The sequence below is a fragment of the Acidobacteriota bacterium genome (assembly GCA_020845575.1).
Classification (GTDB): Bacteria; Acidobacteriota; Vicinamibacteria; order Vicinamibacterales; family Vicinamibacteraceae; genus Luteitalea.
The window spans coordinates 1-115343 of sequence record JADLFL010000020.1; the positions used below are offsets into that span (position 1 = coordinate 1).

Annotated in this window: 97 protein-coding genes, 1 rRNA gene and 1 pseudogene (1 of these 99 running past the window's edge); 41 read left to right on the forward strand and 58 right to left on the reverse strand. The window is 68.3% G+C overall.

The window, feature by feature from the left end; all coding sequences use genetic code 11:
* Positions 1–259: ribosomal RNA gene (locus IT182_05850) — 16S ribosomal RNA — on the reverse strand; the annotation flags it as partial.
* 756 nt (positions 260–1015) lie between these two features.
* Positions 1016–2227 carry a tyrosine--tRNA ligase gene (locus IT182_05855; GenBank protein ID MCC6162855.1) on the reverse strand — a complete coding sequence of 404 codons (1212 nt, stop codon included), beginning with the start codon at positions 2225–2227 and terminating at the stop codon, positions 1016–1018.
* A 289-nt stretch (positions 2228–2516) separates the two neighbouring features.
* Between IT182_05855 and IT182_05860 the strand changes: the two genes are divergently transcribed.
* The 3 genes from IT182_05860 to IT182_05870 all read left to right on the forward strand — a co-directional run bounded on the left by IT182_05860 (position 2517) and on the right by IT182_05870 (position 6889).
* Entirely contained in the window at positions 2517–3002 is a 486-nt protein-coding gene (locus IT182_05860; GenBank protein ID MCC6162856.1) for a PilZ domain-containing protein, read from the forward strand.
* 9 nt (positions 3003–3011) lie between these two features.
* Positions 3012–5960 carry a PAS domain-containing protein gene (locus IT182_05865; protein ID MCC6162857.1) on the forward strand — a complete coding sequence of 983 codons (2949 nt, stop codon included), beginning with the start codon at positions 3012–3014 and terminating at the stop codon, positions 5958–5960.
* Positions 5961–6049: 89 nt separating this feature from the next.
* A complete protein-coding gene (locus IT182_05870) occupies positions 6050–6889 on the forward strand; it encodes a metallophosphoesterase (protein ID MCC6162858.1) in 840 nt (279 codons plus the stop codon).
* On the opposite strand, the gene IT182_05875 is transcribed toward IT182_05870, so the two are convergent.
* Entirely contained in the window at positions 6880–7497 is a 618-nt protein-coding gene (locus IT182_05875) for a phosphoribosylglycinamide formyltransferase (GenBank protein MCC6162859.1), read from the reverse strand. The genes IT182_05870 and IT182_05875 overlap by 10 nt on opposite strands.
* 89 nt (positions 7498–7586) lie before the next feature.
* Here IT182_05875 and IT182_05880 point away from each other — a divergent pair, with 89 nt between their 5' ends.
* Both IT182_05880 and IT182_05885 read left to right on the forward strand, forming a co-directional pair.
* A complete protein-coding gene (locus IT182_05880) occupies positions 7587–8060 on the forward strand; it encodes a PilZ domain-containing protein (GenBank protein ID MCC6162860.1) in 474 nt (157 codons plus the stop codon).
* A 26-nt stretch (positions 8061–8086) separates the two neighbouring features.
* The gene (locus IT182_05885) at positions 8087–9532 is read left to right on the forward strand and encodes a hypothetical protein (protein ID MCC6162861.1); all 1446 of its coding nucleotides are present in this window, start codon (positions 8087–8089) and stop codon (positions 9530–9532) included.
* Positions 9533–9600: 68 nt separating this feature from the next.
* Here the strand turns inward: IT182_05885 and IT182_05890 are convergent, their stop codons facing one another.
* From IT182_05890 to IT182_05935, 10 genes and pseudogenes are all read right to left on the reverse strand, one after another.
* Entirely contained in the window at positions 9601–10638 is a 1038-nt protein-coding gene (locus tag IT182_05890) for a phosphoribosylformylglycinamidine cyclo-ligase (protein ID MCC6162862.1), read from the reverse strand.
* Positions 10639–10677: 39 nt separating this feature from the next.
* Positions 10678–11898 (reverse strand): HEAT repeat domain-containing protein, encoded by a 1221-nt coding sequence (locus IT182_05895; GenBank protein MCC6162863.1) that lies wholly within the window; start codon positions 11896–11898, stop codon positions 10678–10680.
* A 1-nt stretch (position 11899) separates the two neighbouring features.
* Positions 11900–13450, reverse strand: a pseudogene (locus IT182_05900) (amidophosphoribosyltransferase).
* Positions 13359–15680, reverse strand: coding sequence for a phosphoribosylformylglycinamidine synthase subunit PurL (purL, locus tag IT182_05905; protein MCC6162864.1), 2322 nt, complete (start codon positions 15678–15680; stop codon positions 13359–13361). The pseudogene IT182_05900 and the gene purL overlap by 92 nt, the downstream one beginning before the upstream one ends.
* A gap of 29 nt (positions 15681–15709) precedes the next feature.
* A complete protein-coding gene (locus IT182_05910; protein ID MCC6162865.1) occupies positions 15710–15904 on the reverse strand; it encodes a hypothetical protein in 195 nt (64 codons plus the stop codon).
* A 19-nt stretch (positions 15905–15923) separates the two neighbouring features.
* Positions 15924–16625, reverse strand: coding sequence for a phosphoribosylformylglycinamidine synthase subunit PurQ (gene purQ, locus IT182_05915; protein ID MCC6162866.1), 702 nt, complete (start codon positions 16623–16625; stop codon positions 15924–15926).
* Positions 16622–16885 (reverse strand): hypothetical protein, encoded by a 264-nt coding sequence (locus IT182_05920; protein ID MCC6162867.1) that lies wholly within the window; start codon positions 16883–16885, stop codon positions 16622–16624. Before IT182_05920 ends, purQ begins: the two co-directional genes overlap by 4 nt.
* A complete protein-coding gene (purS, locus tag IT182_05925) occupies positions 16882–17139 on the reverse strand; it encodes a phosphoribosylformylglycinamidine synthase subunit PurS (GenBank protein ID MCC6162868.1) in 258 nt (85 codons plus the stop codon). Before purS ends, IT182_05920 begins: the two co-directional genes overlap by 4 nt.
* A 34-nt stretch (positions 17140–17173) precedes the next feature.
* Complete coding sequence (locus tag IT182_05930; GenBank protein ID MCC6162869.1) at positions 17174–18511, reverse strand: adenylosuccinate lyase; 1338 nt, start codon at positions 18509–18511, stop codon at positions 17174–17176.
* Positions 18512–18553: 42 nt separating this feature from the next.
* The gene (locus IT182_05935) at positions 18554–19813 is read right to left on the reverse strand and encodes an insulinase family protein (protein ID MCC6162870.1); all 1260 of its coding nucleotides are present in this window, start codon (positions 19811–19813) and stop codon (positions 18554–18556) included.
* Between the two features lie 153 nt (positions 19814–19966).
* Here IT182_05935 and rlmN point away from each other — a divergent pair, with 153 nt between their 5' ends.
* On the forward strand, positions 19967–21034 hold the full coding sequence (rlmN, locus tag IT182_05940; GenBank protein ID MCC6162871.1) for a 23S rRNA (adenine(2503)-C(2))-methyltransferase RlmN: 1068 nt from the start codon (positions 19967–19969) through the stop codon (positions 21032–21034).
* A gap of 57 nt (positions 21035–21091) precedes the next feature.
* On the opposite strand, the gene purD is transcribed toward rlmN, so the two are convergent.
* On the reverse strand, positions 21092–22369 hold the full coding sequence (gene purD, locus IT182_05945) for a phosphoribosylamine--glycine ligase (GenBank protein ID MCC6162872.1): 1278 nt from the start codon (positions 22367–22369) through the stop codon (positions 21092–21094).
* Between the two features lie 69 nt (positions 22370–22438).
* Here purD and IT182_05950 point away from each other — a divergent pair, with 69 nt between their 5' ends.
* The 8 genes from IT182_05950 to IT182_05985 all read left to right on the forward strand — a co-directional run bounded on the left by IT182_05950 (position 22439) and on the right by IT182_05985 (position 30090).
* Entirely contained in the window at positions 22439–22636 is a 198-nt protein-coding gene (locus IT182_05950) for a 30S ribosomal protein S21 (protein ID MCC6162873.1), read from the forward strand.
* A 160-nt stretch (positions 22637–22796) separates the two neighbouring features.
* On the forward strand, positions 22797–23138 hold the full coding sequence (locus tag IT182_05955; GenBank protein MCC6162874.1) for an STAS domain-containing protein: 342 nt from the start codon (positions 22797–22799) through the stop codon (positions 23136–23138).
* A 52-nt stretch (positions 23139–23190) separates the two neighbouring features.
* Complete coding sequence (locus tag IT182_05960) at positions 23191–24117, forward strand: decaprenyl-phosphate phosphoribosyltransferase (protein MCC6162875.1); 927 nt, start codon at positions 23191–23193, stop codon at positions 24115–24117.
* A 65-nt stretch (positions 24118–24182) separates the two neighbouring features.
* Positions 24183–25025 (forward strand): hypothetical protein, encoded by an 843-nt coding sequence (locus IT182_05965; GenBank protein ID MCC6162876.1) that lies wholly within the window; start codon positions 24183–24185, stop codon positions 25023–25025.
* Positions 25022–26413, forward strand: coding sequence for a glycosyltransferase family 4 protein (locus IT182_05970; protein MCC6162877.1), 1392 nt, complete (start codon positions 25022–25024; stop codon positions 26411–26413). The genes IT182_05965 and IT182_05970 overlap by 4 nt, the downstream gene beginning before the upstream one ends.
* A 1-nt stretch (position 26414) precedes the next feature.
* A complete protein-coding gene (locus IT182_05975; protein ID MCC6162878.1) occupies positions 26415–27632 on the forward strand; it encodes a glycosyltransferase in 1218 nt (405 codons plus the stop codon).
* Complete coding sequence (locus IT182_05980; GenBank protein MCC6162879.1) at positions 27607–28713, forward strand: glycosyltransferase; 1107 nt, start codon at positions 27607–27609, stop codon at positions 28711–28713. Before IT182_05975 ends, IT182_05980 begins: the two co-directional genes overlap by 26 nt.
* Before the next feature lie 27 nt (positions 28714–28740).
* Positions 28741–30090 carry a glycosyltransferase gene (locus IT182_05985; protein MCC6162880.1) on the forward strand — a complete coding sequence of 450 codons (1350 nt, stop codon included), beginning with the start codon at positions 28741–28743 and terminating at the stop codon, positions 30088–30090.
* 91 nt (positions 30091–30181) lie between these two features.
* Here the strand turns inward: IT182_05985 and IT182_05990 are convergent, their stop codons facing one another.
* The 5 genes from IT182_05990 to IT182_06010 all read right to left on the reverse strand — a co-directional run bounded on the left by IT182_05990 (position 30182) and on the right by IT182_06010 (position 39515).
* A complete protein-coding gene (locus tag IT182_05990; GenBank protein ID MCC6162881.1) occupies positions 30182–31600 on the reverse strand; it encodes an MBL fold metallo-hydrolase in 1419 nt (472 codons plus the stop codon).
* A 67-nt stretch (positions 31601–31667) separates the two neighbouring features.
* Complete coding sequence (locus IT182_05995) at positions 31668–33089, reverse strand: sigma-54-dependent Fis family transcriptional regulator (GenBank protein MCC6162882.1); 1422 nt, start codon at positions 33087–33089, stop codon at positions 31668–31670.
* 20 nt (positions 33090–33109) lie between these two features.
* Positions 33110–35962 carry a PAS domain S-box protein gene (locus tag IT182_06000; GenBank protein MCC6162883.1) on the reverse strand — a complete coding sequence of 951 codons (2853 nt, stop codon included), beginning with the start codon at positions 35960–35962 and terminating at the stop codon, positions 33110–33112.
* 384 nt (positions 35963–36346) lie between these two features.
* Entirely contained in the window at positions 36347–38269 is a 1923-nt protein-coding gene (locus IT182_06005) for a TonB-dependent receptor (GenBank protein ID MCC6162884.1), read from the reverse strand.
* 76 nt (positions 38270–38345) lie between these two features.
* Positions 38346–39515, reverse strand: coding sequence for a hypothetical protein (locus tag IT182_06010; GenBank protein ID MCC6162885.1), 1170 nt, complete (start codon positions 39513–39515; stop codon positions 38346–38348).
* An 87-nt stretch (positions 39516–39602) separates the two neighbouring features.
* Here IT182_06010 and glgC point away from each other — a divergent pair, with 87 nt between their 5' ends.
* Genes glgC through IT182_06025 form a run of 3 tightly spaced genes read left to right on the forward strand, consistent with a single transcriptional unit; the run spans position 39603 to position 43793 of the window.
* Positions 39603–40871 carry a glucose-1-phosphate adenylyltransferase gene (glgC, locus tag IT182_06015; protein ID MCC6162886.1) on the forward strand — a complete coding sequence of 423 codons (1269 nt, stop codon included), beginning with the start codon at positions 39603–39605 and terminating at the stop codon, positions 40869–40871.
* Between the two features lie 54 nt (positions 40872–40925).
* Positions 40926–42233 carry a phosphopyruvate hydratase gene (eno, locus tag IT182_06020; protein MCC6162887.1) on the forward strand — a complete coding sequence of 436 codons (1308 nt, stop codon included), beginning with the start codon at positions 40926–40928 and terminating at the stop codon, positions 42231–42233.
* 24 nt (positions 42234–42257) lie between these two features.
* The gene (locus tag IT182_06025) at positions 42258–43793 is read left to right on the forward strand and encodes a 2,3-bisphosphoglycerate-independent phosphoglycerate mutase (protein ID MCC6162888.1); all 1536 of its coding nucleotides are present in this window, start codon (positions 42258–42260) and stop codon (positions 43791–43793) included.
* A 105-nt stretch (positions 43794–43898) separates the two neighbouring features.
* Here the strand turns inward: IT182_06025 and IT182_06030 are convergent, their stop codons facing one another.
* A complete protein-coding gene (locus tag IT182_06030) occupies positions 43899–44186 on the reverse strand; it encodes a hypothetical protein (protein MCC6162889.1) in 288 nt (95 codons plus the stop codon).
* Between the two features lie 226 nt (positions 44187–44412).
* Between IT182_06030 and IT182_06035 the strand changes: the two genes are divergently transcribed.
* Both IT182_06035 and IT182_06040 read left to right on the forward strand, forming a co-directional pair.
* On the forward strand, positions 44413–45411 hold the full coding sequence (locus IT182_06035) for an ABC transporter ATP-binding protein (GenBank protein MCC6162890.1): 999 nt from the start codon (positions 44413–44415) through the stop codon (positions 45409–45411).
* A gap of 5 nt (positions 45412–45416) precedes the next feature.
* The gene (locus IT182_06040) at positions 45417–46292 is read left to right on the forward strand and encodes an ABC transporter ATP-binding protein (GenBank protein ID MCC6162891.1); all 876 of its coding nucleotides are present in this window, start codon (positions 45417–45419) and stop codon (positions 46290–46292) included.
* A 7-nt stretch (positions 46293–46299) separates the two neighbouring features.
* Here IT182_06040 and IT182_06045 read toward each other — a convergent pair whose 3' ends face one another.
* From IT182_06045 to IT182_06075, 7 genes are all read right to left on the reverse strand, one after another.
* Positions 46300–47112, reverse strand: a complete 813-nt coding sequence (locus IT182_06045; protein ID MCC6162892.1) for a glutaminyl-peptide cyclotransferase — start codon at positions 47110–47112, stop codon at positions 46300–46302.
* A 38-nt stretch (positions 47113–47150) separates the two neighbouring features.
* Complete coding sequence (locus IT182_06050) at positions 47151–48116, reverse strand: SGNH/GDSL hydrolase family protein (protein MCC6162893.1); 966 nt, start codon at positions 48114–48116, stop codon at positions 47151–47153.
* Positions 48117–48124: 8 nt separating this feature from the next.
* Positions 48125–48811 carry an ABC transporter ATP-binding protein gene (locus IT182_06055; protein ID MCC6162894.1) on the reverse strand — a complete coding sequence of 229 codons (687 nt, stop codon included), beginning with the start codon at positions 48809–48811 and terminating at the stop codon, positions 48125–48127.
* Between the two features lie 58 nt (positions 48812–48869).
* On the reverse strand, positions 48870–49424 hold the full coding sequence (locus IT182_06060) for a hypothetical protein (GenBank protein ID MCC6162895.1): 555 nt from the start codon (positions 49422–49424) through the stop codon (positions 48870–48872).
* A gap of 5 nt (positions 49425–49429) precedes the next feature.
* Positions 49430–51394, reverse strand: coding sequence for an acetate--CoA ligase (acs, locus tag IT182_06065; protein ID MCC6162896.1), 1965 nt, complete (start codon positions 51392–51394; stop codon positions 49430–49432).
* 167 nt (positions 51395–51561) lie between these two features.
* Entirely contained in the window at positions 51562–52476 is a 915-nt protein-coding gene (locus tag IT182_06070) for a phosphatase PAP2 family protein (protein MCC6162897.1), read from the reverse strand.
* A gap of 8 nt (positions 52477–52484) precedes the next feature.
* Positions 52485–53018 (reverse strand): hypothetical protein, encoded by a 534-nt coding sequence (locus IT182_06075; GenBank protein ID MCC6162898.1) that lies wholly within the window; start codon positions 53016–53018, stop codon positions 52485–52487.
* Between the two features lie 168 nt (positions 53019–53186).
* On the opposite strand from IT182_06075, the gene IT182_06080 reads away from it, so the two are divergent.
* On the forward strand, positions 53187–53729 hold the full coding sequence (locus tag IT182_06080) for a methyltransferase domain-containing protein (protein ID MCC6162899.1): 543 nt from the start codon (positions 53187–53189) through the stop codon (positions 53727–53729).
* Between the two features lie 9 nt (positions 53730–53738).
* Positions 53739–54479: a ZIP family metal transporter gene (locus IT182_06085; protein ID MCC6162900.1), complete on the forward strand. Its 741-nt coding sequence runs from the start codon at positions 53739–53741 to the stop codon at positions 54477–54479.
* Here the strand turns inward: IT182_06085 and IT182_06090 are convergent.
* Positions 54460–55704, reverse strand: coding sequence for an MFS transporter (locus tag IT182_06090; GenBank protein ID MCC6162901.1), 1245 nt, complete (start codon positions 55702–55704; stop codon positions 54460–54462). The genes IT182_06085 and IT182_06090 overlap by 20 nt on opposite strands.
* A 220-nt stretch (positions 55705–55924) precedes the next feature.
* Here IT182_06090 and IT182_06095 point away from each other — a divergent pair, with 220 nt between their 5' ends.
* Positions 55925–56473: a BON domain-containing protein gene (locus IT182_06095; GenBank protein MCC6162902.1), complete on the forward strand. Its 549-nt coding sequence runs from the start codon at positions 55925–55927 to the stop codon at positions 56471–56473.
* 50 nt (positions 56474–56523) lie between these two features.
* Here the strand turns inward: IT182_06095 and IT182_06100 are convergent, their stop codons facing one another.
* Together IT182_06100 and IT182_06105 are read right to left on the reverse strand one after the other, a co-directional pair.
* Positions 56524–57966: a HAMP domain-containing histidine kinase gene (locus IT182_06100; GenBank protein ID MCC6162903.1), complete on the reverse strand. Its 1443-nt coding sequence runs from the start codon at positions 57964–57966 to the stop codon at positions 56524–56526.
* Complete coding sequence (locus IT182_06105; GenBank protein MCC6162904.1) at positions 57963–58688, reverse strand: response regulator transcription factor; 726 nt, start codon at positions 58686–58688, stop codon at positions 57963–57965. Before IT182_06105 ends, IT182_06100 begins: the two co-directional genes overlap by 4 nt.
* A 136-nt stretch (positions 58689–58824) precedes the next feature.
* On the opposite strand from IT182_06105, the gene IT182_06110 reads away from it, so the two are divergent.
* On the forward strand, positions 58825–59391 hold the full coding sequence (locus IT182_06110) for a Spy/CpxP family protein refolding chaperone (protein MCC6162905.1): 567 nt from the start codon (positions 58825–58827) through the stop codon (positions 59389–59391).
* A 129-nt stretch (positions 59392–59520) separates the two neighbouring features.
* Here the strand turns inward: IT182_06110 and IT182_06115 are convergent, their stop codons facing one another.
* Complete coding sequence (locus tag IT182_06115; protein ID MCC6162906.1) at positions 59521–60273, reverse strand: hypothetical protein; 753 nt, start codon at positions 60271–60273, stop codon at positions 59521–59523.
* Positions 60274–60338: 65 nt separating this feature from the next.
* On the opposite strand from IT182_06115, the gene polA reads away from it, so the two are divergent.
* Positions 60339–63020: a DNA polymerase I gene (polA, locus tag IT182_06120; GenBank protein MCC6162907.1), complete on the forward strand. Its 2682-nt coding sequence runs from the start codon at positions 60339–60341 to the stop codon at positions 63018–63020.
* 107 nt (positions 63021–63127) lie between these two features.
* Here the strand turns inward: polA and IT182_06125 are convergent, their stop codons facing one another.
* On the reverse strand, positions 63128–63913 hold the full coding sequence (locus tag IT182_06125; GenBank protein MCC6162908.1) for a hypothetical protein: 786 nt from the start codon (positions 63911–63913) through the stop codon (positions 63128–63130).
* Between the two features lie 93 nt (positions 63914–64006).
* Here IT182_06125 and pcnB point away from each other — a divergent pair, with 93 nt between their 5' ends.
* A complete protein-coding gene (pcnB, locus tag IT182_06130; protein ID MCC6162909.1) occupies positions 64007–65314 on the forward strand; it encodes a polynucleotide adenylyltransferase PcnB in 1308 nt (435 codons plus the stop codon).
* A gap of 3 nt (positions 65315–65317) precedes the next feature.
* Here pcnB and IT182_06135 read toward each other — a convergent pair whose 3' ends face one another.
* Genes IT182_06135 through IT182_06145 form a run of 3 tightly spaced genes read right to left on the reverse strand, consistent with a single transcriptional unit; the run spans position 65318 to position 69934 of the window.
* Complete coding sequence (locus IT182_06135; GenBank protein MCC6162910.1) at positions 65318–67534, reverse strand: TonB-dependent receptor; 2217 nt, start codon at positions 67532–67534, stop codon at positions 65318–65320.
* 46 nt (positions 67535–67580) lie between these two features.
* On the reverse strand, positions 67581–68678 hold the full coding sequence (gene serC / locus IT182_06140; GenBank protein ID MCC6162911.1) for a 3-phosphoserine/phosphohydroxythreonine transaminase: 1098 nt from the start codon (positions 68676–68678) through the stop codon (positions 67581–67583).
* 44 nt (positions 68679–68722) lie between these two features.
* Positions 68723–69934, reverse strand: coding sequence for a DUF1015 domain-containing protein (locus IT182_06145; protein MCC6162912.1), 1212 nt, complete (start codon positions 69932–69934; stop codon positions 68723–68725).
* Positions 69935–70088: 154 nt separating this feature from the next.
* On the opposite strand from IT182_06145, the gene IT182_06150 reads away from it, so the two are divergent.
* From IT182_06150 to vsr, 6 genes are all read left to right on the forward strand, one after another.
* Positions 70089–71387 carry a M23 family metallopeptidase gene (locus IT182_06150; GenBank protein ID MCC6162913.1) on the forward strand — a complete coding sequence of 433 codons (1299 nt, stop codon included), beginning with the start codon at positions 70089–70091 and terminating at the stop codon, positions 71385–71387.
* Between the two features lie 156 nt (positions 71388–71543).
* A complete protein-coding gene (locus IT182_06155) occupies positions 71544–72707 on the forward strand; it encodes a Fic family protein (GenBank protein MCC6162914.1) in 1164 nt (387 codons plus the stop codon).
* Between the two features lie 129 nt (positions 72708–72836).
* On the forward strand, positions 72837–74480 hold the full coding sequence (locus tag IT182_06160; protein ID MCC6162915.1) for a M20/M25/M40 family metallo-hydrolase: 1644 nt from the start codon (positions 72837–72839) through the stop codon (positions 74478–74480).
* A 101-nt stretch (positions 74481–74581) separates the two neighbouring features.
* Positions 74582–75757 (forward strand): DNA (cytosine-5-)-methyltransferase, encoded by a 1176-nt coding sequence (gene dcm / locus IT182_06165; GenBank protein MCC6162916.1) that lies wholly within the window; start codon positions 74582–74584, stop codon positions 75755–75757.
* Between the two features lie 247 nt (positions 75758–76004).
* Positions 76005–76580: a hypothetical protein gene (locus IT182_06170; GenBank protein MCC6162917.1), complete on the forward strand. Its 576-nt coding sequence runs from the start codon at positions 76005–76007 to the stop codon at positions 76578–76580.
* Positions 76555–77007, forward strand: a complete 453-nt coding sequence (gene vsr / locus IT182_06175) for a DNA mismatch endonuclease Vsr (GenBank protein ID MCC6162918.1) — start codon at positions 76555–76557, stop codon at positions 77005–77007. The genes IT182_06170 and vsr overlap by 26 nt, the downstream gene beginning before the upstream one ends.
* Here vsr and IT182_06180 read toward each other — a convergent pair.
* A complete protein-coding gene (locus IT182_06180) occupies positions 76980–77858 on the reverse strand; it encodes a hypothetical protein (GenBank protein MCC6162919.1) in 879 nt (292 codons plus the stop codon). The two genes, vsr and IT182_06180, sit on opposite strands and share 28 nt — an antisense overlap.
* A gap of 138 nt (positions 77859–77996) precedes the next feature.
* On the opposite strand from IT182_06180, the gene IT182_06185 reads away from it, so the two are divergent.
* Entirely contained in the window at positions 77997–78689 is a 693-nt protein-coding gene (locus IT182_06185) for a hypothetical protein (GenBank protein MCC6162920.1), read from the forward strand.
* 1 nt (position 78690) lies between these two features.
* On the opposite strand, the gene IT182_06190 is transcribed toward IT182_06185, so the two are convergent.
* The gene (locus IT182_06190; protein ID MCC6162921.1) at positions 78691–79680 is read right to left on the reverse strand and encodes an aldo/keto reductase; all 990 of its coding nucleotides are present in this window, start codon (positions 79678–79680) and stop codon (positions 78691–78693) included.
* A 75-nt stretch (positions 79681–79755) separates the two neighbouring features.
* Between IT182_06190 and IT182_06195 the strand changes: the two genes are divergently transcribed.
* A complete protein-coding gene (locus IT182_06195; protein ID MCC6162922.1) occupies positions 79756–80277 on the forward strand; it encodes a putative metal-dependent hydrolase in 522 nt (173 codons plus the stop codon).
* The gene (locus IT182_06200; protein ID MCC6162923.1) at positions 80223–81992 is read left to right on the forward strand and encodes a gamma-glutamyltransferase family protein; all 1770 of its coding nucleotides are present in this window, start codon (positions 80223–80225) and stop codon (positions 81990–81992) included. The genes IT182_06195 and IT182_06200 overlap by 55 nt, the downstream gene beginning before the upstream one ends.
* A 94-nt stretch (positions 81993–82086) precedes the next feature.
* Here the strand turns inward: IT182_06200 and malQ are convergent, their stop codons facing one another.
* Together malQ and IT182_06210 are read right to left on the reverse strand one after the other, a co-directional pair.
* Entirely contained in the window at positions 82087–83658 is a 1572-nt protein-coding gene (gene malQ, locus IT182_06205; protein ID MCC6162924.1) for a 4-alpha-glucanotransferase, read from the reverse strand.
* Complete coding sequence (locus tag IT182_06210; protein ID MCC6162925.1) at positions 83658–84821, reverse strand: pyridoxal phosphate-dependent aminotransferase; 1164 nt, start codon at positions 84819–84821, stop codon at positions 83658–83660. Before IT182_06210 ends, malQ begins: the two co-directional genes overlap by 1 nt.
* A gap of 81 nt (positions 84822–84902) precedes the next feature.
* Here IT182_06210 and IT182_06215 point away from each other — a divergent pair, with 81 nt between their 5' ends.
* Positions 84903–85724 carry a hypothetical protein gene (locus tag IT182_06215; protein MCC6162926.1) on the forward strand — a complete coding sequence of 274 codons (822 nt, stop codon included), beginning with the start codon at positions 84903–84905 and terminating at the stop codon, positions 85722–85724.
* A 15-nt stretch (positions 85725–85739) separates the two neighbouring features.
* Here the strand turns inward: IT182_06215 and IT182_06220 are convergent, their stop codons facing one another.
* Positions 85740–87365 (reverse strand): amidase, encoded by a 1626-nt coding sequence (locus tag IT182_06220; GenBank protein ID MCC6162927.1) that lies wholly within the window; start codon positions 87363–87365, stop codon positions 85740–85742.
* A gap of 39 nt (positions 87366–87404) precedes the next feature.
* On the opposite strand from IT182_06220, the gene IT182_06225 reads away from it, so the two are divergent.
* Positions 87405–89936, forward strand: coding sequence for a zinc-dependent metalloprotease (locus IT182_06225; protein MCC6162928.1), 2532 nt, complete (start codon positions 87405–87407; stop codon positions 89934–89936).
* A gap of 16 nt (positions 89937–89952) precedes the next feature.
* On the opposite strand, the gene IT182_06230 is transcribed toward IT182_06225, so the two are convergent.
* From IT182_06230 to IT182_06260, 7 genes are all read right to left on the reverse strand, one after another.
* Entirely contained in the window at positions 89953–91260 is a 1308-nt protein-coding gene (locus tag IT182_06230) for a hypothetical protein (protein ID MCC6162929.1), read from the reverse strand.
* Between the two features lie 67 nt (positions 91261–91327).
* Positions 91328–93874, reverse strand: a complete 2547-nt coding sequence (locus tag IT182_06235; protein ID MCC6162930.1) for a hypothetical protein — start codon at positions 93872–93874, stop codon at positions 91328–91330.
* Between the two features lie 11 nt (positions 93875–93885).
* Entirely contained in the window at positions 93886–95025 is a 1140-nt protein-coding gene (locus IT182_06240) for a prepilin-type N-terminal cleavage/methylation domain-containing protein (GenBank protein MCC6162931.1), read from the reverse strand.
* A gap of 4 nt (positions 95026–95029) precedes the next feature.
* Positions 95030–95623, reverse strand: coding sequence for a prepilin-type N-terminal cleavage/methylation domain-containing protein (locus IT182_06245; protein ID MCC6162932.1), 594 nt, complete (start codon positions 95621–95623; stop codon positions 95030–95032).
* A gap of 1 nt (position 95624) precedes the next feature.
* Positions 95625–96224, reverse strand: a complete 600-nt coding sequence (locus tag IT182_06250; GenBank protein ID MCC6162933.1) for a prepilin-type N-terminal cleavage/methylation domain-containing protein — start codon at positions 96222–96224, stop codon at positions 95625–95627.
* A gap of 125 nt (positions 96225–96349) precedes the next feature.
* The gene (locus IT182_06255) at positions 96350–97981 is read right to left on the reverse strand and encodes an alpha/beta fold hydrolase (protein MCC6162934.1); all 1632 of its coding nucleotides are present in this window, start codon (positions 97979–97981) and stop codon (positions 96350–96352) included.
* A 222-nt stretch (positions 97982–98203) separates the two neighbouring features.
* Positions 98204–99697, reverse strand: coding sequence for a winged helix-turn-helix domain-containing protein (locus tag IT182_06260; GenBank protein MCC6162935.1), 1494 nt, complete (start codon positions 99695–99697; stop codon positions 98204–98206).
* Between the two features lie 111 nt (positions 99698–99808).
* On the opposite strand from IT182_06260, the gene IT182_06265 reads away from it, so the two are divergent.
* The gene (locus IT182_06265) at positions 99809–100960 is read left to right on the forward strand and encodes a ScyD/ScyE family protein (protein ID MCC6162936.1); all 1152 of its coding nucleotides are present in this window, start codon (positions 99809–99811) and stop codon (positions 100958–100960) included.
* Positions 100961–101100: 140 nt separating this feature from the next.
* Here the strand turns inward: IT182_06265 and IT182_06270 are convergent, their stop codons facing one another.
* From IT182_06270 to IT182_06295, 6 genes are all read right to left on the reverse strand, one after another.
* A complete protein-coding gene (locus IT182_06270) occupies positions 101101–101802 on the reverse strand; it encodes a hypothetical protein (protein ID MCC6162937.1) in 702 nt (233 codons plus the stop codon).
* Positions 101799–103496, reverse strand: coding sequence for a sodium:solute symporter (locus tag IT182_06275; protein ID MCC6162938.1), 1698 nt, complete (start codon positions 103494–103496; stop codon positions 101799–101801). The genes IT182_06270 and IT182_06275 overlap by 4 nt, the downstream gene beginning before the upstream one ends.
* Before the next feature lie 114 nt (positions 103497–103610).
* Positions 103611–104693 carry an argininosuccinate lyase gene (locus IT182_06280; GenBank protein MCC6162939.1) on the reverse strand — a complete coding sequence of 361 codons (1083 nt, stop codon included), beginning with the start codon at positions 104691–104693 and terminating at the stop codon, positions 103611–103613.
* Positions 104694–104696: 3 nt separating this feature from the next.
* Complete coding sequence (locus IT182_06285; protein ID MCC6162940.1) at positions 104697–105068, reverse strand: hypothetical protein; 372 nt, start codon at positions 105066–105068, stop codon at positions 104697–104699.
* Positions 105069–105467: 399 nt separating this feature from the next.
* Positions 105468–106646 carry a glycosyltransferase family 4 protein gene (locus IT182_06290; GenBank protein MCC6162941.1) on the reverse strand — a complete coding sequence of 393 codons (1179 nt, stop codon included), beginning with the start codon at positions 106644–106646 and terminating at the stop codon, positions 105468–105470.
* Positions 106643–107173 carry a hypothetical protein gene (locus IT182_06295; protein ID MCC6162942.1) on the reverse strand — a complete coding sequence of 177 codons (531 nt, stop codon included), beginning with the start codon at positions 107171–107173 and terminating at the stop codon, positions 106643–106645. The genes IT182_06290 and IT182_06295 overlap by 4 nt, the downstream gene beginning before the upstream one ends.
* Positions 107174–107271: 98 nt before the next feature.
* Here IT182_06295 and IT182_06300 point away from each other — a divergent pair, with 98 nt between their 5' ends.
* From IT182_06300 to IT182_06315, 4 genes are all read left to right on the forward strand, one after another.
* Positions 107272–107931 carry a VTT domain-containing protein gene (locus IT182_06300; protein MCC6162943.1) on the forward strand — a complete coding sequence of 220 codons (660 nt, stop codon included), beginning with the start codon at positions 107272–107274 and terminating at the stop codon, positions 107929–107931.
* Positions 107928–108674, forward strand: a complete 747-nt coding sequence (locus IT182_06305) for a VTT domain-containing protein (protein ID MCC6162944.1) — start codon at positions 107928–107930, stop codon at positions 108672–108674. The genes IT182_06300 and IT182_06305 overlap by 4 nt, the downstream gene beginning before the upstream one ends.
* A 61-nt stretch (positions 108675–108735) precedes the next feature.
* Positions 108736–109902, forward strand: a complete 1167-nt coding sequence (locus IT182_06310; GenBank protein MCC6162945.1) for a hypothetical protein — start codon at positions 108736–108738, stop codon at positions 109900–109902.
* Positions 109903–110000: 98 nt separating this feature from the next.
* The gene (locus IT182_06315; protein ID MCC6162946.1) at positions 110001–111437 is read left to right on the forward strand and encodes a carboxylate-amine ligase; all 1437 of its coding nucleotides are present in this window, start codon (positions 110001–110003) and stop codon (positions 111435–111437) included.
* Positions 111438–111556: 119 nt separating this feature from the next.
* Here the strand turns inward: IT182_06315 and IT182_06320 are convergent, their stop codons facing one another.
* The 5 genes from IT182_06320 to IT182_06340 form a co-directional block, all read right to left on the reverse strand.
* The gene (locus tag IT182_06320; protein ID MCC6162947.1) at positions 111557–112150 is read right to left on the reverse strand and encodes a hypothetical protein; all 594 of its coding nucleotides are present in this window, start codon (positions 112148–112150) and stop codon (positions 111557–111559) included.
* A 73-nt stretch (positions 112151–112223) separates the two neighbouring features.
* Positions 112224–112418 carry a hypothetical protein gene (locus IT182_06325; GenBank protein MCC6162948.1) on the reverse strand — a complete coding sequence of 65 codons (195 nt, stop codon included), beginning with the start codon at positions 112416–112418 and terminating at the stop codon, positions 112224–112226.
* 99 nt (positions 112419–112517) lie between these two features.
* Entirely contained in the window at positions 112518–113255 is a 738-nt protein-coding gene (locus tag IT182_06330) for a class I SAM-dependent methyltransferase (protein ID MCC6162949.1), read from the reverse strand.
* 43 nt (positions 113256–113298) lie between these two features.
* Positions 113299–114669 carry a glycosyl hydrolase gene (locus IT182_06335; protein ID MCC6162950.1) on the reverse strand — a complete coding sequence of 457 codons (1371 nt, stop codon included), beginning with the start codon at positions 114667–114669 and terminating at the stop codon, positions 113299–113301.
* A protein-coding gene (locus IT182_06340; protein ID MCC6162951.1) for a 3-ketoacyl-ACP reductase crosses the window boundary here: on the reverse strand, positions 114666–115343 show its 3' portion. Its footprint extends 108 nt past the window's final position; only the last 678 of its 786 coding nucleotides appear in the window; its start codon lies off the right edge, out of view; its stop codon occupies positions 114666–114668. The genes IT182_06335 and IT182_06340 overlap by 4 nt, the downstream gene beginning before the upstream one ends.

Consider the following 115343-nt stretch of genomic DNA (forward strand, 5'->3'; position numbering starts at 1 on the left):
TAGCTAATCGGACGCGGGCTCCTCTCCAAGCGCCAGGCCTTGCGGTCCCCGGCTTCGATCACCGTTCATCCAAGAACAGGATGTCATGCGGTATTAGCGTCCCTTTCGAGACGTTATCCCCCACTCGGAGGCAGATCACCCACGCGTTACTCACCCGTTTGCCACTTTACTCAGGGCCGAAGCCCCTTTCACGTTCGACTTGCATGTGTTAGGCACGCCGCCAGCGTTGATTCTGAGCCAGGATCAAACTCTCAAGTTAAAGTGTGCGCCGAAGCCGCATCGCTGCGCCACCGGCAAACCTCCAACGTTGAGCGCCTGTTGATTGGCTCTTCAGCGTTGCTACTTATTCGTTGTCCGACGGCCAGCAGTCCTCGCGGACCACACACCGTCGGGCTGAATACTCGACAGGTTTTCGTGCTTGCACGTTCTATCCAGTTTTCAAAGAACCGGCTCGCTGGAGGCTGCTTCGCCCCGCCGAACCGTGCGCTCGCCGTCGTCAGGCGAACTTACCCAGAATACCGAACCCCAGCGGCCCTGTCAACATCTTTTTTTCGCTACCCCCCGGCGCCAATTGCTCGCCAGGAACGACCACCGGTGGCGACAGGAATCGAGACCGCATGCGCGGTTCGATGCTGCGTTCCCCGTTTGCCTAGGGCCACGAAGGGCTCGCCGGACTGGGTTGCCGGCTACCAGGCGCATCGAAGGCACTCGCAGCTCAGTGCGAGCCCTCCACCAGACATCCAGGCGGCGAGGCCGCGCTGTGTGGTGATGCCGGTGCGCCCGGCAAGACTTTCAAGATTAGCGAGAAGTGCTCGAGGTGTCAACCCCTGAATTCTGCACCATCCGGCCTTCCTCTCTGGCCTTCCTCTCTGCCTTCTTGTCCGCTCCTGTCCCGGCCAGCTTCGACCGGTTCCATTCGAGCAAGGCCTTGCACAGCGTCAACTGGCGGGCCCGCCCGAAAAAGCGGATTGACAGACTACGCCTCTCGCCGAGGCGATGTCAACCCCAAATCGAATCAGCTCGCCAGGACCTTCACGATCTGTTTCTTTCCGGCCTGAATCGTCCATGTCCCGCGTGGCACCACGGCACCGATGTCGGCCACGACGGCGCCGTCGAGGCGCACACCGCCCTGTGCGATTTTGCGCGTGGCGTCGCTGCCACTCGTCGCCAGCCCGAGGTCGACGAGCACCTTGCGCAGCAGCTGCCCGGCCGGGATCGCCCGCGTCGGCAGGTCGTCGGCTCGACCATGCCGCGCGGCGTGGCGTGCGCGCGTCGCCTGCACCGCGGCATCAGCCACCGCGTCGCCGTGATAGCCGGCGACGATGGTGCGACCGAGTTCGTAGCGCAGGTCCGAGGCGGAGATCTCCCCTGCCGCGAACCGCGCCTGACGCGTCGCGATGTCGGCGGGCGACAGGTCCGTGAGCAGCGTGAAGTAGTCCCACATCACCTCGTCGGATCCGCGGAAATCCTCGACGATCTTGCGCAGCATCTCCTCGGCGGGCTCGTCGATCCCGACGTAGTTGCCGAGACTCTTCGACATCTTCTCCACGCCATCCAGCCCCACGAGCAGCGGCGTCGTCAGGATGATCTGCGCCGGCAGGCCGTAGGCGGGCATGATGTCGCGTCCCACGTTGAGGTTGAACAACTGATCCGTCCCGCCGAGCTCGACGTCCGCGTGCAGGAAGACGGAGTCGTAGCCCTGACTGAGCGGGTACAGGAACTCGTGCAACGCAATCGGCTGGCCTGCGTCGTACCGCTGCCGGAACTCGCGCCGCTCGAGCATCTGCGCCACGTTGTAGGTGGCAGCCAGCTTGATCCAGTCCACGCTCGTGAGAGCCCCGAGCCAGCGACTGTTGAAGTCCACCACGGTCTTCTCGGGATCGAGGATGCGGAAGACCTGCTGGCGATACGTGTCGGCGTTGGCCTGCACGGCTTCGGGCGTCAACGGCGGGCGCGTCTTCGACCGGCCCGTCGGATCGCCGATGAGGCCCGTGAAGTCGCCGATCAGGAACACCACCGTGTGCCCCAGATTCTGGAAGTGCTTCATCTTGCGGATGAGCACCGTGTGGCCGAGGTGCAGGTCCGGGGCCGTCGGATCGAAGCCCACCTTCACGACGAGCGGCCGTCCCCCCTGCTCGGCCGCCACCAGCCTGGCGCGCAGATCCGCCAGCCGCACCACGTCCACACATCCCCGCGTCAGATACGCCAGTTGCTCGTCGATCGACATCGGGGAGAGATCTTACCGGCAACCGGCAACCGATGGCCGGGTACAGGGACCCGCCTCGGTGCTGACGCGCTACGGCGCCGCAGGCCACAGGCCGGGCCCGACCCTACCAGGTGTTGCCGAATGCGCGGGGAGCCGAAGGCCTAACAGCCCGTGGTGGACCCGATCGGTTGCCGGTTGCCGGTTGCCGGCGAAAGCTCCACCCGCGATGCGTCGATTCATCGAAGAGTCGAAGGCACACCATGCCGTGCGCGGCCCGTTGGCCGCGGCGTCAAAGACGCGAGGAGACGTCGTGTCTCAGCAGACGGACACCAATAATCGCCGGCAGCACCCGCGGGTGCCCGCCAACCTCTTGCCCACGTTGACGGCACGCCTCAGCGGTGGGGCGAGCGTCCGGTTGCTGGACGTGTCTCGACGGGGCGTGCGGCTCGAGACGCCGCTGCACATGCGCCCCGGCCAGACGGTGGCCATCCGCTTCGTTGCCGCCGACGCCACCGTCACGCTCAGCGCCGCCGTCGTCCGCGCCACGGTCGCGCGCGTCGACGCCGAGGGCATCAAGTACGAGACCGCGCTGTCGCTCGCAGGCGATCTCGTGCTGTGCGACCAGCTCACCGAGGCCGCGATGCAGGAAGCCGAACCGGCAGAGGCTCCCGCCGGCGCCGGAACCGCCGCACCGCCGCCAGCGAGTCTGGCACCCGTGGTCGACTACACCGTCATCGTGCGAGGCGTCCCAGACGCGCCCTCGCTGCTCGAAGGCCTCCAGGCCAACAGCTGGTAACCATCATTCATGCGCGCGCGCCTCGTCGCCATCTCCGTTTCCGATCCCGCGTCGCTTCGAGCCTCGCTCTCCGCGGCCCTCGGCACCTCGTCGGTCGACCTGTGCCAGGCGACCGAAGCGGCCGTCACATGGCTGGAGAACCGGCCGTGCGACCTCGTGACCATCGCCGGACAGGGTGCCGCGGTGGCCGACGGCGTCGCGCGCATCCGGCGCGTCAGCAAGACGATCCCCGTCCTTGTCGTTGTGCCCGATTCCTCGACTCGCGAAGCCGGGGCCGCATGGCTCAACGGCGCCGATGACGTGGTCACGGCTTCGGCGCTGACGGCCGGCACGCTGCCCGAGGGGCTCGACGATGTGCGGCACCCCGAGCGTGACGTCGTGCGCCGGATCCAGCGCCTGTGGTACGCCGGTCCACCCGACGCGTTGCGTAACCAACTCGCGACGCGTCTCGGAGCCCGTTTCCGCGAGGTGGGCCTGTCGGCCGAGGGCCTCGCAGGTCTCACCACGCAGGACGTCGAGAATCCCCACTCCGCCGCGCTGATCGTCAACGCGCTCGCCGAGGCCGAATCGCTCGTGCTCGGCGTCAGGCGCGTCAAGCGGACGTACCCGGGCCTTGCCGTGACGGTCGTCGCCGACGGCACGCACCATCAGGCCTTCCGCCGCGCGGGCGCCGACGAGTGCGTCGTGCCGCCGGCCGACGCCGACACGGTGCTCCACGCCATGGGCCGCGCGCAGGCCACGTGCCGGACGTCGCTCGAGCTCGACATCGTGCGCGCGAGGGAGACGCGGCTTCGCGCCCTGCTCGAACACCTGCCCGAAGCCGTCATGCTGGTGTCGCCCGAGCACGCGGTGCTCGCCGTCAACCTGGCGGCGCTGCGCCTCATCGGCGCCCAGGACGCGCGTCAGGTCATCGGCACGCCGCTCGCGCCCTGGTTTGCCGGTGACGACGAACACGCGCCGATCGCGCTGGTCGACGGCGTGGCCGCTGGCTCCCCGCGCGAGTTGTTCACGCGCACGCGCCACCTGGCCGATCCGCGGGGCCTCCAACTCCGTGCCGTCCCGTTCCAGCGAGAGACAGGCGGCTCTCCCGCCGCCTTGATCGTGCTGCGTGAAGTGGTCGATGCGTCGTCTGTCGACGCGGCATCGGCTCCAGCCGGTGCATCCGACGCCGACCGCCAGGCGTGGGACGAGGAACGCCGCGCGTTCGTCTCGCGCGTGGACAGCCTCGCGGCTGAACTCACCGACGCCCGCACGCTTGCCGAGTCGCTCCGCGAAGCGCAGGCCACGCTCGCCGCCTCGACGGTACCCAGCGACGAGCGCGACGCCTGGCTGCGCGAGCGTGCCGATCTGGCGACGCGCATCGAAGTGCTCGATGCGGATCTGTCAGAGGCCCGTGCGCTTGCTGATGCGCAGCAGACCAACCTCCTGTCGCTCAACGCGACGATCGATTCCCTGCGCGACGCGCAGGAGGCAGTCAGCGCGGCAGCGGTCCCGGACGAGGAACGCGACGCCTGGACTCGCGAGCGGGACGATCTCACGGCACGCATCGACGCGTTGTCGACCGCGCTCGACGAGGCGCGCGCACGTGAACAGGCACCGCAGACGGGACAGGACGATGCCGCCCGCCGCCTCGCCGTGCTCGAACAGGAAGAGATGCCGCTGCTCCTGTCGCGCATCGACAGCCAGCAGCAGTTGCACGACGAGAACGTCACGGCGTTGCGCGATGCCCTCGCGCGCGTGCAGGCACTCGAAGGTGACGAGATTCCGGCGCTGCGCGATATCGCCGAGGCCGCGAGGGCCGACGCCGCGCGCATCGCGGACGCGCTCGACGCCGCGCAGCAGCGGGCGGCAGAACTCGAAGCGGCGCTGGCCGACGCCTCGACACGCGCGGCCGACCTCGAACTCGAAGTGGCGCACGCCCGCGTCGCGCCGCCGCCGATCGGCGCGCCGGTCGAGACCGTCGCCATCGATCTGCCGCCCGAACAGCGGTGGCTCCTGCAGGAAGTGGCGCACATCGGGCTCGTCCGCACCACAGGTGACGGACGGGTGCTCGAAGCCAACGACCACGCCGCCGCGCTCTGCGGCCACGGCCGCGGCGCGGATCTGGTCGACGCCGGCAGGCTCCCGGAACCTCTCGCGCTCATTGGCGATCCCGACGATCGGTCCGCTGCGCGATTCGAAGTCTGCCTGCAGACGACGGCCGGACAACCGCCGCGCTGGGTCGCCGGCGCGCGCCTGGCCAGGACCGACGATGCCGGCGAGGTGACGTGGCTGCTGGCCGACGCATCGGTGCACCACGCGGGCGATCCGGGTGAAATGGCGCGTCCCGAGGCCTTCACCGCGATTCTCGAAGCCGTTGCCGCAGAGTGCGCGACGATCGTGGACCGTGCCCCGACCGTGCGCGGGCCGCGTCCCATCGATGCGGCACCGATGGATCGCGAGACGACAGACGCATTGGAACGTGCGCGTGTGCTGCTCCAGCAGGTGGCCTCCGTGCGGAAGCGCCGCGAGGCGCAGGCCGCGATCGACGAACTCAGCGGGCACCTCCAGTCGCTGGAGCCCGTGCTCGCCAGGCTCGCCACCGAGGACGTGACGTGGGAGTTGGCTGTGCCGGACGCCCCCGTCCACGTGTGCGCGTCGGCGTCCGATGTCGAGCGGTGCGTGACAGGGCTCGTGACCTCGGCACGCGACGCGCTCCCGCTCGGCGGCCGGCTGTCGCTGTCGGTGGAGACACCCGGGCCCGCGATGGTCGATGGTGACTTCGCCGTGCGTCGTCTCGATGCGCGCCTGACGTTGTCGGCGCAGGGATACGGCGTGCTGCCGCTCGACGTTCCGCCCGCGCTGCGCGATCTCGCCGCGGCGTTCGGAGGGGAGTTCGACGTCGCACGCGCCGACGCGCTCACGCAGCGCATCGTCCTCCGCCTGCCCCGCGCGTTCGTCGTGTCGCACGCCGCGTAGACATTTCAGAATCTCACGGGCATTGTCCTCCCGGAGCCGCCGGACACGTCCGGCGGCTACACCTTGATGCCAAGCGTAGGATAGGAGTGATGGCGGTGCGATCCTCGTCACTCCTGAGCCGGCGCGCCGTGTTGCGGCTGGCGACTGGCGTTGCGGCGGGGCTCGTGGTCGGCGAGAGCGCATACGGCGCCCTCTACGAGCGGCACCATCTCGGCGTCACGCGCGCCGATGTTCCGTGCGCGGCGCTGCCGCCCGCGCTCGACGGCTTCCGGATCGGCCTCATCACCGACACCCATCACAGCGCATACGTCTCGCTGCCGTTCATCGAGCGCGCCGTGGCGCTCCTCGACGCGGAACGTCCCGATCTCGTCGTGCTCGGTGGCGACTACGTCACGCGACACGATCGCCGCTACATCCCCGACGCGGCTGCGCCCTTCTCGCGTCTGAACCCACCTCACGGGATGTTCGGTGTCCTCGGCAACCATGACGATGGGGTGAACGTGCCGAGGATGCTGCGCCGGGCCGGCGTGACGGTGCTGGCCGACGCACGCACGCGCGTGACAGTGCACGGCGAGAGAATCGACCTTGTCGGCGTGAACTACTGGACGCGCACGCTGCCGGATGTGGCACGCGTGGCGAAGGGGCGCGCACCATTCACGATTCTCCTCGCCCATGATCCACGTCGACTGACTGAAGCCGCCGCGCTCGACATCCCGCTCGTGCTCTCAGGACACACGCACGGCGGACAGATCGCCCTGCCCGTCCTTGGCGCCATTGCGGCGACCAAATACCCCGTCGCCGAAGGCGTCGGACACACCGGCGCGTCGACGCTGTTCGTGAGTCGCGGCGTTGGCACCGTGCTCGTACCCTGCCGCCTGGGGTGCCCGCCCGAAGTCGCGGTCCTGACGCTGCGGCAGCGTCAGGCCTGAACGAACCGTCGTCCGTCGATGGACCAGCCAGGCGTCAGGACGCGTGCAATCGCTTCCGGGTAGATGCGGTGCTCCTCGACGAGGATGCGCGCCGCCAGCGTCTCGGGCGTGTCCTCGTCGAAGACTGGAACGACGGCCTGGAGCACGATTGGTCCGGCGTCGAGTTCCGGGGTGACGAGGTGGACGGTGGCCCCGGCCACCTTCACGCCGTGCGTCCACGCCTGCCCCTGCGCGTCGACACCGGGGAACGCCGGCAACAACGACGGGTGGACGTTGAGCACCGGACCCGGCGCGCGGTCCAGAAACACGCGACTGAGGATGCGCATGAAACCCGCCAGGCAGACCACTTGCGCACCGGCCTCCTGCAGTCGCTCGACGAGCGCGTCCTCGAACGCGCCCCGCGATGCAAACGCCGTGTGTTGGATGACGGCCGTGGGAATCCCCGCCGCCCGCGCGTGATCGAGCCCGCCGGCGTCCGCCCGGTTCGCGATCACGACGCCGACCCGTGCCGCCAAGCGCCCCTCGTCGATCGCGCGGATGATCGCCTGGAGATTGCTGCCGCGGCCGGAGATGAGGACGCCGAGGACACGAGACGTCGAAGGAGCCATGCGCGCTCAAGCATAGACAATCCCTGCCGATTATCGTGATGGACGTCGCTGTCGCTCCCCGTGCTGCCGTCCGCACAGGAGATCTCCCGATGGATCGCCACGACGAGTCGCTCGAGGCCTGCGACGGCCACGAACGGCGTGCCCATCCCCGTATTCCGGCCAGGTCGGTTCCGTACCTCACTGCGCGGATCGCCGGTGGACCGGCTGTTCACCTGATCGATCTCTCGAAGCACGGTGTCCAGATCGAGACGACGCTGCACATGCGTCCCGGTTCGACGGTGGCCGTGCGCTTCCTCTCCGGCGATCGCAGCGTGACGCTCACAGGTGCCGTCGTGCGCTCCACCGAGCTCGTCAGGCCGCACCGGGGCGACGTGAAGTACCATAGCGCCCTGTCGTTCACTGATGAGCTCAGCCTCTGTGACGAAGCCATCCAGGCGGCGGAGCCGGCGCGTGAACCTCAGCGCGCCGTGGTGCCGCAGGTCAGCGTCTGCGACCTCTTCACGATGATCCTCATGGACGGCTGTCGCCCCAGCCACGCATACGTCGAGGCGACGGCGCGCTAGCGGCGCCGCCTCGAACGGCCGTCCACATGAAGGTCCTGCTCCTCTCGCAGCGTCCGCTCGGGACCGCTGAGATCGACCGGGTCGTCATGACGGGTCTGAACCCGTCTGCCCTGGACGTGTGCCCGTCCATCGCCCTCGCGCTGAGCCGGCTCGATGCCTTCCCTCCCGATCTCGTCGTCGTCGACCTGCCGCGGCAGGAAGCCGACGAGGCGGTCCACGCCATGCGGGAGCGGGGCATCGCCGTACCCGTTGTCGTGGTGGCCGCGACTGTCGCCGAGCACGCCGCGTCGATGGGGCGCGGGACGACCTCTGGGCACGCGGCCGCCGATCGGGGTTCCGATCGCTCGAACGGTGATACGCAGGACGCCGACGTGTTGACCTGGGGCGACCATCTCGACCCGACGGAGGCACGCGCGGCTGGCGCGGCCATCGCGGCACACGCGACCGGTCCATCGCCGCAACCGCTGGGCGTCGCAGATGCCCTCGATGCCGAGACGCGCTGGCTGCTGTACGAGGTGGCGTCCATCGGACACGTGTCGACAACGCTCGACGGCAGTATCCTGGCGTCCAACGACATCGCCGCGCAGTTGCTCGGCCACTTCTCGCCGGACGCGCTCGAAGCCGCGGGCCAGATGCCGCGCCCGCTCCTCGACGTGGCCGGCGCGTACGCGCAGCGCCCCTCGCGCTTCGAGCTCTGCCTGCAGCACGGCGAGGATGGTCCGCTGCACTGGATCGTCGGCCTGGCCCTGCCGCAGGGCGGCACGCCAGCGACGGTGACGTGGTTCCTGATCGACGCGAGCGAGCAGCGCCTGGAAGCACGGCGTGCGCGCTTCCTCCGTCGGATGGACGCACTCACGCACGTCCTCTCGGCGGCAACGGCCGAGTGCTCGACGCTCGTCGACACCGGCGGCAGGGCACTCGCGTCCGCGCGCGCGGCCCTGGTCGACGACGCCGGCGTGGATGAAGCGACGCAGGCCCTGTCGCGCACGCAGGCCGTCCTCTCGCAACTCGCGGGCTTCGCACGGCGCCGGGCACGGCGGCCGGGCCTGCGCGACATGCGCGCGCTCCTGGAGCAGATCAGCCCGGTGCTCGTCCACATGATGGGCGACGACATCACGCTGACGCTGAACACGGGCACCGAACCGCTGTACGTGTCGCTGGATGCCGCGGAAGTCGAGCAGTGCCTGGCCGCGATCGTCAACCAGGGCCGCGAGGCCCTGCCGCTGGGCGGACAGATGAAGATCTCGCTCACGTGGACACTGGGGGATGGCGACGCCGCACAGGGTCGTGGCGCGCGTCCGGAGATCGTGCTGGCGTTCGAGCTCCAGGGCTACGGCCTGCAGCCGGTCGTACTGCCACCGACCGTGCAGACGCAGGTGATGCGCATTGGCGCGGACCTGGCCACCGAACAGCCCGACCACCTCACGGCGCGCCTCGTCCTGCGCCTGCCGCGCGTGTTCGTCACGGCTTGACCGGGCAACCGGCAACCGGCAACCGGCAACCGGCAACCGAGAGGCGACGCTGGCCGCACGGGCGGCGTTTACGCGCCTGCGTACTGCACGTCTTTGTTGCCGGCGACGATTTCGCCGATCACGCGGCCGCCTGACTCGCCGGCGTCCGCCAGGCGTTCGAGCACGCGGTTGACCTCCGAGGCCGCCACCACGAGCACCATGCCGATGCCCATGTTGAACGTGCGCCACGCGTCGGCGTCGGGTACCTCGCCCTTGGTGACGAGCCACGTGAACAGCGCGGGGACGTCCCATGAGCCGCGGTCGATGCGCGCCGCGGTGCCCTCGGGCAGCACGCGGGGCACGTTGTCGGTGAGGCCACCGCCCGTGATGTGCGCGATCCCGTGGATGAAGCCCTCGTTGACGAGCGGCAGCACGGGTCCGAGGTAGGACCTGTGCGGGCGCAGCAGTGCATCGCCGATCCCGATCCCGAGCTCCGGGATGTGATCGTGGATACCAAGCATCAGCGTGTCGAACGCGATGCGGCGCGCCAGCGAGAACCCGTTGGTGTGCAGACCCGACGAGGGGAGGCCGATCAGGGCATCGCCGATGGCGATCCTGTCACCCGTCAGCACCTGCGCACGCTCGACCATGCCGACGATGAAGCCGGCGAGGTCGTACTCGCGATCGGCATAGAAGCCCGGCATCTCGGCGGTCTCGCCGCCGAGCAGCGCGCACCCGTTGGCCTTGCACGCCCGCGCGAGGCCCTCGACGATGTCGACGGCGACATCGGGCGACAGGCGTCCCGTGGCCAGGTAGTCGAGGAAGAACAGCGGACGAGCACCCTGCGCGAGGATATCGTTCACGCAGTGATTGACCAGGTCCTCGCCGATGGTGGTGTGGCGGTTCATCATGAACGCCACCTTCAGCTTGGTGCCCACGCCGTCGGCGCTGGCCACGAGCACGGGGTCTGTGCCGCCGGCGGCCCGCATGTGGAACAGCCCGCCGAACGCGCCGATGTCGGACAGGACGCCTGGCGTGAACGTCTCCTGCGCGAGTCCCCTGATGCGGCGTACCACTTCGTGCCCCGCGTCGATGTCCACTCCTGACGACTTGTAGTCCATGTGCATCCTTGGCGCGATCGGCCGGCTGGCCGTCGCGTCCCGAGATCAGAACTCCAGGGCGGTGATGAGCACCTGCGCCGCGTCGCGCGTGGGCGCATCCGGTGCCGACGCCCAGTACTGCCGGCGGACGATGGCGAAGAACCGTTCCTCCGCATAGTCCTCTTCGAGCATGTCGAACGCATCGCGGAGCAGCAGCGTGGCGTCGCGCCGCGGCAGGCTCGGCACGAGTCCGAGCAGTGCTTTCGGATCCCGCATCACCGCCTGTCCGGTCGCCAGCGCGATGGGCGCACGCACCGGATCGTTGGCTGTCATGCCGAGTTCGAACAACGCCGGCAGCGCTTCGGACCTGCCGATGGCCGCGAGGTCGGCGAGTGCGGTCGCCGACGCGCGCGCGAGCTCCTGGTAGCCGAGGTTCTGCACGGCGAACGCCAGCGACTCGCGAACGAAGCGCGCGTGTCCGTCGCAGTTGTTGCCGAGGCCGCAAATCGCCGCGGCGACGGTTGGCTGCAATTCGCGACCGCCCGAGCGCTGCACACTCACGAGCGTCGGGAGAGCGCGCTTGTCACCGATCTGTCCGATGGCCCGCACCGCATCGTCCTGCAGCGGGCCGTCGAGGAGCGCGATCTTCGCGATCTCGTCGAGGGCATACGCGGCCTTGTGGGCCCCGAGCGCCTCGATCACGGCGCCGCGGAAGAAGTCGACACCGCGCATCACTTCGCGCTCGAGTACGGCCTGCACCTTCGGATCGGTGCCGTGCGCGGCGAGTGCGCGCACCAGCGCCGGGCGCACGAACTCGGCCTGTTCGCGTTCGAGCGCATCGAGCAGGCGCGGTACGAGCGACGGCTGCGGGTGGTCCTCGACCCACGCGTATGCCACTTCGCGAAGGCGATCGTTCTCGTCGGTGAGCGCGTCGATGAACACCGGTGCGCTGCCCGGCTCGTTGAAGCCCGAGAGCAGCACGAGTGCCCTGAAGCGGACGTAGCCATCCTCGTGCCGGCGCGCCGCCTCGACGAGCATCGGCACGATCACGGCGGACGGCGCGCGGCGAATGGCCGCCGATGCCTCGACGCGCGTCTTGTAATCGAGCTTGCCAAGCTTGTCGATCGCGGCCTTCAGCGCAGCGGGATCGGCGGCCGGCGTGGCGGGTGCGGTCGCCGCACGCGGCGGCGTCCTGGTCGCCGGCGCCTGTGCACCTGCGACGGCCACGCCAAGCGCGCCCAGCATCCCTGCGACGAGCGGCATCACGCGACGGCGGCTGGCATTCACGTCAGACCTGCTCCTCCAGCGCGAGTTCGTTCCTGCCAAGTTTCAGGGCCAACTGCAGATAGGCATCCTGATCCTTGGGGAACTCGATGGGATACATGCCCGTGTAGCAGGACGTGCAGTAGTGCTCCCGTTCCGGCGCGACACACCCGAGAAGGCCGTCGAGGCTCAGGTACGAGAGCGAATCGGCGTCGAGATACGTGCGGATCTCCTCGAGCGTATGCGTGGCGGCGATGAGTTCGGAGCGGCGCGGCGTGTCGACGCCGTAGAAGCACGGCGAGATCGTCGGCGGACAACTGATGCGCATGTGCACTTCGCGCGCGCCCGCCGCCTTGACCATCTTGACAATCTTGCGGCTCGTCGTGCCCCGCACGATCGAGTCGTCGACGAGCACCACCCGGCGTCCCTCGATGATGCTGCGCACGGGATTGAGCTTCACGCGCACGCCGAAGTGACGGATCGACTGCTGCGGCTGGATGAAGGTGCGCCCGACGTAGTGGTTGCGGATGAGGCCCATCCGCATCGGGATGCCCGACATCTCCGAGAAACCGATGGCGGCGCAGACGCCGGAGTCGGGAATGGGCACGACCACGTCGGCCTCCACCATCGACTCCTCGGCGAGCCGGCGTCCCATCGCCGTACGCGTCTGGTTCACGCTCCGTCCGAAGACGTCACTGTCGGGCCGCGCGAAGTACACGTGCTCGAAGATGCAGTGGGATCGCGCGGCTGGTGCGAACGGCTTGTGCGAGGTGAGGCCCTGCGAGGTGATGACGATGACCTCGCCCGGCTCGACGTCGCGCACGTACGTGGCCTGGATGAGATCGAGCGCGCACGTCTCGGAGCAGACGATCCACGCGTCGCCCAGCTTGCCCAGCGCGAGCGGACGGAAGCCATGCGGATCCCGTGCGGCGATGAGGCGATCCGGCGAGAGCATCAGGATCGAATAGGCGCCGTGGACCTGCGCGAGCGATTCGATCGCGGCCTGCTCCTGCGATCCGGCGGTCGAGCGTGCGTAGAGGTGGAGCACCACCTCCGTGTCGCTGCTGGTCTGGAAGATCGACCCCTTCGCAACGAGCTAGCGCCGGAGCTCACCGGCGTTGACCAGGTTGCCGTTGTGGCAGATCGCCATCTGGCCGTGCACGCAGTCGATGAGGAACGGCTGCGCGTTGGCGAGGCGGCTCTCGCCGGCGGTCGAGTAACGCGTGTGACCGATCGCACTCGAGCCCGTGAGGCTGGTGAGCGTGCGGTCATCGAAGATGTCGGCGACGTGTCCCATACCCCGCGCCACTGTCACCAGGTGACCGTCGGCGGCGGCGATGCCCGCGCTCTCCTGTCCGCGATGTTGCAGCGCGTAGAGACCGAGGTACGTCAGGTTGGCGGCTTCGGAATGGCCGAAGATGCCAAAGACCCCGCATTCTTCCTTGAGCTCGTCCACCTGACCTCCGTTCTCCGTCCGGCGATCGTCAGCGCGCCGGCGACGCCAGCGCGTCTTCGAGCGCGTTGGCCCACACCGCTCGCAGCTGCGCCACCGAGTGCGACAGCACCACCTGGCCATCCACGCGTACGTCGAGCGTGGTGCCCCCCGTCGTGCCGATCACTGCCGCGGCCACGCCCGCCTGCGCGGCGCGATCGAGCACTGCCGCGACGTTGGCCGGCGTCACGGCAAGCAGGACTCGCCCTGCCGATTCACTGAACAACGTCGCGTGTGCGACGGGCACGCCCGCCGGTCCCATCACGCCGGCGACGGACACGGTGGCGCCGATGGGGTAGGCCGGGCTCGGAGAGCCGGCCCTACCATCAGAAGAGCTGGCCCTACCAGCGAGGGACCCGGCCCTACCAGCAGAGTCGGCCCTGCCACCGAACGTACATTCGGCGAGCGCCACGGCGAGACCGCCTTCCGCACAGTCGTGCGCGGACGCCACGAGTCCCGCGCTCACGAGCGCCGGCAACAGCACCTGCAGCGCTCGTTCGTGCTCGAGATCGACCGCGGGCGGCAGGCCTCGCAGTTCGCCATGGATACGCTGCAGGTACTCGGTTGCCCCGAGTTCCGCGCGCGTCTCGCCCAGCATGACGATCTGCAGGCCCTCCGACGGAAACGCCTGCCCGATCACCTTCGACGCATCGTCGACGAGACCCACCACACCGAGCACCGGCGTCGGGTGGATCGCCTTGCCGTCCGTCTCGTTGTACAGGCTGACGTTGCCCCCCGTGATCGGGATCCCGAAGGCACGACAGGCCTCACCGATGCCCTGCACGGCCTCGACGAACTGCCACATGATCTCCGGCTTCTCGGGATTGCCGAAGTTCAGGTTGTTGGTGGCGCCGAGTGGCTCGCCACCCGCCAGCGCCACGTTACGCGCCGCTTCGGCGACGGCCAGCATCGCGCCGCGCTTCGGATCGGTCTGCCCGTACCGGCCGTTGCCGTCGACAGACATGGCCAGCGCGCGCGTGGTGCCCTTGACGCGCACCACGGGCGTGCCCTGCCCGGCGAGGCACAGCGTGTTGGTACGCACCATGTGGTCGTACTGTCTGTAGATCCACTTCTTGCTGGCGATCGTCGGCGACGCGAGCAGGGTGCGGAGCACGTCGGCCGTCTCCGGGAACGCCTTGAAGTGCGACGGCGCGAGCGTCTGGATCTCGTCGAGCCACGCGGGTCGTGCGGACGGACGGTCGTACAAGGGCGCCTCGTCGGCCAGCGCACGCGCCGGGACTTCCGCCACCACCACCCCGTGCTCGCGCACGCGCACCAGCCCATCGTCTGTGACGTGACCGATGCACACGGCGTGCAGGTCCCACTTCTCGAAGATTTCCTCGACCACGGCTTCGCGGCCCTTGTGGACCACGAAGAGCATGCGCTCCTGCGACTCGGACAGCATGATCTCGTACGGCGTCATGCCCGTCTCGCGCTGGGGGACCTTGGTCACCTCGACGTCCATGCCCATGTGTCCGCGCGCGCTCATCTCCGACGTCGCGCACGAGAGCCCTGCCGCGCCCATGTCCTGCAGACCGACGAGCGCGCCCGTCTTCAGCACCTCCAGGCACGCCTCGAGCAGCAGCTTCTCCATGAACGGGTCGCCCACCTGCACCGCCGGACGCTTCTCCGCCGATGCATCGTCGAACTCGGCCGATGCCATCGTCGCGCCGTGGATGCCGTCGCGACCGGTACTGGCGCCTACGTAGTAGACGGCGTTACCCACCCCGTCGGCCCTGCCCTTGACGATGCCGTCGGCCGGCGCGATGCCGAGACAGAACACGTTGACGAGCGGATTGCCCGCATAGCAGGGATCGAAGGCCGCTTCGCCGCCGACAGTCGGGATACCGATGCTGTTGCCGTAGCCGGCGATGCCCGCGACCACGCCCCTGACCACGCGGCGCGTACCCGGCTGCGAGAGGTCGCCGAAGCGCAGCGAGTCGAGCAGCGCGATCGGCCGCGCGCCCATCGTGAAGATGTCGCGGATGATGCCGCCCACGCCCGTCGCCGCACCCTGGTAGGGCTCGATGAACGACGGGTGGTTGTGACTCTCGATCTTGAACACCGCCGCGAAACCGTCGCCGATGTCCACGGCGCCTGCGTTCTCACCAGGCCCCTGCAGCACGCGCGGTCCCTGCGTGGGCAGCGTCTTGAGGTGGATGCGGGAACTCTTGTAGCTGCAGTGCTCGGACCACATCACCGAGAACATGCCGAGTTCGGTCATGTTCGGTTCGCGGCCGAGCATGTCGACGATGCGGGCGTATTCGTCTTGCTTGAGGCCGTGGCGGGCGAGGACGTCTGGCGTGATGGGCATGGTCAGGTCTGAAGACTCGGGCGGCCGCGTCAACGCGACAACTTGCGCAGGAAGATGACGGCGACGACGACGTCCATGACCGCAGCCACGACGATGAGCATGATCAGCGGCATCGGGTCGCTGCCGAACTCGAACGTGCCCGTCCACAGCAGCGCCGCGAACACCAGCAGCAGCACAGCCGAGCCGAGCAGCGCGTAGATCCCCGTCATCCTGGATTGGGCCATGGGTGTGTCCCGTGGAGCGCTACACGGCGCCGACGGCCAGCCGCCTCGACACGGACTCGAACAGCACCCGGCCATCGTCGCTGCCGAGCACTGTCTCGCAGGCCCGCTCCGGGTGCGGCATCAGACCGACGACGTTGCGGGTCGCGTTGCAGACGCCCGCGATGTTGTTGAGCGACCCGTTGGCGTTGGCGTCCGGCGTGATCGCGCCGTCGGCCGTGGCGTAGCGGAAGACGACCTGCCCGTCGCGCTCCAGACGCGCGAGCACGTCGGGTTCGGCGAAGAACTGTCCCTCGCCGTGCGCGATCGGGATGTTCAGCACCTGGCCGGCGGCGCAGGCCTGCGTGAACGGCGTGTCCACCTGTTCCACACGCACGTGAACGTGCTCGCAGCGGAACTGGACCTGCCTGTTGCGAATCAGCACCCCATCGAGCAGGCCGGCTTCGCAGAGGATCTGGAAACCGTTGCAGATCCCGAGCACCGGTCCTCCCTGCGCGGCAAACGCCGACACGGCCTGCATCACCGGCGAGAAGCGCGCGATGGCACCGGTCCGCAGGTAGTCGCCGTACGAGAACCCGCCAGGCAGGATGACGACGTCGGCGCCTCGCAGCGACGTGTCCTTGTGCCACAGGAACTCGGCCGGCTGGCCGAGCACGTGCTTCACGGCGTAATACGCGTCGTGATCGCAGTTGGAGCCGGGAAACACGACGACCGCGAACTTCATGGACGTCCTCCGCGAAGGCGACCGCTCTCGTCTTCATCCTCGGTCCTGCGATCGGCCGATGCGAGGGTCGACTCGAGGACGTGGCGCGCACCGGGTTGCAGCATCGCCTGCATCGTCAGCGCCGCCGCCGCCGACGTGCCAGGGCTCGCCTTGCGCCGACGATAGAACACCCATCCGCGCGCTTCGGCTCGCAGCAGGACGCGATCCATCGCCCACGCGATGAGCAGCACCACACCGACCACCGCAATCCATCTCGTCATGCGCGTGCGGGCTCCTGCGACTCGAACCGGAAGCTCTCGATGACGGGGTTGGCGAGCAGCCTGGCGGAGACCTCGCGCACCAGGGCCTCGGCGCCTGGCACGTCGGCAGCCTCCACCTGGACCTCGAAGTACTTGCCCTGGCGGACGTCTGACACCGCCGGGTACCCCATGCTGTGCAGCGATTCCACGATGGTGCGGCCCTGCGGATCGAAGACGGAGGGTTTGAGGGTGACGAAGACGCGGACTGTGAACAGGGCCATTGTCTGGACTCGGGATTCAGGACTCGGGTTACACGGTCGCCGTGGCGGACGCGTCCTGGCGCGACACGTCCGCCGCACCAAAGACGCGGGTGAACAGCGTGTCGACGTGGCGCAACTGCTCGTCGAGGCTGAACGTGCGATCGATCTCCTCGCGCGTCAGCACGCCCATGATGTCGGCGTCGGCGAGCAGCAGTTCGCGGAAGTCGCGCTGCTCGTGGAACGAACGCATCGCGTTGCGCTGCACGTAGAGATACGCCTGCTCGCGCGAGAGGCCGCGGCGTGCAAGCTCGAGCAGGACCTGGCCGGAAAACACCACGCCGCGCGATCGGGCGATGTTCTCGAGCATCCGATCCGGGTACGCGACCATGCCGGTCACGATGCGCGTGAAGCGGCGGATCATGTGGTCGAGCGCCAGGAAACTGTCGGGCAGGATGACGCGCTCCACCGACGAGTGGGAGATGTCGCGCTCGTGCCACAGCGCCACGTTCTCCAGCGCGGCGAGCGCATTGGCGCGGACGATGCGCGCAAGGCCGCACACCTGTTCGCAGCCCACGGGGTTGCGCTTGTGCGGCATGGCCGACGAGCCCTTCTGGCCCTTGCCGAACGGTTCTTCGACTTCGCCGAGCTCCGTCTTCTGCAGGCCGCGGATCTCCAGCGCGAACTTCTCGAGCGACGCCGCGGTGATGGCCAGCGCCGTCATCAGTTCGGCATGCCGATCGCGCTGGATGACCTGCGTGGCGATCGGCGCGGGCGTCAGGCCCAGGCGCGCGCAGACGCCGGCTTCGATCTCCGGCGGAAGGTGCGCGAACGTGCCCACGGCACCGGAGATCTTGCCCACGCCGACGGCATCGCGCGCGCGCGTCACGCGGACGATGTCACGCTGCACCTCGGCGTACCAGAGCGCGAGCTTCAGGCCGAACGTCATTGGCTCGGCGTGCACGCCGTGCGTGCGCCCCATCATCGGCGTCCGCTTGTGCTCGAACGCGCGCGTGCGGATCGCGTCGGCGAGCGCCGCCAGGTCCACGAGGATCAGGTCGCAGGCCTCGCGCATCTGGAGCGCGAGCGCGGTGTCGACCACATCCGACGACGTGAGGCCGAAGTGGAGCCAGCGCGCGGCGGGTCCAACGTGCTCGGCCACTGCCGTCGTGAACGCGATCACGTCGTGCTGCGTGGTCTGCTCGATCTCGTCGATGCGCGCGATGTCGAAGGTGGCCTTCTCGCGCAGTTCCTTCGCGGCATCGGCCGGCACGATGCCCGCCTCCGCCATGGTGTCGGCCGCCGCCAGCTCGACGGCGAGCCATGTCTCGAACCGGCGTTGCTCGGCCCAGATGGCGGACATGGCCGGCTGTGCGTAACGTCGAATCATCGTGTCGTCGTGCGGCTCCCGTGCCGCTGCGAGTCGTGCGGCCTACGCCACGGCGAGCCGCGAGAAATCGAGAGCGGCAGGGCCGCCGGGGCCGAGCACCGTCACGCCGACGGCCTCCTGCCTGAACAGGTCGCCGGCCACGCGCAGTACGTCCTCTGCGGTGACGCGCTCGATGCCGGCGATGATTTCGTCGAGCGAGACGTGCCGCCCGAAGTACATCTCCTGGCGGGCCAGGTGCGTCATGCGGCTCGACGTGCTCTCGAGGCTCAGCATGAGGCTGCCCTTCAGGTGGTCCTTGGCGCGCCGCAACTCCTCGTCGCCAATCGGATCGACGCGAAGTGTGCGCAGTTCCTGCCCGACCAGGTCCACGACCTCCGCCACGTTCTCGGCCGCGCAGCCGGCGTACACCGACAGCAGGCCCGTATCGCGATAGGAGGACGCGCCGCTGAACACTGCGTACGCAAGGCCGCGCTGTTCGCGGATGGTCTGGAAGAGCCGCGAGCTCATCGAGCCGCCCAGCACGATGTTGAGCAGGTATGACGGGTAGCGGTCGCCGTGGTCCTGCGGATAGGAGGACGTCCCGATCACGATGTGGCTCTGCTCGAGGTCCTTGACCCGCTCGAGCTGCGGCGGGTGGATGGCAGGGGTCGTGTCGTGCCAGTCGGCGCCGGCGTCGGCCACGGACCCGAACGCGTCCTCGACGAGCGCGCGCAGCTGCGCGTGGTCGAAGTGCCCGGCCGCAGCAACGATCAGGTTCCGACCCACATAGGCGCCGCGGAAGTACTGTTGAAGGGCGTCGCGCGTGAACCCGCTCACCGTCTCGGGCGTGCCGAGAATCGGACGTCCGAGGGGATGGTCGCGCCAGAATTCCTCGGCGAACAGCTCGTGGACCAGATCGTCGGGGGTGTCCTCGACCATCTTGATCTCTTCGAGAATCACCTTCTTCTCGCGCTCGACCTCATCGGCGGGGAACGCCGGGTGCAGTACCAGATCCGACAGGATGTCGAAGGCCCGCGGCAGGTGCTCGTCCATCACCTTGATGTAGTAGCCGGCGTATTCCTTGGACGTGAAGGCGTCGAGGTTGCCGCCCATCGAGTCGAACTGCTGCGCGATGTCCTGCGCACTGCGGCGGTCCGTGCCCTTGAAGAGCATGTGCTCGATGAAGTGCGCGATGCCGCTCTGGTCGGCGGTCTCGTGACGCGATCCTCGCGTGAGCCACACGCCGAGGCTGACCGATCGCACGTGGGGCATCGTCTCGGTGACGAGACGGACGCCGTTCGGAAGAGTGTCGTGGACGATCATCGTCGGGGAACCCCGACACCGCCAGCGCCAGCCGGGGTCGGGGAAATACCGATCATAGCAGGGACGGCAACCGGCAACCGGCAGCCGGACACCACGAAGTGGAGCGAAGGGGCTTCATGAAGCTCCTTTGCCTGGTTCGGCGAGAATGTACGGGTGTCTGAACTCGACGATGCGCTCGTGGCCGCGGAGGCTCCGCCGTTGACGGACCTTGCAGGGCAGACGGCAGGTGAGCTGTCGGCGCTTGTCGTCGAGCTGGGGGGCAAGCCGTTCCAGGGGCGGCAGCTCTTCAGGTGGATCCACAAGAAGGGCGTCACCGACTTCGCGGCGATGACCGACCTGCCGAAGGGCTTGCGGGAGCGCCTCGCAGACCGGACGACGATCGGCACGCCCGCCATCGTGCGCACGGACGCCTCGTCCGACGGCACGGTGAAATTCCTGCTGCGCCTCGCCGACGGCCGGCAGATCGAATCGGTGTTCATCCCCGACACGCCGGCGCAGACGTTCTGCATCTCCACGCAGGTGGGCTGCGCGATGAAATGCGGGTTCTGCCTCACCGGAACGATGGGATTGACGCGCCACCTCACGGCCGCCGAGATCTCCGGGCAGGTGCGCGTGCTCGCGCGGGAGCTCGGCTTCCTCGACACGCCCTTCAACATCGTCGTGATGGGCATGGGCGAGCCCCTCCACAACTACGACGCCACGATGAAGGCGCTGGCGATTGTGGGGGCGGAAGACGGGCTGCACGTGTCGCCGCGACGCGTGACGCTGTCGACCGTCGGCGTCCTGCCAGGGCTGGAGAAGCTCGCGCGCGAGGCGTACATGCCGAACCTCGCCATCTCGCTGCACGCCACCACCGAGGAGCAGCGCGACAGGCTGGTGCCCATCAACAGGAAGTACTCGCTGGCGCAGTTGATGGACGCGTGCCGCAACTTCCCGCTCAAGAAGCGCAGCCGGATCACGTTCGAATACGTGATGCTCGACGGCGTGAACGACACGCCGGCCGACGCGCGGCGCCTCGTGAAGCTTCTGAACGGCCTGAAGGCCAAGGTGAATCTGCTGCCCCTCAATGAGGCGGCAGGCATCCCCTACCGGCGCCCGTCGGACGCACGCGTCGACGCCTTCGCGCAGATTCTTGCCGACGCCCACGTCACGGTGTCGGTCCGCAAGAGTCGCGGTCGCGACATCAGAGCCGCGTGTGGGCAACTCGCAGTGGACAAGTAGTTCCCCCGTCGCACGGGCTGTGAAGCGCGTGGCTTCAGCCTTGGCACCAGTGAAGTCCTACCTGGCGATGTCTCGCCGGAACTCCATGTGTTCGAAGGAGATGCGGGCGGCGGCCTCGTAGGCTCTCGCGCGGGCTGACGGCAGGTCGTGGCCCTCGCCGACGACAGTCAGCACGCGCCCGCCCGCCGTCACCACCTCGTCTGAGGCCTGCCCGCCGGAGCCTTGGCGAAGGCGGGTCCCGGCGTGAAAGACCACCACGCCGTCCATCGCGCCGGCATCGTCCAGGCCGGAGATGGGATAGCCGGTGGTGATGGCGCCCGGGTACCCGCCTGACGCGAGCACCACGCCCACGCGCGCGCCTGTCGGCGCGGGAAGCGGCGTCTCCGGCAACCGACCCGTTGCCGCGGCCAGCAGCAGTGGGGCGAGATCGACAGGCAGCAACGGCAGGACCACCTGCGCCTCGGGGTCGCCGAACCTGACGTTGAACTCGATGACCTTCGGCCCGTCGGCCGTGAGCATCAGGCCGCAATAGAGGATGCCGGCAAACGGCGTGCCCTCGATGCGCATGCCCGTCAGCACGGGGTCGACGATGGTCGCCATGACGCGACGAGCCATGTCCGCATCCACGAGCGGACTCGGCGCCAGCGCGCCCATGCCGCCCGTGTTCGGTCCGCGATCGCCGTCGTAGGCCCGCTTGTGATCCTGCGCCGTGGCCAGCGGCAGGGCGCATGTTCCGTCGCACAGCGCGAAGAACGACACTTCAGGGCCGACGAGGCACTCCTCCACCACGACCGTGGCGCCCGCCGCCCCGAACGTGCCGCGGCGCATCGCCGCGTCGACGGCCTCTCGCGCCTCGGCCGTCGTGGCCGCGACCGTCACGCCCTTGCCTGCCGCCAGGCCATCCGCCTTGACGACGACGGGAGCGCCGAACGCGGCGATGGCGGCGTCGGCATCCTCGGCCGTTGCGCAGATGCGCGCCTTCGCCGTCGGCACGCCGTGACGCTCCATGAACGCCTTGGAGAACGCCTTGCTGGTCTCGAGCCGGGCCGCCGCCTGCGACGGACCGAACACCGTCAACCCCGCGGCGCGGAGCGCGTCCGACACACCGGCCGCCAGGGGCTGCTCGGGTCCGACCACCGTCAGGTCGACACCGTCCTCCTTGACGAACGCCGTGACGGCCTCCGGCGAGAGGATGTCGAGCGCGACGTTGGTGGCGCAGGCCGACGTTCCGGGGTTGCCCGGCGCGCAGATGACAGACGTGACGCCGGCTTCCCGTGCCAGTTTCCAGACGAGCGCGTGCTCGCGCCCGCCGCCGCCGAGGACCAGGACCTTCATGTGCTACGCTTTCACGTTGGTTGACCGGCCCACGGTCCACCCAATGCCATGCGGGAGGAGGTGAGTCGAATGGCCGAAGTCAAGGTGCAGGAAGGTGAATCGATCGAAAGCGCCCTGCGTCGCTTCAAGCGCAAGGTGCAGCAGGAAGATATCATCAAGGACATCAAGAAACACTCGTTCTACCTGAAGCCCGGTGACAAGCGTCGCGCCAAGCAGGCCCTCGCCCGCAAGCGGAGCCGCAAGAAGCAGCGTCGCGAGACCGAGTAGTTCCCCGGGCGGCGGCCGGATCGCGTCCGTCCGCCGCCTGCCGTTCGCATGGTGACGCGTTCTTGACCGTGCGCTCGGCATGGTGCTACTGTCAGCCCTCTTGAGGGTGGCTTTTTCCCTGTAATTGCAGGGAATTACAAACGGAAGCTGGAGAGACGCGATGCAGATTGATGAACGGGTCGTCGGCGGCGTGACGATTCTGGATCTGTCGGGCAAGATGACGCTCGGCGAGGGTGACGAGCTGCTGCGCGAGAAGATCGCCAGCCTGGTCAACGCCGGCCAGAAGCACCTGCTGCTCAACCTCGAAGGCGTGCCCTACATCGACAGCGCGGGTCTCGGCGAGATGGTGCGGTCCTACACCACCGTGAGCCGGCAGGGCGGCACGCTCAAGCTGCTGAATCTCACCAAGCGCATCGAGGATCTCCTGTCGATCACCAAGTTGCTCACGGTGTTCGAGACCTTCGACAGCGAAGCGGAAGCCATCCAGAGCTACACGGCCTAGGCCGATTCCCGTCGACCGTGGGCGCGTCCCCACGCTCCACGCTCCGATTGCGTTGACTGCTACGCATCCCCCCGGCACGCCGCGACCCTCCGTCGCGGCGTCGCTGTTTCTGGCGCTGCGTCCCGCGCAGTGGACCAAGAACCTGATCGTCTTCGCGGCGCTGATCTTCGGTCAGCGCCTCCTCGACGGCGAGGCGGTGCTGCGCGCCGTTGTGGCGTTTTTCGCCTTCTGCGCCCTCTCCGGTGTCGTCTACGTGATCAACGACGTCGTCGACCGCGAGAGCGATCGGGAGCATCCCCTGAAGCGACTGCGCCCGATCGCGGCCGGCCACCTGTCGGTGGCCACGGCGCTCGTGTGCGCCGGGCTGCTGCTCGTGGCGGCACTGGCCGCCGCGGCCTGGTTGGGCCCCGCCTTCCTGACGCACGCCGCCGTGTACGTGCTCCTGCAGGTCGGCTACTCGCTGAGCCTCAAGCGGCAGGTCATCCTCGACGTGCTCTCGATTGCGCTCGGCTTCGTCGTCAGGGCGTCGGCCGGCGGCGCGGCGATCGGCGTGCCCGTGAGCCAGTGGCTGCTGGTCTGCACCATCCTCCTGGCGCTGTTCCTCGCATTGGCCAAGCGCCGGCACGAGATCACACTGCTCGGCGACGATGCCCTCAGGCACCGCGCCATCCTGGGCGAGTACACGCCATATCTCGTGGACCAGATGATCGCCGTCGTGACGGCGTCCACGTTGATGGCGTACGCCTTCTACACCGTGAGCAGCGATACCGTGGAGCGCTTCGACACGCCGTGGCTGGGACTCACGTTGCCGTTCCCCCTGTACGGGATCTTCCGGTACCTTTACCTGGTCCATCGCCGCAGCCAGGGTGGCAGTCCGAGCGAATTGCTGCTCGCCGACCGCCCGCTGCTGCTGTGCGTGGCCCTCTGGGGCGCGACGACTGTCGCGCTGATCTACCATCCGTGGGCACTCGCCCGATGAGCCGCCACGCCGGCGCCCATCGGGGCGAGGTGTCCTGAGCGTCACCTGCCATGCCCGAGTTTTCCGTGCGCGCCGATTCAGTGAACGTCGAGGACATCATGCGGCAGATCCGCGCCCGCGTGAAGGAGAAGCGCGGCGCCGACTACACCGAAGACGAGATCAAGGAGCTCGCCGCCGTCAAGCTGGAACGGTTCCTCGATCCCCTGGCCGTGCGATCGGGCCTGCTCGAGGAATACCGGAACCAGCGCGGCGTGACGACGCTGCTCGACATCGAACCCGCGCCCGACCAGTACGGGTTCGACGAGGAGTCGATCTACGAGTCGTCGCGCGGCGCGGCGGGCCGGATGCTGCGCACGCTGCGCAAGCTGCTGAACCCGCTCCTGAAGATGTTCTTCAACCCGAATCCCGTGATTCGCGTGCTGAACATGCAGACCGCCCTGAACGGTTACTACTCACGATCGATCGCGCGCGTGAGCAGCCGCGAGGCGCTGAATTTCGAGGTGCTCAACAACCTCGTCGTGGAGCTCACGAGGCTCAGCATCGAGAACCGCAACCTCAAGATGCGGGTCGAATCGCTCAACACGCGCCTGGACTTCTCCGAACGCCGCGCGCGCGCCCTCGAAGGCGTGGTGCAGTACAAGGCGGGCGCTTCGCCCGTCTCGCTCACCACGCTCGATCCCGTCGACGACGCGAGCCTTGCGCCCGAGGATGCCGACAAGGTCGGCCGGCGGCGCCGACGGCGGCGGGGGCGCCGGCGTGGGCCCGGCGGCGACGGCGGTGGCGAGGGGAGCGCTGCCGGAGGGGGCGGCGAGAGTCAGGCCGACGAGGGCGGGGCGGCGCGCGATGACGCTCCGCGTGCCGAGACTCCGTCTGCGGGCGCCGGCGGCGCCGATCCCGTCGCGCCGTGAAGCTCGGGATCGTCGTCCAGCGGTACGGGGCCGACATCAACGGCGGCGCCGAGCAGCACGCGCGCTACATCGCCGAGCGGCTGTCGCAGAAGCACGACGTCGAGGTACTCACCTCGTGCGCGCGCGACTACGTGACGTGGCGCAACGAGTACCCGGCCGGCGAGGAGTCCATCGGCCGCGTGCGCGTGCGTCGCTTCGCCGTGTCGCGCGAGCGCGACCCCGACGAGTTCGGCCGCGCGTCGTTCCAGGTGTTCGATCGGCAACACTCGGTCGCCGACGAACTGGCGTGGCTCGAATCGGAAGGCCCGACCAGCCCGGCGCTGGTGTCCTACGTCGCCTCACACGCGTCAGCCTACGATTACCTGTTCTTCTTCAGCTACCGCTACCACCACAGCTATCACGGCATCAGGGCGGCGGCGCACAAGGCCATCCTCGTCCCGACGGCGGAGCGCGATCCGGCGATCGGTCTCGGCATCTTCCCGCCCGTGTTCCGCGGCGTGCGCGCCATCATGTACAACTCGCACGAGGAGCAGGCGATGATCCGCGCGGCCTCGGGCAACGAGGCCGTGCCTGGCGTGGTGGTGGGCGTCGGCTCCGACATCGCGCAGCAGGCCGTCGCCGAACGCTTCCGGCGCGCGTACGACATCCGCGGGCCGTTCGTCCTGTACGTCGGCCGGATCGACGAGAACAAGGGCTGCCGCGAACTGTTCCAGTTCTTCCAGCAGTACCTCTTCACGAACCGGCGTCCGCTGCAGCTCGTGCTCGCGGGCAAGGCGCTGCTGCCCATCCCCGATCACCCGATGGTGCGCCACGTCGGCTTCATCTCCGATCAGGACAAGTACGACGCGCTCGCCGCCTGCGAGGCGCTGATGATGCCGTCGTTCTACGAGAGCCTGTCGATGGTGGCCATCGAGGCGTGGGCGATGGGGAAGCCGGTCCTTGCCAACGCCCACTGCGACGTCCTGCAGGGCCAGTGCCTGCGCAGCAACGCGGGCCTCTTCTACGCCGATGCGCGCGAGTTCGCCGAGACGCTGCACGTGCTCACGAGCAACCGGTCGCTCGCGCGCGCGCTCGGCGAGAACGGGCGCCTGTACTTCCGCGACAACTACGCGTGGCCGGTGATCGACGCCCGCTACGACGCGATGCTCGCGCAGCTGGCGCAGTCGCCGGCGGGCAACGGGATCGAGCCGCTGCCCGGCTGGTTCGCCAGGCGGCGCGCCACGCTGCCGCCGGCACGCGAGGTGCTGGCGAGCATTCCGTCCGGACCGGCACCTCGTCCGGCCGTCACCGGTGCCCGGACACGACCCGAAGGTCCGCCGCGAGGCGGACGCGGCGGCATGCGCCGGCGCCGCCAGGGCGGACGACCCGCCGCGAGACAGGGGCGCTGAGATGGCTGTGGTCCACCAGGTGCTGGCCACGCTCGGCTACGGCGATGCGATCGGCCACGAGGTCCTCGGCATCCAGCGCGTGCTGCGTGCGGCGGGACACGAGTCGGACATCTTCGTGCAGACGGCCGATCCGCGGCTCGAGGATCTGACGCGCGACTACCGCGAGCTCATCGACGAGAGCTCGCCCGACAACGTCCTCATCCACCATTTCTCGATCGGGTCGCGTGCGAGCCGCGTGGCGTACGCACTGCCCGACAGGATGGTGCTCGTCTACCACAACATCACGCCGCCCGAGTTCTTCGTCGACGTCCATCCGCTGCTCGTGCAGCTCTGTTTCATGGGCCGCCGCGAGCTCGGCGCGTATCGCGACCGCTGCGTGCTCGCCGTGGGCGACTCGGCCTTCAACACGCGCGAACTGGTGGAGGCGGGATTTTCGCGCACGGGCGTATTGCCGGTGGTCCCGAGCTTCACGCACCTTGCCGATACGGCTCCGGGAACGATCGCCGAGAGCTTCGACGACGGGTGGACGAACATCCTGTTTGTCGGCCGGATGATCCCGAACAAGAAGATCGACGATCTGATCCGGATCTTCCACGCGTACAAGACGCAACACAACCCGCGATCGCGCCTGCTGCTCGTGGGATCGTACGGCGGCTTCGACCTCTACTTCGCGATGCTGCAACAGCTCGTGGCCACGTTGAAAGTGCCCGACGTGTTCTTCATGGGACACGTGAGCAACGAGGAGCTGTCTGCCTTCTACGACGTCGCCGATCTGTTCCTCTGCGCGAGCGAGCACGAAGGGTTCTGCGTCCCTCTCATGGAGGCGTTCCACAAGCGCGTGCCCGTACTCGCCCATGCCGCGACGGCCGTGCCGTCCACCATGGATGGCGGCGGCGTGCTCTACGAGACGAAGAACCCGTCGTACGTCGCGTCGCTCGCGCACGCCATCCTGGACGATGAGGAACTCGCCGGTCGGATCCTCGCCTCGCAGGACGCCGCGCTGGCCCGGCTGGCCGCGCAGGACTTCGACGGCACGCTGCTCCGCTTCGTCGACGAGGCGCTCGCCGCGCCACCGGGCGTGGCGCCAAGGGTACCGTTCGACTTCTGGGATCAGTTCGAGATGCAGGAACTGCTCGAGGAGGTCAGGCAGTACCGGCCGTCCGCGCTGAGGGCGCTTCCTGAGCGGCTCGCCGATGACACATCCGGCGGAGCGGCCTGAGGTGTCGACCGCGCCGCTCAGCGTGCACCAGTGGGTGCCGGCCGCGCACAAGGGCGACGCCATCGGCGACTCGGCGCGCCGCGTGCGCGACATGCTGCGCGCGCGCGGACACGCCTCTGAAATCTTCGCGCTGACGATCGACGAGGACCTGCGGCACGACGTGCGGCCGTTCGGCGACCCCGCCGCGCGCGAGGGCGACGTCACGATCTTCCACTTCGCGCTGCCGTCGCCGATGACGCAGGCGTTCGCGACGCTGCCAGGCGGCCGCGTCCTCCAGTACCACAACATCACGCCGGCGCATTTCTTCGCCGACTACGCGCCGCACATCGCGCGCCTCGCGATGCTCGGGCGCGAGGAACTGGCCACGCTGGTCGGGCACGTCGACCTCGCGCTCGGCGACTCGACGTACAACCGCGAGGAACTCGACGCGCTCGGTTTCGCGCCGACCGGCGTGATGCCCATCGCGCTGGATCTGGCGCGCATCACCACGGCGCCGCGGCGGCCGGCGCTGGAGAAGGTGCTCGGCGACGGACTGACGAACGTCCTCTTTGTCGGGCGCGTTGCCCCCAACAAGAAGATCGAGGATCACATCAGGCTGGCCGAGCACTACAAGCGCTACGTGGACAGCCACTATCGCTTCATCTTCGTGGGCCGGTACGATGCGGTACCGTCCTACTACGCCACGATTCGCGCGCTCATGGAGAAGTACCAGATGCCCGCGGATCGGTTCTGGTTCACGGGCCCGGTGCCCAACGCGGACCTCGCGGCGTTCTATCGGTACGCGAGCGTCTACATCTCGCTGAGCGAGCACGAAGGGTTCTGCGTGCCGCTGCTCGAAGCGATGGCCGCGCACGTGCCGGTCCTCGCGTATGGCGCGGCGGCCGTGCCCGAGACCATGGGCGGCGCCGGCGTCGTGTTCACGCCCAAGGATCTCGAGTTCGCGGCCGAGTGGCTCGGCCGGCTCACGTACGACGACCGGCTGCGTGCCGACATCATCAAGGGCCAGGACGCGCGGCTCGCGGCGTTCAGCGAGGCGCGCCTGCAGGCCGACCTCGACGCGCTGCTCGCGCCGTTTGCCTGACAGGTCCGGATCACACAGGATGCACCCGTGAAGATCGCTTTCATCATCCAGCGCTACGGCACCGAGATCCTCGGCGGATCCGAGTACCACTGCCGGCTCATCGCCGAGCGGATGGCGGTGCGGAACCACGTCGACGTGCTCACGACGTGCGCGCGCGAGTACACCACCTGGAAGAACGAGTATCCGGAAGGCACCGACCGCATCCGCGGCGTCAACGTGCGGCGGTTCGCCAGCGCGCGGACGCGCGATCTCACGGCCTTCAACGCGCTCTCGGACTGGATCTTCAACTATCCGCACACCCGTGAGGACGAGATGCGGTGGCTGGAGGAACAGGGGCCGTGGTGCCCGGCGCTGCTCGAATACCTGCAGCGCTCGCACCAGCAGTACGACGTGCTGATCTTCTTCACGTACCTGTACGCACCGACGGTGCTCGGCCTCGGCATCGCGCCGCAGAAGAGCATCCTGGTTCCCACCGCGCACGACGAGCCCGCCATCCAGCTCGGGATCTATCGCGAGCTCTTCGCCACGGCCAACGCCATCGCCTTCAACACGGAGAGCGAGAAGGCGTTTCTCCAGCACACCTTCGACATCCGCACCATCGTCGACGAGACGGTGGGGTGTGGCGTCGATCTGCTCGACACCGAGGGACACGGCAAGCCGCGGCGCGGCGTCGACGCGCCGCTCGAAGGACCGCTCGTGCCGGATGAGGAGGAGCCTGCGCCGGCGCAGTCGGCCAAGGAGGGTGTGGTGCGCGGCAGGCGCGGACGCGGTCCGCGCCACGAGCGGCCGGCCGCCGATCGCAAGCGCGGGATCGGCGAGGCGTTCAGGCGTCGCCATCGGCTGTTCGGCCACGTCGCCCTGTATGGCGGTCGTATCGATCCGGGAAAGGGGTGCGAGGAGCTGTTCGAGTACTTCAGCACCTATCGTGAGTCGGGCGGCGACGCGACGCTCGCGTTGATGGGCGCCAAGCTGATGCCCATCCCGGAGACTCCGTGGATCCGGTTCGCCGGCATGCTGCCGGAAGCCGAACGCCTGCAGGCGCTCGACGCCGCCGACGTGGTGGTGGTGCCGTCGCCGCTCGAGAGCCTGTCGCTCCTGGCCCTCGAAGCGATGGCGATGGGCACGCCCGTGCTGTGCAACGCGCGCGCGGACGTGCTCGTGGAGCACTGCCGTCGCAGCAACGCCGGGCTGTACTACGCCAATCGCGAGGAGTTCGTCGAGGCGCTCGCCCTCCTGATGGCCGACGCGCGCCTGCGCCGCGCGATGGGCCGCAACGGCCGGGCCTACGTGCAGGCCAACTATCGATGGGACGTGATCCTCGGCAAGTACGACCGCCTGATCGGTGGCCTCACGAGCGGCGCGCCAGCGCGCCGCTGACGGGCCGGGCTCGGAGAGCCGACCCTACCTATCGCCGCGGTGGGGAGGGCCGGCTCTCTCCGAGCCCGGCCCGTGAACCGCAGGCGTCACGTCAGGCGGACGTGGCGGGGGCGGTGCGGCGCCAGCGGGCGAAGTCGTCGTCCACGCAGCGCACGTCGATGCCCAGGCGCGAAAGGTACGCGCAGGCGAGGGCCGCGCGCCCGCCCGTGGCGCAATGCACGGTGACGGAGCGATCCCGCGGCACGCGTGCCTGTTCCACCGCCAGGCGACTCTGCGCGATCTGCAACGCGCCGTCTACGTGATCGGCGTCGTGCTCGGCCTTGCCACGCACGTCGAGCCATACACTGTCAGGTCCCGGCGGGATGGACTCCTCGAACGTGATCCTTGGAATCGCTGTCGTGACGCCTCCATCTGTGCGCCACGCGTCGAACGCCGCTACCGGAACCCAGCCCGCCACACGATCGAGACCGATCCTCGCAAGCTGCCGGACCAGCGTGTCGACCTCGGCGGGCGCGCACAACAGGACGATCGACTGCGTGTGCTCGACGAACGCGCCGGCGGCCGCGAGGAACTGCCGCGTCGCCGGAGCATGGAGGCTGCCCGGCAGGTGCGCGTGCAGGAACGCGGCGCGATCTCGCCGCGTGTCGAGCACGACGAGCGCGGGATCGGCCACCACGTCGGCGATGGTGATCTCGCGCGGCGACGGCACGGTACCGAGGACGGGCGCGCCGTCGCGATTGAGCTGCTTCATGCGCGCGAAGTACGGCGGCGGCTCCGGCTGTCCGGACAGGACTGCCTCGACGAACGCCTCGCGGGGGCCAGACGCCAGTGAGAGCGCGCCGTTGAACCGGCGCTCGTAACCCACCGTCGACGAGGGGATGGCACCGAGCGCCTTGCCGCACGCACTCCCCGCACCGTGCCCCGGCCACACCTGCATGAACTCCGGCCACGCCGACACCCGCGCCAGCGACGCGTGGAGTTGCTCGGCCGACGGCCGCATCGCGCCGGCATGACCGGCGGCTGACTCGAGCAAGTCGGGACGACCCACGTCGCCGACGAACAGGAAGTCGCCGGTGGCCACGCCGATCGGCGTATCGGCGCCGCTGCCGCGGTCGATGACGACAAACACCAGATGCTCGGGCGTGTGTCCGGGCGTGTGTCGCGCCTCGATCTCGATGTGGCCGACCATGAAGCGATCGCCGTCGCCGACCAGTGTCACGGGCGCGCGGCTCTGCTCCAGCCAGCGGTACTGCCAGTCTGGCGTCCCCGCCTTCGACAGCACGATGCGCACGTCGGGGCGTTCGGCGTATTCCCGCACGCCCGACAGGAAGTCCGCGTGGATGTGCGTCTCGGTGACGACGGCGATGCGCAGCCCTTCGGCGGCGGCGATGGCGTCGTAGCGGTCGATGTCGCGCTGCGGATCGATCAGGAGCGCGTCGCCCGTCCGCTGGCACCCCACGAGGTAGGCGTACTGCGACAGGCCGGCATCTGTGATCTGGCGGAAGAGCACGCCGACAGCTTAGCGCGAGTGCAGCCGCCGACGGGCCTGGCAAGCCCGGGCCCTTGTGATGCGCGATCTACCTGACGGGTTCGGGCTCGTCGCTGCTCCTGCGGCGTCGCGGACGGATCTCGTAGCGCTTGATCATCTCGTTCAGCGTGGTCGGCTTGATGTGGAGCAACTCCGCCGCGCGCTTTTGCACGCCGCCTGCCGCTTCGAGCGTGGTCTCGATGAGGCGGCGCTCGAAGTCGCCCGTGACCTCCTTGAAGGAGATGCCTTCCGGCGGCAGCACGAAGTTCGGCAACTGGAACCGGCGCGTGTTGCGCACGGTGTCCGGGATCAGGTCCGGCCCGATGCGCGAGCCCGGGCACAGGACCACGGCGCGCTCGATCACGTTCTCCAGTTCGCGCACGTTCCCCGGCCAGTCGTAGTCGAGCAGCAGGTCGAGCGCTTCCGGTGCCAGTTCGAGATCCCGCCTGTTGTTCTCCTCGCCGTACTTCTCGAGGAAGTGCTGTACGAGCAGCGGGATGTCTTCCTTGCGCGCGCGCAGCGGTGGCAGGTTCACGGTGATGACGTGCAGCCTGTAGTACAGGTCCTCGCGGAACCGCCCATCGTCGACCATCGTGCGGAGATCGACGTTGGTGGCGGCGATGATGCGGACGTCGACCTTGATCGTGTCCACGCCGCCGAGACGCATGAACTCGCGTTCCTGGATCACGCGCAGCAGCTTGGCCTGCGTCTCGAGCGGCACGTTGCCGATCTCGTCGAAGAAGATGCTGCCCTTGTCGGCGACCTCGAAGAGCCCCTTCTTCGGCGCGACGGCACCCGTGAACGCCCCCTTCACGTGGCCGAACAGGTTGCTCTCGAGCAGATCGGGCGGCAGGTTGCCGGAGTTGACCGTCACGAACGGCTTCTCGGCGCGCAGCGAGTTGTTGTGCAGCGCCCGCGCAACGAGTTCCTTGCCCGTGCCGCTCTCGCCGTAGACGAGCACCGTCGAACGGCTCGGTGCGGCCTGGATCACGAGATCGAAGACCTGCCGCATCTTGCCGCTGCGCCCGATGATGTTGGCAAAGCGACTGCCGTGCGTCTGCAGGTTCTGCTTGAGGATGCGGTTCTCGCGCGCGAGTCGTGAGCGCTCCACCGCGTTGCGCACCACCACCGCCACTTCGTCGTTCTTGAACGGCTTGGTGATGTAGTCGAACGCGCCGCGCTTCATGGCCGACGTCGCCGACTCGATCGAGCCGAACGCCGTGACGATGATGACGGGCAGGTCCTCGTCGAGCGCGCGCAACTCGCCCAGCACGGCCATGCCGTCGATGCCGGGCATCATGACGTCGACGACTGCCGCGTCGAAGGACTGACTCCGCGCGAGTTCCAGGCCTTCGGTGCCGTCGACGGCGAGGCGGACGTCGTAGCCCTCGCGCATCAACAGCGCCTCGAGCACTTCACGCATCACCTCTTCGTCGTCGACGACGAGAATCGTTCCCTTGCCAGTGGCCATCTCGGAAGTCCCTGCGCGCTTCAGCGCGCGCTCGTGCCTGTCGCCCCGGTCCCGGTACGTGACGAGGTGAAGGCCGGGAACGCCAGCGTGAACTGCGTGCCCTGCCCCACCTGACTGTCACATACGATCGTGCCGTGGTGCTCCTGCACGATGCCGTACGTGATCGACAGCCCGAGCCCTGTCCCCTGTCCGATCGCCTTGGTCGAGAAGAACGGGTCGTAGATGCGCGGTAAATGCTCGCTCGGAATCCCGGTGCCCGTATCGCCCACCACTACCACCACCTGATCGCCGTCACGACGCGTCTCGATGGCGATCCAGCCGCCCTTCGGCATCGCATCGCGCGCGTTGAGGAACAGATTGAGGAACACCTGCTGGAGCTTGTGCTCGACGGCACGCACGACCGGAGCCTCGGCCTGCAGGTCCTTGCGGACCTGGACGCTCGCCGCGCGGAACTGGTGATCGAGCAGCGACAGGACGTCGTTGATGACGACGTGCAGGTCCACGGGACCGGTTTCGGTCTGCGCGGGCCGCGACAAGTGGAGCAGGCTGTTCACGATCTTGGCGGCGCGGAAGGTCTGCCGCTCGATCTTCTCGAGCAGACGCGTGCGGTGGTCATCGGGGTCGGCCTGTTCCAGCAGCATCTGCGTGAAGCTCGAGATGCCGGTGAGCGGCGTGTTGACCTCGTGCGCGACGCCCGCGGCGAGCAGACCGATGGAGGCCATCTTCTCGGAGATCTGCAGCTGCTCTTCGAGCTGCACGCGCGAAGTGATGTCCTCGATCATCAGTACCGATCCCGAGATCGCGCTGTTGGGCGCGCGCAGCGGGTGCATCGCGGCGTTCACGAGCCGCTTGCGCGCACCCTCGACGTGGCGCGACACGAGCGGCGTGCGATAGACGGTGGCCGATTCGGTGCCGCCGCGCTCGGCCATGCGCACCGTGGCCAGGAATTCGGGATCGAACAGCTCGTCGAGGCGATGCCCCACGGCCTGCGCCGCCGCCACCCCCGCGATTTCCTCCATCATCGGATTCCAGCGCAGCACGACGCCGTCGAGGTCCGCGACGAGCAGGCCGTCCTGCAGCGACTGGACGACGCTCTCGCTGAATTCCCGCATGCGATTCAGCTCGTCGGCTTTCTCGCGCAGCTCGCGATAGAGGCGGCCGTTCTCGATGGCCGTCGCCACCTGCGCCGCCACCGCGCTCAGCAGCGTCAGGTCCTCGGTGCTGAGGGGCTCGCCGCTCGGACGGGACCCAACGCCGATGACCGCGATCGGACCGTCCTTGGCCAGGCACGGCACGAAGTACCGCAGCCCCCGCTCGTGCCAGAAGCGGACTTCCTCGGCAGCACAGCGGCGCACGGTGAACGCATCGTCGAGGTTGACCAGCTGACCGCTCTCGAGACGCGTGCCGATCCCCGACACCCGCTTGATTGGCGGCACGGTGTCCGGCGTGGCGCCAAGGGCACTATGCGTGGCGAACGCGTCTGCCGATCCGCTCGGTGCTGCGACAAACAGCGACACCCTGTCGACGCCGAACGTGTCGGCGAGACGCTGGACGAGACGCGCGGTGAGGCGATCGAGATCGAGGTCCGCGTTGAGATCGCGCGCGAACGCGAGCAGCGCGCGGCGGTAGTCGTAGCGATCGCGATAGTGCGCGTAGTCGAGCGCGGTCTGGATGCCGTTCTTGACGATCGGGGCGAGCACCACCACGAGCAGCGTCGCGAGGATGGCGATGACGGAGTTGTGCTGCTCGGATCCGCCGAGGAAGACGTCGCTCGCGAAGCGCAGCGTGATCGTGTAGATGGTGGCGATCGCCGCGAGCACCGTGGCGTACACCACGGCGCGCTTCATGATCACCTCGACGTCCATCAGCCTGTAGCGCACCACGGCCGACGCAAACGCCAGCGGCACGAGCGCGAGCAGCACCACCAGCAGTCCGAAGGCATCCCACGGGTGGTAGCCGAGGGCGTACGGGAGTCCGTAGAAGAGCGCGAACGGCAGTGCACCGGCGAACGTGCCCCACACGATCCAGCGCAACTGGCGGCGCGCGGTGACCGAGCGCAGGCGGCCGAGCGTGCGCGTCATGATCGTCTGCCCGACGACGAGCGCGGCCACGAGTTGCAGCATCTCCACGCGATCGAGCGTGACGATCCAGTTCTCGAAGGCGTCTCCGGGGAGTCCGCCCGCCAGCAATACCGACACCCGCGTCACGCCAACGACGATGGCCGGGAGATAGAGCAGCGGAACGAGACGGCGACCTTGCGGCGACTTGGCCCAGGTGTCGTGCCGGTCTGGGAAGACCAGCGCGAAATGGACAAACAGTGGCGGCAACGCGAGCATCGCGATGACGTCGCCCCAGTAGAACACCCAGTCGAGACGATCGAGACGTCCGCTGTAGGAGAAGCCGCAAACGCCGAAGAAGGCAACCGTCAGCCAGAAGAAATGGAGGGTGGCCTGATCGTGCGGGCGCTGCACGCGCACCGAGCAGCCGACGAGCAGCGCGAAGATCGCCACCGCCGCGAGGGAGTAGTACAGCAGCCGGGCACCATCGGCGACAGGCTCCAGCGCCAGCCTGACGGGTCGCTCGTAGCCTTCACGCGAGATGATGTACGAGAGCGGTTGGCCGCGCTGGCTGCCGTGCTGCGCGTCTCGCACTTGTTCGACACGGTCGATGCCGCGCCCGTTGATCGCGACGAGCACATCGCCCGGCTGGATCCCCGCGACCGCTCCCACGTCGTCCGGGCTGACGCTGACGGCCACCACGCCTTCCGCGCGCGCTTCCCACAGCACACCGTCCTCGACCTCCACCCACGAGAACCTGACGGCGATGTTGGCCGCCACAAGGGCGAGCAGCACCGTCGTGACCACAACGGCCATCGCCGCGCGCATCCACTGCGCGCGTTGCGGTCCCTCTGTGGATAGTGGCCAGACTCCGTCGGACATCGGCGATCAGATCAACGAATCACCGGGCCGGGCACCGAGCCGTTGTTCGTTCAGGCTTCAGTGCTAGCAAACGGCGTTCCAGCACGTCTGGCTGAACGCATGGTGCAAGTACCCGAAATTCAACGCGTTCCGGGGAGGCTCCCGCGATGGATCCGGAAGATCGTCCGACGGCTCCAATCGATGGGATCGTGACAACGTACATTTGGATCCCACGCGCAGTCAATCGCTTACGAGGCCAGGGCGAACGGGTTGAAACCCGTTCGCTCCATTCGGAGGGTTTGTCCGATGAACGGTTGCCGGCTTACCGGTTGCCGGCGTCTAGAACTTGACCAGCACGCCACCGACGACGCGCTTGGGGGGGCGGATGACGAGGAGCTCGTCGAAGACGGAACCCACGGCATCGCCATCACGGAAGAGGTTGCGGACGGCGACAACGAACTCCCAGTCGGCACCCGTGGCGCTCAGGAACGGGAGCCGCTGCGACACCTGCACATCGAAGCGGGCGTCGGTACTGGCGTCGGCGAGCAGCGGGCTGCGACGCGCGAAGGCCGAGTTCACCTTCCAGGTGGCCGACACGCGCGTGGCCGTCTCGGGCACGTCGGTCACGACGCGCGCGGTGAGGTCGTGAATACGCTCGTGGCCGGCCCTGTCTGCCGAGGGCGCCATCACCGCGATCACGCCACGCTCGCCGGTCCCGAACCACTGCGCGCGCGCGACCGTGTACTCGACGGCGCCGCGGAAGCGAGGACCCGCGTCTTGCGCGACGGCAAACACCCAGCCGCCCGCGTTGACGTTGCCCCCGTTGGCCACGGCATAGTGCCCCAGATCCGGCGAGAGGGCCTGTGGCCCGACGCCGAACATCGCCACCAGCTGGTTGTCCACCGCCTGCTCGAAGCGCCTGACCCCCAGCAACAGTGGCCCCACCTGCCGCTCGATGCCGACGTCCACGTGCCGCGTACGCTCCGCGCTCAGCCGACCGGTGGCCGAGGCTGGCGTGAACGTCCGCTGCGGCGGCATGGAGAACGCCGAGAGGTTCCGCGCGTCGAACTCTTCGGCCCCCGGCGCGAGCATCTGCTGGGTCACCGCCACGCGCACCCAGGTCTTGTCCATCGGCGACACGGACACCGAGGCGCTCGGGCTCATCAGCGTGGGGCGGTCGAGGTAGTCGTAGTAGGCGTAGCGTGTGCCGTAGGTCACGACGGCACGATCGCTGAGACGCCACGTGTCGAACGCGTGGATGGTCCCTGCCGCACGCCGGCGCTCGGAGACGCTCATGAGCGCGGCGGGCGTGTGATCGGAGAAGCTCTGGAGCGCGAAGGACGCGCCCAGGTCGAGGGCATGACGCGACTCGGATGGCCGCATGTAGTTGCCCGCGACGATCCACGACGAGAGGTCGCCGCGGCCGATCGCGCCCTGGACCGACCACGCACCGGTACGTCCGATCGGCGCGCCGACCGTGGCGTACGCCACGCCCGACGGTCCTGATGCCCACGACGTGCCCTCGCCGCCGCTGCCTTCGTCGAACGCCGTCGCGGTGAGGAACTGGATCTGCCCCGACAGCGACGCGTCGCCGCCGAAGTACGACGTGGTGCTCCGTGCCGACGTCTCGACAGACGAGGCCCCGAACCGCGTCTCCACCCACTCCACATCGTCTGCGAGTGCATCGAGGGCGATCTGGCCCTGCGTGTCTCGCAGGACGGATCGCTTCATGTGGCGCAGGCGCCACAGGCGGGGCGAGTGTTCGTGATCGTCCTTCAGGGTCTCGGTCGACGGCGCGGGGGCGATGGTGGCGGCACCGCCAAAGCCCGCCGCAATCACGGGCGGTGGGGCATCGTCTGGTGCAGGGACGGGCGCCGCTGACGACAGCCGCGCCAGTTGCACGATGTGCCTGGCGCTCGCTGCCGGCGCCACGTCGACGAACGTCCGGGTCGACGCGCGGTATCCGGCCCGCTGGGCGCGAACGAGGTACGTGCCCACGGGCACGGCGGAGAACACGAACCGGCCCGACTGGTCGGTGACGCCGAACAAGGCATCCGGTCCGATTGCCGACACGGCCACGCCGGGGATCGGCACGCCACCCTCATCGGTGACCACGCCCTCGATGCGCCCGGACACGAGGTCCACGCCGGGCACGATCGACGCGAGTCCGTGCGCGCGCGCCTGCACGAGCGGCTGCCCCGTCGCCGTGGCAGCGACAGACAGACCGAGTGCGAGCGCCGTGAGCGTCACCGATCGGGTCATGAGCACTCCAGATGACGTCCCTCGACACACCGGCGGGCCTGTGCCCGCCGAGTGCCATGGACCCACCGGCTGCCGGCTAGGAACCGGCGACGGTGAAGGACACGTCGTGCGTCAGGGACTTGCCGGACTTATTGTCCGTCACTTTGATGTTCAGGCGGTAGTCCCCCGGCTCGAAGGCCGAAATCGGGACGTTCAGGCTGCCCACCAACTGGTGTCCCTGGGCCACGTCGAAGCCCGGGGGCAACGACTCGGCATTCAGATGCTGAGGCGCGACGCCGCGGAACTTCGCCTCCCCGAGCGGCCCCTTCTTGTACGGCTGCCACTCGATGAGCAAGTCAGGCTTCTTGTCCTCGCCGAGCGCCGCCCCGTAGACGATGAAGAACACCGAGAGCTCGTCGCTGCTCGCGAACTTGCCGTCCACGACAGGAGCGATCTCCAGGTTGCCGATGACGAAGGGCCGCGCCTTCTGCGCTTCACCCGTCGGCACCTCGTTGAGCGCCGTGACCTTGCTGGCCACGAACACGCTGGACAACTGGAACTGATCGTTCCAGTAGTCCGGCACCGTCGCCACCGCCTTGTGGACGGCCACTTTGACCGGTCCGGCGGCTGCCGCGGGATCCTTCACCGTCACGGCAATGTACGCGTCGTATTCGCCAGGCGTAGTGCTGAACGGACGGCTGAAGGCGAGCGGGCCGCCGGGGCCACGCGGAGTCGCGGTGAGGTCGTAGTAGTCCTCCCAGGGATACTCGACGCCAGACACGGCCTGTCCGGCCAGATCCTGCTCTTCCTTGCCCTTCTTCTTCTTCTTGTCCCGCTTCTCCTTCTCCTTCCTGGCCTTCGGGTCAAGCGGAGGCGGAGCCTCGGGCGGCAGCGCGCCCTTCTCGGTGAGGCGCACGTACACGGCGAGCGATCCGCCCTGGCCGATCACGCCCGGCGGCATCGTCACCGTGAACGGCGCGTAGATCTTGTTGTCCGACGCCTTCAGGTAGTCGGTCGTCAGCGTCATGTCCATGGTGGTCGCCGGATCGGCGGTCACCGTGCGCGCCACGGGATCGGCGATGTAGACCGACGTCCCGGCGTTGGCCTTCATGGCTTCGTTGGTCGCTTCGACGAGCGCATCCACCAGAACCTGTTTCGGGTCCACGGGCGGTGCGGCCTTGTCGTTCTTCTTCTGAGCAAGAACCGGACTGGCGGCGAGTGCGATGGCGAGCCCCGTCGCGAGCCAGGTGAGTCGAGTCTGTTGCATCGTGCACTCCCCCGGGCATGCTCCTGCATGCAGGATTCCGGATCATAACGCCGGAACGGTGAGCCTGCGATACGATTCCGGTCCATGTTGAACGATTCGCTGGTCATCGTGCTGGCAGGTGGGGTGGGGGAACGGCTGTCACCGCTCACCCGGGAGCGCGCCAAACCCGCGGTGTACTTCGGCGGACCGTACCGAATCATCGATTTCACGCTCAGCAACTGCATCAACGCCGGACTGCGCCGGATCTTCATCGTCACGCAGTACAAGAGCCTGTCGCTCAACAGGCACATCAGGCTGGGCTGGAGCGTGGTGGCCGAGGAACTCGGCGAGTTCATCGAAATCCTGCCGCCGCAGAAGCGCGTCAGCGACAACTGGTACCTCGGCACCGCCGACGCCGTGTACCAGAACCTCTACTCCGTCGTCCGCGAGGGTCCGAAGCGGGTGGTCATCCTGTCGGGCGACCACATCTACAAGATGGACTACTCGAAGATGATCCGCTGGCACGTGGAGAAGGGCGCCGCGGCAACGGTGGCGACCTACGAAGTGCCCGTGCAGGAGGCCGCGCGGCGGTTCGGCGTCATCCAGGTGGACGAGGAAGAGCGCATCGTCGGCTTCGAGGAGAAGCCTGCCGAGCCCAAGGCGATCCCGAGCATGCCCGGCGTGGCGCTGGCCTCGATGGGCATCTACGTGTTCGAGGCCGACGTGCTGATCCGCGCGCTCGAGGAGGACGCGGGCCGCGACAGCAAGCACGACTTCGGCAAGGACATCCTGCCGTCGCTCATCGGCCGCGCCCCCGTCTACTCGTACCGCTTCTCCGACGAGAACAAGAAGGCCAACAAGTACTGGCGCGACATCGGGGAGCTCGACGCCTACTACGAGGCCAACATGGACCTCGTGCAGGTCAACCCCGACTTCAATCTCTACGATCCCGACTGGCCGATCCGGACGTGGATGGGCCAGGCGCCTCCCGCCAAGTTCGTGTTCGACGATGAAGGGCGGCGCGGACAGGCGCTTGACTCGATCATCTCGGCCGGCGTGATCGTGTCGGGCAGTACCGTGCGCGGCAGCATCCTCTGCCCGAACGTGCGCGTGCACAGCTACTGCGACATCGATCGCAGTATCCTGATGCCAGGCGTCAGGGTCGGGCGTCACGCCCGCATCCGCAACGCGATCATCGATCGCGACGTCTTCATCCCGCGCGGCGCCGTCATCGGCTACGACATCGAGGAGGACCGCAAGCGCCACACGGTCACCGCGAAGGGCGTCGTCGTCGTGACCACCAACGATGAGCCGTACGTCCAGACGCCTGAAGACACGCGCCGCCAACGCGAACAGGACGACGCGCGCAAACCCTGAGTTTTTTCTTTCCTTTTCCGCAAGCCGTCAGCCGCAGAGCACCATCGAGGAGTCATCGTGATCATCAAGCAGGTCATCGGACGCGAAATTCTTGATTCGCGTGGCAATCCCACTGTCGAAGTCGACATCACGCTGGATGGCGGCGCCTTCGGGCGTGCCGCCGTGCCGTCGGGCGCGTCAACGGGTGAGCGTGAAGCGCTCGAACTGCGCGATGGCGACAAGAGCCGGTATCTCGGCAAGGGCGTCCAGAAGGCCGTCGCCAACATCAACGGCGAGATCGCCGCGGCGATCGTCGGCAAGCCGTTCGATCAGGAGAGCCTCGACGAGACACTGATTGCCCTCGACGGCACGGAGTTCAAGAGCCGCCTCGGCGCCAACGCGATCCTCGGCGTCTCGATGGCCGCCCTGCACGCCGGCGCCGCCGAGAAGCAGGTGCCGCTCTACGAGTACATCGGCGCCCTGCGCCATGCGATGGCCGGCGGCGGTCCCGCGGACCTCCTGCCCGTTCCGATGATGAACATCCTCAACGGCGGCGCGCACGCCGACAGCAGCGTGGACTTCCAGGAGTTCATGGTGATGCCGCTCGGCGCGTCGAGCTTCTCCGAAGGCCTGCGCTGGGGCACCGAGATCTTCCACACGCTGCGCGGCATCCTGAAGGGCCGCGGGCTCTCGACCGGCGTGGGCGACGAGGGCGGTTTCGCGCCGAGTCTGAAGAGCAACCAGGACGCCGTCGAGGTCGTGCTCGAGGCCATCGGCAAGGCCGGCCTGAAGGCGGGCGAGCAGGTGTGGATCGCGCTCGACGTCGCGTCGAGCGAGCTCTGGAAGGACGGCCAGTACGTCTTCAAGAAGTCGGGATCGCCCACGCGCTCGAGCGAGCAGATGGTGGAGCTGTTTGCCGACTGGGTGCGCCAGTACCCGATCTGCTCGATCGAGGACGGCCTGGCCGAGGGCGACTGGGACGGCTGGAAGCTGATCACGCAGGCGCTCGGCGACAAGGTGCAGCTGGTCGGCGACGATGTGTTCGTGACCAACCCGAAGATCCTGGCCGAAGGCATCGCGCAGGGCGTGGGCAACTCGCTCCTCGTGAAGCTGAACCAGATCGGCTCGGTCACCGAGACGCTGCGCGCGATGAAGATGGCGTGGGACGCCGGCTACACGACGGTTGCCTCGCACCGCTCGGGCGAAACGGAAGACAGCACGATCGCCGACCTCGCCGTCGGCACGCGCGCGGGCCAGATCAAGACGGGCTCGGCCAGCCGCAGCGATCGCACGGCCAAGTACAACCAGCTGCTGCGCATCGAGGCAGCGCTCGGTGCCAACGCCAGGTACGCCGGCAAGGCCGCGATCAAGGCGATCAAGTAAGCACGCGTGAACGAGTCAAGCACCATGTCCAACCGTGCGCCCGTGGCGCTCATCATCCTCGACGGCTGGGGCCTGCGCGACCAGACGGATCAGAACGCCGTGGCACTGGCAGAGCCGCCCGTGTTCAGGCGGCTCTGGTCCACCTATCCGCACGCCCGGCTGGAGGCGTCGGGTGAGGCCGTCGGCCTGCCCGCCGGCCAGATGGGCAACTCCGAGGTCGGCCACACCAACCTCGGAGCGGGCCGCACCGTCTACCAGGACCTCACGCGGATCGACAAGGCGATCGCCGACGATCGCTTCGACGCGACGCCGGCACTGCGTGCCGCGATCCAGGCCGCGATCGACGCGGGCACGGCCGTCCACCTGCTCGGCCTCCTGTCCGACGGCGGCGTCCACAGCCACCAGGCGCACCTCCATGCGTTGCTGCGGCTCGCGAAGGGGATGGGCGCGCCACGCGTGTTCGTCCACGTCATCACCGACGGGCGCGACACGTCGCCGACCGGCGGGCAGGGGTACATCGCCGCGCTGGAGGCGGTGTGCGCCGAAACGGGTGCGCGCATCGCGAGCGTGTCGGGCCGGTACTACGCCATGGATCGCGACAAGCGGTGGGAGCGCGTGAAGCTCGCCTACGACGCGATCGTCACTGGCACCGCACCGCCGGCACCGTCGGCGGAGGCTGTGATCTCCGCGGCGTATGCGGCGGGTACCACCGACGAGTTCATCCTGCCGGCCACCATCGTCGACGCATCGGGCCGCCCCGTGGGGCCGATGGCCGACGGCGACCAGGTGATCTTCTTCAACTTCCGGGCTGACAGGGCGCGGCAGATCATCAGGGCGTTGATGTTCGACGACTTCGACGGGTTCGACACCGCACCGCGTCCGAAGGTCGGCCTGACGACGTTCACCGAGTACGACGCGACGTATCCGTTCCCCATCGCGTTCCCACCGCAGACGGCCACGCAGTACTTCGGCGAGGTGCTGCAGGCGCACGGCCTCACGAACATGCGGCTCGCGGAGACGGAGAAGTACCCGCACGTCACGTACTTCTTCAACGGCGGCATCGAGACGCCGTTCGCGGGAGAGGATCGCGTGCTGCTGCCGTCGCCGAAGGTGGCGACCTACGATCTGCAGCCGGAGATGAGTGCGTCAGGCGTGGCCGACGCGTTCGTCGACAGCGTGCTGCACCACAGGCACGACGTCATCATCTGCAACTTCGCGAACCCCGACATGGTGGGCCACACGGGCAAGCTCGACGCGGCAATCGCGGCGATCACGGCCGTCGACGCCTGCCTTGGCCGCTGCATCGACGCGCTCCTGTCGGTGGGCGGTACGGCCATCGTCACGGCCGATCACGGCAACGCCGAGCAGATGTGGGACTACACGCTCGACGCGCCGCACACGGCCCACACCACCAACCTGGTGCCCGTGGTGCTCGTCGGCCCCGACGTGGCCGACAGGACGCTGCACGACGGCGCCCTGACGGACGTCGCGCCGACCCTCCTGCACCTCCTGCACCTCCCGCAGCCCGCGGAGATGACAGGACGGTCGCTCATCGACTGATCGGGGCCCGGCAACGGGCAATCGGCAACCCGGCAACCGGGCACCTGTCCGGCCCCTGATGTCCATCCGGTTGCCCGTTGCCGGGTTGCCGGTTGCCGGTCGGACTCACACCTCTTCGGTGGCGGCGTCGGGGGCGATTCTCAGGGATTTGAGGAACCGGCGGTCGTTGTCGGTCATCGCCACATGCCGGGCGGCGTGGGTCGGCCTGGGCGACCGCCTCGCCTTGCGACCCGTCCGCGTCGCGAAGCCGATCTCCGCGTCGAGCGTCACCCGCACGTCGTAGCCGGCCTCCCGCGCGCGCGCGCGGCAGGCTTCCACTCGTGGATCAGAGGCCACGGCGTCGGCCATGGCATCGGCCAGTTCCTTCGCCAGTCGATTCACGGTGTCGTCCACACTGAACTCCCTTCAGGCACGCAGGCTCGAACCCTGCGTGCGGCTCGACGGGCACGCCGGATCCGCGGGTGGAATCGGTGCGATCGAGCGCCATCTGCTGTTTCATCGGAGGAGGCGTCTGGAGGTACTTGAAACGGAATTCGGCCCGATTGTATCGACCCGGTCCTGACAAAGGCAACACGGCGGGCGATGCGGCGGAGACGTGCGATAGGATGCGGCTGCCGCCATGCCGCTGTTGTCCGTCCGTCATCTCACCACCGGCTTCCCCGCCGGCGACCGCTGGCTGCCGGCGGTGCAGGACGTCAGCTTCGACCTCTCGTCAGGTGAGACGCTGGCCCTGGTCGGCGAGTCTGGCAGCGGCAAGTCGCTCACCGCCTACTCGCTCCTGCGCCTGGTCCCGCCCCCCGGCCGGATCCTCGGTGGCGAAATCCTCCTCGACGGCCGCGACATCGTCACGCTCGACGAATCCGAGCTGGAGCAGATCCGCGGCGCCCGCATCTCGCTCATCTTCCAGGAACCGATGAGCGCCCTCAATCCGGTGCTCACGATCGGGAGTCAGCTCGTCGAGGCGATGACCGTCCACGGACGCGGCGGCGCAGACCCGAAGGCCGCGGCGATCGAACTGCTCGCGACCGTCCGCATGGACGCGCCCGAGCGGCGGTTCCACGAATACCCGCACCAGTTGTCTGGCGGACTCCGCCAGCGCGCGCTCATCGCGCTCGCCCTCTGCTGCCGCCCGGCCGTGATCGTCGCCGACGAGCCCACGACGGCGCTCGACGTCACGATCCAGGCCGAGATCCTGAACCTGCTGCGTCACCTCGAGAGGGAGTTCGGACTCGCGCTGCTGCTCATCACGCACGACCTGGGCGTCGTGGCGCACACCGCGGATCGCGTGGCGGTGATGTACGCCGGCCGGATCGTCGAGGAAGCCCCGGTGCGCGCGCTCTTCAAGACGCCGGCGCATCCGTACACGCAGGCGTTGCTGCGCGCGATGCCCGGCTCGACGCACAGCGCCCGGCGCCTGGAGCCGATCGAAGGGCAGGTGCCGTCGCTGCGCGACATGCCGCCGGGGTGCGCGTTCGCGCCGCGGTGCGCCTGGCGTCACGAGGCGTGCGACGCCGCGCCGCCGGACATGTACACCGTGGCCGACGGACATCGCTCCCGCTGCGTGCTCGTGCGAGAGGCGCGCGAACTGGCCGCCGGCCAGGGCACCGGTCCCCTGTGAACACGATGCCGCTCATCGAAGTCGAGGCGCTCGACAAGCGCTACGAGCAGCGCGTCCTGTGGGGCGCCCCGCGCGTGACGCACGCGGTGCGCGACGTGTCGTTCACGATCGACGCCGGCGAAACGTTCGGCCTCGTCGGCGAGTCGGGCAGCGGCAAGACGACGACAGGGCGGTGCCTGCTGCGGCTGATCGAGCCGACGGGCGGGCGTGTGCGGTTCAACGGTGAGGATCTGCTGTCGCTCGACCGCCGTGCCCTGCGCGCGCGCCGGCGGCAGATGCAGATGGTCTTCCAGGATCCGTACGCGTCGCTCAATCCGCGGCATCGCGTGTCGACGATCCTCACCGAGCCGCTCGATATCCACAAGGTGGGGACGTCCACATGGCGTCTCGCGCGGGCGGAGGAACTGCTCGAACTCGTCGGTCTCGATCGCGACGCCGTGACGCGCTATCCGCACGAGTTCAGCGGCGGGCAGCGTCAGCGCATCGGCATCGCGCGGGCGCTCGCGCTCGAGCCGTCGTTCATCGTGGCCGACGAACCGGTCTCCGCGCTCGACGTGTCGGTGCAGGCGCAGATCGTCAACCTGCTCGCGCAGCTCCAGCAGCAGTTGTCGTTGACGTATCTGTTCATCTCGCACGACCTGCGGCTGGTGCGGCACATCTGCACGCGCGCGGCGGTGATGTATCGCGGGCGGATCGTGGAACTGGCGCCGGTGGACACCCTGTTCGAATCGCCGCGACACCCCTACACGCAGGCGCTCCTGTCCGCGGTACCGGTGCCCGATCCCGACGTGCCGCCGCAGCGCATCGAATTCGATCCGTCGACTGTCGATCCGGACGCGCCTCTGCGCGACGTCGCGTCAGGCCACTTCGCGCGCGTGTGACATCGCGTCAGTGCTTCTTGACGAATCTGACCTCGAACACCCACGGCCACAGCTTGCCCGTGACGAGGAAATGCCCGGTCTTCGGATCGTGCGCGATGCCGTTGAGGACGTCGACGCCGCGCGAGCGCTCGGTAGCCGTGAGGAGGTTCGACATGTCGACCCACGCCGTGACCACGCCCGTCTTCGGGTCGATGCGCGCGATGCGGTCCTCCTGCCAGATGTTGCCGTAGATCGCGCCGTCCACGTACTCCATCTCGTTCACGCGATCGATATGGCGATCGCCATCGCGCACGCGGACACGGCGGACCTCCTGGAGCGTCTCGGGATCCCAGAAACGCAGTGTGTCCGTGCTGTCGCTCATGATGAGATGCTGGCCGTCGTAGGTCAGCCCCCATCCCTCGCCCGGGTACGTGAACTCACGCAGTTTCTCGAACGTCTTGCGGTCGTACACGAACCCGACGCCCGTCTGGTACGTGAGCTGGTAGATGCGATCGCCCACGACGGCGATGCCCTCGCCAAAGTACCGGCCGTCGAGCGCGATCTGCTGGAGCACGGCGCCGGACGCCAGGTCCACCCGTCGCAGCGACGATTGCCCGTGCAGTCCCGTGCCTTCGTACAGGTGTCCGTCGACGACCGTCAGTCCCTGCGTGAACGCCGCCGGATCGTGCGGGTGACTGCGCACGATCTCGTAGCGCAGTTGCTCGGTCGATGGCGCCGACGCCGCGACAGGCGCCACGGCTTCAGGCGCGGGCGACGAGGCCCCGCACGCGATGATCAGCGACGACAACAGGACCGCTGGCAACGACAGCTTGACCGACATCCGAACAGGATAGAACAAGGATGGAGACAGGGTGGGGATCAGGACGAGGGCAGGCGCTCGAACATCGAGCGGATCACTTCGAAGTAGGTTTCGGCGATCACGTCGTAGCCGGCGGGCGTGGGGTGGAGGCCGTCCGTACCGATGAGCGGCGACTGCTCATCGCCGAACGCCGCGTAGAGATCGGCGCAACCCGTTCTGTAACGGAGGCAGAGGTCGCGAATACGGACGTTCGTCTCGCGCACGAGTTCGGAGGACGATCCCCGCAGCGACCCGGGACGATGCGGCGTCAGCGTCGACAGGATCACCGCCACGCCGCGTCCCTGCGCATCTCTCGTCATGCGTTCGAACCTCATGACGACGTCGTTGACGGCGCGCGCACCGACGGCGTTGAGATCGTTGGCGCCACCCTGGAGGATCACCACCTGCGCGTCACTCTGCCGTAGCCCCGCTGGATACCGATCCTCGATTTCCTCCATCCAGAGACCCGGGACGCCCGCGTTGGTGAGCGAGAACCGCTGGTCCGGATAGCGTTCCGCCAGCAGGTACTCCAGCTTGCTCACGAACGTGCCGCCGGGAATCTCGCGCGCCGGCAGGCGCGACGTCACACCGAACGTGAAGCTGTCTCCCATGGCCAGGAAACGCTCGACGATGAGCGACGGGGCGATGGCGACGGTGACAGGGAACGTGCAGGAGGCGGTCTGCGATCGGGCGTCGGTCGCCGTGCACGTCACGGAGGTCAGCCCAATCGCCACCGGCGTCCCCAGGGCTGGAGAACACCTCAGCCCCACGGGAGCGGTACCACCGGAGACCTGCGGCAGCGTGTACTGCAACGGCACCGCCTGCCCCGTCGTCGAGCGCAGCGGCGTCGGGGCCACACAGGTCATCGTGATGGTGGGCGTGATGGGGGTCGGCTGCGTCGGAGGGGCAGACGCCCCCGACGACCCGCCACCGCAGGCCGCGACCGCCGCTGCCAGCGGCAGCGCCAGGAGCAGCAGACGACGCATCGGTAGGGTCAGGCCGCCCTGGTGACGTCCTTCTCGACCTGCCCGTCGCGAATGTGGATGGTGCGATGCGCGTAGGCCGCGACGTCGGGCTCGTGGGTGACGAGCACGATGGTGTTGCCGGAGGCGTGGAGGCGCTCGAACAACGCCATGATCTCGACGCCGGTCTTCGAGTCGAGGTTCCCGGTGGGCTCGTCGGCGAGGAGGATGGACGGGTTGTTGACGAGCGCACGCGCGATGGCCACGCGCTGACGCTGACCGCCAGAGAGCTCGTTGGGCTTGTGGCCCATGCGGTGTTCGAGCTCCACCTTCGTGAGCGCGGCCTTGGCCCGTTCGGCCCGCTCGGCCGAACTGATGCCCGCATACACGAGCGGCAGCTCCACGTTGTGCAACGCCGAGGCGCGCGGCAGCAGGTTGAACGTCTGGAACACGAACCCGATCTCCTCGTTCCGGATCCGCGCCAGCTCGTCATCGTCCATGCGACTGACCTCCTTCTCGTTGAGGAGGTAAGTGCCCTTGCTCGGCGTGTCGAGACAGCCGATCAGGTTCATCAGCGTGGACTTGCCGGACCCCGACGGCCCCATGATGGCGACGTATTCACCGCGCATGATCTCGATGGACACGCCACGCAGCGCGTGGATTTCCTCCGATCCCATCACATAGGTCTTCCACAGGTCGCGCGTCTCGATGAGAGCCATGGCTTCAGCTTAGTACGGTCCGGCGCGGGAGGGGGTTCCCCCGGGAGCCGTTCCGCGGTCAGGGCGCCGTCTTCTGCCCCACCGGCACGTTGGGCATGGGCTCGGCGTGGGGCACATGGACGACGACTTCGGCGTGACCGTCGCCCGGAGCGGGGTACCGCGCCCAGAGCACGCGGCGTTCACCCGGTGTCAGCGGCGTGAGGTCGCGGCTGCCGATCGGCGCGTTGGCCCCGTCGCGCAGCACGAAGAACTTGCGCCCGTGCGCGAGATCGGCCAGGTACACCTCGGCCAGCGTGCCCGCGTCAGGGCTGTCGGCGCTGAAGCGCTGCCCGATGTCGAGCGCCGGCGATCCCGCCGCACCGGTGTTGGTCACCGCGAGACGCAGTTCCACCGTGTCTGGCGCGACGCGATCGAGCGAGACGACGCCGATCGTGAGGTGCCCCTCCTCGCCTGTGGTCTCGGCAAGGACGGGCGGGATTGGCGCCGCGGTTTCGGCGGGCACGGCGACGGGCTCGGGAGCCGACCGACGGCCCCCGAACATCGCCCACGACACCAGCACCAGCGCGGCGGCCACCACCGCGCCGGCGATCCAGCGAGAACGCGCCTGAGGCATGCGCCTCAGTCCTCCTGGTTCTCGTACTGCTCCTTCAACTTCGCGACAACGGCCGGATCGGCGAGCGTCGTGGTGTCGCCAATGGCCTTGCCTTCGGCGATGTCGCGCAGCAGGCGGCGCATGATCTTGCCGGATCGCGTCTTCGGGAGGTCCGCCGAGAAGTGGATCTCCTCGGGACGCGCGAGCGCGCCGATCTTCTTGACCACGTGCTGACGCAGTTCGTGGTCGAGGCCCGTCGACGCCTTGATGCCGTCCTTGAGCGTGACGAACGCGGCAATCGACTGGCCCTTGATGTCGTGCGAGCGTCCGACCACCGCGGCTTCCGCCACCGACGGGTGATCGACGAGTGCGCTCTCGACCTCCATCGTGCCGATGCGATGTCCCGACACGTTCAGCACATCGTCGACACGGCCCAGCAGCCAGATGCAGCCGTCATCGTCGACGCGCGCGCCGTCGCCGGCAAAGTACGTCCCGTCGTTGAACTTGCTCCAGTAGGTCTGCACGTAGCGCTCGGGGTCGCCGTAGATCCCGCGCAGCATCGCCGGCCACGGACGCGAGATGGTGAGGAGGCCGCCGCCCTTCTCCACCTTCTCGCCGCGTTCGTTGCGGATCTCGATGCTGATGCCGGGGAACGGATGCGTGGCGCACCCTGGCTTGGTCGTGGTGACGCCCGGCAGCGGCGTGATCATGATCTGGCCGGTCTCTGTCTGCCACCACGTGTCGACGATCGGGCAGCGCTCGCCACCGATGTGCGTGTGGTACCACATCCACGCTTCGGGGTTGATGGGCTCGCCCACCGATCCCAGCAGCCTGATGCTGCTCAGGTCGTGCGCGGCAGGCAGCTCCGTGCCCCACCGCATGAAGGCACGAATGGCCGTCGGGGCCGTGTAGAAGATCGTGACGCCGTAGCGTTCGATGAGGCTCCAGAACCGGGCGCGTTCCGGCCAGTCGGGTGCGCCTTCGTACATCAGCAGCGTCGCGCCCGCGGCGAGCGGACCGTACACCACGTAACTGTGTCCGGTGACCCAGCCGATGTCCGCCGTACACCAGTAGACGTCATCCTCTTTCAGATCGAAGACGGCCTTGGTCGTGGCCATCGTGCCCGTGAGGTAGCCGCCTGTCGTGTGGACGATGCCCTTCGGGCGTCCTGTCGTGCCAGACGTGTAGAGGATGTAGAGCGTGTCCTCGCTGTCCATGGCCTCCGGCTCGCACCACTTCTCCACGTCCTGGACGATGCGGTGGTACCAGTGGTCACGGCCCTCCTGCACGTGGACGGGGAAGCGATCCGACGAGTCGCGCTTGACGATCAGCACGTTCTTGATCGACGGCGTGTGCTTGAGGGCCTCGTCGGCGATCTGCTTGAGCGGCAGCAGCGAACCACGCCGATACCCGCCGTCGGCGGTGATGAGCAGCACGCACTGTGAGTCGTTGATGCGTTCGGCGAGCGCTTCGGCGCTGAAGCCGCCGAATACCACCGAGTGAATCGCGCCGATGCGCGCGCACGCCAGCATCGCGATCGCGAGCTCGGGGATGAGCGGCATGTACATCGCCACGCGATCGCCGCGCTTCACGCCGAGAGTCTTGAGGACGTTGGCCGCGAGGTTCACCTCGCGCTGGAGATCGAAATACGTCAGCGTGCGGCGGTCGCCAGGCTCGCCTTCCCAGATGAGCGCCGCCTTGTTGCGCCGGCCGTTGCGCACGTGCCGGTCCACGCAGTTGACCGCGGCGTTCAGCTTGCCACCGACGAACCACTTCGCGTGCGGGGCGTTCCACTCGAGCACCGTGTGGAACGGCTCGATCCACTCGAGCTGCTCGGCCTGCGCCTTCCAGTACGCCTCGGGGTCGGCGGCGGCCTCGGCGTAGATGGCGCGATCACGCACGTTCGCGGTGGCGGCGAATTGCGGCGGCGGCGGGAACGTACGCTGCTCGTCGAGCAACGCCTGGATGTCTTGGGAGGTGGACTCGGACATGACGCGGAATGCTATCAAACCCGGCAACCGGCAACCGGCAATCGGCAAGCCGGCAACCGGGCCGGGCCCTCCGGGCACCGGGCACCGGGCAGCGGGCACCGGGCACTGGGCACCGGAATGCGGTTCGTCATTCAGCATTCGGCATTGCCGGCGACGCGGCACTTCCCTCAGCAGTCGACGTTCGGTGCACCCCATCGGCGCCACGCGATCAGGCTGGCGGCGACAAGGAGGACCGACAGGAGCGTGTCGACGAGGTAGTGGGCGCCTGACAGGACCGTGGCGACACAGAGAGTGGCGTTGAGCAGGACGAGAGGGACGAACACCCACAACCGACTGCGCGTCGCCCATGTGAGGACGAGTGCACCGGCGACGTGGAAGGACGGGGCAGACACCAGGCCCGTGACATTCCGGAAGTCGACCACGCGCAGCGCACCACTGCGGAAGCCGTCGAAATGCGCCGTGAACATCTGCTGCGGCAGCGTGGACTCGAAGCCGTACCAGGTGAACGCGCACGCGGCGGGCCAGAGCGCGAAGCACAGCAGCGTCACCACGAGGCAGACGTGCAGGTGCCAGATGCACTCCCACAGGTGGAGACGATGGCCGATCAGCACGAGCACCGGAGCCGCGAGCAGGATCTGCAGCGCGAACGTGTCGTAGGCCAGCGTCAACGCGTGTGCGAGCGTGGGGTGCGCGCGGGTCCACGCGGCGATCGAGGGCACGTGGACGCCCATCAGCGCGTCGGCCGCCGCCAGCCACGCATCGATGGCGGGCCGCGCCAGCGCCGCGCCGGCGTACTGCGCCGGCAGGCTGACGATGCAGAGCACGACGATGAAGGCGAAGGCGAGGAGGCCTTCGGGGACCATCCAGCGGAGCGGACTCGCGCTCGTCCGCCGCGCGGCGATCGTCGCCAGAACGGCCATGACACCGGCCACGATGAGCGGCGGCGCGGCATTGCGCCAGCGCACGTCGAGGCCGAGCGCGGTGCACGCCGCCAGCGTCACGACGGCGAACACGACATGACCGGCGGCGAGTCCGCGCGCGAGCCGGTGCCATCCGACGACCGCGCCGGCTGCCAGGGGCATCGCGTGCGCTAGAGCTCTGGACCGTGCGGGCGCGCCGGATCGGCGAACCCGGGAACCGGCGGCGGAGGCGGCGGCGTGGCGGGCTTGAAGATCGCCGTCCCGATGAGGCCGCCTATGGCGCCGAAGATCGCGTTGACGAACAGGCTGATGACGAAGCCGACGATCATCATGGCGCCCATCGCCCCGCCTGCCGCGAGCGACTCGATCATGCCGCGCATCTCGCCCGGCATCTCGTCGCCGCTCTGCTCGAGCAGGCGCTGGAAGAAATCGCCGCTCATCGGTCCCATCACCATCTGAATCGGGATGGACAGCACGGCACCGATAACGGCACCGACCAGACCCGCCATCAACCCGACGATGGCGCCGTCGGCCCCGGCGACGGGATGCGGCTGCGCCTGCTGGAGCATGTAGGTGGCCACCATGCCGCCGAGAATCACCCAGGCGCAGCAGAGGCAGTTGCCCATCGAAATCACCGGCAGCGCCGACAACACGCCCACCACCAACCCACCCATCAGCGCCGGCTGCAATTTCGATGCGTGCATGCGCGCCATCGTAACAGGACCGATTGCCATGCCGCGGCCGGGCTCGGCCTTGCACTTCGCTCAGGCCGCCCCGAAATCGCCGAAGGGCGGAGAGCCGGCCCTGCCGGTTGCCGGTTGCCGGTTGCCGGTTGCCGGTTGCCGGTTGCCGATATCCATTACAGTCTCCCCATGTCGCTATCTGCTGTGTTTGCGTCGAACGCGCTGGTCCGATGGCTGCGCGGCGATCCCGGACGGTACGACCTGCTGACGCGGATGGTGGGAGCGCGGCTGGGTGACAGGATGTTGTCGTGCGGTGCGGGGGATCCCGGACTCGTCACCGCGATCGCCAAAGTGACGGGCCTCAGTGGCAGGGCCGTTGCCCTCGCCGCGACGCCCGACGAGGCTGCGCGACTGACCAACGCTGCCGAACACGCCGGCGTGCTCCTGGAAGTGATCGAGTCATCCCCTGACGCGCCGCTGCCGTTCGAGGACGGCGAGTTCGACATCGTGCTGGTCGACGCCGTGTCGGCACCTGTGGCGGCGCTGCTGCCCGACATCAGGCGCGTGCTGCGCGGCGGCGGGCGCGTGGTGCTCGTCGTACGCGAGAAGGCAGCGGGAGCCCCGGCACCAGCCGACGTCCAGGCCGCCACCGCCTCCCACTTCAAGGGGGCCCGCGTCCTCTATCACCGCGACGGCCACGGCATCGTAGAAGCGCTCAAGGGACAGGTATGATCGCCGGTCGTGTCAGTCTCGCCTCTCGTCCTCGCGCTGATCCTCAGTCTCGCCGGCAGCTTCCTCGGCGTGCTCGTGGCGTCGGCCATCTACCTGTTCGGCGACGAGGCGCGGGAACGGCTGGTGTCGTGGCTGGTCAGCTACGCGGTCGGCACGCTGCTCGGGCTCTCCCTGCTCCACCTCGTGCCCGAAGCGCTGGAGGCGCTGCCGCCGCAGCAGGCGCTCGGCGTCCTGCTCCTCGGCATCCTGACGTTCTTCATGCTGGAGAAACTCGTGCTGTGGCGGCACTGCCACGACACGCACGAGTGTGAGGTCCACAGCAGCGCCGCGAGCCTGGTCATCATCGGCGACGCGTTCCACACGTTCGTGGACGGCGCCATCATCGCCGCCGCCACGCTCACGTCACCGTGGCTGGGCGTGACGACGGCACTCGCGGCCGCCGCGCACGAAATCCCGCAGGAGCTCGGCGACGCCGCCATCCTCCTCAAGGCCGGCTACAGCCGCACGCGCGCGCTCGCGCTCAACCTGCTCTCGGGGCGTGGCGGCGTGGTCGGCGCGCTGTTCGTCTTCCTCGCCCTGAATCAGTTGCCCGCGGTGCTGCCGTACGTCCTCGCGTTCGCCGCGGGCAGCTTCCTGTACGTCGCGATGGCGGATCTCATCCCCAGCCTGCACAAGGGCCACACGGAAGTGAACCCCGTGGCGCAGGTGCTGCTCATCGCCGCCGGCCTGCTCACGCTGCTGATGCTGTGACGCGCCGGCCGCGCGTCTCGGGGATGGCAACCCACCACGCGGCAGCCACGAGGAACGCCGCCGCCGTCACGGTGAACGCCGTCGCGAACCCGCGCTGATCGGCCAGCGATCCGACAACGAACGGCGCCACGGCGCTCGCCAGCCTGCCGGTGTTGTACGTCAGTCCCTGCGCCGTCGCCCGGATCGCCGTCGGATACGACTCGGCCGTCACGATCCCGAAACCGGTGAAGTAGCCCGTCCCGAAGAACGCCACGAACGGGCCGAGCAGCAGCAGCACCAGCGGATGCCGCACCTGCGCGTAGGTGGCGAGCAGCAGCGCCGCCATCAACAGGTACACCACGTACGTCCGCTTGCGTCCGAGCGCATCGGCCACCACGCCGAAGGTCACGTAGCCCACCCACATGCCCACCTGCATGAAGACGACGAGCCACGCCATGGCGCGGGCGTCCAGGCCGATACCGCCCTGCGCCACCGGCAGCGACAGGTACGCGGGAATCCACGAGTTGAAGCCCCACCACGCGAAGAGGCAGCACGCGTTCATCGCCGTCAGCGCGATGGTGATGCGCCACCGGCCGTCGGCAACCACCGCACCAGGCCCGACGCGCGGCGCGTGACGCACCGACTCGCGCCACACGGCAGGCTCGCGCACGGCACGGCGGATCCACACGGTGAAGAGCGCGGGCAGCACGCCCACGATGAAGACCGCACGCCAGCCCCACATCGGCAGGATCACGCTCGTGACGATGGCCGCCAACGCGTAGCCGATCGCCCAGGCGCTCTGCATCAGGCCGAGTGCCTTGCCGCGATGTTCGTCTGGCCAGCTCTCGGCGACGAGTGCGGCGCCGCTCGCCCACTCGCCGCCCATCCCGAGCCCGAGTCCGACGCGGAAGGCGGCCAGTTGCGCGGCGGTCTGCGCGAACCCGCACAGCGCCGTGAACACCGAGTAGATGACGATGCTGCCCATCAGCGCGCGCGTGCGCCCGTATCGGTCTGCGATGATGCCGAACGCCACGCCACCGACGGCTCCTGCCACGAGCGTGATCGACCCGATGAGCCCGGCCGTCGCCTTGGTCAGGCCGAGGTCAGCCATCACGGCCGTCAGCACGAGCGCGTAGAGCATCACGTCGAACGCGTCGAGCATCCAGCCCAGCGCCGCCGCCCACAGCGCGCGTTTGGCGTCCGCAGGCGCCTGCCGCCACCAGTCCCACCAGCCTGCCGTCACCATCGGGCGGCATTCTGTCACCGCTGCGTCCCTTGCATGCGACACACCGGCACGAATCGTCCTCGGTCCGGATGTCGGACGTCGCGGGACGGACCGCTTGTTGCGCGACACGGGCCCGCGTCAGGTTGGCACGATGTTTGATGAGAAGAAGGGCATGGAGGACGCACGACGCGTCAGGAGCCGCCAGCGCTCCGACACCGTGCGCAGAATCATCATGACTCGCATGCATCGCATGTTCATCGCCGGCCTGCTCGCGCTCTCATTGGCCGGCACCGCTCAGGCCGAGAGCATCGTCCGCAACGACTTCCAGGTGTTCCAGGGGGTCTCGCGGCAGGTGCAGCAGTACGTCAACTTCACCGTCTTCGACAGCGTCAGCGCGTCGGTGGACAACGGCGTGGTCACGCTCACGGGCAGGGTGACGATGCCGTACAAGGTGCAGGACCTGACGCGCCGTGTCGCGCGCGTCGATGGTGTGCGCCACGTGGACAACCGGATCCAGGTGCTGCCTGTCTCGCGCTTCGACGACGAACTGCGCCTGCGCATCGCGCGCGCCATCTACGGCAACCCGTCGTTCTGGCACTACGCGTCGATGGCCAATCCCCCGATCCATATCGTCGTGGAGCAGGGACGCGTGAAGCTCGAAGGCACGGTCAACAGCCACGTGGAGCGGATGCTCGCGCAGTCACTCGCGATCGGCTTCGGCGAGTTCTCCGTGGAGAACCACCTGAAGACCGACGCGGAACGGCTCGCGGAACTCGAACAGATCGACTGATGGGGCGGTAGAGCAGACAGCACTCGACTGCCAGTTGGCGCCTCGACTTCCTACCCGGTCGAGGCGCCCTTTTCGTGTGTGCCCGTCGCGCGCGAATCCGCGATGAGGATGCTGAACGTACTGCCGTTGCCTGGCGTGCTCGTGACGTGGACGTCGCCGCCGTGGGCCTGGGCGATCGCCCTGACGATCGACAGTCCGAGTCCCGTCCCGCCGCGGCTGCGGGAGCCGTCGTGCTTGTAGAAGCGATCGAACACGCGCGCGCATTCGTCAGCCGAGAGGCCGACGCCGGTGTCGGCGACGTCGAAGCGCGTGCCGCCGTCCTGTTGCGCGTGGGCCGACACGCGAACCTCCCCTCCCGACGGCGTGAAGCGTAAGGCGTTGCCGACGAGATTCGAGATCGCCTGTTCGAGTCGCCCTGCGTCGGCCGTCACCGTGTGCGACGTGCCGTCGAACGCGAGCGCGATGCCGGCACGGGCGGCATCGGGACCGTGGCGGTCGCGCAGACGCGCCCACAGCGCCTCGATGGGTACGACGCCCTGGCGCAACCCCTGACCGCCGGCTTCGACTTTCGCGAGATCGAGCAGATCGCCAATCAATCGCTCCAGTCGTACCGCTTCATCGTCCACGATGGCGAGAAAGCGCGCCCTGTCGGCGTCGGTGAGCGGCACGTCGGGCATGCGCAGCGTCTCGACGTAGCCGCGGATGGCTGTGAGCGGCGTGTGCAGCTCGTGCGAGACGTCGGCCAGCAACTGACGGCGCACCTCCTGCTCGTGCGTCGCGCGACGGATTTGTGCGGCGAGGGCATCGGCCGTCTGGTTGAACGCCGCGGACACACGGCTGATCTCGTCGGCGCCATCCTCCGGTGCGCGCGCCGAGAGGTCGCCGGCCCCGAGTCTGCCGGCTGCCGATTCGAGAGCACGCAGGCGACGATGCGCGGGCGAGAACGCGACCCAGGCAAGCAACGCGGCAAGGCCGACGGCCGTGAGGATCGCGCTGCCGATGGCCCGCGGGCCTAGCTCACGCAGGACGGCGAATCCAGGCCTGCGCGGCAGTACGACGACGTGCCCTTCGCGCATACCGAGCACGTCGACAGGCGCCACACCAGCGGGCCCATCGTCTCGATAGGGAGCGGCATCGGAGGCCTGCGCGAGCGCGATGAGGCGCCGCGCGCCGGCACCGGTCACGGGCTCGCGCGGCGGCGAGAGGACCACACCGTCGACCGTCACGAAGGCGACCGGCATCCGCGTCTCGAGGTGTCGCGCGAACACGCGGCGCACGTCTGCGGCTGGGTCCGCTACCAGTGCGTCCTCCAGCTCTCCCGCGATCCTCTCGGCAAGGTGTTGTGCGGCGATGCGGGCCTGCAATCCCGTCGGACGGGACAGCGTCGCGACGAGTACCGCCAATTGCACGGCCAGCCCTGCCACGAGCAGGCCGAGGCACGCGAGCACGATGCGCCAGTACAGGGACCCGACCCACGCGGTACGCCGCGTCATGGCGTGGCCACGTCCCGGAACTTGTAGCCGACGCCCCACACCGTCAGCAGACGTTCCGGCTTCGCCGGGTCGACTTCGATCTTCTGACGCAGGCGTTTGACGAGGGTGTCGACGTTGCGCTCGGTGACGTGTGTGTCCGGCCCCCACACGCGACGCATCAGGGCCTCGCGCGAGAAGACGATGCCGGGGTTGGCGGCGAGCACCGCGAGGACGGCGAACTCGTGCGCGGTCGTCTCCACGATGCGGCCATCGACGATGACCTGATGGCGCGAGGGATCGATCTCGAGGCCGTCGCGCGTGATGCGATGGCGCCCCGACGTGGCTGCGACATCGACGGCGGGCGTCTCTGTGTCTGCTGTGCGTCGCAGCAGCGCGCGAACACGCGCCATGAGCTCGCGGACGCCGAACGGCTTGGTGAGATAGTCGTCGGCCCCGCTGTCGAGGCCGAGGACCTTGTCGGTCTCGTCGCGCCGTGCTGTGAGGAGGAGTACTGGGATGCGTCGCGTCGACGGGTGCTGACGCAGGGCGCGGCAGAGCGCCACGCCGTCGATGCCTGGCAGCATGACGTCGGCGATGCACAAATCGTAGGCGCGCGTGCGTGCGGCGTCGAGCGCGGCGAGGCCGTCGAGAAACCTGTCACTGGTGTGTCCGTCGAGCGAGAGGTGCAACGAGACGAGGTCGCCGATGGTGGCCTCGTCGTCCACCACAAGGACGTGCGCCATGGTGACAGGCTATCGCGTGACGGCCACGGCACGCGCACCACTCACCCGTTCACCGAATTTTCACAGGTCCGCCACATCCGTTCCACGACCTTCCCGTCAGATGGAGCAGGACGAGGGGAACGGAGGAGACCACGACATGCGAGCTTCCACGATGCAGGCGACAGTGAAGATGGCCGCGGCGGCCATGGTGTTGACGATGGGTCTGGCGGGCGCGGTGCAGGCGCAGCCGAGGCGCGGCGGTCCCGGGTTCGGCCCGGGACGCGGTGCCGGCTTCGGGCAGGGCTTCGGAGGTCCGGGTGGGCAATTCGGTCCGCTCGGCGGACTCCTGGCGCTGAACCCCGACCTGCCGTTGCAGGCACTCGACCTCACCGACGCGCAGCGCGATCAGGTGCGGGTCATCATGCAGAACCATCGCGAGGAAGGCCGCGCGATCGGCGCGAAGGCGCGCACTGCGCTGGAGGCCATCCACGCAGCGACGTCCGGCACTGTCGACGAGGCAGGCGCCGCGCAGCAGGGGCAGGCACTCGGCGCGGCGATCGGCGAGGCTGCCGTCCTGCGCGCCCGGGTGCGAAGCGAGGTCTTCGCGGTCCTGACGCCGGAGCAGCAGGCCAGGGTCGGCGCGTTGCGCGAGCAGCGTGAGAAGCGCGCAGAAGAGCGCCGCACACGCGCCGAGCAGCGTCGCCAGCAGCGCACTCCGCGGTAGGCCGGGCCCGGAGCGCCGGCCCTACCAGTTGAGGGCCGGCCTCCCACCTGAGAACGACCGGCTGAGAGCCGGCCCACGGCTGCGAAAGGTGGGGTCGGCCCTCCGGGCCCGACCGGGAGGCCAGGGGCTTCAGCCCCTGGCCCGCGCCGTGCGCTGGTGGCCCTTGCGGACGACCCACCAGATCAGCAGGGCGACCGTGACGGCGGCCGTCGCCATGGCGGCGAGGAACAGCGCGACGGTCATCACCAGGATGCGCTGGACGCCGAAGCGGGCTTCCACGCGCAGTGGTTCGTTGGCCAGCCTGCCCTTCAGGGGCTGTTCCCACGACAGGATGTTGCCGCGCTCGACGAGGCGGCTCGGCGCGTTGTGGTACGTGACGCGGCTCGGGATGTGTAACCTGACGGCAACCAGTTCGTTGCCGTCCCAGCCCACGTCGCCGACGGGCCGGCCCGTGATGGCACCGAGTTCCTGCACGTACTGCAGGTCGTCGCCAGCAGGACCGAACGTATAGCGCGCCCACGCGAACGGCGCCAGCGACGGCAGGCGACGCACGTCCTCCGCCTGGATGCGTACCTGCACGAACCGCCGGCCATCGCGCCGCCACGGGCGGCTCACGCGCGTGACCTCGGTCACCGGCGACGTGTACGCCGCGCGAATCGCGTCCCTGTCCACGGGCTCGTCGGGATCCAGTGACACGTCGAGCCCGTGCAGCGCCACGAGCGACGCGAGCGACGCGTTCACGACGATGGTGGCCGACCCGTCCAGGTCGACGTAGATCTCCTCCTCGTACTCGTATTGCCTGCCAAACGGATTGGCGCACGCGGAAAGGAGGGTGAGGGCGAGGACCGCCAGCGCGAGGGCGTGGCGGGAGTGCGACGACATGGCCCTAGTGTACCGGGGCGCCCGGTCCCTAGAATGGGGGTTCCCCTTCCCGAGGGTCCGCACGCGTGTCACAACGTCCCATCCTCTTCCTCATCGACGGCAACAACCAGATGTATCGCGCCTATCACGCGATACGCGGGCTGACGGGCCCCGACGGCAAGTCCACCAACGCCGTCTACGGCTTCGTGACGATGCTGCGGAAGCTCGTCGCCGATCACAGGCCCACGCACGTGGCCGCCGCATTCGATCTCGCGGGTCCGACGTTCCGCTCCGCGATGCAGGCCGACTACAAGGCCAACCGCGCGCCGATGCCACCGGACCTCGTCGAGCAGGTGCCTCTCGTCCACGAGGCGTGCGAAGCGATGGGCGTGCGCGTCCTCACGCAGACGACGTACGAGGCCGACGACGTGATCGCCACGCTGGCGCTGCGCGGCGTGGCCGCCGGGTTCGACGCGGCGATCGTCACCGGCGACAAGGACTTCTTCCAGCTCGTGGATGGACACGTGCGCGTGTACAACCCGCGCGACGAGGGTGCATGGTTCGACGGGGAGGGCGTGCTGACGAAGTTCGGCGTGCGTCCGGACCAGGTGGTCGACGTGCTCGCGCTCATGGGCGATGCCGTCGACAACGTGAAGGGCGTTCCGGGCATCGGCGAGAAGGGCGCCCGTGAACTGATCGCCACGCACGGTACGCTCGACGCGCTGCTGGCCGCCGCGGCAACGCTTCCGCAAAAGCGCTATCGCGAGGCGCTGCTCGCGCACGCCGATGACGCGCGGCTCGGCAGGGACATGGTTCGCCTGCACGTCGACGTGCCCGTCGACGTCGAGCTCGAGGCGCTGCGCTACGTGGGCCCCGACCAGCCGCGCTGCTACGACCTCTTCAGCCGGCTCGGATTCAAGTCGCTCGTCACAGAGTTCGCGCCGACGGCCGCCGACGTCGCGCGTGCGTACGAGATCTGCGGCGACGCCGAGGATCTGCGCGCGCTCGCCGCGCGTGTCGTCGACGCCGGCCACTGCGCGCTCCACATCGTCACCGACGAACGGCCCGCGATGCAGGCAAGTCTCGTGGGGCTCGCCATCGGGCTCGGCGAGGGACGCGCGTGGTACGTGCCGTTGCACCATACGTCGCTCGACGCGTCGCCGAACGTGCCGATGTCGCAGGTGCGCGACATCCTCGGCCCCGTGATCGCGACTTCGACGATCGCCAAGACGGGGCACGACCTCAAGGCTGCAACTATCGTGCTCGCACGGCATGGCGTCACGCTTGCCGGCATCAGAGACGATGTGATGCTGGCCAGCTATGTGCACGACGCGGCGACGTCGGCGCATGCGATCGAGACACTGGCGCTCGACAGGCTCGGGTACAGGGCCATGGACACCGAGCAGCTGCGCGGGAAAGGCGTGCGTGCGCTGCCGATGTCGCAGGTGGCGGTCGAGCACATGACGACGTGGGCGTGCGAACGCGCCGACGTCGAGGTGCCGCTCACAGCCGACCTGCGGCGCACCCTCGAGGACGAGGGCCTCACGCGCGTCTACGAGGACTTCGAACTGGCGCTGCTGCCGGCGCTCTGCGCGATCGAGGAAGCCGGCATCCGTGTCGACACCGCCGTGCTCGCCGCGCTGTCGACGCGCATGGACGCGGAGCTCGAGACGCGATCGGCGCGCATCTACGAGCTGGCGGGCTCGACGTTCAACATCAACTCGCCGAAGCAGCTCGGTGAGGTCCTCTTCGAGCGGATGCAGTTGCCGGTGCTCAAGCGCACGGGCAAGGAGCGGACGGCGTCGACGGCGGCGGAGGTGCTCGAAGAGCTCGCGCTCACGCACGACATCGCCCGCGAGATCCTCGACTGGCGCGCGATGATGAAGCTGAAAGGCACGTACGTCGACGCGCTGCCGCTGCTCGTCCATCCGGAGACGGGCCGCGTCCACACGACGTTCAACCAGGCCGTCGCCGCCACGGGGCGCCTGAGCAGCAGCGACCCGAACCTCCAGAACATCCCGATCCGCACCGAGCTCGGACGCGAGATCCGCGCGGCGTTCGTCGCCGAGCCGGGCCACGTGCTGATCTCGGCGGATTACTCGCAGATCGAGCTGCGCGTCCTTGCGCACATGGCGCAGGAGCAGAGCCTGATCGACGCGTTCCGGCGTGGCGACGACATCCACGACCAGACGTCGGCGCGCGTGTTCGGCGCCGACAGCGGGCTCGGCACGCACGAACTGCGGCGACGGGCCAAGATCATCAACTACGCGCTGCTCTACGGGAAGACGGCGTTCACGCTCGCGCGCGACATCGGCGTCACGCAGCAGGCGGCGCAGGCGTTCATCGATGCGTATTTCGCCGGTTACCCGTCTGTGCGCCGGTTCATCGACGAGACCATCGCGCAGGCACGTGACACGGGGACGGTCAGTACGCTCTACGGTCGCCGTCGGCGCGTGCCGGAGCTCGCCAGCCGCAACGGCCAGATCCGCGCCGCCGCCGAACGCGTCACCGTGAACTTGCCCATTCAGGGCACCGCGGCAGACATCCTCAAGCGCGCGATGATCGACCTCCAGCAGGCGCTGCCCTCGGTGCCGGGGCTGCGGATGATCCTCACCGTCCACGACGAGTTGGTGTTCGAGGTACCCGAGAGCGCCGCGGACGCCGCCGTGGCGCTCGTGAAGCACCACATGGAGCACGCCGTCGCGCTCGACGTCCCCCTGGACGTCGACGTCGGCGTCGGCCCCACATGGCGCGCAGCGAAGGCGTAAGGACCGGCAACCGGCAATGGGCAACCGGCAACCGGGTAGGGGTTCGATTCGGATGGAGGCAACCGGCTGCGTAGGGGCCGGTCTTGGCCGACCCCTACGCGTGAGCGTCACTTCCAGCGCAGCTTCGCTTCATCCCACTCGGCGGTGAAGCGGGCGGCGGCGCCGGCGTCAGGGTCGTCGGGGAGGCGCTTCACGCGTTCGGGGATGATCGCCTGCGTCACGAGGCGATCGATGTCCGTGCGCAACTGGACGCCATTGTCTGGCGCCAGCGTCGAGCGCACCCACGCCGCGATCGCGAGATCCCAGGCCAACTCGAGATCACCGCGCGCCAGCGCGGACGCGGGCAACCAGTACGACGCCGCTGACGAGTCAGGATGCCGGCCGAGATGCGCGCGCAGGCGCGCCTCGACGTCGGCGTACACCTCCACGCGCTCGTCGGGCGGACGCGTCTGCGCGTATCGATCCATCGCCGTGGCCCACCAGTCGAGCACCTGCTCTCGCTCGGCGTGCGACAGTACGTCCATCTGCTCCAGCACCGGTTCGAGCAGACTCGCCGCGGGACGATAGTCGGCATCGAGGTACAGCGCTTCGCCGAGGCCGACCACGAGATCGATGCGCCCGCGATCGCCGAGCGACGCCGCCTCGACCCCCCGCAGGGCAGTCCGCGCGCTGTCGAGATCCTCGGCCACGCGGTTGGTCCGATGCCGCTCGAGCAGGGCGCGACCGAGCAACAGACGCGCCTCGTTCTGCACGCCAGGCCGAGACGCCACCTCCGCCGCCGCCGCGATCGCATCGTCGTACATGCCGGCGTTGTAGAGCTGACGCACACGGGCCAGGGGATCGGGCGGCGCCGGCTGCGCCAGCGCGGTCACCTGAGCCGCAAGAAGGACCACGCCCGCCAGTCCACTGCGTACGAAAACAGTAAGTGCTTGCATGTCAGCCACTTCCGAACACCGCCCACCGGCAGCTTGCTATACTCCCGTGGCGTGGTCACTCCAATTGTCGTCGCGAGAAGCGAACATGGCCTCTCGCGCCAGGACATCGACCCCGATGCCCTCCGGGTCCTCTACCGTCTGCACGCGTCCGGCTTCGAGGCGTATCTCGTCGGAGGCAGCGTACGCGATCTGCTGCTCCATCGTCGTCCCAAGGACTTCGACATCGGCACCAGCGCGCGTCCGCACGACGTCAAGCGCCTCTTCCGTAACTGCTGGATCATCGGCCGCCGCTTCCGCCTCGCGCACGTGCGCTTCGGTCCGAAGACCATCGAAGTGGCGACGTTCCGCAAGCAGGTGACCGATACGCCCGAGGCGCAGGAACAGCACTTCCGGCCCGACCATCCCGACGAGGGCGACCTGCCCGTGGTCGCCACGCCGAGTTCCGACGTCCCGGCCGAGGTGCTGGATCGTCCGATCCAGCGCGACAACGAATACGGCTCACCGGAAGAGGACGCCTTCCGCCGCGACTTCACCGTCAACGCGCTCTTCTACGACATCGGGACCTTCTCCATCATCGACTACACGGGCGGCCTCGAGGATCTCGAGCGTCGCGTGATCCGCTGCATCGGCGATCCCGACGTGCGATTCGTCGAGGACCCCGTGCGCATGCTGCGCGCGCTCGTGCTCGCCGCGCGTCTCGATTTCGACGTGGATCAGGCGGTGGTGGACGCGATCGAACGGAAGGCATCGCTCATCGCGCAGGCCTCGTCAGCGCGATTGCTCGAGGAGTACTACAAGATCCTGCGCAGCGGTCACGCGCGCTCATGCTTCGATCACCTGGCCGATCGCGGCCTGCTGGAGCACATGTCGCCGGAGTTGCTGAACGACGATGGGCCGCTGACAGACGCGTTCGACGCGATCGACGCGTATCGCAAGCGCTTCGACGATGCGCCGGCCACGATGAGCAATCCGATCCTCGCGGGCACGCTGCTGCTGCCACTCGGACTGCTCCGCGACGATGGTCATCGCTACAGGTATCGGCACCACGACGATGGGGAGCGCGAGGCGCCGCACATGCTCGGGCAGATGCAGGTGGCGCGCAAGGACATCGAGAAGCTGCGTCACCTGCTCGCGCTGCAGAAACGTCTGCTCGACACCGACGCACCCGCGCGCGTGCAGCGCGCCCTGATGCACCGCAGCGCGTTCCGCGACGCCCTCACGTGGCTCGACATCCACGGCGAGCATCCGGACGTGGTCGAGCATTGGGAACGCCTCCTGCTCGAGGACCCGCCAGCGCCTGCCGCCGAAGAGGATGGTCCGACACGTCGCCGCCGTCCGAGACGACGCCGGCGACAGTGACGATCAGAACGCGACCCTGACACCCGCCCGCACGCGACGCGGCGGGCCGACGGTCCGCTGCGGACTGCGGCCCGTGTCGTAATCGGCGTCAAACAGGTTCTCGATCGCGACGAAGCCGCGAAGTGCGTCGGCGAAGCGGTGCTCTCCCAGCAGGTCGGCGACCACGGCCTTCCCGAGCGCGAACTGGTTCCTGTCGTCGTCGAACTGTGTGCCGATCCAGCGCACCTGCGCCGCGAGCGTCGACGCACTGAACGGCAGCCAGCGCACGTCCACGCCACCCTGCGCCGTCGGCACCTGCGGCACCCGGTTGCCTTCGAGGCCGGGTTCGTCGGACTGGCCGAACCGTGAACGCGTCCACGCGACCGTTCCCCCCAGCGACAGCGACGACAGCACCTGGACGCGACCCTCGACCTCGAGTCCGCGCGCATCGATACGGCCGGCGTTGCGCCGTTCGCGCGTGATGAGCGATGGCGTCGTGCTCAACGTCACGTTCGTGATCGCATCGTCCAGGCGCGCCGTGAAGAGCGTGGCACGCAGCGACACGCGGCGTGGTTCCCACGCCACGGATGCGTCGCCGCCCGTGACGCGCTCGGGTTCGAGCGCCGGGTTGTTCTGCGTGAGCGCGTTGCCCGCGCGGAACGATCGCAGGCGCTCGTTGAGCGTGGGCGCCCGGAACGCGCGATAGCCACTCGCACGCAGCGAGATCGCCCCGGGCCCACTCCACGCGATCGACCCCTTGGGCGAGATCGCGTCGATGGAGCGACGACCGCCTGGCGTCGTGTCGACGTCGATCGAGTCGGCGCGAAGCCCGCCGACGATCACCAGGCGCGACGTCGCGGCCCAGGTCGCCTGCGCGAACCCGCCCAGCGTGTCCTGACGGCCATCGGCCATTGTCGGCGCACCTGTCTGGCGGCGCTCGACCATGTCCCCCTCGACGCGGCGCACGTCACCGCCGGCCAGCAGCACAACACGCCCCATCGCACGCACGTACTCGGCCGAGCCGCCACGCACGCTGGCGGCCACACGCTGCCGCGAACTGAGCGTCTCGCCGACGCGCGCGGCGTTGACGGCCGAGAACGCCTGGTCGTAGCCCTGGCCCGCCATGAAGCCGCGCACGCGGAGGTCGCCCCACCTGCCGTTGCCGAACACCTCCGCGCTCGCCTGCCGCTGGTTCGTGTCGTTGTCCTGGAGTGGCGTGCCGTTGGTGCGTTCCTCGTCGAACACCTGGCCGCGCACCGACGCGCGCCACGCGTGGTGCATGGCGAAGCTCACGCTGCCGGACAGGACCGTCGACTCGACACCGGCCGGCGTGTCGATCGGGCCGCGAATCTCCGGCGCGATGGGAATCGCGCCCTCCGTGCTGCTCCACTCCGCCGAGATCACGCCGCTCGTCGCGCCACGACGCGTCCCCGCGAGCGCCGACAGCCGGCCCGTCTTCTGCGTGCCGCCCTCGACGAGCGCACGCAGCACCGGCGACGCGGGCTCGACAGACAGCACCTGGATCACGCCGCCAGCCGCGTCGGCGCCATAGAGGTCGCTCGCGCCGCCGCGCACGACCTCCACGCGATCGATGGCCACCTGCGGCACGCGATCCCAGCTCACCCAGCCGCCGAAGGGATCGTTCAGCGGAACACCGTCGGCGAGCACCAGCGTCCGGCTCGCGCCCGAGGCGGACAGCCCGCGCAACGTCACGCCCTGCGTCGTCGGGTTGGCCGTGCGCGAGGGTGAGCGGCGGAAGAGCGAGAAGCCGGGCGTGAGCCGCAGCACGTCGTCGATGGTGCCTGCCGCGACGACTTCGAGGTCGCGTCGCGAGAGCACCGTGGCGTCGGCGGGCAGTTCGGTGCCGCGCACGGGGCGACGGCCAGCCGTGACGGTCACCTGCTCGGCACGCGCGGCAGGCGCCAGCCTCACCTCCATCGCGGCGGTCCCCGGCTGCACGACGTCGATGTGTTCGCCGAATCCCGGCGCGGAGACGCGCACGGTGACCACACCTGTCACCGCCGGCACGGCGATCAGGGCGATGCCGTCGGCGCCGGTGATGGCGGCGCGACCGCTGGGGCGCCCCTCGGCTTCGAGCAGCGCGCTGGCGCCGGCGATCGGATCGCCCAGCGCGTCGAGCACCCGCACGCGAAGGTCAGCCGGGGACTGTCCCGCCGACGCAACACCGAGCGAGGCGGCGAGACCCGTGGTGACAAGGACGAATGAGCGAATACGCAACATGAACATGCCTGCCTGCCGATACTGCGCCGGAGTCCGCGGCGTTTCCCTAGCCCTTCGTGCGTTCGAACTCGCGCATGAACTGAACGAGGGCATCGACGCCCGCTTCGGGGAACGCGTTGTAGATGGACGCGCGGAGACCGCCTGTCGAACGATGGCCCTTCAGGCCGTCGAGCCCCGCGCGCGCCGCGTCGGCCGCGAACGCCTCGTCGAGCGCCTCGCTCGACAACCGGAACGTCACGTTCATGAGCGAGCGCGACGATGGTTCGGCGTAGCCCGTGTAGAAGCCCGTGCGATCGATCTCGGCGTAGAGGGCCGCTGCCTTGCGCGCGTTGCGCGTGGCAAGCGCGGCAAGGCCGCCCTCGTCGCGCATCCAGCGCGCCACGAGGCCGAGGATGTAAATCCCGAACGTGTTGGGCGTGTTGTAGCGGGACCCGTTGGCCGCATGCAACGCGTAACTCAGCATCGACGGAAGCAACGTCGCCGACCGTTCGAGGAGGTCACGCCGGATCACCACGACGGTGACGCCGGACGGACCGAGGTTCTTCTGTCCACCGGCGTAGAGCACGCCGAACCGCGACACGTCAGTCGGCGCGCTGAAGATGTCCGACGACGCGTCTGCCACGAGCGGCACGTCGCTCGTATCCGGCAGGTCACGCCACTGCGTGCCGTAGATCGTGTTGTTCGTCGTGACGTGGACGTAGGCCGCCGCGGGATCGAGCTGCAGTTCGTCCTGTCGCGGCACGCGCCTGAAGCCCTCGGATTCCGTGGAGCCGGCCACGCGGACCGTGCCGACCTTCCGCGCCTCGACGAGCGCCTTCTCGCCCCACACGCCCGTGACCACGAGGTCCGCGCTGCGTCCCTCGGTGAGGAGATTCATCGGCACCATCGAGAACTGCAGGCTGGCGCCGCCCTGGAGGAAGAGCACCGCGTGCGTATCCGGGATGGCGGCCACCTCGCGCAGTGTCGCCTCCGCCTCACCGAGGATGCGCTCGAACGGCTTCGATCGATGGCTGAGCTCCATCACCGACATGCCGACACCGGGCAGCATGAACAGGTCACGCTGCGCTTCGAGCAACACGGGCTCGGGCAGCACGGCGGGCCCGGACGAGAAGTTGAACAGCCGTTGGACAGTCGCCGGCACCATGGGCTCCCGCATGAAATTCTGAGATCGTGAACGTTTGAACTTCTCTAGATTTCGTGAATCAGCAGCCCGTCGCGCAGCTTCGGCTCGAACCACGTCGACTTGGGCGGCATGATCGCACCCGCGTCGGCAATGGCCATCAGCTCGGCGAGCGTAACCGGGTACATCGAGAAGGCGACCTCCGCCTTTTTCGTGTTGACCAGCCGTTCGAGTTCGCTCGTGCCGCGGATGCCGCCCACGAAGTCGACGCGCGCGTCGGTGCGTGGATCCTCGATGCCGAGCACGGGCGCGAGCACCTGATCCTGCAGGCGCGACACGTCGAGCGTGGCGATCGGATCGGACGCGTCGGTCGTGTCGTCGCCGAGCGTGAGCGTGTACCACTTGCCGCGGATGAAGACGCCGCACTCGCCCTTGCGCGACGGCGCGGGCGATCCGGCCACCATCGGAAATCGCTGCGACAGGACCGTGAGGAACGCTTCGGGTATGTGGCCGTTCAGATCCTTCACCACGCGGTGGTACGGCAGGATGCGCATCTGCGAGTCGGGGAACGCCACCGCGAGGACGAACGCGCCCTCCTCGTCGGCCTCGGCGCCAAGCGCCTCCTGCGCACGCGCGGCGCTCGCCGCGCGATGGTGCCCGTCGGCGATGTAGAGATGCGGCACGTCGGCAATCGCCGACTGCAGCGCCCCTGCCTGCGCCTCGTCTGCCTGCCATACGGTGTGCGCCACCCCGTCATCGGCCACGAAGTCGTAGAGCGGCGTGCCCGACGTCACGGCGGCGATCGCGGCTGCGGCGTCCGGCGTGTCGCGAAACGTCAGGAGCACCGGTCCCGTCTGCGCGCGCAACTCGGTGATGTGCCGCGTGCGGTCGTCTTCCTTGTCCTTCCGCGTCCGCTCGTGCTTCACGATGAGGCCGCGGCGGTACTCGTCGATCGAGAACGCACCGGCCACGCCCGTCTGCACGTGGTCGCCCATGCGGAGGCGATAGACGTAGAGCCGCGGCGTGCGGTCCTGTACGAGCACACTCGACCTGAAGGCCTCGAACGTCTCCCACGCGCGGGTATACACCTCGTCGGCGTAGGGGGAGGTGGCCGCCGGCAGGTCGATCTCCCCGCGCGACACGTGCAGAAAGCTGTTGGGCTTCGCCTCGGCCAACGCACGCGCTTCATCGGTGTTGACCACGTCGTAGGGGACCGAGGCGATGTCGGCGGCGAGCTCGGGGCGGGGGCGGATTGCACAGAACGGACGAACGAGAGCCATCCGAACGATCTTACCTACACCTCCCGCCGCCCGTCGGCGACGCGCCCCTGAAGGCAGGCCATGATTCCGGGGGAGCGGATCGGTACACGGAATACCGGCGACGACACATTTCCGTAGCCCGGCGATTCAAAACTTTGTATCCTGCCTGCCTGACGTGACGAAGCGAACCCTCCCCCTCGCCCTCTCGACCGTCGTGGCCCTGGCCGGCTGTGCCTCGCAGCCGGCGCCGCAGGCGTCGACCACCACGCTGGCCGCCGTGCAGGTGCAGGAACACGCCACGCGCCTCATCGAGGCGCGCGTGCCCCGCAATGCCACGCTGGCAAGCCTGCTGCGCGCCCACGAAGTCAGCGACGACATCGTCAATCACTTCGTCGAGAGCGCGAGAAAGCGTTTCGACCTCCGGCGCCTCCGCGCGGATCGGCCGTATCGGCTGCAGGTCGGCCTCGACGGGGCCATCCGCGAGTTCACCTACCAGATCGACGCCGACAAGTTCCTGAAGGTGGTGGGTGGCGAGGAGACGGCCGACGCCCCGCCGCAGTTCGACGTCCAGGTGCTGCAGTACGAGAAGCACAAGGCGTTGATGTCGATTCGCGGCGAGATTTCGCGCGAAACGCCGTCGCTCATCGCTGCCGTCAACGCCGCCGGCGAGGGCATCAGCCTCGCGCTCGAGTTCGCGCACGTGTTCGAGGGCGAGGTCGACTTCGGCAACGAGCTACAGCCGGGCGATTCCTTCGAGATTCTGTTCGAAAAGGTGGTTCGCGAAGGCGAGTTCGGCGGCTACGGCGACATCGTCGCGGCACGCTTCACGACGAGCGGACGCAGCTTCGAGGCGTTCCGGTATGCCCTGCCGGGCCAGAAGGCCGACTATTACGACGGCGACGGCCGGTCGATGCGCCGCTTCTTCCTGAAGTCGCCGCTGAAGTTCGAGCCGCGCGTCACGTCGGGGTTCTCCTTCCGCCGGCTGCACCCCGTGCTGAAGACGGCCCGCGCGCATCGCGGTGTCGACTACGGCGCCCCGAGCGGCGCGCCGGTGCTGTCGGTGGCAAGCGGGACCGTCGTGCGTGCGGGTTGGACCAACGGCGGCGGCAACTCGGTCTACGTCAAGCACGACAACGGGTACGAAACGCGCTACCTGCACTTCTCCCGGATCGCGGGCGGGCTGCGTGCGGGCATGCGCGTCTCGCAGGGTGAACTGATCGGCTACGTCGGCTCCACGGGCCTGGCGACCGGACCGCACCTGCACTACGAGCTCCTCAAGGGCGGCGTCCACGTGAACCCCCTCGACGAGCACCGCAAGCTGCCCCCAGGCCAGCCGATCCCCGCCGGGGCGCTGGACGCCTACATCGCCCACCGTGACCGGCAGGCCTGGCGTTTCGCCGGCTCACCGGACCGTCCGCTGGGTCAGCTCGCCCGTGCCGTCAGGCCGGACACGGCACTCGCCGGCGGCAACTGAATCAGACGCTTGCCCGCCGGATTTCATCCGGCGGACGGAAGCGTTATCGAGATTCAGCCTAAGTAACGGTTATGGCATAACCGATACTTGAATGATTCCCAAGGAACGCTTGTGGCGACGCTGTTCCGTCGCCACTGGTCCGCCTCGTTCGAGGGCATGGGACGACGAGACAGGCGTGGGTGCGACTACGACGCCTACGTTCCGGATCCCTTGTATGGGTGGGATCTCACCCTGCAGGCCGATCTGGCGGCCGATATCGCCGATGCCGAAGCGGCCATCCGGCGGATCAACGACGCCGGCGTAGCGGCCGTCAACCTGGAGGGCGTTGCGCGGCTCCTGCTGCGCGCGGAATCGGTGGCCTCCTCGCGGATAGAGGGCGTCAACGCCGGTCCGCACCGCCTGCTCCAGGCCGAAGCCATCCTGGCCCGCGGCGGTGATGCCGCCGATCGCGCGGCGGTCGAAGTGCTCGGCAACATCGCGGCCATGGAAGCCGCGATCGCGATCGGCACCACGACAAGCCCCATCACGCTCGACGATCTGCTGGCGATCCACGACGCCCTGATGGCGCAGTCGTCCACGCCCCACCTTGGCGGACGCGTACGGACCACGCAGAACTGGATCGGCGGACGCGCCTTCAACCCGTGCAGCGCGAGCTTCGTGCCGCCCCCGCCCGATCGCGTGCTCGCCCTGCTCGACGACCTCCTCGCGTACATGAACGGCGACGACCATTCCCCTGTCGTCCAGGCCGCACTCGTCCACGCGCAGTTCGAAACGATTCACCCGTTCGGCGACGGAAACGGGCGCGCCGGACGCGCGCTCATCCATGTGGTGCTCCGCCGGCGCGGACTCTCGCCTCGATTCGTGCCGCCCGTCAGCCGCGCGCTTGCCGCGTGGGCGACCGAGTACGTGGCGGGACTCACGACGTTCCGGCATCGCGGCGCCGCCGACAGCGCCCAACGATCCGCCGGCGCACAGGCGTGGCTGCGGACCTTTGCCGCGGCGGTCCGGCTGTCGTGCGCGGACGCCGAGGCGTATGCCGCGAAGGTGCGCGTGCTGACCGACGACTGGCATCGCCGCCTCGGACGCGTGCGCGCCGCGTCGGCTGTCGACCTGCTGCTGGGCGTGCTGCCGGGCACTCCTGTCCTGACCGTGGAATCGGCAGCGCACCTGATCGACAGATCGACGATGAGGGCCGGTGAAGCCGTGAATCGCCTGGCCAACGCCGGTATATTGCGCCAGCGCAACGTCGGCCGACGGCGATATCGCGTATTCGAGGCGGAGGATGTCGTCCGGCACCTCGCGGAGCTGGATGAGGGATGATAGGCGACAGCTGACATGCGTCTTCTCCGCCTGCCGCGCGTAGTGCCGAGGCGCGAAGGCGGGCCGGTTGCCGGTTGCCGGTTGCCGGTTGCCGGTTGCCGACAGTGAACCATGCAAGGAGTTCGTTCGATGAATCGCTGGACCCTCTCTGGCAGGGCACGCACGGGCGTGCTCGCCGCTGCCGCGCTCGCGGCCACGCTGGTCGTTCCCGTCGCCGCGCAACTGCGCGACCAGGCCGACCTCGATGCGTTGTTCCGGATCAAGGAGGAAGCCACCACCAACTCGCAGGTGATGGAGACCCTCAGCTATCTGACCGACGTCAACGGACCGCGCCTCACCAATTCACCCCTGATGCACCAGGCTGCCGAATGGGCGCAGAAGCAGATGACGGCGTGGGGCCTGTCCAACGTCCACACCGAGAAGTGGGGCCCGTTCGGCCGCGGATGGGTGAACGAGCACACGTCGATCATGATGACGGCGCCGCAACCGTTCGTGGTGCAGGGCTATCCCAAGGCGTGGACGCCCGGCACGCAGGGTGCCGTGACGGGCAACGCCGTGCTCGTCAGCATCGAGAAGGACGAGGACTTCGCCAGGTACGCGGGCAAGCTGAAGGGCGCGTTCGTGCTGCAGTCGCCGCGGCGCGACATCGTGCCGTTCTTCGAGTCGCCGATGCGCCGTCACACGCCGGCGTCACTGGAGGCGTTGTCGCAGGAGCAACTCGCTGGTGGACGCGGGGGGCGCGGCTTCATGTTCGGCGGGCCGTCGATCGACTTCCGCAAGAAGCGCATGGCGTTCTACAAGGCCGAAGGCGCGCTCGCGGTGATCGAGTCGTCGCCTCCGACCCGCGGCGACAACGGCGCGCTGTTCGTGTCTGCAGCCGGACCCGGTGAAGGCGACCGGACGATCGAAGGCCAGGCGCCGCTGCCGCAGCTCGTGCTCGCGGCGGAGCACTACGCCCGCATGCTGCGCGTGCTCGACAAGAAGCTGCCCGTGACGCTCTCGGTCGACGTCCGCAATCGCTTCGTCGATACGTCCAACGACGTTTACAACGTCATCGCGGAGATTCCCGGTACGGACAAGGCGAACGAAGTGGTGATGATCGGCGCGCACTTCGACTCGTGGCACACGGGCACCGGCGCGACCGACAACGGCGTGAGCTCTGCCGTCATGATGGAAGCCTTGCGCATCCTGAAGGCGACCGGTCTGAAGCCTCGCCGCACCATCCGTCTCGCATTGTGGACGGGTGAAGAGCAGGGCCTGCTCGGCTCGCGCGCGTACGTGAAGGAGCACTTCGCCGACCCCACGGACATGAAGCTGAAGCCGGAACACGAGAAGCTGTCTGTCTACCTGAACATGGACAACGGCGGCGGCGCGTTCCGCGGCGTGTACCTGCAGGGCAACGAGGCGGCGGCGCCCGTGTTCGAGACGTGGATGCAGCCCTTCCACAACATCGGCATGCAGACGCTGACGATCCGCCCGACGAGCGGTACCGACCACCTGGCGTTCGACGCGGTGGGCCTGCCTGGCTTCCAGTTCATCCAGGATCCGCTGGAGTACAGCGCGCGCACGCACCACACGAACCTCGACGTCTACGAGCGCGCCGTTCCCGAAGACCTGATCCGCAACGCCGTCATCGTCGCGACGTTCGCGTACCAGGCCGCCAACCGCGACGCGATGTTCCCGCGCAAGGCGCTGCCCAAGCCGCGGCCGGCGCAGGCCTTCCCCGGCGCACCCGCCCAGCGGCCCGCCGCACCCGTCACGAGCGGCCGCTAGCGCGCATCTGGCCCGTTTCCGTATGGGCGGCCCTTGTGGCCGCCCGTCGGATCGAGTGCCCTCGATGGTCGCCGATCAACAATCGCTGACATACTTGGGCGGTGGCAACGAACAGCTTGACCGTCGCGGGGCTGTTTGCCGGAATAGGCGGCATCGAACTGGGCCTGCAGCAGGCCGGCCATCATGCGTCGTTGCTCTGCGAGCTCGACGTGGGGGCTCACGCAGTCCTGGCCGCGAGGTTCCCGAAGACGAAGCTGACGCACGACGTCCGTACCATCGCTTCGGTGGGTGCGGTCGATCTGCTCGCCGCCGGATTCCCCTGTCAGGATCTCAGTCAGGCAGGCCGTACAGCAGGCATCGGCGGGTCGAACTCCGGCCTCGTGGATCACGTGTTCCGCTTGCTTGATGCCTCGCGGCGCACGCCACGCTGGCTGATGCTCGAGAACGTCCCCTTCATGCTTCAACTCGAGAAGGGCCGTGGCATGCGGCACCTCGTTCACGAGTTGGAGTCCAGAGGATTCACCTGGGCGTACCGCGTCGTCGATACACTTGCGTTCGGCCTGCCGCAGCGACGTCAGCGCGTGATCCTTCTTGCGTCGCGCAGCGACGATCCTCGGGATGTCCTCTTCACCGACAACGAGACGCCTGTCGTCACGCCGTTCAGGATGGGACTCTGGTGCGGGTTCTACTGGACCGAGGGACTCAGAGGTCTCGGTTGGGCCGTTGATGCCGTGCCCACACTCAAGGGCGGGTCGACGATCGGGATTCCGTCGCCACCCGCCATCTGGAACTCGCGGACGGGCGCGATGTTCACTCCGGACATCCGCGATGCCGAGCGCCTGCAGGGCTTCGACGCCGATTGGACCGCGCCCGCGCTCGAGGCACCCGGCGTCCGACGCGGCCACCGTTGGAAACTCATCGGCAACGCCGTCAGCGTCCCCGTGGCCAAGTGGGTCGGTGAACGCCTGGCTTCGCCCGGGACGTTCGACGAGTCGCTCCTGATGGACCGTGTGCGCCCGGGTGTCTCATGGCCGCGTGCCGCATGCGGCGCCCCGAATCAGGACGCGTGCGCCGTGGACGTCTCCTCGTGGCCAGTGGCGCTCGCATCCGAACACCTCGCCACGTTTCTCGACTACCCGTGCGCGCCGCTGTCCCCTCGCGCGGCCTCGGGCTTCAAGAGCCGACTCGACGTGAGCGGACTCAAGTACCGTGCCGAGTTCGGGATCGCGCTCGCGCGCTACGTCGAACGTGTCACGCGACCGACGGCAGTGGCCTGACGTGATGGCGCGACGACCCAGCGGGACAGCGACTCCTGACGGAGCACGAATCATCGCCGAGGTCCTCGAGCGTGCGAGGCCGCGGCCTGAACGAAGCGACTCCGTCACGGAGAAGAAGAACTACGCGGTGAGATTCGCGGCGCTCATGGGCGACCAACTGGCCCACGATCTGAAACCGTACTTCCCCGGGATCTCCGCTACGACCAAACGAAGTGCCAGGGCAGCCACCGGCAGGAAGCAGTTGGACGTGAACTTCAGTACTCCTGAACTCGGCCTGGCACTGGGAATCTCCCTGAAGTCCGTCCACGTGCGCGACGTCGGTGCACCGCATCGCTATACGCACAACATGAAGCGCAACGAGGAAGAGTTGCGCGTCGAGGCGAGCGGCTACCACAAACGGCAGCCGTACGCCGTCATGATCGGCGTCATCTTCCTTCCGTTCGACAGCTGCACGGATGGCAGGACGGAGTCGTCCTCGTTCGGATCGTGGGTCCGCAAGCTCAGACCCTACCAGGGACGTCTGGAGCCCGAGGACGACATCGACAAGTTCGAGAAGATCTACATCGGTCTCTACGAGACAGACGGCAGTGACCTGCGCTTCTTCGACGTCGGTGATGCGCCGCCGAAGAACGGGCGCCCGCCCCTCTCGTCCGGTGAAATCGACTTCGACTCAACGGGCGGTGTGCTGCTCTCGTACACCGAGTTCCTTGGAGCTGCTCGCCACGCGTACCTGAGTCGGAACCAGGCTGAGTTCGTCTGGGCGGACGGGGAATTCGATCCACTGAACCCGGTGGCAGATGGTGAAGGCGACGAAGACGCCTGAAGCATCGAGTCAGGCGGTTCGAGATCGAATGCAGGGAACCAGGCGGCGAGACACCGCCTGCGAGCGGGCCATCAGGAGCGCTGTCCATCGAAGCGGACTCCGCTTTCGTGTCGACTGGACGATTCCAGGCACTCGGCGGCGAGCCGACCTCGCATTCGTCACACCACGCGTGCTGGTCTTCGTCGACGGCTGCTTCTGGCACGGATGTCCCGTGCACGCGACATGGCCGAAGGCCAACGCCGCCTGGTGGCGGCAGAAGATCGAATCCAACAGGCAACGCGACAGGGACGCATCACGGCGCCTGCAACTCGCCGGCTGGCGCGTGGTACGTGTGTGGGAGCATGAACCGCCCGATCGAGCCGCCCGGCGTATCGTGACGGTCGTCGAGCGGCGACGCCGTCAGTCGATCAGCCAGCGCACCTTGTAGAGACGCTCGCCTTCCAGGTGCACGTCGCCGTCTGGGTGACGGAAGCGGATGCGGCTGGTCCACCACTCGGGTCTGTCGGCCTGCGTGTAGGCCACGCGGCCTGACGAGGGGTGGACGACAGCGCTCTTCACGTCGTGGAGGTTGCCGAGATACGGGTCGCGCGTGAACTGCTTCGTGTCGCGATCGAAGCGCCAGACGCCTTCGTGCGTGGACACGATCAACTGCGCGGTGCCGGGAACGGCCGACAACTCGTGGCCGCCGACGTCCGGGAGCGAATACGTGGCGTCGAGGGCAAGCGCAGGTCGCGTGCCGTCCCAGTTCTCCAGCCGGTACGCGCGCAGCTGCTGCTCGCCCAGCGCCCAGAGCACGGCGCGCGACTCGTCCCAGACGGCACCGTGCCCCGAGTACAGCTCCGTGGCGAACAGTTCCCGTGCCGGCTCTCGCACGTCGAAGAGGGCCAGCTTGTTACCAGTGCCCTCGCGCACGCTGCACGCCAGGACGATGCGATCGCCGGGCAGCAGTTCGGCCGAATGCGTATTCCCGCACTCGCCCCACCACAGCGTCTTCCCTGTCGTCCTGTCCACCAGCGCGGCGCCGTCGCTCGACGCAGTGATCAGCATGCGGTTGCCCGCAACGGCCTTGCACTCGTCGGTCGTGCGGAACTTCGTGCGATACGCCTCCGGCAGGTCAGGCCGATCGACGGCTTTCCACGACCACGTCTTGCGCGGCATGGCAGACACGTCGAGCACGAAGACCTCGTCCCAGCCACACACGATGAGCGATTGCGCAGAAGCCGGCACCGCGCCGGCGACGAGCAGCCACACGAGAGCGACGAACGATGCACGCACCATGCGGCAACTCTACAGCAGCGCGGCGTCGACGCACGCGCGAGCGCCGGCTGGCGTCGGCCCGATCCGTGACGTACCATCGTGAAACGCGAACAGGTAGCCGCCGCGTGTCTCCCACGCGGCTTTCGACAGGAGTTGACCATGCGACGATCCGTGACGCTTGCCCTCGGCCTCGGTGTGGCCCTGCTCTTCTCGACGCACGCGACGGCACAGGAACAACAGGACGCCGATCGCAAGGTGGCCGGTGGCATCACCGCGCCGGGCTGGACCGGCAAGGAAGACGCCGGCAACAGGCAGGGCCTCACCGTGAAGGACTCGAAGTTCGCGGTGGAGGGGAACGGGTTCCGCCTGACCACGGGTCCGGCCGCGCTCTACTGGAATCCCGCCAACACGGCGAGCGGCGACTTCACCGTCAAGGCCACCTTCGACGAGACCGAACAGAGCTACAACCATCCGCATCCGTTCGGCGTGTTCATCGGCGGCGCCGATCTCGCCTCGGCAACCCCCAACGCGCTCTACTGCGCGGCCTATCGCAACGGCACGTACATCATCCGCATGTTCAGCGCCGGCAAACGCGCCGACGTCGTCGGCCGTCCGCTGGCGCACGACGCCATCAAGAAGGGCGAGACACCGAAGTCGCGGGTGGTGCAGGACGTCGCATGGACGGTGAAGGGCGACGCCGTGTCATGCGTGATCAATGGCACGGCCGTGTGGACGGGCACCAAAGCCGACGTCACGGGCCCCGGCAAGCTCGCATCGACGGACGGCATCGTCGGCATCCGTGTCAGCCACAACTCCGACGCACTGGTGACAGGGTTCGGCGTCAGCAAGTGACTCATCTCCCCACGAACGTCATGCCGTCCGGCGCGTAGCGCTGGCCGGCGACGGCTGCTGTCGGCGACAGTTGCTCGAGGCGGACGAGATCGTCCGCCGTGAGCGTGATGTCGGCAGCGGCGAGGTTCTGCTCGAGACGCGCGATGTTGCGCGTGCCCGGGATGGGCACCATGTCGTCGCCCTGCGCGAGGACCCACGCGAGCGCGAGCTGCGCCGGCGTGCAGCCCTTCTCGGCGGCCATGCTGCCCACCGCGTCGACGAGCGCCAGGTTGCGCGCGAAGTTCTCGCCCTGGAAGCGTGGAGACCGGCGACGGAAGTCGTCCGGCGCGAAATCCTCGAGGCTGCGGAACGCACCGGTGAGGAAGCCGCGTCCGAGCGGGCTGTAGGGCACGATGGTGATGCCCAGCTCACGACACGTGCCGATGATGTCGTCCTCGATGTCGCGGCTCCAGAGCGAGTACTCGGACTGCAGCGCGGCGATCGGGTGGACGGCGTGCGCGCGGCGAATGGTCTCGCTGCCGGCTTCCGACAGCCCGACCATGCGCACCTTGCCGTCCGCGACGAGATCGGCCATCGCGCCAATCGTGTCCTCGATCGGCGTGTTCGCGTCGACACGGTGCTGGTAGTACAGGTCGATGTGGTCCACGCCGAGGCGCTGCAGGCTGGCGTCGCAGCGGCTGCGCACGTACGCCGGCGTGCCGTTGATGGTGCGCCGCGCGGGGTCGTCGATGTCGCGCACGATGCCGAACTTCGTCGCGATCAGCACGCGATCGCGATACGGCGCGAGCGCGGCGCCGACGAGGCGCTCATTGGTGTGCGGGCCGTACATGTCGGCCGTGTCGAACAGCGTCACGCCGAGGTCCACGGCGCGATGGATCGTGGCAGCCGACTCCCGATCGTCGCGCGGCCCGTAGAAGTCGGACATGCCCATGCAACCAAGGCCGAGCGTGGAAACGGGAACCTTCGACGGACCGAGCGTGCGGGTTTGCATGGGGCAGTGTAAATGGTGGAATGCCGCGAATGCCGGTTGCCGGTTGCCGGTTGCCGGTGAATGTAGACTTCCGTCATGTCCGAATCCCTTCGCTATCCCGTAGGCCGGTTCGTGTTCGATGAGGCGGGTGGTGAGGCCGCGCGTGCCGCGGCGCTCGAGGCCATCGGCGAGTTCCCGGCGGCGTTCCGCGCGGTGGCCGAGGGGCTCACCGAGATCCAGCTCGCGACGCCCTATCGCGAGGCGGGCTGGACGGCGCGCCAGGTGATCCACCACGTGGCCGACAGTCACATCAACGCGTACGTGCGCACGCGCTGGGTCCTCACCGAGGATCGTCCCGGCATCAAGGTGTACGACGAGAAGGCGTGGGCAGAGTTGCCGGACGCGGCGCTCGCGCCCGTCGATCTCTCGCTCGATCTGATCGACGCGCTGCACCGCCGGTGGAGCGTGCTGCTCGCCGACATCCACGGCGACGCCTTCGCACGCGAACTGGTCCACCCGACCAACGGTCCGATGTCGCTCGAGCGCCTCGTGCAGTTGTACGCATGGCACGGGCGGCACCACCTCGGCCACCTGCAGATCGTGGCGGGTCTGCGGTGACAGCGCGTCTCGCCGTACGTGGTGCCTGTACGATAGGCGCCGCGATCGTCATCGGCCTGCTCGCCGGCAGTCTTGTCGCACAGGATCGACTCTCGGGCCGATCGTTTGCGACACGCTCCGAGGTGATCGCGCGCAACGGGATGGTCGCGACGAGCCATCCCTTCGCGACGCAGATCGCGCTCGACGTCCTGAAGGCCGGCGGCAATGCCGTCGACGCGGCCATCGCGGCCAATGCATTCCTCGGGCTCGGCGATCCCGGCAACAGCGGCATCGGCGGCGACCTCTACGCCGTGGTGTGGGATCCGCGCACGCGTCAGCTCCACGGCCTGAACGCCAGCGGCCGATCGCCGCGCGGCATGACGCTCGATGCGCTGACGAGCCGCGGCCTCACGCAGATTCCGGCGACAGGTCCGCTCGGTATCAGCGTCCCGGGGTGCGTCGACGGGTGGTTCACGCTGCACGGGCGATTCGGATCGCTCCCGATGGCGCGCCTGCTCGCACCGACGATCGCCTACGCGCGCGACGGCTTCCCGATCGCACCGGACATCGCCGCCGATTCGAGCCTTCGTCTGAGCCAGCGCCTGCCCGCGGATCCGTCGATGTTCCCGGAACTGCGGCGGCTGTACATGCCCGACGGCCACTTCCCGGCGAAAGGCACCATCTTCAGGAATCCCGCACTGGCCGACAGCCTGGAGCGGATCGCCACAGGCGGACGCGACGCGTACTACAAGGGACCGATCGCGACGGCGATCGCGGCGCACGTCAAGGCGCGCGGCGGCTTCCTCTCGACAGACGATTTCGCACACCACACCTCCGAATGGGTCACGCCCGTGAGCACCATGTACCGCGGTCACCGCGTGTGGGAACTGCCGCCCAACACGCAGGGCAGCGCCGTACTCCAGATGCTGAACGTGCTCGAAGGCGTGGACGTCGCGCGCACGGGGTTCGGCAGCGCCGATCACGTGCACTGGTTCACCGAGGCCAAGAAGCTGGCATTCGAGGATCTCGCCGCCGCATACGCCGACGTACCGTCCATGCGTGTCCCCGTCGAGCGGCTCCTGTCGAAGGAGTACGCCGCCGAACGTCGCGCGCTCGTGAAACCCGATCGTGCCGGTGTCTATCGATCGGGGTTCCCCGTCGACAGCCATACGGTGTACCTCACCACGGCGGACAAGGACGGCATGATGGTGTCGCTCATCCAGAGCAACTCGCTGTCGTTCGGGTCGCTGGAAGTGGTAGACGGTCTCGGCTTCGCGCTGCACGACCGCGGCATGTGGTTCGAGCTCACGCCCGGACATCCCAACGTCTACGCGCCGGGCAAGCGCCCCTTCCACACCATCATCCCGGCGTTCGTGACCAGAGACGATGAGCCGTACATCAGTTTCGGGCTGATGGGCGGCGACATGCAGCCGCAGGGACACGTGCAGATTCTGATGAACCTCATCGACTTCGGAATGGACCTGCAGGAAGCCGGCGACGCGCCCCGCATCTATCACAGCGGCTCGTTCGCGCGCGGGGGCCACGTCGACAACGCGGGCGAGCTCAACCTGGAGTCGGGCTACTCGACGGACACCATCCGCGAACTGCAGCGCCGCGGTCACAAGGTGGCGCACGCCTACGGCATGTACGGCGGCTACCAGGCCATCATGCGCAAGGGCGGCGTGTATTACGGCGCGTCAGAGAGCCGCAAGGACGGCTACGCCGCGGGATTCTGAGCGGGCCGGGCTTGCTTGGCCCGTTCGCCAGGGGCCGAAGCCCCTGGCCTCCATGCGATGACCGGTTGACCGTTGCCGGTTGCCCGTTGCCGGTCTATCGCTCCGACGCGTCGACCATGGCGCGCAGCGTCTCCGCTCGGGCACGCGCCGTGGGGTCCGTCATCAGGGTGTCGACCGGGATCGGGCAGGCCCAACTCCAGTTCTCGGGGCCGACGGTCGCGGGCACGTTGATACGATCGCGCCAGCCGAAGACGTCCTGGAGCGGGAACACGACGAGCTCCGACGAGGACTGCAGCAGCACCTCCAGCAGCGCCTCCCTCACCACATCGTCATAGGGCCGATCGGGTGCGATGGCCTTGTCCTCGAGACCAGGGATCGCGAGCAGCGCCGCGCGTTCGTCGATCGACGCGTCGTCCCACCAGTCGGCCATCATGTCCGTGTCGTGCGTCCCGGACGTCGCGAGCGACGAGGCGACGTAGTGCGCGGGGTCGTGGAACGGGTGGCCCTCGGCATGCCAGTCGCGCTCCCAGCGCAGCACCTTGTAGCCGGGTAGCTGGAGCCGAGCCACCGACTCGCGGACGAAGTCCGGGATCGTGCCGAGGTCTTCCGCGATGAGCGCCGCACCCGCGCTCCCGAACGCGGCGATGACGTCCTCACCGAGCCGGAGTTGGTCGTCCTCGGACTCCGGCATGAAGTGCGGTGCCTCGCCGTCGAGCGGACGGTTGTACGTGCGATAGAAGCCGACGAGATGATCGATGCGGAAGCCGTCGAACATGTCGGCCATACGCCTGCCGCGCGCATGCAGCCACGCGAACCCGTCGGCACGCATCGCGTCCCAGCGGTAAACCGGCAAGCCCCAGTCCTGACCCGTCTCGGAGAACGCGTCGGGCGGCGTCCCCACCGTCGCGTCGCGCGAGAACAGCGCCTGGTTGGCCCACACGTCAGCACTGTCGGCGCTCACCATGAACGGCAGATCGCCCACGAGCGCGATGCCGTCGAGCGCGCGGCGCGCGGCCATCCACTGCTCCTGCGCAATCCACTGCGTCCAGCACACGTCGAGCAGCGCATCGGCGTGCACCAGACGCGCGGTAGTCATCGCGCCGGCATCGCGCGTGGCAAGCGCCTCTGGCCACTCCCACCACGGACGAGCGTCGTGGTGATCGTGCAGCACGCGGAACAACGCGTAATCATCGAGCCACCAGTGCTGGTCCGTGATGAACGCCTGGAGCGCCTTCGCGCGCGGCGTGTCGATCGCCCACTCGGTGAGCCTGAAGCGCTCGAACGCGCGACGCAGCACGACATCCTTGATCGCTGTCGTCTCGACGTACGGCACCACCGGCGACGCGTTGAGATCCGCGCGGCGCTCGAAGGCGCCGGCAGGAAACGCCGACGCCCCGAGCGCCTGCACGTCGGGCACATCGTCCACGGCGATGTAGAGCGGCTCGATGGCCATGGCGCTCAGCGCCGAATACGGCGAGGTCTGCCCCGTCGCCATGTCGTTGACGGGAAGAACCTGCAGCAGCCTGAGACCGGCGGCGCGCAGCCATGGCGCGAGACGGGCGAGGTCGGCGATGTCGCCGATACCCCAGCTCCGTGTCGAGCGAGCCGCGAACAGGGGAAGCAGGAGGCCGGCGCGACGGCCGAGTGATGCGTAAGTAGATACCATCAGGTGAACTGGAGCAGCGGCAGCGTGCAGAGGACGTCGAGGCCCTGCCGCAGGTCGGCGGCGGGCGTGAGAAGGCTCACCACCAGATACCCGTCGTGCGGCAGGTCGTAGAAGTAGCCGGGGTGCACGAGCACGCCACGTTCGAGCAGCGCGAGCACGAGCGTGGCCGCGTCGGCCACCTCGGGCACACGCAGCACGACGCTCCAGCCGCCGTCGGGCACGCGCACGTCGAAGGCCGAACCTGCGAGCCTGGCAGTGATGAGCGCGAGGTTCCCGGCCAGGCGCGCCTGGATCTGTTGCCGCACGAGGGCACCCTGCTCCAGCAGCGCCGGCACGGCGAGCTGGACGGGCGTCGAGACCGACAGGTACGTGTCGGCGATGACCTCCAGCGCGTCGAGCGCCGCGCGTCGTCGTGTGTCGCCACCGCTCACGCGGATCCACCCGAGCTTGGCCTGCGGCAGGCCCACGAGCTTCGAGAGGCCATTCAACCTGAACGTCAGGACGTCCGATGATATGGGCGTCACGAAACGGTCGCGACCGCCGAGCGGATAGTCGGCAAACACCTCATCGACGATGAGCGCCAGGCCGTGCCGGCGGCATGTGTCCGTGAGCACGTCCCACTCGTCTGGTGTGGGGACGCTGCCCGTCGGATTGTTCGGCGCCACGACGATGAGGGCGCGCGTCCGTGGCATGATGCGCGCGGCGAGATCGACCTCGTCGAGCACCCACCGGCCCGCATCGCGGCACGTGTAGCGCTCGACGGTCACGGCGTCGAGTTGCGCGAGGTGCTCGAACAACGGGTAACTCGGACAGGGAACGAGTACGCTGTCGCCAGGATTGCAGAGCAGCTTGAACAGGTGCGAGTACGCTTCGCTGGTACTTGCCGTGAGGATCAGGTCATCGGGCGACCCGGGCTCGCCCATGGCCGCATACCATCCGGTGACGGCTTGGCGGCCGAACCGCAGGCCGCGCGGGTCTGGCTCGTATCGCAGGCCGGCGGCGTTCGACCACGGGGCGGTCAGCGTTTCCGGATATGCCACCCCAACCGTCGTAGGATTGGAGACGGTCAGGTCCAGAATCGGATCGGGGCGCGCGCGCCGTCCCGCCATGGCGGCTGCCAGTGGCGTCGGCACGAGCGAGGCGGGCAAGCGGGTCGAGAACACGGCCTCCGGCAGCTTACCACTCGGGATCCGGCCAACCGCCGCCCCTCGACAATCAGGGCCTGAGCGCCCGGGAGAACGCGTATGCGCACGTTGAAGCTGGCAGTACTGGCCCTTGTCGCGACGTGGACCGTCGCCTGCATCTCGGTGGACTCGGTGATCAAGGTCAAGGCCGACGGCACGGGCACCATCGAGCAGACGATGCTGGTCAACGCGTCGGCCATGGGAATGATGTCGATGATGGGCGGCGACGACAAGGACGCGGCCAAGAAGGTCGATCCCGCCACGATGTTCTCGAAGGAGAAACTCGCCGCCGAAGCGGCCAAGCTCGGCGAGGGCGTGACGTTCGTGTCGAGCGAACCCGCAACATCCGGCGAGATGTCCGGCGTCAAGGCCATCTACGCGTTCAAGGACTTCAACGCGCTCAGGATGACGACATCGCTGCCAGACATGGAGAAGGTTGGCGGGAGCAGCGGCTCGGGCAAGGGCGAACGTCTGCCCATGGTCCTCACGCGTCGCGGCGACACCGCCCTCATCACGCTCGACCTGCTCGATCAGATGGGGAAGGCCGACGCGAAGAAGTCAGGAGAGGCAAAGGCCGAGGGCAAGCAGGAGATGCCGAAGGAGATGATGGCCATGTTCGCCCCCATGTTCAAGGACATGCGCGTGGCGATCTCCGTCGAGCCCGTCGGCACGCTCGTGCGCACCAACGCCACGCACGTCCAGGGTAAGCGCGTGACGCTGTTCGATGTCGCCTTCGGCGAACTCTTCGCCGACCCGCAGGGCATGGAGAAGCTAGAAGCACTCGGCGATTCGCCGTCGATCGATCAGCTCCGGACGGCCCTCAAGGGCATGAAGGGGATCAAGATCAACGACGTCGAGAAACTCGAAATCGAACTCAAGTAGGCAGGGCGCAGCCGTTCACACCAGAGCGCTTGTGAGGTACTGGGGCGGACGACGGGCCTTGGCGCGCTGTTCGTACGCGTAGGCGATCCCGAGCAGCGTGCCTTCGGACCAGGCAGGCCCCATGAACGACACGCCGATGGGCAGGCCGCGGATGTGGCCGCACGGAACGGTGATGTTCGGATAGCCGGACACGGCAGCGGGCCCGGAACTCCCACCGGTGCCCGCGTCGCCGTTCACCAGGTCGATCAACCACGCCGGGCCGCCGCTCGGCGCCATCACGGCATCGAGACGCGACGCGGCGAACACGCGATCGAGGCCCTCGGTGCGTGAAAGACGCGCGGCCGTTGCCTTCGCCGTCAGGTAGGCCTTCTCGGTGAGCGGCCCTTTCGCCTGCGCGGCGATGAGCGTCTCCTGACGGAAGTACGGCATCTCCTCCGCCGCGTGCGCTTCGTTGAACGCGATGACGTCGGCAAGCGTCTTCATCGGCGCGCCGGGCCCGAGCGACGCCAGGTATGCGTCGACGCCCGCCTTGAACTCGTAGAGCATCAACTGGAACTCGGCAGCGCCGAACTTGCCGCGTGTCGACAGCTCGGTCTTGTCCACGATCGTCGCGCCGCCGTCTTCCAGCACCTTGATGACCTCTTCCATCGCCGCGCCCACGCGTGCGTCGGATCCGAAGAACTCGCGCATCACGCCGATGCGCTTGCCGCGCAGCGCGTCCATCCGGAGGAACGCCGTGTAGTCGGATGCCACGCGCTGCCCCTTTGTCGCGGGGTCGCGGGGATCTGGCCCCGCAAGGACCTGGAGCAATGCCGCCGCGTCGGAGACGGTGCGCGTCATCGGGCCCGCGGTGTCCTGCGTCGCCGAGATCGGGATGATGCCGCTGCGGCTCACGAGGCCGACCGTCGGTTTGAGGCCCACGAGACCGTTGCGTCCTGATGGACAGATGATCGAGCCGTCCGTCTCGGTCCCCACCGCCACGGCACACAGGCTCGCGGCGGCCGCCGCGCCGGATCCCGAACTCGATCCGCACGCGTTGCGATCGAGCGCGTAGGGATTGCGCGTCAGGCCGCCACGACCACTCCAGCCGCTCGTCGACTTGCTCGATCGGAAGTTGGCCCACTCGCTCAGGTTGGTCTTGCCGAGCAGCAGCGCGCCCGCGTCGCGCAATCGCGTCACGAGCCCCGCGTCGGCCAGCGGCTTGGCATCCACCAGCGCCAGCGACCCGGCCGTCGTCTTCATCGCGTCTGCGGTGTCGATGTTGTCCTTGAGCAGCACGGGGATGCCGTGCAGCGGTCCGCGCACGCGACCGGCGCGCCGCTCCTGATCCAGACGGTCGGCGATGTCGAGGACGTCGGGGTTCACTTCGATCACGCTGTTGAGACCGGGCCCCTGTCGATCGATCGCGTCGATGCGCCGGAGATACGCCTGCGTGATGGCGCGTGCCGTCACGGCACCCGTCTCCTGCGCGCGGCGCAGGTCTTCCACGCTGCGTTCGACCACATCGTCGCCGACCGTCAGCGCGACGCTCGAGATGCGATCGGGCGGCTGCGCGATCGACGACTGCGCGTGTGCCGATCCGCCGCCGGCGAGTGCCGCGCCACCGATGACGGAATGCTGGAGGAACTGCCGGCGGTCCATGGAGGCGGATGTTACAATTCCCGCCTTTCGGAGGCCAACATGACGTCCCGTTGCCTGGCGCGCGTGCTGCTCGCGTCGCTGTCGTTCGTCGCACTCGCCGCGTCGTCGTCCCCCGTCGCGGCGCAGGGCACCGCCCCCTCCACGACGACACCGTCGATCGCCGACCGCACGCGCGGGTGGACGAAGATGGACGGCTTCGTACCGCTCTATTGGGACGAAGCCACAGGACGCCTGTATCTCGAGATCGCCAGGTTCGATCGCGAGTTGTTGTACCAGGTCTCGCTGCCGGCCGGCATCGGATCGAATCCCATCGGGCTCGATCGCGGACAGCTCGGGGATACCGCCGTCGTGACCTTCCAGCGCGTCGGGCCGAAGGTGCTGCTCACGCAGGCCAACCAGCGATTCCGCGCGCTGAGCGCGGATCCCGCCGAACGACAGGCAGTGGCCGACTCGTTCGCGCGATCGGTGCTGTGGGGCTTCAAGGTCGAGGCCGCTGACGGCGACCGCGTGCTCGTCGACGCAACGGACTTCGTGCTGCGCGACGCGCATGGCGTGATCGATCGCCTGCGCGGAGCGAACCAGGGCGCGTACCGTGTGGACGCGAGTCGCACGGCCTTCCATCTGCCTCGCACGAAGGCCTTCCCGAAGAACTCGGAGGTCGAGGCCATCGTCACGCTCGTCACCGACGGCGCGCCGGGTCCGCTGGTGCGGCAGGTTGCTCCGACGGCAACGTCGCTCACAGTGCGGCAGCATCACTCGTTCGTCGAACTGCCCGATCTCGCCACGCACACGTACCGGCCGCGCGCGGCCGATCCGCGTACGGGCGGCATCGACATGACGTTCCACGATTACGCGTCACCGATCACGGATCCGATCGAGAAGCACTGGGTCCTGCGCCATCACCTGCAGAAGACGAATCCGTCAGCCGCTGTCAGCGACGTGGTCGCGCCGATCGTCTATTACGTGGACAACGGCACGCCGGAGCCGATCCGGAGCGCACTCGTCGAAGGCGCGCAGTGGTGGGCCGCGGCGTTCGAGGCTGCCGGCTTCAGGAACGGATTCCAGGTACGCGTCCTGCCCGCCGACGCCGATCCGATGGACCTCCGCTACAACATGATTCACTGGGTCCACAGGTCGACGCGCGGCTGGTCGTACGGCGCCGCGGTGACCGATCCGCGCACGGGCCAGATCCTGAAGGGCAACGTCAGCCTCGGGTCGCTGCGCGTGCGGCAGGACATCATGATCGGGACGGCCCTCACGAGCCTGGCCACCGACGATGACCCGCTGCGCTGCATGGCCGGCGACGCGCCCGACGCGGAGTATCTGGCGGCGCTCGATCCCGCAACAGACGTGACGGCCATGGCGCTCGCGCGCATCAGGCAGTTGTCCGCGCACGAAGTGGGCCACACGCTCGGCTTCTCGCACAACTTCGCGGCCAGCACGTACGGGCGTGCGTCAGTGATGGATTACCCATCGCCGATGGCCCGCATCGTCGACGGAAAGATCGACATGTCCGATGCGTACGGCGTCGGCGTGGGTCCGTTCGACGTCTTCGCCGTGAAGTACGCGTACGGCCAGTTCGCACCCGGGACGAATGACGCGGCCGCTCTCGCAGCGCTCGTCGACGAAGCCACGAGCAGGGGCATGCTGTACATCTCCGATACCGATGCGCGACCCCCCGGTGCGGCGCATCCGCTCGCGAGCCTGTGGGACAACGGCACCGATCCCGTGGAGAGCCTGAAGCACGAGATCGCGGTGCGCGCGATTGCGATGCGCGGTTTCGACGTGACGCACATCCCGGAGGGCCGGTCGCTCAGCTTCCTCGAACAACAGTTCCTGCCGCTGTACTTCCATCACCGGTACCAGGTGCAGGCCACGGTGAAGTCAGTGGGCGGACAGTATTACTCGTATGCCGTCCGCAAGGGTGGCGCGCCAGTGCCAGAGTCGACGCGCATCGTGCCGCCGGACGTGCAGCGTGCGGCACTCGATGCGCTGCTCACGACGCTCACGCCAGATGTGCTCGTCGTACCCGATCGCATCCTCGCGCTGCTCCAGCCACGCACCGATGCATTCGGCGGGTTCAACACGGAGCTCTTCCCGCGACGCACGGGCCTCACGTTCGACCCGGCGTCCGCGGCGTCCATCGCTGCCGACATGACGATTGCGGGCCTGCTCAACCCCGAGCGCGCCGCGCGGATCGTCGAGTTCCACGCGCGCGACGCGAAGCAGTTGCAACTGCGCGACGTCATCAACGCGATCGGACGTGCGGTCAGAGGCGACATGAGCCGCGAGAGTACGACGGCGCTCGCGCAGCGTGCGGCGCAGTCGGTGTTCGTGATGCGGTTGATGGATCTGGGCGTGAACGAGAACGCCTCGTCCGACGTCCGCTCCATCGCGCAGCGCGCCGTGGCGGGTCTGCCGATGATGCTGTTCCCAGAGGGCCAGGCCACGCCCGAGTGGGTGGCGCACAAGGTCGCCGTGCAGCGCGACGTCGAGCGCTACGCCCAACGCCCGTACTCCCCCTACACGCCCCAGAAACCGCTGGCCACGCCGGCCGGAGATCCGATCTGACCACGCCGGCCATCCCTCACTTCCCGTCGGCGAGGTTCACTCTTCTGACGATCGGTTTCTGCAGCGTCTCGACGGCGGCGGGGACGCCGGGGGCGGTGAAGCGGTGGGTCTGGCTGTTGGCGACGTAGTAGAAGCCGTCGCCGACGATCACGCCGGCTGTCGGCATGTCGTGGTCGGGCAGGTTCGCGTCGAGGACATCCACGGCGCGCACGTTGAGGCCGTCGGCCGTGAGCCGCAGTCTCATGACGCGCGCCAGCTTCGGCAGGCCGCTCTGCACGGCGATGAGATCGCCGCGATGGCTGGCGAGCCCGTCGATCCCGACGAGCGTGAGCGACGGAGCGTGACCGACGGGGCTGACCTCACGCGTCCGCATGTCGACCCGCGACAGCCCTTCGATGTGCGCGACGTAGAGCGCGCGGCCATCGCCGCTCCACGCGAGTCCGCGCGGCTGGAGATGCGTGCCGAGACTCACGAACGGTTCGATGGCGCGCGTGCCGGGCTTCCAGCGATACAACGCGCCGGTACGTCCGTCGGTCAGGTAGAGCGTGCCGTCGGGCGCCTGCACGATGTCGGTGAGCAGGTGCCCGCCCGGGGCCGCAGGCGGCGCGAGACGCATGACCTGCCTGCCGGACGACAGCTGCAGCCGATGCAGGAACGCCTGCCCTTCCGCATCCTCGCCGTAGCCCTGCATCGTGCGCTCTCCGGCGCTCAGCACGTAGAGCGCGCCACGCACGTTGTCGGCCACGAGGCCGCGCACGCCGAGGAATCCTGCTTCGCGAAACGTCGCGTAGTCCGCGATGCGACCGTTGATCTCGTCGACCACCACGACCTTGCGCTTGTGGAGGCTGCCGACCAGGAAGCGTCGCGATCCCCTGTCGTACGTCATCGCGTCTGGGAAGAAATCGGGCTCGTTGAGCCGGAAGGCGACGACGCTGTGCTCGGCGGGAGCGACGACCGCCTGCAGCCGCGCCTGCCATGCGGGCCACGCCTGTTGATCGCGCAGCGTCTCGAACGCGGGCGAGACGAGCACATCTGCCGCAACGCCCTTGTCGGCGAGCAGGCCCAGTGCGTCGAACGCTTCGCGGTAGCGCTCCGCGAGCGTGTATGCACGCACCTGCGCGTAGAGCAGGAATGGGTGATTGGGTGGCGCACGGCGCGTCGCCCGCTCGACGGCCTCGACTGCCGCCCTGGCGTCGCCGCCGTCGATCGCGACGACCGCCGCGTCGTACAGCGCCGGCCACTCGGGTGCGTCAGCCGCGTCGCCGGCACGCACCGCCGTGCCCGCAAGCATCCCGACCACGACGATCCACGCCCAGCGACGCACGATCTCGATTGTAGCCGCCGGTGAGCGGAGGCGCCTGGACGCACGCCAGAGGCGTCAGCCCCTTCGACTATTGCGTCGGGCGCAGGAGCTGCCTGAACGTCAGCGTGTTGATGTCGCGGAACATCGGCGTGCGCGGGGGCAGCATCGACGGCACGAGGAACTCCTCGTCGAACGCGACGCTGCGGTCCGGAGGGCTGTACACGTTGCGGCAGCACTTCCACGTACCGACGGACTGCCGGCTCGTGAAGAGACTGATCATCGAGCCGCGATAGTTGAAGATCGCGGAACCCCAGTTCTCGACAAACCGCATGAAGTTGTGCGCACCGCCGTCGGATCCGTAGTTGGCGGCGTCGAGACCGTTGTTGTTCGGGAACGGGAAGTTGATGCCCTTGCCCGAGATCACGCCCATTCGGTACCACGTGGTCGCGGCCGTGCGCGCGGCGTGGTTGTGCGGCGTGTTGAAGGAGTTGGCGTCGTTCCAGTTGCGCGACAGGAGCGTGACGGCGTCGGCGATGATGGCAGCGGACCTGTGGTTGCTGCCGTTGAAGCCATTGGAGTTGCACGATGCCGTCGGCAGGCCGCAGGCGTTGTAGTTGCCCTGCACGTAGACCGGGTTCTCGGAGGCCACCGTCAGGCCCTGCGGGCCGTTGGACGGCAACTGGTTGAGCCCACCGTTGACGAGCTTCAGGGCCCTGCGGAAGAACACGGCGCGATTGGCGCGCGCGACGCCGGAGTTGACGCGGCTTCCCCATACGTTCACGCCGTTGTTGATCGGGCTGCCGGCGCCCCAGGGGGTCGTGGCGCCGACGCTCAGCGGATTGATCACCGTGTACGGGATGACGGGCGTGTTGCCATAGGTCTGGAGGGTTCCGTTCCCGTTCATGTCTTCGCCGGTCTGGAGCGAGCCATTCGGCGTACTCGTCGAGTCGGTGTTGATGAAATCCTCCCAGCCGTACTCGCCCGTCTCGACCCCAGCGTTGCTGTTGTTACGTCTGTCGGAGAAGTACACCACGTAGCCCGTCTCGTCCTGGGAGCCCGACCCACTCGTCCCGACGTGTCCCAGCAGCCAACGCCGGTAGTTGTTGACGTCGAACTCGACGTAGTGCATCACGCCACCGAGGTACATGTCGTTCTGCGACGTCGACTCGGCGTCGCGACGGAGTCCTTCGCGGGGGTCGTACAGCGTGTTGGGCCAGAAGTCCGTGCGCGGCGCACTCGTCGCCGCGCTACCGCAGGTCCCTGTCGCGGGGCCTTCCTTCACGCGCTGGATGCGGATGACCGCGTTGGGGTGCACGTCCGAGCACGAAGCCCAGAGGTTCCTGCCCGAGATCCCGAGCGAGAGGATCTCGTTGGTCACATCGGTCCAGGTACCGGCCGTGTCCTGCTTGTTGATCAGGATGAAGCCTCCGGTCAGCGCCGTACCGTTGGCAGACCGGTAGCCCTGGCGCTGATTGCCGTTCGATCCGGCCAGCGGGAAGCCCCCCGCCGCCACCGGAAGACTGGCCGTCTCGAGCGAAACGGGCGTCCCGACGACGTCGGGCAGCGACGTCAACTGTGCCGGCGTGTCGGATAGCAGGATGCGCAGCGACGCCAGGTTGAAGAAGCGCTGCGGCCTGAGCGTCGGCGGGTCCGGCGCGAGGGGGTTCGGCCTGCGGATGATGTCCACGGGCTCCGCGCCATCGCTCACGAGCGGGAGTTCGAGCGTGCGCGCGCCGGTGTTACCGGTCTTGATGTAGCCGTTGTAGTTGCTGTTGCCCAGCGAGAGGGACGTCCAGTTCGTGTTCGCCGCGGAGCCGAGCGTGCCCGTGAGGCTGCCCTCGTTCATGGCAAGGTTGCGGCACGACGCCATCCCGGCTGGCGGCGGCTGGCACCCGGCGGCCTTGGCCATCCTGATGGTGCCCGTATACGAGGAGGCCGACCTCCCGTTGGCGAAGTGCGTCCTGACGATCTCGCCCACCGCCGTCACACGGTCGGCCAGGGTCAGCGTCGTGCCTGCGACCGACGCGATGAAGATGTTCTGGTTGCTGTGCACGCGGCCGCCGAACGCATAGTCGTTGGCGTGGAACGACAGGTTGTTCTCCGAGAAGATGCCGAACTGGAACACGGGGACGCCAACGGTCTGCATCGTTCGGCGCATCCGGACTTCCCCTCCCGTGAGTGAGCGGGCCGTGACGGTGATCTCGTAGGGCGTCAACAGGCCCACCAGACCCTGGAAGGGGCCGGCGGGCACCTGTCGCGTGACGGTCGGCCGCGCCTGCACGCGATAGCCCGACCCTGCAGTACCGCCGGGCGCCGTGAACGCGAATCCGTCGATCACGGGAGGATCGGCCTCGAGCGACGCCAGTACCGCGCCGTCGGGGCTGTAGTTGCCGCCGAGGAAGACGTCACCAAGGTCGGACGTGAGCTTCTCGATGCCGGCATGCGCCGCGGCGTAGGCCTGTGTCTGGTCCCGGTTGAGGCCGCCGCTCTGCTGGTCACCAATCACGACGGCGATGAAGCCGACCATGATGGCCGAGATGAGCATCATGACCATGATGGTGGACAGCAGCGCCATGCCGCGCTCACTCGACCGGAGGACGGCTGGCGCGCTTGGAAAATGGGGTCGACTGGACATGGACGGGGTCCTCATGAATAGCGATCCACGAGCGCGAGGCTTCGCAGGCTGACCTGCGTGTTGAGCGTGTTGCGGAGAAACTGTCGTGTCTTGGGATGCCGCTGAGAGGAGCGCCCCATGAGGTGCACGTTCACCTTGCGGATCTGGTTGGACGAACAGGCCAGCGGCGCACACGCGCCGGTTCCGGCGATGTCCGAGGTATCCAGCGCGACGTCGGTCGGATTGCCGACATCGTCGATGAGGTCGTATGTCAGCAGGAGACTGTCGATGGAGAACGCGACCACCGTTGGAGGCCTGGCGTTGATACGACGCATCAACCGGAACCCGGTCTCCATGGGAGTGGGGTCGATGTAGTAGGTGACCATGCGGATCCGTGTCGCCACCGACGGCACCACCATCTGCCCGCACGGGTTGGGCGGTGGAAGCTCACAGGCGGCCGTCTCCGGAACGAGGCTGACGTAGTGGGCCAGCGTACCGATCACGCCGACCCCGGTCTGGTTCAGGTTCATCGGATCGTTCACGTCGAAATACACCGTGTTGTTCACGATCCGGCTCACGTACTTCAAGGTGCTCATCGACTGCTTGGTCAGCATGATCAAGTCGCCGACCTGCAGGTTGTCGCGCGCCACATCGGGGTTGTCGCTGATGTTCAGCGTCGGCACGACCGTCATGTCCGTCGCGTTCAGGGCGCTGAGCTGGACACCCTCGAACGCGCTGTCGGCGCCGATCGCCGTCACCATGTCGGTCGGCGCGAGGTTCACGTCGGGCCCGAGCGCCGGCCCGGACGTCAGCGCCGGGAGCGCCACCAGCGCGGGATCGAACTGATAGACGATCGTGTTCGGGCTGTTTGCCGGGTCCAACGGTCCCGGCCGACGGACTGGCGTCGCGCCGGCCCCCGAAGGAATCCCGACCACGCGCCCGGCGGGCAGCCCCTGCCCCGTCTGCAGGAGATCGCGGATGATGAGATCCATCGCGACGCGCAGATTCTGGTTGGTCGTCGTCGTGAGCGACACCGTGTCCTTCGCGACCGAGACGTCCATCATCACCGACATCACGCCGGACATCACCACGACCATCACCGCCATGCTGAAGACGAGCTCGACCAGCGAGAAGCCCGCCTCGTGATTCTTCTTCGATGTGTAGTCAGCCATGGCGTCAGGAGTAGTTGGAGATGAATGTCGTGAGACGGTACGTCCGCTCGATGGCACCGACGCGATAGCGAACGCTGACGCGAACCTGGCGCAGCGAGTTGCTGAGGTCGCAAATCTCGATCTGACGCCAGTACTGCGTCAGTGATTCTTCCCTGTCGTCGGCGGTTCCTGCCTCTCCGTCAGGACCTGGGTGGCGGATGACCTCGACGTCTCCGTCGTCGGCGGTGTTGACCAGGCCGTCAGCGCCGGGGGTGAGCAGACCACCGGCCTGCTCACCCTCCAGGAACACACCGGCGGTCGTCGAGTTCCAGCCGGTCGGTTGGGCAACGCCCTGGCACATGCGCGGGGTCGCGTCGTTCCGGATCTCATGCCAGGCGAGGACGCGCGTGTCGCGCGCCGTGTGCACGGACTCGATGGCCTCGCGTGCCTTCTCCCGGGCAATCAGATTGGCCGAGGACGTCGACACGTTGGACATGCCCATCACGAAGACCTGAGCGAGTCCGAGCATCGCCGTCGACAGCAGCAGGAGGGCCACGAGGGCCTCAAGCAGGCTGAACCCACTCTCGTCGGTCGCACGCGATCGAGATGGTGACGTCATATCAGTCAACCCAGTTCGCGCCATTCCAGCTCCAGTCACGCAGAAGCGCCGTCGCACCGAAGATCGTGAGGGCACGCGACGTGAGGGGGTCGTCCCTCCTCGCCATGAACACCGTCCCGTTGACCACGTCGCCGCTCTGCGAGACGAGCGTGCCCTCCGACGTGAATTGCCAGGGTTGTCCGCCCGTGAACTCGATGGCGTCACCGATCGGGGCGAACCCGTCCGGCGTGTCGGGCACACCGGCATCGAAGCGGCGGAACTCCATTCCCTGCGACACGGTGGTCTGCGACACGAGGGTCGTGCCCGTCACGATGATGTTGCCCAGACCGTCGACGCCCAGGTCGTCGCGGCGCACTTCGACGATGTTGGGCGTCACGAACGTGATCGTCATGTTGCGACGCTCCGTGATGGCTCGCTCCCTGGCCGTTCGCAGCGCCGCCATCAGCTCGGAACTGCCGGAGTCGGCGCGTGCCAGGCTGACGGCCAACGGCGTCACCAGCACCGCCATCGCCAGCAGGACGCCGACGATCGCCCCGACGATGAGCACTTCGAGGAGGGTGAAGCCCGCCGTGGACCGGAGGTCGGTAGTCGTGAATCGCATGGACAACTCGCCACTGCCAGTAAGGCAAGAGCCGTACCAGCGAGCCCAGCCGACGCAATACGGGCCGGTCGGCACGCGTGCGGCGCGGCCGACCGGCCCGGGATCGATCAGAGTTGTCGCGCGACCTACGGATTCTGTAATTCGCTCGTCGACAGGCCGTTCTGCGAGAGCGCCAGCACCCAGTCCGTGCGCACCTCGAAGTAGCCGGCCACGAAGTTCCCGAGATTCGGCTGCTCTCCGCGCCCTCCGGTGATCGCCTCGAAGAACCCATGATTGGCCCGCGCGAACTCGCGAATCGTCACGTCGTGGCGGCCGGCTTCGCGCACGGCCTGTTCCATGCGCGCCTTGTGCACCTTCGGCGGCACCACGCTGTCGAGCTCGCCATACAACACCAGCATCGGTACCTGAAGACGCTTCAGCACGGGCAGCGGGTCATACGAGAACACGTGGTCCCAGTGCCACCGCAGCGAGTCGAGCGACCCGGGCGCGTTGACGTACGACAGCCAGCCCGCGCGCGCGCCCACGGCCATCGCGTGTTCCAGCCGCGACCAGCCCTCACCCGTGCGCGCGACCTCGAACTTCTGATCCATGAACGCCACGGCCTGCGCGATGGCCTCGCCCTTCTGTCCGTCTGCGCGCATGGACGTCTCCACGCGCAGGCGCTCGTGCTCGCGCGGCGTGAGCACAGGCGCCGACTCGACGATCACGAACGCGACGTCGCGCGACTTCACGGCGGCGAGCGGCGCAACCCAGCCACCAAGGCTCATGCCGTGGACCCCGATGGCCGATGACCGGATCTCCCGGCGTGTGCGCAGGTAGCGCACGCCCGCGAGCGCGTCGTCCGCGAGGTCGTCGAAGGTGGCGCGCGCCCATCGTCCCGTCGAGAGACCCGTGCCGCGCTTGTCGGTGATGAGCACCGCCACGCCGTTGCGCGCGAAGTGATCGGCGAACGGCCGCAGCGTGTCGCGCGTGACGGCCCCGGAGCCATGGATCATGACCACCGCCGGGTGCGGTCCCGGGGTGACAGGGAGCAGCAGGCTGCCGGCGATGCTCGCGTCGCCGCTCGCATAGCGCACGGGGACCTCGTCGTAGAGGTGGCGTCGCCCGGCAACGACCCGCCGCCCACGACGCTCGACCGTCAGCGACGTCGCGCGACCCGCGGCGTCACGCGACGCGCGCAGGCGCAGCACGACGGGGAATCCCGTCGACACCGACGGGCCGGCGACGAACTCGTCAGGCCCGAGAGCGAAGAGCGCGCCGGTCCGGCCCGTTTCGTAGTCGACGTACACGGGGCGTTCCTGACCCCTCGCCACCAGCAGCACCTTGCCTGGCGCCCATTCGTACGTTCCGTACACACCGGCCATGTCGGCGTCGGTCACCGGAGCGGTACGAAGCAGCGTGAAGCGCGTCTGCGCGTACCCCTGGCGCACGCTGCCCGTCACGCGGCCAGGGCTGTCGAAGCGGCCGTCGAACTGCAGGTTCCCATCGAGGCCCGGGATCTCGAAGGCCAACCTGCGCCCGTGCTGCGACACGTTCGTGAGTGCGATGCCCGCCTCGCCGCGCTGCGGCAGATCGATGGTGCCCGCGAGCGCGGGCTCGCGGGTGAACGTCGCGTCGAGCACCACGGTGGTGTTGCGATTCTCGAAGCCGCCGATCCAGTGTCCCGCGAGGTCGGGCCCGGCACTGCGTGCGGTGTCCGGCGTGAGAAGCAGAGTCGAGAGTACGAGTCCCGATCGAAGCCTGGCAGCGAGTGGCATCGCGTCCTCCGTGAAGTGCCGTTGTGGCCGGAAGACGATGCGGCGCAACAGCCGTTCGCGGGTTTGACGCAGACGGGACGGCGCGTGTGACGGCACGGCGGGGAGGAATGCCGAATGACGAATGCCGAATGTCGGGCACCCACAAGGGGTGCCCCTACATGGAGGAACAGGCGTAGGGGCGGCCCTTGTGGCCGCCCGTTGGGAGCCCGTGCGACTTTCGCGCTACGGGAGGGGCAGGTCCAGTCGCTTCACGAGGGCGACATAGCCCGGGTGCGCCCGGAGGCGACGGAAGATGGGATGGACGTTGATCGACGGGACGCCGCGCCCGTACTGGTCCGCCGCGCGTTCGAGCCAGCGCACCGCCAGGTCATCTTCGCCGAGCGCCGCGGCGAGCATCGCGAAGTCCGTGGCCGGGACGTGACTCGTCGCGGCCTTCGCTTCGAGCGCCCGCCAGACTTCGCGGGCGTCCGCCTCGCGCCCGGCCAGCGCATGGACGATGCCGACGGCCAGCGTGGGCTCGTTTCCGGCTTCGACGCGTGCGGCCCGCGCCGCCGCGAGCGCCTCGTCGAAGCGCCCGAGATCGGCCAGTACCAGCGCGCGGAAGTACTCCGCCAGGCTGTTGGACGGCAGGTACTCGCCTGCGGCGTCGAGCGCGGCGAGCGCGTCCGTCGGCCGGCCGGCGAACATCAGCATCACGCCACGCAGCGCTTCTTCGCGTCCCGGTGTCGACGCCAGCTCGCGCGCGCGGTCCATCTCGGCAAGCGCCTCGTCCACGCGCAGGCGCGACACGAGGAACAGCGCGTAGAGCTGCCGGAGTTTTGCGTCACGTGGATCCAGCGCGATGGCACGCCGATGGCTCGCGTCGGCGCCGTCCCAGTCCCTGTCGTATTGCTCGAGCACGTGCGCAAGCGCCGAATGCGCATCCGCGAGCGTCGGATCGAGCGCGATGGCCTTGACGGCGGCAGCCCGCGCACGCGGCAGCACCGTCTGGGAATCGGCACTGCCATAGATGTGCAGCCGCGTGAGCGCGTGCGCGAGACCCGACCACGCGCCCGCGTACGAGGGGTCGCGCCGGGCCGCCGCGTCGAACCGCTCCACCGCCTGGAGCGCGCCCACGCGCGTCTGCTCCCGCAACAGGACTCGCCCTTCCTCGTGAAGGCGGATCGCCTCCGCATCGAGCGAGTCCACGCCGAGCGGACGACCGACACTCGCGCCAGGGTCCGGCCGACGAACGGCCCAGCCTGCGAACAGCACCATCGCCGCGACCACGAGGCACGCCGTGAGCCACACGCGCGGTCGCCACGCCAGACCGCTGGCATGCAGCGTCGGGGGCGTCGTCGACCGCCGCTCGACACCATCGACGCGTTCGGCGGGATCGTCGACTGGTGATCCGGGCGTCGCGGTATCGGCAGCGGACTCGACCATCACCGTTGCATCGAGTCTGTAGCCGCGTCCCCTGACGGTGGTGATCGGTGCCGCCGCGCCGAGTACACGCCGAATCTCGACGAGGCACTGCACGAGTGAGTCCGGCGTCACGCTCACGTCCGGCCACACGGCCGCGAGCAGATCCATCTGCGAGAGCAGGGTTCCCGGATGACGGGCGAAGTGCAGCAGGACGTCGTACGCCTTCGGGCGCAGGACCACGGGCGTGCCGGCGAGGCGCACCACGCCCGCACGCACATCGATGGTCACGTCGCCGAAGCGGAGCTGATCCACGAGAGATTCGCCTTCGGATCGTCGACGTTTCGTCGCCCCGTCGTTCGACGGTGCGGCGTGCGTCGTCCTGTGCTGTGCGGGGCGAAGTATAGCTCCGAAGGAGGTTCGATCTTGCGCACCGTACGATTGCTCGGCATCACGTCCCTGCTCTGCCTGACGGCGGCCGTCTCATCCGCACAGCTCATCCAGGAACACGTCACGGGACTCCTCTCGCCGGTGCGCACGCTCGCGCTGCCCGGCGGGGCGTTGCTCGTCGCCGAAGCGGGGCGAACGACGGTCAACTCCGGTCGCGTGTCGCTGGTCGACAGGGATCGGCGCCGCTTCACCGTGATCGATCAGCTGCCATCGGGCTTCCATGGTCCGGCCAACGACCCGACAGGCCCGTCGGTCGTGCTGCTCTTCGACAGGCGGTTGTACATCCTGATCGGCAACGGCGACGTCTCGATCGCCGCCGCGGGCGGGATCGAACGCGTCAACCCGTCGCCCTCGTCACCGCTCTTCAGTTCGATCCTGCTGCTGGAACTGCCCGACGATGACGGCGACATCGCGACGGGCTTCCGCTTGCCGCGCTTCGCGCACGAGACGATTGCGCGAGGCGAGGGCGTCTATCTCTCGAATGCCGACGGACGCACGGCACGGCTGTCGCGCGTGGTGGACTTCGTCGACCACGTCCCGATGCCCCGGCCGGACGTGCCCGACAACGTGCAGATCTCGAACACGTTCGCGATGGTCGGCAGCGAAGCGCGGTTCCATGTGACGGATGCCGCGCGCAATCTCGTGTGGACGGTCTCGCTCGCCGATCGGACGCCGGCCGTCGTCGCAACGTTCCCGCCCGTGCCGAACACGGTAGCCGGGCTTGGTCCACCCGTCGTCGATCCGGTACCTGCGTCGATCAGGACGTGGGGCGACGAGTTGCTCGTGTCGTTCCTCTCGGGATTCCCGTTCGGCCCCGGCGCCGCGCGCGTCGCGCGTCTCGATCGCCACACGGGTGAGGTCCGCACGCTGATCGGCGGCTTGCAGACGGCCGTGGACGTCCTCCCGGTGGCGCACGGGCGCGGGCGGTTCTACGTCGTGGAGTACAGCACGAACTTCACGGCCGGCGCTCCGGGACGCCTGCTGCTCGTGGACGATGTCGACCGTGCGCCGCTCGTCATCGCGGAGGGCCTGATGCAGCCGACCAGCGTCAGCCGGAATGGCGCGGGCGATCTGTTCATCACCGAGATCACCGCCGGCCGCATCGTGCGCATCGTCGCACCGGAGTGAGACGGGGCGCGGAGGGACGAAGGGGCTTGTCGGGCACCCACAAGGGGTGCCCCTACATGTCGGAGGAACAGGCGTAGGGGCGGCCCTTGCCTGCCCTCCGTAGCTGCGCAGCAGCGGAGAGGGTGGCCGCCCGTTGGGGGTCAGAAGATCCGGTACGCGGCGCCGACGGCGATCTGGATGGAGCTGGCGTTCTGCGTGACGCGGCGGTTCGACGAGCCCGACGTGAAGGTGATCTCGGGCCGATTCCACGCGTAGGCGACGGATGCACGGAGTGCGACCTTGTCCGTGATGTCGCGCCACGCGGTACCCTGCACGCGCCAGGCGAACGACACGTTCGCGTCGGTGGACACGATCGTGCTGCCGAGTCCCGCGAGCGGGCTCGCGCCGGACGCAAGCTTGAACCCGTTGAACGACGGGCCCGCCGCGAGGGCGGCGTCGTAGCTCAACTCCCTGCCGACCCACGTGCGACGCACACCGACGAGGATCGGCCGCACCGAGAGCTTGCCCAGGCGACTGCCGGGATGGCCGAAGACGTCGGCATCCACGTGCGTGGCGAACCATCCCATCATCGGGCTGATGGCCCACCCGCTCTGCGCCGGCGTGCGGAACAGGAACCGGAACGGCAGCGGATTCGACACGTCGCCGTTTGTCGTGATCACCTTCTCCACACCGAGGCCGACGGCGAGCCCCGTCCACGGGCGCTGACGCTGCACCGTCGTGATCCGCGGCGCCTCCTGCGGGGGCGTGGGCTCCGGATCCTGGCCATGCGCGGTCGTCGTGAAGAATCCGACGGCGCTCGCGACGAGCCCGATGACTGCCGCGCGTGCGAGCGCCCGCCTCATGCGGGGCGCCCCTGCGCCGGCGCCGGCACGACGACGCTCACCAGCAGGCCGACAATCACCACGCCGAGCGCGCCGATGACGTTGTGCCAGAGATACGAGATGTCGGGGCGCAGCCACGCGACCGAGGCCACGCACGCCATCCCGCCGATGAGGCCGACGAAGGCGCCCGTTCCCGACGCCCGCCGGGTGACCATCGCCAGCATGAAGACACCGAGAATCGAGCCGTAGAAGAACGACCCGAAGCGGTTGACGACCTCGATGAGTGAACCGAGATCGACGGCAAACAGCGCAACGACGCAGGCAAACACGCCCCAGAACGCCGTCGCGATGCGCGACACCGTCAGGTAGTGCGCATCGGGAGCGTCAGGGCGCAGCAGGCGCCTGTAGAAATCGATCACCGTCGTCGTCGCCAGGGCGTTCAGCTCCGAGGCGATGCTCGACATCGCCGCCGCCATGATCGCGGCGAGGATGATGCCGACGAGTCCGACAGGGAGGTGCGTCGTGACGAAGGTGGGAAAGACGTAGTTCACGTCGCGATACGAGCGGTCGCCTGTCACGTCCCGCACGAGCGTGGTGGCGTCGTTGCGTACCGCGCGCATCGCAGTATCCGACTCGAGAAATCTGGCCTGTGCCGCGGAGCGTGCCGGCGCGTCGTCTGCCACTGCGAGCGCGCGTGCCGCCTCGCGGCGCGCCTCGAACGCCGAGGCGAAGCGCTGTTCCGCATCGACATACCGGCCGGCGAGCGCGCTGTCCCTGACGCGACCCTCGTGCTCCGGATTGAACAGCATCGGCGGCTGGGTGAAGAGGTAGAACACGAACACCAGGACGCCAATCATCAACACGAGGACCTGCAGCGGAATCTTCCAGTACGCGCTCATGTAGAGCGACGAGGTGGCCTCCTGCTCCGACCGCGCGGTGAGATAGCGCTGCACCTGGCTCTGATCGCATCCGAAGTACGACAGCATCAGGAACAGCCCGCCGATCAACCCGGACCAGAACGTGTAGGTCTCGCTCAACGAGAAACGGAAGTCGAACACCTGCATGCGGCCGGCGGCTCCGGCAACGCGCAGCGCGTCACCGAGACCGACGTCGGCGGGCAACCCGAGCACGAGGGCGACGGCCACGGCGACCAGCCCGAAGACGATGACGTACATCTGCTTGACGTCGGTCCACGTGACCGCCTGCACACCGCCGAGCATCGTGTAGATGGCTGTAGGCATGCCGATGAGCAGCACCGTCAGGGGCAGGTTCCATCCCATGATGATGGAGAGGATCACGGCGGGTGCCGAGATGATCGTGCCGCACGAGAGACCGCGCGAGATCAGGAACAACGCGCTCGTGAGCGTCCGCGTCTTCAGGTCGAAACGGCGCTCGAGATACTCGTAGGCCGTGTACACGCGGGCGCGATGGAAGAACGGCACGGCCGTGACCGACAGGATGACCATCGCGAGCGGCAGCCCGAAGTAGAACTGCACGAAGCGCAGGCCGTCGACGTAGCCCTGCCCGGTCGTGCCGACCATGGTGATCGCGCTCAACTGGGTCGCCATCACGGCGAGGCCGACCGCCCACCAGGGATTGCTGCGGTTGCCGAGGAAGTACCCCTCGATCTCCTTGCTGCCGCGCGTGTGCTGCACACCCGTCCAGACAATCCAGGCGAGGTACAAGACGATGATGAGCCAGTCGACGGGGTGCATGGTGTCAGGGGGCGAACGTCTGCTGGAAGGCGAACAACAGCAGGAGCGTGAGGATCTCGACGACGATCACCTGGAGGGCTGACCGCCACCCGCGCGCGTGCGACGCCGGCGCGCTCACAGGGCGTCCACCGCCGCACGAAGCGTGTCTGACGCGGCACGCAACCGCTCGCGCATGGACGACGTCCACGCCGCGTCGCGCGACAGGTAATCGGCCGACGCGCGCAGCGCTTCGGTTGTCCGCTCCGGGGCCGGTCCGCCCAACGTGCGGCGGACGTCGACGAAATGGCTCGCGCTCAGGATGTGACGCAACTCGTCCTCCGTGTACGGCAGCGTGCGGCCGAGCACCGCGTCGCTCGCGGCGGCGAGCGCGTCGACCAGCGCGCCCGACGGCGTGCGCTGCCGCTCGGCAACGAAGCGCGCGGCCACTTCATGGCTCACGCGGAACGGCAGCGCGTGCGTGCGCGCCAGCGTATCGGCGAGCTCGGTCACGGTGGTGCCGCCTTCGGCCGCGCGCGACGCCATCCGTTCCACGTCGAAGGTCGCCTGCGAGAGCGCACCGGCCACGAGCGCAATCGCGCGCGTCGCATCCCTGAACGCCGTCGCCACGAGCGGCTGCAGGTCGTCCTCGGTGTCGACGATGTCGCCGAACGGCGTGTTGTGGACGGTCATCGCCACGGCCTGCGCCTGCGCGAACGCCTTGCTGCCGAGCGCGCGTGCGTGCTCCAGCGCCACGGGGTTGCGCTTCTGCGGCATGATGCTGCTGCACTGCACGTAGCCGTCGGAGAGCCGCAGGTACCCGAACTCCGCGGTACACCACAGCAACAGGTCCTGCACGAATCGTCCGGTGCCCACGAGCAGCACGGCCAGCGCGCTCGTCGACTCGATCAGGTAGTCGACGGTGGCGATGCTGCCGTATGTGTTGCCCGTCGGACCGTCGAACCCGAGCAGCGTGCTCGTGCGGTCGCGATCGATCGGGAAACCCGTGCCCGTGATCGCGCAGGCGCCGAGCGGATTCCTGTTCACGCTGTCGTACGCGGCGCGCAGGCGCTGGTGATCGCGCTCGAGTTGCTCGATCACCGCGAGCAGGTAGTGCGCCACTGTCGTCGGCTGCGCGGGCTGCGTATGCGTGTGCGCGGCGTACACCGTGTGGATGTGCTGCTCGGCGAGGTCGATCAGCGCCGCGCGCAGCTGCTCCACCGCCTACGTCGTGTCGAGCAGCACGTCACGCAGCCGCATCCTGTACATCGTCATGTCGATGTCGTTGCGGCTGCGCGCCGTGTGCAGGTGGCCGGCGATGTCGGGGCCGCAGCAGTCGATGAGCGCGCGTTCGAGATAGAAGAACAGGTCCTCGCACGATCCGTCGAACGTCACGCGCCGCACGTCATCGTCGTCGATGCGATCGAGACCCGCGCGAATGCGCCGCGCGACGTCGGGTGCCACGATGCCCTGTTCGGTGAGCATCACGAGGTGCGCGTGATCGATCGCGCGCAATTGCGAAAGGAACAACCGCTTGGCGTCCTCGAAGATATCGCCAAGCACCAGATCCACGTACTGCGGAGCGAACGCAGGCATCGAAGGACAGTATTTCACGGTCGGCAACCGGCAACCGGCAACCGGCAACCGGTCAGGACGCCGAGCCCGCGTCCTCACGTGCTGTCCGGTTGCCGGTTGCCGTTGCCGGGCGCGATTGTCACAACGCCAGCAATCCCGCCGCCAGCGCGCCCAGCGTCGAGTTCCACACGGTCAGCTCATGTCTCGGGCCGGCGACGAGCAGGCAGACGACGTAGGCGACAGGCCCCGGAGCAGGCCCTGCGTGATCGACAGCGTGAGGGGGATCAGCGTGAGCGTGAGGAACGCGGGCACCATCTCGGCGAGGTCGCCGACGGTACGCGGTGGCGAGGAACGTGGTGAGGCCGGCGACGACTTCGGTGCGGGGCGATGTGGAGGCCGGCGCAGCGACGCGCGCCTCGGTCATGCGTCGGCCACCGACCGGAGGAACGGCTCCAGCGTGGCCATCACGCGCGGCCATCGATACCAGGTCTCGATGTACGCGCGCCCCTGCGCGCCGAGCCGGACGGCGAGTGCCTCGTCGGTGGCCAGCAGCGTCAGTCCCTCGACGAACTCGTTGGCGTGGTTGTAGTACAGGCCGCCGTTGGCGCGCAGCGTCTGGCCCTTCAGCACCTTGCAGCCGCCGTTGACCAGCGCCGGCACGCCGTGATTCCACGCTTCGAGGAGCACGAGGCTCAGGCTCTCGTACGGCGACGGCATGATGAGCGCGCGCGCGCTGCCGAGCAGCGTCTCGCGCAGGTGCTCAGGGACGAACCCGAGCGGCCGGATCTGCGGATGGCTCGGCACCTCCATGAACTCGGGCCCGGCGAGGATCAGGGGCAGGGCAGGCCGCCCGCGGTCCACGTACTGCATGTAGTGCCGGAACAGCGTGTCGCAGCCCTTGTTCGTCTCGACCCGCCCGAGGTACAGCGCATACGGGAAGCTCACGCCCATGTTCTCGAGCTCGCCGCGCAGCTCGGGGTGCGGCAACTCCGCGGGAGGCAGGCCCGATCCGATCACGCACGACGGCGGCAGCGGCCCGTGCGCGCGGCTCGCCACCAGGTCGCGCTCTTCCTCGGTGAGGAACACGTAACCGGCCGGCAACGTGAAGTAGTCGCCGAGCACGTCGAGCCAGATCGTCGGGTCCTCTTCGGCCGTGGGCACGAGGATGGCGCGGTCGCGCACGAGCGGAAGACCGAAATAGCTCGGGTAGTAGCGATAGGACCAGAACAGCACGAGGTCGTACCGCGTGCCCTCCACGCGCAGGTGATCGAGCAGCGCGGGCACGGTGGGGCCGTTCTCCTCGAACCACGCCTGCTGCCGCTGCGTCGTCGATCGACGTCCGAAGACCTCGTGACTCAGGTCGGCGAAGCGATGCAGGTGCCGCGGATGCGAGACGGGGAATCGCTTCACGGCCACAGGGCCGAGCTGGCTGTCGCCGGGCGGGTACACGTTCCGCCACGTGAAGTAGTCGCGCGCGCAGCTCGTGAGGACGGTGACCTGATGGTGCTCGGCCAGGCGCTCCGCGATCGCGCGGCAGTGCGCCTCCGCGCCGCCGGTGACCTCGGCGCCATAGCGCTGGACGACGCAGGCGATCTTCATGCCGACACTGGCCCGCTGGGCGCATCCTCGCTGGCGGCCGGCGCACGTCCTTCGAGCGCGTCGACACGCGCGGCCAGGCGGGCGTTCTCGATGGCCAGCTGCTGCACGCACGCCATGAGCACGAAGTCGAGCCGCTCCTGGCGCGCGAAGTTCTCTCGGCTGTAGTCGTACAACCATCGCGTGAGCGGCAGCAGCAGCCGCTGCTTGACCCAGACGATCGCGCCACCCGCCATCGGCCGATGGCTCGAGAGGCGCAGCGACGGGCTCACGCGCCAGTCATCCTCGTCGTCCATGAGCTCGGGCAGGAGGAGGCGCTGGCGATCGCCCTGCTGGAGCGCGCGCTCCAGCAACTGCTCGGCCGCGAGGAAGATGGCCGGGTCGTCGAAGTCACGGACGCCGCTGCGCGCGAGCCGGGTCCGCACCTCGTTCCGCACGCGCGCCCTGACGTCGGCCATGACGTCCTCGGTGGCGATCGCCTGTCGATCCGCGGTGGCAGACGACACAACGGGCTGCTCGGGCGTCGTCACGACAGGTCGCAGTCTATCGCACGCCGGTCCCGTGCCCGGCTGCCTGTTGCCGTATCCTTGTAGTTCGGGCCGGCGTCTGGCCCCTCGACTCCCTCTGCATGGAACTGTTCACGGATCTCTTCAACTGGCTCCGCACGCTGCACACCGACGAGGGCGTGAGGGCCCTGATCGCGTGGGGCGGACTCACCGTCCTGGTCGGCATCGTGTTTGCCGAGACCGGCCTGCTGGCCGGCTTCTTCCTCCCCGGAGACTCGCTCCTCGTGACGGCCGGCGTGGTCTGCGCGGGCGCGTTCCCGGGCTTGCCCCCCATGAACATCTGGGTGGCCAACGCGTTGCTCGTGATCGCCGCCGTGGTCGGCGATCAGGTGGGCTACGTGCTCGGCACGCGCGCGGGCAGGGCCATCTACAACAGGCCCGATTCGAGGTTCTTCAAGAAGAAGTACCTCTACGAGGCGCAGGAGTTGTATGCCCACAAGGGCGGCCTGTCGCTCGTCATCGCGCGCTTCGTGCCCGTGATGCGCACGTTCGTGCCCTTCATCGCCGGTGTCGCGCAGATGCCGTATCGCAGCTTCGTCTTCTACAACATCTTCGGTGGCGTGCTGTGGGTGACGAGCCTGTTGTGGATCGGTTACTTCCTCGGCTTGAGTCCTCTCGCCGATCAAATCCACCACATCATCCTGGTGGTGATTCTGGTGTCGGTGCTGCCGCTCCTGTGGGAGGTCTACAAGCGCGGGCAGCACGCGACGGGCAGGGGATGACGACCGAGCCCGAGCGCGGCATGCCGACGGCCGCACGCCGTCTGGCGCCGCTGGCGGTCGTGTCGCTGCTGCTGCCACCCATCGGGGCCGCACTGCTCATCGGCTACCTGTCACGCATCGGGCCGTGGCTCCAGTCGCTGGGCGGACGCGGCGTGGCGCTGTACGTCGCGGGGTTTGCCGTCCTGGGCGGTTTCGCCCTGCTGCCCACGTACGCACCCGCCATTCTCGGCGGCTGGGCGTTCGGCGATCGCGTGGGCCTGCCGGCCGCGCTCGCGGGGTTCGCACTCGCGGCGGGGATCAACTACGCGTGGGCGCGATGGCTGTCGGCCGACCACGCGGCAGCGGCCCTCGCGGAACGGCCCCGCTGGCTCACCGTGCGTAACGCCCTCGTCGGGCAGTCCTGGTGGAAGACGCTGCTCGTGGTGGCACTGGTCCGCGTGCCGCCCAACTCACCGTTCGCGCTGAGCAACGCCGCGATGGCCGCCGCGCGCGTGGTGCCCGGCGCGTATCTCCTTGGCACGCTGATCGGCCTCGCGCCGCGCACCGCCGTCGCCGTGCGGGCCGGCTCCCACCTCTCCACGCTCGACTTCAGCCATCGCGACGCCTTCGGCTCGGTCGTCGTCACCATCGTCGTATCGGTCGCGGTACTGGGCGTGCTCGGCTGGCTGGCCCGCCGCGCGCTCGACTCCGCGATCGCGGCCCACGCACCCGCCGCAGACACCGACACCGCGCCACGCGGCTAGCGTCATGGCAGGCCCGGACGTGTGTGTCCGGCCAATCAGGTTGTAGGATCGCGACACCACCGTGCCTTTCGATTGCCGCTTCCAGTATGCGTACGGTCACCACGCCTGCGAGGCCGACTGTCCCACCCGCCATCCACTGAGCGGGTTCCTCTATCAGCGGGTCGCCACGCACGACGATGCCCCGGTGCCAGAGGCGGGCACGATCGACATCGCCGTGCTCGACATGAACCACGGCTGGCCGAATCTCGGCCACGCGGCGGTGATCCGCTCCCTGCGCCAGGTGGTGTGTGACGCGCGCGACGCGCTCGAGCAGGCGGGCTTGCGCGTGCGCGTGACCTCCTACGACGTGCGTCGCCACGGCGGACGCCCCGCCGTCGACGACCAGGCGGGTCTGCTCTGCATCGGAACGGGTGGGCCCGGTCACCTCGATCCACGCCGCAACGACGGCGTCGATCCCGGTAGCCAGGGCATCACGGAGGATCCGTCGTGGGAGCCCGTGGTGTTCGAGTTCTTCGATGACCTCCGGGACCACCCTGAAGGCGCCTTCCTCGCGATCTGCCACAGCTTCGGCATCATGTGCCGCTGGCTGGGCGTGGCCGACGCGCATCTGCGCGGGGCCGACAAGGGCGGCAAGAGCGCCGGCATCCTCGAGAACGCGCTCACGGCCGACGCCGCCGCGCACCCATGGTTCCGGTTCCTGAGCGGGCAGGCCGGCGACGCCCGGCGCATCGCCGTGCTCGACAGCCGCCTGTACGACCTGCTGCCCGATCGCCCGCTCCCGCCGGGCATGCACGCCATCGGCTACGAGACGCTCGGCGTGGGCGGCACTCAGGGCCCGGCCCTGACGATGCTCGAAGTGGAGCGGATGCGGGAAGACGGCATGCCGCGCATCTTCGGCGTCAATCATCATCCGGAGATCGTCAATCGACCGCGCCAGCTCGCGTTGCTGCGACGGCGTCACGCCGCCGGCAAGATCGACGACCGATGGTATGAAGAACGGCGGAAGACCCTGATGGACGCGCTCGACGATCCGGCCCGCGAACAGCAGCTCGCCCTCACTTCCAGCTTCTCGCTGCACGGGCCATTGCGGTATCACGTGCTGCGACGGGCACGCCTGGCGGCCGAGCGTCTCGGGCGGCGCTGGCCCCTCCACGAGCGCGCCACACCACTGGCGATGCTGGCCGGCGGCGAGGTGCTGTCGCTCGACGAGCTGGGAGCCGCACTGTGATTCCGAAACCGCCGTTTGCCGCCACCCTCTCGTCCGAAGAGGAACTGCGCCGCTTCGAGGAGCTCAAGCCGCGCCTGAACCAGGTGTGGGACGTGCTGATGCGCACGGCCGACCAGCCGGGCACGTCGGTGGTCGTGCCTTCGCTCACGCTCGATCAGGACGAGCTGCGCAAGCTCGATGGCGCCACGTTCTACGAGGAGCGGCTGCTGTTCCTGCTGATCCGCCTGCGCAATCCGCGCGCGCACGTCGTGTACGTGACGTCGCAGCCGGTGCATCCGCTCATCCTCGACTACTACCTGCACCTGCTGGCCGGCGTGCCCGCCAGCCACGCACGCGCGCGGCTGACGATGCTGTGCGCGTACGACGCGTCACCACGGCCGCTCACGCAGAAGATCCTGGAACGTCCGCGCCTCATCGAACGTATTCGCGACGCCATCCCCGATCCCTCGCGCGCGTATCTCACGATCTTCAACGCCACGCCGCTCGAACGGAAGCTCGCCGTGCTGCTGGGGATCCCGCTCAACGGCCTCGATCCGACGCTCAACTACCTCGGCACGAAATCAGGCAGCCGGAAGGTGTTCCGCGAGGCGGGGGTCGAGCTGCCCGAAGGCTTCGAGGATCTGACGGGTGAAGCGGACGTCGAGGACGCGCTCGTCGAACTCGGCGCACGTCGGCCCGGCCTGCGCAAGGCCGTCGTGAAGTTGAACGAGAGCTTCTCCGGCGAAGGCAACGCGATCTTCAGGTACCCGGAGGAACCTGACGACAGGCTCGCGATCCGCAAGGCGCTGCGCGAGCTCGAGTTCGCGGTGCCGTGGGAGACCTACCAGAACTACTTCCAGAAGTTCACGCGCATGGGCGGCATCGTGGAGGAGTTCATCGAGGCCGCGATCAAGGTGTCGCCGTCGGCGCAGCTGCGCACGAGCCCGACGGGCGAAGTGCTGCCAACTTCGACACACGATCAGATCCTGGGCGGGCCGTCGGGACAGGTGTACCAGGGCTGCAGCTTCCCCGCGCACGAGGACTACCGGATGGCCATCCAGCACCGGAGCGTCCTCATCGGCGAGGTGCTGGCGAAGAAGGGCGTGGTGAGCCGGTTCGGCGTGGACTTCCTGGCGTTCAAGGACGCGCCCGACGATCCGTGGAAGCTGACGGCACTCGAGATCAACCTCCGCGTGCTCGGTACCACGCACCCGTTCCTCGCGCTGCAGTTTCTCACCGGCGGCACGCTCGATCCTGATACGGGCAACTTCGTATCACTCAGCGGCCGGCCGAAGTATTACATGGCCACCGACAACCTCCGCGCCACGACATATCGTGGCGTCCTCCCCGAAGACCTCATCGACATCGTCACCGACAACGGTCTGCATTACAGTCACCGCACGGAATCAGGCGTCCTCTTCCACCTCATCGGCGCCCTGTCCGAGTACGGAAAACTGGGTCTCACCGTGATCGCCGGCAGCCCGGAGGAAGTCCAGGACCTCTACGCACGGACGCTGGACGTGCTCGCCAGGGAGACGGGGATTGGGCATGAGTGAGAAAAGGGCTCGAAAGTCCAAAGGGTAAAGGATAAGGACAGCGAAAAAGGCGAAAAGGGGGCAAGGAGAAAGGGCAACGCGCGACGTTGCAAAGGCACCGGCGCAGCCCGTGCTGTTCGTCAGGTCCACGCGAGGCTCGAACAGTTGGACGCAATAGCCTTGAGGAGCGCGGTCTCTCCGTCCCATTCCGGCTCGTGGCAGCCAAGTCCGGCAGCGAGAGTTCGCACATCGGGACCCGACAGGAGCGTGCACGCGTGCAGCAGCGCTTGTTGCTCCCAGTCGAAGGCGTCTCGAACTCGGTGCTTCGCCTCCCGCAGCGTGGCAGCGTCGCCAATCGAACGAAGCCCCAGCACGGCCTGGCGCCTGACGAATGCCGAGCGTGAGCTCCGTGCAAGAACTCGCAACTGAGCCAGGTGTCGTCGGTTTGTCGATGTAGCAAACGGCGCCAACAGCCACACCGCTTCATGCTCGTCGCAAGGCAGTCTGGCGGCGGCGACCAACTCGAGCAACTCCGAGCCCAGGCTTGGGCGATGCCGTTCGAGAGCATCGAGCGGCTGAAAGTAGCAGGCGAGCGCGTCCACAACCGGAAGTAGATCGGGAAGGTTGTCGGCGATGAGGTCCAGCGCTTCGACACGGTGCTCAACTGGCAGCAGCCGCAACAGCAGTCTGAGCGGCCTCGGATCGGCCAGCCGAGTGTCGAGCGCCTGTTGCACAACCGCTTGCCAATCTATCGCGTCGACGACGGCACGTTGCGCCTGGCTGAGGTCCTTGTCTTGAAGGTGAGTATCAGGCCCACGGAAGCGTCTCGTCGTCGAGCGCGGTGGCCAGTTCAGCCACCCCGTGACGACGCAGTTCTCGATCGATGAGGAACGTGGCGGTGTGGCGTAGCCACTCGTTGTGGGCGTGCCATCGCGCAATGTGGGAGAACTGTGCGATGGCACTGTCGCTCGAGAGTCCTGGTCGCTCAGCGAGGCCGCGCACGACTTCGAGTGCGTCTTTCCCGTTGGGCGTTCGCTTCTCGTCTTGTTCCTTCCGCCTTTCTCGCTGCCCTTGTCCCTTACGCTTTGGACTTTTCCCTTGTCATTTCACTGCTGTGCCGACGACCCAGGCGTCGTCTATCTCCTGCACGGTGAACTCGGTGAAGCCCGCCTTGCGGAAATAGACCTCGAACTCCTGTGGCGTCGACGTCTGGCCGATCTGCGGCGGCCTGGTCTCCGGTGACCTCGCGCGCGACGATTGGAAGAAGTCCCAGCCGTAGCCCGTGCACAGCGAGATGTTGTCGACGTAGAGGCGTCCCCCGGGTCGGAGCACGCGCCTGGCTTCTTCGATGTAACTGAAGCGCTCCCACTCGGAGATGTGCATGAAGACGACGGTGCAGTACACGAGGTCGAGCGATTCACTCGGGATAGGCCCGAGGTCGTATCCTGAAATCTCCACAGCGTGCACGTTGGGCTTGTCGGCGAGGCGCCGGCGCGTGTGCAACACCATGTTGGGAGAGACATCGGTGCCCGTCCACGACCGGCAACGCGGGGCCAGTGCAGCGCCCACGCGCCCCACGCCGCACCCGATCTCCAGCACGTCGTCGGCGGGTCGGATGCCCACGAGACGATCGAGTTGTCCAATGAAGTAGTCGGCCGAACGTACGAGCTGATCCTCGTCTGTCGAGCCCTGCACCCAGAACTTGGCACCGTCTTCCGTCTTGGCAAGACCGCGCCACACGTCCTTGTATGCGTGACGAGGCAGAACAGGCTCCGGCTCCTCCTCCTTGCCTCGAATCCGCTCCATCAGCCGCCTGAACACGCCGCCCATGCGTTTCAACGTTACCCTTTCCCCTTTGTCCCTTCCGCCTTTTTCGCTGTCCTTACCCTTTGACCTCTGGTCTTTTCACTTGTCTCTGTATCAGCCCTGCCACCTCCCGTACGTGGTAGTCGCCCCACATGCAGGACTCGCCGCAGGGAATGGAGCGGCCCTTCGGGATGTGGTCCCAGCCGTTCGGGCGGTGGTACACGGCATGGAGCAGCAGCCCCTGGTGCTTCGGGTTCAGTGACAGGTAGGGCTCCGAGAGCAGCGTGCGGGCGGTGGTGAGGCCCGCGGCGAGATAGCGCGCGCCGTCACGGCGCCGGCCTTGTGACGTGAGGTACTGACCGAGCAGGATCAGGCCTTGCGCGGCAATCGCGCCGGCGGAGCTGTCGACTGGTTCGTGATCGTTGTACGGGTCGGCGGGACGATCGAGGTGGTCGGGCATCCGCGCCAGGCCCGGCGCGCCCGTGTCCCAGTACGGCACGCCGCATGTCGGCGTGTTGGCGATGTAGAAGTCCGCCGTGGCGCGCGCGGCGTCGAGGAAGCGCGCGATGACGCTCGCCTTCTTCTCGCCGATCGCCTTGAACTCGCTCGACGGGCGCGACTCGATGAACGGCAGCTGCTCGGCGTATCCCGTGAGCACCCACGCGAGGCCGCGCGTCCACGTCGTGAAGGGCGAATAGCCCTGCTGCGTCGACGGACAGCGATACGACCCGTCGTTCAGGTTGAAGATCGACTCGTGCGCCACGCGGCCCTTCACGTCGTACGCGTCGCGCCGCCGGCCGAAGTACACGTTGAAGCGGGCGTTCGTATCGGCGTGCTGGATGAGACGCTTGAGCAGCGAGATCTTCCTGTCGCGCTCGCCCATCAGCACGTGCCCGAGCGCGTGCGCCACGGCCAGCGATCGCAGGGATCGCATCGTGTCGGCAAAGAGCGAGTGCGGGCCGTTGAAGGAATAGATGTATCCGAGTCCGTCCGGCAGGTCCGTCCATCGTGCGGCCTGGATCGCCCCTGACACCTTCAACGCCAACTCGTAGAAGTTCACTTCCCAATCGGTGGCGGCGAATCGTCCTTCTCGCGCGAGGCGCAGGAGGTTGCCGTACGTGGAGACGTTGTTGAAGCCGTGATCGTGGACGCCCACGTGACTCACGTGCGTGGCCATGTGCGCCAGCGTGGCGCGACGGCCAATCGCGAGCATCGCCGGATCGCCCGTGGCTTCGAACTGCAGGAGCGCGGAGCCGAACTGGAACCCCTGAGTCCACTCCGTCCAGCCGCGCGACGAGTACCTGCCACGTATCGTGAAGACGGGCGTGCCCTCCGACCGATTCCACGTCGTCTCGATGAGCGCGAGCTTGCGGGCCGAGAGGTCGAAGAGGCGCTCGGTGTGACCGAGCAGCGCGGCGGGCGTGAGCGTGGAGTCGATGGCAATCATAGGCGCGTGATGTGCAGGCCACCGTCGACGTGGAACACGTCGCCGGTCGTGAACGGAAAGTAACCGGAGAGGATCGCGCGGACGGCCCTGCCGACGTCTTCGGCGGTGCCCCAGCGCCGCTGCGGCACGAGTCCTTCGGCCAGCAGCGCGTCGTACTTCTCCTTCACCCCGGCCGTCATGTCCGTGGTCATGATGCCCGGACGCACTTCGACCACCTGGATGTTCTCGTCGGCGAGCCGCGTGGCCCACAGCCGAGACGCCATGGCCAGGCCCGCCTTCGAGATGCAGTACTCACCGCGATTGAGCGACACGGTGTCCGCCGAGATCGACGTGACGAAGACCACCTTGAAGCCGCCCGCGAGCGCCGGCGCGTAGCTGTTGATCAGCCAGTGATTGGCAATTGCCTGCGTCAGGAAGAACGGTCCCTGGAGATTGACGTGCATCAACTCCTCGAACGACGCGACGGTCATCTCCGTGATGTCGACGCGCGCGCGCGGCGCCATGCCGGCGTTGTTGACCAGCGCGTCGATCCTGCCGAACGCGTCGATCGTCTTCTCCACGATGTCGAAGCGCCCTTCGCGATCGGCGACGTTGCCTTTCACGATCGTGAACCGCTGCTCCTCACGCGATGCCGCGCGCTGACACAGCTGCACGGTCTCCTGCGCGGCGTCCTC

Bases quoted from the DNA above. Each gene is read 5' to 3' on its own strand.
- IT182_06305 (MCC6162944.1), top strand. From the start codon at position 107,928: ATGACGACCGAGCCCGAGCGCGGCATGCCGACGGCCGCACGCCGTCTG.
- IT182_06040 (MCC6162891.1), top strand. From the start codon at position 45,417: ATGCCGCTCATCGAAGTCGAGGCGCTCGACAAGCGCTACGAGCAGCGC.
- IT182_06255 (MCC6162934.1), bottom strand. From the start codon at position 97,981: ATGCCACTCGCTGCCAGGCTTCGATCGGGACTCGTACTCTCGACTCTG.
- IT182_06145 (MCC6162912.1), bottom strand. From the start codon at position 69,934: ATGGCTCTCGTTCGTCCGTTCTGTGCAATCCGCCCCCGCCCCGAGCTC.
- IT182_06110 (MCC6162905.1), top strand. From the start codon at position 58,825: ATGCGAGCTTCCACGATGCAGGCGACAGTGAAGATGGCCGCGGCGGCC.
- IT182_06180 (MCC6162919.1), bottom strand. From the start codon at position 77,858: ATGGTGCGTGCATCGTTCGTCGCTCTCGTGTGGCTGCTCGTCGCCGGC.
- purL (MCC6162864.1), bottom strand. From the start codon at position 15,680: ATGCCCATCACGCCAGACGTCCTCGCCCGCCACGGCCTCAAGCAAGAC.
- IT182_06135 (MCC6162910.1), bottom strand. From the start codon at position 67,534: ATGTTGCGTATTCGCTCATTCGTCCTTGTCACCACGGGTCTCGCCGCC.
- IT182_06285 (MCC6162940.1), bottom strand. From the start codon at position 105,068: ATGCCTGCGTTCGCTCCGCAGTACGTGGATCTGGTGCTTGGCGATATC.
- IT182_05975 (MCC6162878.1), top strand. From the start codon at position 26,415: ATGGCTGTGGTCCACCAGGTGCTGGCCACGCTCGGCTACGGCGATGCG.
- IT182_05880 (MCC6162860.1), top strand. From the start codon at position 7,587: ATGGATCGCCACGACGAGTCGCTCGAGGCCTGCGACGGCCACGAACGG.
- IT182_06075 (MCC6162898.1), bottom strand. From the start codon at position 53,018: ATGCACGCATCGAAATTGCAGCCGGCGCTGATGGGTGGGTTGGTGGTG.
- IT182_06080 (MCC6162899.1), top strand. From the start codon at position 53,187: ATGTCGCTATCTGCTGTGTTTGCGTCGAACGCGCTGGTCCGATGGCTG.
- IT182_06335 (MCC6162950.1), bottom strand. From the start codon at position 114,669: ATGATTGCCATCGACTCCACGCTCACGCCCGCCGCGCTGCTCGGTCAC.
- IT182_05930 (MCC6162869.1), bottom strand. From the start codon at position 18,511: ATGATTCGACGTTACGCACAGCCGGCCATGTCCGCCATCTGGGCCGAG.
- IT182_05890 (MCC6162862.1), bottom strand. From the start codon at position 10,638: ATGCACATGGACTACAAGTCGTCAGGAGTGGACATCGACGCGGGGCAC.
- IT182_06225 (MCC6162928.1), top strand. From the start codon at position 87,405: ATGACGTCCCGTTGCCTGGCGCGCGTGCTGCTCGCGTCGCTGTCGTTC.
- acs (MCC6162896.1), bottom strand. From the start codon at position 51,394: ATGTCCGAGTCCACCTCCCAAGACATCCAGGCGTTGCTCGACGAGCAG.
- IT182_06270 (MCC6162937.1), bottom strand. From the start codon at position 101,802: ATGAGGCGGGCGCTCGCACGCGCGGCAGTCATCGGGCTCGTCGCGAGC.
- IT182_06315 (MCC6162946.1), top strand. From the start codon at position 110,001: ATGCGCACGGCCGACCAGCCGGGCACGTCGGTGGTCGTGCCTTCGCTC.
- IT182_06160 (MCC6162915.1), top strand. From the start codon at position 72,837: ATGAATCGCTGGACCCTCTCTGGCAGGGCACGCACGGGCGTGCTCGCC.
- IT182_05870 (MCC6162858.1), top strand. From the start codon at position 6,050: ATGGCGGTGCGATCCTCGTCACTCCTGAGCCGGCGCGCCGTGTTGCGG.
- IT182_05855 (MCC6162855.1), bottom strand. From the start codon at position 2,227: ATGTCGATCGACGAGCAACTGGCGTATCTGACGCGGGGATGTGTGGAC.
- IT182_06115 (MCC6162906.1), bottom strand. From the start codon at position 60,273: ATGTCGTCGCACTCCCGCCACGCCCTCGCGCTGGCGGTCCTCGCCCTC.
- malQ (MCC6162924.1), bottom strand. From the start codon at position 83,658: ATGGTATCTACTTACGCATCACTCGGCCGTCGCGCCGGCCTCCTGCTT.
- IT182_06050 (MCC6162893.1), bottom strand. From the start codon at position 48,116: ATGCGTCGTCTGCTGCTCCTGGCGCTGCCGCTGGCAGCGGCGGTCGCG.
- IT182_06290 (MCC6162941.1), bottom strand. From the start codon at position 106,646: ATGAAGATCGCCTGCGTCGTCCAGCGCTATGGCGCCGAGGTCACCGGC.
- IT182_06195 (MCC6162922.1), top strand. From the start codon at position 79,756: ATGTCCGAATCCCTTCGCTATCCCGTAGGCCGGTTCGTGTTCGATGAG.
- IT182_06035 (MCC6162890.1), top strand. From the start codon at position 44,413: ATGCCGCTGTTGTCCGTCCGTCATCTCACCACCGGCTTCCCCGCCGGC.
- serC (MCC6162911.1), bottom strand. From the start codon at position 68,678: ATGGTGCCGGCGACTGTCCAACGGCTGTTCAACTTCTCGTCCGGGCCC.
- IT182_05955 (MCC6162874.1), top strand. From the start codon at position 22,797: ATGCAGATTGATGAACGGGTCGTCGGCGGCGTGACGATTCTGGATCTG.
- IT182_06250 (MCC6162933.1), bottom strand. From the start codon at position 96,224: ATGCGATTCACGACTACCGACCTCCGGTCCACGGCGGGCTTCACCCTC.
- IT182_06090 (MCC6162901.1), bottom strand. From the start codon at position 55,704: ATGGTGACGGCAGGCTGGTGGGACTGGTGGCGGCAGGCGCCTGCGGAC.
- IT182_06190 (MCC6162921.1), bottom strand. From the start codon at position 79,680: ATGCAAACCCGCACGCTCGGTCCGTCGAAGGTTCCCGTTTCCACGCTC.
- IT182_06220 (MCC6162927.1), bottom strand. From the start codon at position 87,365: ATGGACCGCCGGCAGTTCCTCCAGCATTCCGTCATCGGTGGCGCGGCA.
- purQ (MCC6162866.1), bottom strand. From the start codon at position 16,625: ATGAAGTTCGCGGTCGTCGTGTTTCCCGGCTCCAACTGCGATCACGAC.
- IT182_06300 (MCC6162943.1), top strand. From the start codon at position 107,272: ATGGAACTGTTCACGGATCTCTTCAACTGGCTCCGCACGCTGCACACC.
- IT182_06010 (MCC6162885.1), bottom strand. From the start codon at position 39,515: ATGCAACAGACTCGACTCACCTGGCTCGCGACGGGGCTCGCCATCGCA.
- IT182_05865 (MCC6162857.1), top strand. From the start codon at position 3,012: ATGCGCGCGCGCCTCGTCGCCATCTCCGTTTCCGATCCCGCGTCGCTT.
- IT182_05950 (MCC6162873.1), top strand. From the start codon at position 22,439: ATGGCCGAAGTCAAGGTGCAGGAAGGTGAATCGATCGAAAGCGCCCTG.
- IT182_06055 (MCC6162894.1), bottom strand. From the start codon at position 48,811: ATGGCTCTCATCGAGACGCGCGACCTGTGGAAGACCTATGTGATGGGA.
- IT182_05920 (MCC6162867.1), bottom strand. From the start codon at position 16,885: ATGACGAGATGGATTGCGGTGGTCGGTGTGGTGCTGCTCATCGCGTGG.
- IT182_06100 (MCC6162903.1), bottom strand. From the start codon at position 57,966: ATGACGCGGCGTACCGCGTGGGTCGGGTCCCTGTACTGGCGCATCGTG.
- IT182_05910 (MCC6162865.1), bottom strand. From the start codon at position 15,904: ATGGCCCAATCCAGGATGACGGGGATCTACGCGCTGCTCGGCTCGGCT.
- IT182_06240 (MCC6162931.1), bottom strand. From the start codon at position 95,025: ATGGCTGACTACACATCGAAGAAGAATCACGAGGCGGGCTTCTCGCTG.
- IT182_06245 (MCC6162932.1), bottom strand. From the start codon at position 95,623: ATGACGTCACCATCTCGATCGCGTGCGACCGACGAGAGTGGGTTCAGC.
- IT182_06235 (MCC6162930.1), bottom strand. From the start codon at position 93,874: ATGTCCAGTCGACCCCATTTTCCAAGCGCGCCAGCCGTCCTCCGGTCG.
- IT182_06155 (MCC6162914.1), top strand. From the start codon at position 71,544: ATGGGACGACGAGACAGGCGTGGGTGCGACTACGACGCCTACGTTCCG.
- IT182_06000 (MCC6162883.1), bottom strand. From the start codon at position 35,962: ATGGCCGTTGTGGTCACGACGGTGCTGCTCGCCCTTGTGGCGGCCAAC.
- vsr (MCC6162918.1), top strand. From the start codon at position 76,555: ATGGTGAAGGCGACGAAGACGCCTGAAGCATCGAGTCAGGCGGTTCGA.
- IT182_06060 (MCC6162895.1), bottom strand. From the start codon at position 49,424: ATGCCTCAGGCGCGTTCTCGCTGGATCGCCGGCGCGGTGGTGGCCGCC.
- IT182_06215 (MCC6162926.1), top strand. From the start codon at position 84,903: ATGCGCACGTTGAAGCTGGCAGTACTGGCCCTTGTCGCGACGTGGACC.
- IT182_06095 (MCC6162902.1), top strand. From the start codon at position 55,925: ATGCATCGCATGTTCATCGCCGGCCTGCTCGCGCTCTCATTGGCCGGC.
- IT182_06185 (MCC6162920.1), top strand. From the start codon at position 77,997: ATGCGACGATCCGTGACGCTTGCCCTCGGCCTCGGTGTGGCCCTGCTC.
- IT182_05875 (MCC6162859.1), bottom strand. From the start codon at position 7,497: ATGGCTCCTTCGACGTCTCGTGTCCTCGGCGTCCTCATCTCCGGCCGC.
- IT182_06275 (MCC6162938.1), bottom strand. From the start codon at position 103,496: ATGCACCCCGTCGACTGGCTCATCATCGTCTTGTACCTCGCCTGGATT.
- IT182_06070 (MCC6162897.1), bottom strand. From the start codon at position 52,476: ATGCCCCTGGCAGCCGGCGCGGTCGTCGGATGGCACCGGCTCGCGCGC.
- IT182_05935 (MCC6162870.1), bottom strand. From the start codon at position 19,813: ATGATCGTCCACGACACTCTTCCGAACGGCGTCCGTCTCGTCACCGAG.
- IT182_06005 (MCC6162884.1), bottom strand. From the start codon at position 38,269: ATGACCCGATCGGTGACGCTCACGGCGCTCGCACTCGGTCTGTCTGTC.
- IT182_05995 (MCC6162882.1), bottom strand. From the start codon at position 33,089: ATGGCCACTGGCAAGGGAACGATTCTCGTCGTCGACGACGAAGAGGTG.
- IT182_06045 (MCC6162892.1), bottom strand. From the start codon at position 47,112: ATGTCGGTCAAGCTGTCGTTGCCAGCGGTCCTGTTGTCGTCGCTGATC.
- IT182_06025 (MCC6162888.1), top strand. From the start codon at position 42,258: ATGTCCAACCGTGCGCCCGTGGCGCTCATCATCCTCGACGGCTGGGGC.
- IT182_05885 (MCC6162861.1), top strand. From the start codon at position 8,087: ATGAAGGTCCTGCTCCTCTCGCAGCGTCCGCTCGGGACCGCTGAGATC.
- purD (MCC6162872.1), bottom strand. From the start codon at position 22,369: ATGAAGGTCCTGGTCCTCGGCGGCGGCGGGCGCGAGCACGCGCTCGTC.
- IT182_05980 (MCC6162879.1), top strand. From the start codon at position 27,607: ATGACACATCCGGCGGAGCGGCCTGAGGTGTCGACCGCGCCGCTCAGC.
- IT182_06105 (MCC6162904.1), bottom strand. From the start codon at position 58,688: ATGGCGCACGTCCTTGTGGTGGACGACGAGGCCACCATCGGCGACCTC.
- IT182_06200 (MCC6162923.1), top strand. From the start codon at position 80,223: ATGGCACGGGCGGCACCACCTCGGCCACCTGCAGATCGTGGCGGGTCT.